Origin of the sequence: Intestinimonas sp. MSJ-38, from assembly GCF_018917925.1 — a bacterium.
Taxonomy (GTDB): Bacteria; Bacillota; Clostridia; order Oscillospirales; family Butyricicoccaceae; genus Pseudobutyricicoccus.
In genome coordinates this window covers 1-111,427 of record NZ_JAHLPO010000006.1, presented here as the reverse complement: position 1 = coordinate 111,427, position 111,427 = coordinate 1, and the positions used below count along the sequence as shown (strand labels likewise).

The 111,427-nt window shown below is 54.9% G+C and carries 116 protein-coding genes, 1 tRNA gene and 1 pseudogene (1 of these 118 cut by a window edge); 79 read left to right on the top strand and 39 right to left on the bottom strand.

The genetic code is table 11. The features are described 5' to 3' along the window. The 4 genes from KQI26_RS05795 to KQI26_RS05780 all read right to left on the bottom strand — a co-directional run. Positions 1 to 336, bottom strand: partial view of an IS3 family transposase gene (locus tag KQI26_RS05795; RefSeq protein WP_216503656.1) — the 5' portion only. 312 nt of this gene lie to the left of the window's left edge; only the first 336 of its 648 coding nucleotides appear in the window; its start codon is at positions 334 to 336; the stop codon falls past the left edge of the window. A gap of 89 nt (positions 337 to 425) precedes the next feature. Next, positions 426 to 776: a helix-turn-helix domain-containing protein gene (locus tag KQI26_RS05790; protein ID WP_216503655.1), complete on the bottom strand. Its 351-nt coding sequence runs from the start codon at positions 774 to 776 to the stop codon at positions 426 to 428. Between the two features lie 83 nt (positions 777 to 859). Continuing rightward, on the bottom strand, positions 860 to 1,594 hold the full coding sequence (locus KQI26_RS05785) for a hypothetical protein (RefSeq protein ID WP_216503654.1): 735 nt from the start codon (positions 1,592 to 1,594) through the stop codon (positions 860 to 862). Positions 1,595 to 2,369: 775 nt separating this feature from the next. Further along, positions 2,370 to 3,104, bottom strand: coding sequence for an SH3 domain-containing protein (locus tag KQI26_RS05780; protein ID WP_118748018.1), 735 nt, complete (start codon positions 3,102 to 3,104; stop codon positions 2,370 to 2,372). Between the two features lie 214 nt (positions 3,105 to 3,318). Between KQI26_RS05780 and KQI26_RS05775 the strand changes: the two genes are divergently transcribed. Genes KQI26_RS05775 through KQI26_RS05765 form a run of 3 tightly spaced genes read left to right on the top strand, consistent with a single transcriptional unit; the run spans position 3,319 to position 5,578 of the window. Then, positions 3,319 to 3,714: a BlaI/MecI/CopY family transcriptional regulator gene (locus tag KQI26_RS05775; RefSeq protein WP_216503653.1), complete on the top strand. Its 396-nt coding sequence runs from the start codon at positions 3,319 to 3,321 to the stop codon at positions 3,712 to 3,714. Next, positions 3,711 to 4,082 carry a hypothetical protein gene (locus tag KQI26_RS05770; RefSeq protein WP_216503652.1) on the top strand — a complete coding sequence of 124 codons (372 nt, stop codon included), beginning with the start codon at positions 3,711 to 3,713 and terminating at the stop codon, positions 4,080 to 4,082. The genes KQI26_RS05775 and KQI26_RS05770 overlap by 4 nt, the downstream gene beginning before the upstream one ends. Beyond that, on the top strand, positions 4,082 to 5,578 hold the full coding sequence (locus KQI26_RS05765) for a M56 family metallopeptidase (protein WP_253292703.1): 1,497 nt from the start codon (positions 4,082 to 4,084) through the stop codon (positions 5,576 to 5,578). The genes KQI26_RS05770 and KQI26_RS05765 overlap by 1 nt, the downstream gene beginning before the upstream one ends. 119 nt (positions 5,579 to 5,697) lie before the next feature. Here KQI26_RS05765 and KQI26_RS05760 read toward each other — a convergent pair whose 3' ends face one another. Further along, complete coding sequence (locus KQI26_RS05760) at positions 5,698 to 6,255, bottom strand: flavodoxin family protein (protein WP_216503650.1); 558 nt, start codon at positions 6,253 to 6,255, stop codon at positions 5,698 to 5,700. 141 nt (positions 6,256 to 6,396) lie between these two features. Between KQI26_RS05760 and KQI26_RS05755 the strand changes: the two genes are divergently transcribed. Then, on the top strand, positions 6,397 to 7,563 hold the full coding sequence (locus KQI26_RS05755; protein ID WP_216503649.1) for an aminotransferase class I/II-fold pyridoxal phosphate-dependent enzyme: 1,167 nt from the start codon (positions 6,397 to 6,399) through the stop codon (positions 7,561 to 7,563). 345 nt (positions 7,564 to 7,908) lie between these two features. Here KQI26_RS05755 and pcp read toward each other — a convergent pair whose 3' ends face one another. Further along, positions 7,909 to 8,550: a pyroglutamyl-peptidase I gene (gene pcp, locus KQI26_RS05750; protein WP_216503648.1), complete on the bottom strand. Its 642-nt coding sequence runs from the start codon at positions 8,548 to 8,550 to the stop codon at positions 7,909 to 7,911. Positions 8,551 to 8,781: 231 nt separating this feature from the next. On the opposite strand from pcp, the gene KQI26_RS05745 reads away from it, so the two are divergent. After that, on the top strand, positions 8,782 to 10,464 hold the full coding sequence (locus KQI26_RS05745; protein WP_216503647.1) for an FAD-dependent oxidoreductase: 1,683 nt from the start codon (positions 8,782 to 8,784) through the stop codon (positions 10,462 to 10,464). Here the strand turns inward: KQI26_RS05745 and KQI26_RS05740 are convergent. Further along, positions 10,449 to 11,351, bottom strand: coding sequence for a LysR family transcriptional regulator (locus KQI26_RS05740; RefSeq protein ID WP_216503646.1), 903 nt, complete (start codon positions 11,349 to 11,351; stop codon positions 10,449 to 10,451). The two genes, KQI26_RS05745 and KQI26_RS05740, sit on opposite strands and share 16 nt — an antisense overlap. A gap of 169 nt (positions 11,352 to 11,520) precedes the next feature. Here KQI26_RS05740 and KQI26_RS05735 point away from each other — a divergent pair, with 169 nt between their 5' ends. After that, positions 11,521 to 12,456, top strand: coding sequence for a 4Fe-4S binding protein (locus KQI26_RS05735; protein ID WP_216503645.1), 936 nt, complete (start codon positions 11,521 to 11,523; stop codon positions 12,454 to 12,456). Positions 12,457 to 13,266: 810 nt separating this feature from the next. Here the strand turns inward: KQI26_RS05735 and KQI26_RS05730 are convergent. Further along, a complete protein-coding gene (locus KQI26_RS05730) occupies positions 13,267 to 13,503 on the bottom strand; it encodes a helix-turn-helix domain-containing protein (RefSeq protein WP_216503644.1) in 237 nt (78 codons plus the stop codon). Between the two features lie 133 nt (positions 13,504 to 13,636). On the opposite strand from KQI26_RS05730, the gene KQI26_RS05725 reads away from it, so the two are divergent. Genes KQI26_RS05725 through KQI26_RS05690 form a run of 8 tightly spaced genes read left to right on the top strand, consistent with a single transcriptional unit; the run spans position 13,637 to position 22,846 of the window. Beyond that, complete coding sequence (locus KQI26_RS05725) at positions 13,637 to 14,566, top strand: YafY family protein (RefSeq protein ID WP_216503643.1); 930 nt, start codon at positions 13,637 to 13,639, stop codon at positions 14,564 to 14,566. A 30-nt stretch (positions 14,567 to 14,596) separates the two neighbouring features. Next, a complete protein-coding gene (locus KQI26_RS05720) occupies positions 14,597 to 17,104 on the top strand; it encodes a dynamin family protein (RefSeq protein WP_216503642.1) in 2,508 nt (835 codons plus the stop codon). After that, on the top strand, positions 17,097 to 17,459 hold the full coding sequence (locus tag KQI26_RS05715) for a hypothetical protein (protein WP_216503641.1): 363 nt from the start codon (positions 17,097 to 17,099) through the stop codon (positions 17,457 to 17,459). Before KQI26_RS05720 ends, KQI26_RS05715 begins: the two co-directional genes overlap by 8 nt. 14 nt (positions 17,460 to 17,473) lie before the next feature. Continuing rightward, positions 17,474 to 20,494, top strand: coding sequence for an ATP-binding protein (locus tag KQI26_RS15285; RefSeq protein WP_253292694.1), 3,021 nt, complete (start codon positions 17,474 to 17,476; stop codon positions 20,492 to 20,494). Next, the gene (locus KQI26_RS05705; protein ID WP_216503640.1) at positions 20,494 to 21,192 is read left to right on the top strand and encodes a DUF3920 family protein; all 699 of its coding nucleotides are present in this window, start codon (positions 20,494 to 20,496) and stop codon (positions 21,190 to 21,192) included. The genes KQI26_RS15285 and KQI26_RS05705 overlap by 1 nt, the downstream gene beginning before the upstream one ends. A gap of 17 nt (positions 21,193 to 21,209) precedes the next feature. Beyond that, the gene (locus KQI26_RS05700) at positions 21,210 to 21,494 is read left to right on the top strand and encodes a hypothetical protein (protein WP_216503639.1); all 285 of its coding nucleotides are present in this window, start codon (positions 21,210 to 21,212) and stop codon (positions 21,492 to 21,494) included. Positions 21,495 to 21,525: 31 nt separating this feature from the next. Continuing rightward, positions 21,526 to 22,476 (top strand): HNH endonuclease, encoded by a 951-nt coding sequence (locus tag KQI26_RS05695; protein ID WP_216503638.1) that lies wholly within the window; start codon positions 21,526 to 21,528, stop codon positions 22,474 to 22,476. Beyond that, positions 22,469 to 22,846, top strand: coding sequence for a hypothetical protein (locus tag KQI26_RS05690; protein ID WP_216503637.1), 378 nt, complete (start codon positions 22,469 to 22,471; stop codon positions 22,844 to 22,846). The genes KQI26_RS05695 and KQI26_RS05690 overlap by 8 nt, the downstream gene beginning before the upstream one ends. A 913-nt stretch (positions 22,847 to 23,759) precedes the next feature. On the opposite strand, the gene KQI26_RS05685 is transcribed toward KQI26_RS05690, so the two are convergent. Continuing rightward, positions 23,760 to 23,996 carry a hypothetical protein gene (locus tag KQI26_RS05685; RefSeq protein WP_215688546.1) on the bottom strand — a complete coding sequence of 79 codons (237 nt, stop codon included), beginning with the start codon at positions 23,994 to 23,996 and terminating at the stop codon, positions 23,760 to 23,762. A 278-nt stretch (positions 23,997 to 24,274) separates the two neighbouring features. Here KQI26_RS05685 and KQI26_RS05680 point away from each other — a divergent pair, with 278 nt between their 5' ends. From KQI26_RS05680 to KQI26_RS05665, 4 genes are all read left to right on the top strand, one after another. Continuing rightward, positions 24,275 to 24,604 (top strand): hypothetical protein, encoded by a 330-nt coding sequence (locus tag KQI26_RS05680; RefSeq protein WP_216503636.1) that lies wholly within the window; start codon positions 24,275 to 24,277, stop codon positions 24,602 to 24,604. Then, the gene (locus KQI26_RS05675) at positions 24,594 to 24,971 is read left to right on the top strand and encodes a hypothetical protein (RefSeq protein WP_216503635.1); all 378 of its coding nucleotides are present in this window, start codon (positions 24,594 to 24,596) and stop codon (positions 24,969 to 24,971) included. Before KQI26_RS05680 ends, KQI26_RS05675 begins: the two co-directional genes overlap by 11 nt. A 136-nt stretch (positions 24,972 to 25,107) precedes the next feature. Continuing rightward, on the top strand, positions 25,108 to 25,290 hold the full coding sequence (locus tag KQI26_RS05670; protein ID WP_118625161.1) for a hypothetical protein: 183 nt from the start codon (positions 25,108 to 25,110) through the stop codon (positions 25,288 to 25,290). An 81-nt stretch (positions 25,291 to 25,371) separates the two neighbouring features. Next, complete coding sequence (locus KQI26_RS05665; RefSeq protein WP_216503634.1) at positions 25,372 to 27,054, top strand: recombinase family protein; 1,683 nt, start codon at positions 25,372 to 25,374, stop codon at positions 27,052 to 27,054. Between the two features lie 79 nt (positions 27,055 to 27,133). Here the strand turns inward: KQI26_RS05665 and KQI26_RS05660 are convergent, their stop codons facing one another. Further along, complete coding sequence (locus KQI26_RS05660; RefSeq protein ID WP_216503633.1) at positions 27,134 to 27,526, bottom strand: hypothetical protein; 393 nt, start codon at positions 27,524 to 27,526, stop codon at positions 27,134 to 27,136. A gap of 128 nt (positions 27,527 to 27,654) precedes the next feature. Then, positions 27,655 to 28,770 carry a hypothetical protein gene (locus KQI26_RS05655; protein WP_216503632.1) on the bottom strand — a complete coding sequence of 372 codons (1,116 nt, stop codon included), beginning with the start codon at positions 28,768 to 28,770 and terminating at the stop codon, positions 27,655 to 27,657. Between the two features lie 222 nt (positions 28,771 to 28,992). Here KQI26_RS05655 and KQI26_RS05650 point away from each other — a divergent pair, with 222 nt between their 5' ends. Continuing rightward, positions 28,993 to 30,267, top strand: a complete 1,275-nt coding sequence (locus KQI26_RS05650) for a double-cubane-cluster-containing anaerobic reductase (RefSeq protein WP_118748009.1) — start codon at positions 28,993 to 28,995, stop codon at positions 30,265 to 30,267. A gap of 1 nt (position 30,268) precedes the next feature. Next, a complete protein-coding gene (locus tag KQI26_RS05645) occupies positions 30,269 to 30,508 on the top strand; it encodes a DUF3343 domain-containing protein (protein WP_216503631.1) in 240 nt (79 codons plus the stop codon). A gap of 57 nt (positions 30,509 to 30,565) precedes the next feature. Here KQI26_RS05645 and KQI26_RS05640 read toward each other — a convergent pair whose 3' ends face one another. Beyond that, the gene (locus KQI26_RS05640) at positions 30,566 to 31,921 is read right to left on the bottom strand and encodes an amidohydrolase (RefSeq protein ID WP_216503630.1); all 1,356 of its coding nucleotides are present in this window, start codon (positions 31,919 to 31,921) and stop codon (positions 30,566 to 30,568) included. Positions 31,922 to 32,057: 136 nt separating this feature from the next. Here KQI26_RS05640 and dinB point away from each other — a divergent pair, with 136 nt between their 5' ends. The 4 genes from dinB (at position 32,058) to KQI26_RS05620 (ending at position 34,207) form a co-directional block, all read left to right on the top strand. Beyond that, positions 32,058 to 33,227: a DNA polymerase IV gene (dinB, locus tag KQI26_RS05635; protein ID WP_216503629.1), complete on the top strand. Its 1,170-nt coding sequence runs from the start codon at positions 32,058 to 32,060 to the stop codon at positions 33,225 to 33,227. 2 nt (positions 33,228 to 33,229) lie between these two features. Further along, complete coding sequence (locus KQI26_RS05630; protein WP_216503628.1) at positions 33,230 to 33,622, top strand: DUF3795 domain-containing protein; 393 nt, start codon at positions 33,230 to 33,232, stop codon at positions 33,620 to 33,622. A 111-nt stretch (positions 33,623 to 33,733) separates the two neighbouring features. Further along, on the top strand, positions 33,734 to 33,922 hold the full coding sequence (locus KQI26_RS05625; RefSeq protein WP_216503627.1) for a hypothetical protein: 189 nt from the start codon (positions 33,734 to 33,736) through the stop codon (positions 33,920 to 33,922). 9 nt (positions 33,923 to 33,931) lie between these two features. After that, entirely contained in the window at positions 33,932 to 34,207 is a 276-nt protein-coding gene (locus KQI26_RS05620; protein ID WP_118748003.1) for a hypothetical protein, read from the top strand. 61 nt (positions 34,208 to 34,268) lie between these two features. Here KQI26_RS05620 and KQI26_RS05615 read toward each other — a convergent pair whose 3' ends face one another. From KQI26_RS05615 to KQI26_RS15510, 3 genes and pseudogenes are all read right to left on the bottom strand, one after another. After that, positions 34,269 to 35,507, bottom strand: a complete 1,239-nt coding sequence (locus KQI26_RS05615; RefSeq protein WP_216503626.1) for a 6-phosphofructokinase — start codon at positions 35,505 to 35,507, stop codon at positions 34,269 to 34,271. Positions 35,508 to 35,641: 134 nt separating this feature from the next. Further along, positions 35,642 to 35,956, bottom strand: a complete 315-nt coding sequence (locus KQI26_RS05610; RefSeq protein WP_253292705.1) for a hypothetical protein — start codon at positions 35,954 to 35,956, stop codon at positions 35,642 to 35,644. A gap of 152 nt (positions 35,957 to 36,108) precedes the next feature. After that, positions 36,109 to 36,252 (bottom strand): annotated as a pseudogene (locus KQI26_RS15510) (WG repeat-containing protein); the annotation flags it as partial. Between KQI26_RS15510 and KQI26_RS15505 the strand changes: the two are divergent. The 3 genes from KQI26_RS15505 to KQI26_RS05595 all read left to right on the top strand — a co-directional run bounded on the left by KQI26_RS15505 (position 36,214) and on the right by KQI26_RS05595 (position 38,078). Next, positions 36,214 to 36,339: a hypothetical protein gene (locus KQI26_RS15505; RefSeq protein ID WP_256447859.1), complete on the top strand. Its 126-nt coding sequence runs from the start codon at positions 36,214 to 36,216 to the stop codon at positions 36,337 to 36,339. The pseudogene KQI26_RS15510 and the gene KQI26_RS15505 overlap by 39 nt on opposite strands. Positions 36,340 to 36,425: 86 nt before the next feature. Next, positions 36,426 to 37,361, top strand: coding sequence for a class II fructose-1,6-bisphosphate aldolase (gene fba / locus KQI26_RS05600; RefSeq protein ID WP_216503623.1), 936 nt, complete (start codon positions 36,426 to 36,428; stop codon positions 37,359 to 37,361). 66 nt (positions 37,362 to 37,427) lie between these two features. Further along, the gene (locus tag KQI26_RS05595; protein ID WP_216503622.1) at positions 37,428 to 38,078 is read left to right on the top strand and encodes an HAD family hydrolase; all 651 of its coding nucleotides are present in this window, start codon (positions 37,428 to 37,430) and stop codon (positions 38,076 to 38,078) included. A 63-nt stretch (positions 38,079 to 38,141) separates the two neighbouring features. On the opposite strand, the gene spo0A is transcribed toward KQI26_RS05595, so the two are convergent. The 4 genes from spo0A to spoIVB all read right to left on the bottom strand — a co-directional run bounded on the left by spo0A (position 38,142) and on the right by spoIVB (position 41,462). Next, positions 38,142 to 38,918, bottom strand: a complete 777-nt coding sequence (spo0A, locus tag KQI26_RS05590; RefSeq protein ID WP_216503621.1) for a sporulation transcription factor Spo0A — start codon at positions 38,916 to 38,918, stop codon at positions 38,142 to 38,144. Between the two features lie 154 nt (positions 38,919 to 39,072). Continuing rightward, entirely contained in the window at positions 39,073 to 39,717 is a 645-nt protein-coding gene (locus tag KQI26_RS05585) for a GNAT family N-acetyltransferase (RefSeq protein WP_371744092.1), read from the bottom strand. Beyond that, complete coding sequence (locus tag KQI26_RS05580; protein WP_118747997.1) at positions 39,675 to 39,917, bottom strand: oxidoreductase membrane subunit; 243 nt, start codon at positions 39,915 to 39,917, stop codon at positions 39,675 to 39,677. The genes KQI26_RS05585 and KQI26_RS05580 overlap by 43 nt, the downstream gene beginning before the upstream one ends. 411 nt (positions 39,918 to 40,328) lie before the next feature. Next, the gene (gene spoIVB / locus KQI26_RS05575) at positions 40,329 to 41,462 is read right to left on the bottom strand and encodes a SpoIVB peptidase (RefSeq protein ID WP_216503620.1); all 1,134 of its coding nucleotides are present in this window, start codon (positions 41,460 to 41,462) and stop codon (positions 40,329 to 40,331) included. A 136-nt stretch (positions 41,463 to 41,598) separates the two neighbouring features. Here spoIVB and KQI26_RS05570 point away from each other — a divergent pair, with 136 nt between their 5' ends. The 5 genes from KQI26_RS05570 to KQI26_RS05550 all read left to right on the top strand — a co-directional run bounded on the left by KQI26_RS05570 (position 41,599) and on the right by KQI26_RS05550 (position 44,539). Then, positions 41,599 to 41,943: an SLOG family protein gene (locus KQI26_RS05570; protein WP_147421455.1), complete on the top strand. Its 345-nt coding sequence runs from the start codon at positions 41,599 to 41,601 to the stop codon at positions 41,941 to 41,943. A gap of 220 nt (positions 41,944 to 42,163) precedes the next feature. After that, positions 42,164 to 42,640 carry a CarD family transcriptional regulator gene (locus KQI26_RS05565; RefSeq protein WP_216503619.1) on the top strand — a complete coding sequence of 159 codons (477 nt, stop codon included), beginning with the start codon at positions 42,164 to 42,166 and terminating at the stop codon, positions 42,638 to 42,640. A 51-nt stretch (positions 42,641 to 42,691) separates the two neighbouring features. Continuing rightward, complete coding sequence (gene ispD / locus KQI26_RS05560) at positions 42,692 to 43,438, top strand: 2-C-methyl-D-erythritol 4-phosphate cytidylyltransferase (RefSeq protein ID WP_216503618.1); 747 nt, start codon at positions 42,692 to 42,694, stop codon at positions 43,436 to 43,438. Further along, entirely contained in the window at positions 43,435 to 43,914 is a 480-nt protein-coding gene (gene ispF, locus KQI26_RS05555; protein WP_371744091.1) for a 2-C-methyl-D-erythritol 2,4-cyclodiphosphate synthase, read from the top strand. The genes ispD and ispF overlap by 4 nt, the downstream gene beginning before the upstream one ends. Positions 43,915 to 43,927: 13 nt before the next feature. After that, positions 43,928 to 44,539, top strand: a complete 612-nt coding sequence (locus KQI26_RS05550; protein ID WP_216503617.1) for a hypothetical protein — start codon at positions 43,928 to 43,930, stop codon at positions 44,537 to 44,539. A 44-nt stretch (positions 44,540 to 44,583) separates the two neighbouring features. On the opposite strand, the gene KQI26_RS05545 is transcribed toward KQI26_RS05550, so the two are convergent. After that, the gene (locus KQI26_RS05545; RefSeq protein WP_216503616.1) at positions 44,584 to 45,978 is read right to left on the bottom strand and encodes an MATE family efflux transporter; all 1,395 of its coding nucleotides are present in this window, start codon (positions 45,976 to 45,978) and stop codon (positions 44,584 to 44,586) included. Between the two features lie 210 nt (positions 45,979 to 46,188). On the opposite strand from KQI26_RS05545, the gene KQI26_RS05540 reads away from it, so the two are divergent. Further along, positions 46,189 to 47,478: an MATE family efflux transporter gene (locus tag KQI26_RS05540; RefSeq protein ID WP_371744090.1), complete on the top strand. Its 1,290-nt coding sequence runs from the start codon at positions 46,189 to 46,191 to the stop codon at positions 47,476 to 47,478. 134 nt (positions 47,479 to 47,612) lie between these two features. On the opposite strand, the gene KQI26_RS05535 is transcribed toward KQI26_RS05540, so the two are convergent. From KQI26_RS05535 to KQI26_RS05500, 8 genes are all read right to left on the bottom strand, one after another. Further along, entirely contained in the window at positions 47,613 to 49,568 is a 1,956-nt protein-coding gene (locus KQI26_RS05535) for a M56 family metallopeptidase (protein ID WP_253292698.1), read from the bottom strand. Then, positions 49,568 to 49,948 carry a BlaI/MecI/CopY family transcriptional regulator gene (locus KQI26_RS05530; RefSeq protein ID WP_216503614.1) on the bottom strand — a complete coding sequence of 127 codons (381 nt, stop codon included), beginning with the start codon at positions 49,946 to 49,948 and terminating at the stop codon, positions 49,568 to 49,570. Before KQI26_RS05530 ends, KQI26_RS05535 begins: the two co-directional genes overlap by 1 nt. 104 nt (positions 49,949 to 50,052) lie before the next feature. Beyond that, positions 50,053 to 50,826 carry a formate/nitrite transporter family protein gene (locus KQI26_RS05525; protein ID WP_216503613.1) on the bottom strand — a complete coding sequence of 258 codons (774 nt, stop codon included), beginning with the start codon at positions 50,824 to 50,826 and terminating at the stop codon, positions 50,053 to 50,055. Between the two features lie 69 nt (positions 50,827 to 50,895). Next, positions 50,896 to 51,753, bottom strand: coding sequence for a bifunctional 5,10-methylenetetrahydrofolate dehydrogenase/5,10-methenyltetrahydrofolate cyclohydrolase (locus KQI26_RS05520; protein WP_118746783.1), 858 nt, complete (start codon positions 51,751 to 51,753; stop codon positions 50,896 to 50,898). A 12-nt stretch (positions 51,754 to 51,765) separates the two neighbouring features. After that, on the bottom strand, positions 51,766 to 52,392 hold the full coding sequence (locus tag KQI26_RS05515; RefSeq protein ID WP_216503612.1) for a cyclodeaminase/cyclohydrolase family protein: 627 nt from the start codon (positions 52,390 to 52,392) through the stop codon (positions 51,766 to 51,768). Between the two features lie 290 nt (positions 52,393 to 52,682). Further along, positions 52,683 to 54,368, bottom strand: a complete 1,686-nt coding sequence (locus KQI26_RS05510; RefSeq protein ID WP_216503611.1) for a formate--tetrahydrofolate ligase — start codon at positions 54,366 to 54,368, stop codon at positions 52,683 to 52,685. Positions 54,369 to 55,083: 715 nt separating this feature from the next. Continuing rightward, complete coding sequence (locus KQI26_RS05505) at positions 55,084 to 55,560, bottom strand: ATP-binding cassette domain-containing protein (RefSeq protein WP_216503610.1); 477 nt, start codon at positions 55,558 to 55,560, stop codon at positions 55,084 to 55,086. A 256-nt stretch (positions 55,561 to 55,816) separates the two neighbouring features. Next, positions 55,817 to 56,314, bottom strand: coding sequence for an amidase domain-containing protein (locus KQI26_RS05500; protein ID WP_118746787.1), 498 nt, complete (start codon positions 56,312 to 56,314; stop codon positions 55,817 to 55,819). A gap of 191 nt (positions 56,315 to 56,505) precedes the next feature. On the opposite strand from KQI26_RS05500, the gene KQI26_RS05495 reads away from it, so the two are divergent. Both KQI26_RS05495 and KQI26_RS05490 read left to right on the top strand, forming a co-directional pair. Next, positions 56,506 to 57,888: an amidohydrolase gene (locus tag KQI26_RS05495; RefSeq protein ID WP_216503609.1), complete on the top strand. Its 1,383-nt coding sequence runs from the start codon at positions 56,506 to 56,508 to the stop codon at positions 57,886 to 57,888. Positions 57,889 to 57,941: 53 nt separating this feature from the next. Further along, positions 57,942 to 58,508, top strand: coding sequence for an HD domain-containing protein (locus tag KQI26_RS05490; RefSeq protein WP_216503608.1), 567 nt, complete (start codon positions 57,942 to 57,944; stop codon positions 58,506 to 58,508). A gap of 40 nt (positions 58,509 to 58,548) precedes the next feature. Here KQI26_RS05490 and KQI26_RS05485 read toward each other — a convergent pair whose 3' ends face one another. Continuing rightward, positions 58,549 to 59,394, bottom strand: a complete 846-nt coding sequence (locus KQI26_RS05485) for an AraC family transcriptional regulator (RefSeq protein ID WP_216503607.1) — start codon at positions 59,392 to 59,394, stop codon at positions 58,549 to 58,551. Between the two features lie 166 nt (positions 59,395 to 59,560). On the opposite strand from KQI26_RS05485, the gene KQI26_RS05480 reads away from it, so the two are divergent. The 3 genes from KQI26_RS05480 to KQI26_RS05470 are packed head-to-tail and all read left to right on the top strand — an operon-like array spanning position 59,561 to position 63,134. Beyond that, the gene (locus tag KQI26_RS05480; protein ID WP_216503606.1) at positions 59,561 to 61,171 is read left to right on the top strand and encodes an FAD-binding oxidoreductase; all 1,611 of its coding nucleotides are present in this window, start codon (positions 59,561 to 59,563) and stop codon (positions 61,169 to 61,171) included. Beyond that, positions 61,168 to 61,965, top strand: a complete 798-nt coding sequence (locus KQI26_RS05475) for an electron transfer flavoprotein subunit beta/FixA family protein (RefSeq protein WP_216503605.1) — start codon at positions 61,168 to 61,170, stop codon at positions 61,963 to 61,965. The genes KQI26_RS05480 and KQI26_RS05475 overlap by 4 nt, the downstream gene beginning before the upstream one ends. Continuing rightward, entirely contained in the window at positions 61,962 to 63,134 is a 1,173-nt protein-coding gene (locus KQI26_RS05470) for an electron transfer flavoprotein subunit alpha (protein WP_253292693.1), read from the top strand. The genes KQI26_RS05475 and KQI26_RS05470 overlap by 4 nt, the downstream gene beginning before the upstream one ends. A gap of 53 nt (positions 63,135 to 63,187) precedes the next feature. Here KQI26_RS05470 and KQI26_RS05465 read toward each other — a convergent pair whose 3' ends face one another. Next, positions 63,188 to 63,583, bottom strand: coding sequence for a C-GCAxxG-C-C family (seleno)protein (locus KQI26_RS05465; protein WP_216503604.1), 396 nt, complete (start codon positions 63,581 to 63,583; stop codon positions 63,188 to 63,190). A 122-nt stretch (positions 63,584 to 63,705) separates the two neighbouring features. Between KQI26_RS05465 and KQI26_RS05460 the strand changes: the two genes are divergently transcribed. The 5 genes from KQI26_RS05460 to KQI26_RS05440 all read left to right on the top strand — a co-directional run bounded on the left by KQI26_RS05460 (position 63,706) and on the right by KQI26_RS05440 (position 67,832). After that, the gene (locus KQI26_RS05460) at positions 63,706 to 63,993 is read left to right on the top strand and encodes a hypothetical protein (RefSeq protein ID WP_216503602.1); all 288 of its coding nucleotides are present in this window, start codon (positions 63,706 to 63,708) and stop codon (positions 63,991 to 63,993) included. Then, positions 63,990 to 65,585, top strand: coding sequence for a serine hydrolase (locus tag KQI26_RS05455; protein WP_216503600.1), 1,596 nt, complete (start codon positions 63,990 to 63,992; stop codon positions 65,583 to 65,585). Before KQI26_RS05460 ends, KQI26_RS05455 begins: the two co-directional genes overlap by 4 nt. 66 nt (positions 65,586 to 65,651) lie before the next feature. After that, positions 65,652 to 66,170 (top strand): prolyl-tRNA synthetase associated domain-containing protein, encoded by a 519-nt coding sequence (locus tag KQI26_RS05450; RefSeq protein WP_216503599.1) that lies wholly within the window; start codon positions 65,652 to 65,654, stop codon positions 66,168 to 66,170. A 12-nt stretch (positions 66,171 to 66,182) separates the two neighbouring features. Continuing rightward, complete coding sequence (locus tag KQI26_RS05445; protein ID WP_216503597.1) at positions 66,183 to 67,238, top strand: M42 family metallopeptidase; 1,056 nt, start codon at positions 66,183 to 66,185, stop codon at positions 67,236 to 67,238. Positions 67,239 to 67,301: 63 nt separating this feature from the next. Continuing rightward, positions 67,302 to 67,832 (top strand): GrpB family protein, encoded by a 531-nt coding sequence (locus KQI26_RS05440; RefSeq protein ID WP_216503596.1) that lies wholly within the window; start codon positions 67,302 to 67,304, stop codon positions 67,830 to 67,832. 5 nt (positions 67,833 to 67,837) lie between these two features. Here the strand turns inward: KQI26_RS05440 and KQI26_RS05435 are convergent, their stop codons facing one another. Together KQI26_RS05435 and KQI26_RS05430 are read right to left on the bottom strand one after the other, a co-directional pair. Beyond that, positions 67,838 to 68,320: a hypothetical protein gene (locus tag KQI26_RS05435; protein ID WP_216503594.1), complete on the bottom strand. Its 483-nt coding sequence runs from the start codon at positions 68,318 to 68,320 to the stop codon at positions 67,838 to 67,840. A 139-nt stretch (positions 68,321 to 68,459) separates the two neighbouring features. Next, positions 68,460 to 68,535 (bottom strand) — tRNA-Arg (locus KQI26_RS05430). 125 nt (positions 68,536 to 68,660) lie between these two features. Between KQI26_RS05430 and KQI26_RS05425 the strand changes: the two genes are divergently transcribed. The 4 genes from KQI26_RS05425 to KQI26_RS05410 all read left to right on the top strand — a co-directional run bounded on the left by KQI26_RS05425 (position 68,661) and on the right by KQI26_RS05410 (position 72,655). Continuing rightward, complete coding sequence (locus KQI26_RS05425) at positions 68,661 to 68,993, top strand: co-chaperone YbbN (RefSeq protein WP_118425842.1); 333 nt, start codon at positions 68,661 to 68,663, stop codon at positions 68,991 to 68,993. Between the two features lie 16 nt (positions 68,994 to 69,009). Beyond that, entirely contained in the window at positions 69,010 to 69,750 is a 741-nt protein-coding gene (locus tag KQI26_RS05420) for a hypothetical protein (RefSeq protein WP_216503593.1), read from the top strand. A 7-nt stretch (positions 69,751 to 69,757) separates the two neighbouring features. Then, positions 69,758 to 70,315 carry a Fe-S-containing hydro-lyase gene (locus KQI26_RS05415; protein WP_118425845.1) on the top strand — a complete coding sequence of 186 codons (558 nt, stop codon included), beginning with the start codon at positions 69,758 to 69,760 and terminating at the stop codon, positions 70,313 to 70,315. Between the two features lie 243 nt (positions 70,316 to 70,558). Further along, entirely contained in the window at positions 70,559 to 72,655 is a 2,097-nt protein-coding gene (locus KQI26_RS05410; protein ID WP_216503591.1) for a glutamine synthetase III, read from the top strand. Between the two features lie 326 nt (positions 72,656 to 72,981). On the opposite strand, the gene KQI26_RS05405 is transcribed toward KQI26_RS05410, so the two are convergent. From KQI26_RS05405 to KQI26_RS05390, 4 genes are all read right to left on the bottom strand, one after another. Then, a complete protein-coding gene (locus KQI26_RS05405; RefSeq protein ID WP_216503589.1) occupies positions 72,982 to 74,793 on the bottom strand; it encodes an ABC transporter ATP-binding protein in 1,812 nt (603 codons plus the stop codon). Continuing rightward, positions 74,786 to 76,501: an ABC transporter ATP-binding protein gene (locus KQI26_RS05400; RefSeq protein ID WP_216503588.1), complete on the bottom strand. Its 1,716-nt coding sequence runs from the start codon at positions 76,499 to 76,501 to the stop codon at positions 74,786 to 74,788. The genes KQI26_RS05405 and KQI26_RS05400 overlap by 8 nt, the downstream gene beginning before the upstream one ends. A 105-nt stretch (positions 76,502 to 76,606) precedes the next feature. Further along, positions 76,607 to 77,467, bottom strand: a complete 861-nt coding sequence (locus tag KQI26_RS05395; protein WP_216503586.1) for an EamA family transporter — start codon at positions 77,465 to 77,467, stop codon at positions 76,607 to 76,609. Between the two features lie 39 nt (positions 77,468 to 77,506). Further along, a complete protein-coding gene (locus KQI26_RS05390) occupies positions 77,507 to 77,971 on the bottom strand; it encodes a MarR family winged helix-turn-helix transcriptional regulator (protein ID WP_216503584.1) in 465 nt (154 codons plus the stop codon). A 189-nt stretch (positions 77,972 to 78,160) separates the two neighbouring features. On the opposite strand from KQI26_RS05390, the gene KQI26_RS05385 reads away from it, so the two are divergent. From KQI26_RS05385 to KQI26_RS05375, 3 genes are read left to right on the top strand one after another with little or no spacing between them, the layout of a single operon-like run. Next, positions 78,161 to 78,778 (top strand): flavodoxin family protein, encoded by a 618-nt coding sequence (locus KQI26_RS05385; RefSeq protein WP_216503583.1) that lies wholly within the window; start codon positions 78,161 to 78,163, stop codon positions 78,776 to 78,778. 21 nt (positions 78,779 to 78,799) lie between these two features. Next, positions 78,800 to 79,606 carry a SagB/ThcOx family dehydrogenase gene (locus KQI26_RS05380; protein WP_216503582.1) on the top strand — a complete coding sequence of 269 codons (807 nt, stop codon included), beginning with the start codon at positions 78,800 to 78,802 and terminating at the stop codon, positions 79,604 to 79,606. After that, positions 79,599 to 80,789: a M20 family metallo-hydrolase gene (locus KQI26_RS05375; RefSeq protein ID WP_216503580.1), complete on the top strand. Its 1,191-nt coding sequence runs from the start codon at positions 79,599 to 79,601 to the stop codon at positions 80,787 to 80,789. The genes KQI26_RS05380 and KQI26_RS05375 overlap by 8 nt, the downstream gene beginning before the upstream one ends. Positions 80,790 to 80,845: 56 nt before the next feature. Here the strand turns inward: KQI26_RS05375 and KQI26_RS05370 are convergent, their stop codons facing one another. Further along, positions 80,846 to 81,973: an FtsW/RodA/SpoVE family cell cycle protein gene (locus tag KQI26_RS05370; protein ID WP_216503579.1), complete on the bottom strand. Its 1,128-nt coding sequence runs from the start codon at positions 81,971 to 81,973 to the stop codon at positions 80,846 to 80,848. Between the two features lie 378 nt (positions 81,974 to 82,351). Here KQI26_RS05370 and KQI26_RS05365 point away from each other — a divergent pair, with 378 nt between their 5' ends. Genes KQI26_RS05365 through upp form a run of 5 tightly spaced genes read left to right on the top strand, consistent with a single transcriptional unit; the run spans position 82,352 to position 85,532 of the window. Beyond that, on the top strand, positions 82,352 to 83,242 hold the full coding sequence (locus KQI26_RS05365) for an acetamidase/formamidase family protein (RefSeq protein WP_216503577.1): 891 nt from the start codon (positions 82,352 to 82,354) through the stop codon (positions 83,240 to 83,242). Next, entirely contained in the window at positions 83,239 to 83,697 is a 459-nt protein-coding gene (gene tsaE, locus KQI26_RS05360; protein ID WP_118746811.1) for a tRNA (adenosine(37)-N6)-threonylcarbamoyltransferase complex ATPase subunit type 1 TsaE, read from the top strand. The genes KQI26_RS05365 and tsaE overlap by 4 nt, the downstream gene beginning before the upstream one ends. Further along, positions 83,691 to 84,377, top strand: coding sequence for a tRNA (adenosine(37)-N6)-threonylcarbamoyltransferase complex dimerization subunit type 1 TsaB (tsaB, locus tag KQI26_RS05355; protein ID WP_216503575.1), 687 nt, complete (start codon positions 83,691 to 83,693; stop codon positions 84,375 to 84,377). The genes tsaE and tsaB overlap by 7 nt, the downstream gene beginning before the upstream one ends. Positions 84,378 to 84,407: 30 nt before the next feature. Beyond that, the gene (rpiB, locus tag KQI26_RS05350; RefSeq protein ID WP_118425865.1) at positions 84,408 to 84,851 is read left to right on the top strand and encodes a ribose 5-phosphate isomerase B; all 444 of its coding nucleotides are present in this window, start codon (positions 84,408 to 84,410) and stop codon (positions 84,849 to 84,851) included. A 45-nt stretch (positions 84,852 to 84,896) separates the two neighbouring features. Then, entirely contained in the window at positions 84,897 to 85,532 is a 636-nt protein-coding gene (upp, locus tag KQI26_RS05345; protein ID WP_216503573.1) for a uracil phosphoribosyltransferase, read from the top strand. Positions 85,533 to 85,586: 54 nt separating this feature from the next. Here the strand turns inward: upp and KQI26_RS05340 are convergent, their stop codons facing one another. Next, positions 85,587 to 86,918, bottom strand: a complete 1,332-nt coding sequence (locus tag KQI26_RS05340; RefSeq protein ID WP_216503572.1) for a D-alanyl-D-alanine carboxypeptidase family protein — start codon at positions 86,916 to 86,918, stop codon at positions 85,587 to 85,589. A gap of 143 nt (positions 86,919 to 87,061) precedes the next feature. Here KQI26_RS05340 and KQI26_RS05335 point away from each other — a divergent pair, with 143 nt between their 5' ends. Genes KQI26_RS05335 through KQI26_RS05320 form a run of 4 tightly spaced genes read left to right on the top strand, consistent with a single transcriptional unit; the run spans position 87,062 to position 90,504 of the window. Further along, complete coding sequence (locus KQI26_RS05335) at positions 87,062 to 87,448, top strand: helix-hairpin-helix domain-containing protein (protein ID WP_216503570.1); 387 nt, start codon at positions 87,062 to 87,064, stop codon at positions 87,446 to 87,448. Between the two features lie 35 nt (positions 87,449 to 87,483). Next, positions 87,484 to 88,188, top strand: coding sequence for a response regulator transcription factor (locus KQI26_RS05330; RefSeq protein WP_118746816.1), 705 nt, complete (start codon positions 87,484 to 87,486; stop codon positions 88,186 to 88,188). Positions 88,189 to 88,216: 28 nt separating this feature from the next. Continuing rightward, the gene (locus KQI26_RS05325) at positions 88,217 to 89,599 is read left to right on the top strand and encodes a cell wall metabolism sensor histidine kinase WalK (RefSeq protein ID WP_216503569.1); all 1,383 of its coding nucleotides are present in this window, start codon (positions 88,217 to 88,219) and stop codon (positions 89,597 to 89,599) included. Further along, positions 89,596 to 90,504: a GerMN domain-containing protein gene (locus KQI26_RS05320; RefSeq protein WP_216503568.1), complete on the top strand. Its 909-nt coding sequence runs from the start codon at positions 89,596 to 89,598 to the stop codon at positions 90,502 to 90,504. Before KQI26_RS05325 ends, KQI26_RS05320 begins: the two co-directional genes overlap by 4 nt. 281 nt (positions 90,505 to 90,785) lie before the next feature. Here the strand turns inward: KQI26_RS05320 and KQI26_RS15700 are convergent, their stop codons facing one another. Beyond that, positions 90,786 to 92,042 carry a polysaccharide deacetylase family protein gene (locus tag KQI26_RS15700; protein WP_216503566.1) on the bottom strand — a complete coding sequence of 419 codons (1,257 nt, stop codon included), beginning with the start codon at positions 92,040 to 92,042 and terminating at the stop codon, positions 90,786 to 90,788. Positions 92,043 to 92,167: 125 nt separating this feature from the next. Between KQI26_RS15700 and KQI26_RS05310 the strand changes: the two genes are divergently transcribed. The 20 genes from KQI26_RS05310 to KQI26_RS05215 all read left to right on the top strand — a co-directional run bounded on the left by KQI26_RS05310 (position 92,168) and on the right by KQI26_RS05215 (position 111,237). Further along, positions 92,168 to 92,422, top strand: coding sequence for a DUF3343 domain-containing protein (locus tag KQI26_RS05310; protein ID WP_216503564.1), 255 nt, complete (start codon positions 92,168 to 92,170; stop codon positions 92,420 to 92,422). 17 nt (positions 92,423 to 92,439) lie between these two features. Further along, positions 92,440 to 93,570 (top strand): aminotransferase class V-fold PLP-dependent enzyme, encoded by a 1,131-nt coding sequence (locus KQI26_RS05305; RefSeq protein WP_118746821.1) that lies wholly within the window; start codon positions 92,440 to 92,442, stop codon positions 93,568 to 93,570. Between the two features lie 93 nt (positions 93,571 to 93,663). Continuing rightward, entirely contained in the window at positions 93,664 to 94,512 is an 849-nt protein-coding gene (gene cdaA, locus KQI26_RS05300; protein WP_118425885.1) for a diadenylate cyclase CdaA, read from the top strand. Then, positions 94,509 to 95,753, top strand: coding sequence for a YbbR-like domain-containing protein (locus tag KQI26_RS05295; protein ID WP_216503562.1), 1,245 nt, complete (start codon positions 94,509 to 94,511; stop codon positions 95,751 to 95,753). Before cdaA ends, KQI26_RS05295 begins: the two co-directional genes overlap by 4 nt. After that, positions 95,750 to 97,342 (top strand): NAD(P)/FAD-dependent oxidoreductase, encoded by a 1,593-nt coding sequence (locus KQI26_RS05290; protein ID WP_216503560.1) that lies wholly within the window; start codon positions 95,750 to 95,752, stop codon positions 97,340 to 97,342. Before KQI26_RS05295 ends, KQI26_RS05290 begins: the two co-directional genes overlap by 4 nt. A gap of 4 nt (positions 97,343 to 97,346) precedes the next feature. Continuing rightward, entirely contained in the window at positions 97,347 to 97,757 is a 411-nt protein-coding gene (locus KQI26_RS05285) for a SoxR reducing system RseC family protein (protein WP_118425890.1), read from the top strand. Positions 97,758 to 97,821: 64 nt separating this feature from the next. Continuing rightward, on the top strand, positions 97,822 to 98,700 hold the full coding sequence (locus KQI26_RS05280) for a YicC/YloC family endoribonuclease (protein WP_216503558.1): 879 nt from the start codon (positions 97,822 to 97,824) through the stop codon (positions 98,698 to 98,700). A 6-nt stretch (positions 98,701 to 98,706) separates the two neighbouring features. Further along, positions 98,707 to 98,979, top strand: a complete 273-nt coding sequence (remA, locus tag KQI26_RS05275; RefSeq protein ID WP_118425893.1) for an extracellular matrix/biofilm regulator RemA — start codon at positions 98,707 to 98,709, stop codon at positions 98,977 to 98,979. Then, entirely contained in the window at positions 98,972 to 99,562 is a 591-nt protein-coding gene (gene gmk / locus KQI26_RS05270) for a guanylate kinase (protein WP_216503557.1), read from the top strand. Before remA ends, gmk begins: the two co-directional genes overlap by 8 nt. A 7-nt stretch (positions 99,563 to 99,569) precedes the next feature. Then, complete coding sequence (gene rpoZ / locus KQI26_RS05265; protein WP_216503555.1) at positions 99,570 to 99,884, top strand: DNA-directed RNA polymerase subunit omega; 315 nt, start codon at positions 99,570 to 99,572, stop codon at positions 99,882 to 99,884. Positions 99,885 to 99,989: 105 nt separating this feature from the next. Then, a complete protein-coding gene (gene priA, locus KQI26_RS05260) occupies positions 99,990 to 102,455 on the top strand; it encodes a primosomal protein N' (protein WP_216503553.1) in 2,466 nt (821 codons plus the stop codon). Positions 102,456 to 102,494: 39 nt separating this feature from the next. After that, positions 102,495 to 102,962, top strand: a complete 468-nt coding sequence (gene def, locus KQI26_RS05255; RefSeq protein ID WP_118425901.1) for a peptide deformylase — start codon at positions 102,495 to 102,497, stop codon at positions 102,960 to 102,962. Continuing rightward, positions 102,962 to 103,888 carry a methionyl-tRNA formyltransferase gene (gene fmt, locus KQI26_RS05250; protein ID WP_216503551.1) on the top strand — a complete coding sequence of 309 codons (927 nt, stop codon included), beginning with the start codon at positions 102,962 to 102,964 and terminating at the stop codon, positions 103,886 to 103,888. Before def ends, fmt begins: the two co-directional genes overlap by 1 nt. Before the next feature lie 17 nt (positions 103,889 to 103,905). Beyond that, on the top strand, positions 103,906 to 104,592 hold the full coding sequence (locus tag KQI26_RS05245; protein WP_118746828.1) for a zinc metallopeptidase: 687 nt from the start codon (positions 103,906 to 103,908) through the stop codon (positions 104,590 to 104,592). Then, positions 104,592 to 105,926, top strand: a complete 1,335-nt coding sequence (gene rsmB, locus KQI26_RS05240) for a 16S rRNA (cytosine(967)-C(5))-methyltransferase RsmB (protein ID WP_216503550.1) — start codon at positions 104,592 to 104,594, stop codon at positions 105,924 to 105,926. Before KQI26_RS05245 ends, rsmB begins: the two co-directional genes overlap by 1 nt. A 1-nt stretch (position 105,927) precedes the next feature. Beyond that, on the top strand, positions 105,928 to 106,977 hold the full coding sequence (gene rlmN / locus KQI26_RS05235; RefSeq protein WP_118746830.1) for a 23S rRNA (adenine(2503)-C(2))-methyltransferase RlmN: 1,050 nt from the start codon (positions 105,928 to 105,930) through the stop codon (positions 106,975 to 106,977). Continuing rightward, positions 106,974 to 107,708, top strand: coding sequence for a Stp1/IreP family PP2C-type Ser/Thr phosphatase (locus KQI26_RS05230; protein WP_118746831.1), 735 nt, complete (start codon positions 106,974 to 106,976; stop codon positions 107,706 to 107,708). The genes rlmN and KQI26_RS05230 overlap by 4 nt, the downstream gene beginning before the upstream one ends. A gap of 12 nt (positions 107,709 to 107,720) precedes the next feature. Beyond that, positions 107,721 to 109,739: a Stk1 family PASTA domain-containing Ser/Thr kinase gene (pknB, locus tag KQI26_RS05225; protein WP_216503548.1), complete on the top strand. Its 2,019-nt coding sequence runs from the start codon at positions 107,721 to 107,723 to the stop codon at positions 109,737 to 109,739. Next, a complete protein-coding gene (gene rsgA, locus KQI26_RS05220; protein ID WP_253292692.1) occupies positions 109,736 to 110,620 on the top strand; it encodes a ribosome small subunit-dependent GTPase A in 885 nt (294 codons plus the stop codon). Before pknB ends, rsgA begins: the two co-directional genes overlap by 4 nt. Further along, a complete protein-coding gene (locus KQI26_RS05215; RefSeq protein ID WP_216503546.1) occupies positions 110,596 to 111,237 on the top strand; it encodes a thiamine diphosphokinase in 642 nt (213 codons plus the stop codon). Before rsgA ends, KQI26_RS05215 begins: the two co-directional genes overlap by 25 nt. Positions 111,238 to 111,427 lie beyond the last annotated feature (190 nt).

Sequence of the window (111,427 nt, the reverse complement as noted above, 5' to 3'; positions counted from 1 at the left end):
TTGCCCCAGCGGGAATACACTCTGGAAGAACTGGAACTGATCTTCCGTCACATCCGTGACCCACTTCTGGTTCGGCCTGTCCGCATGGAAGTCCCGGTTCAACAGATTTGGCGCAATTTTGCCCACTTCTCCCTTATAAGAGCGATACTTCTTCATCCTGACACGGCAAACTAAGCCCAACTCTTTCATAAGCCGCTGGACCGTCTTGTGATTTAAGGGCAGCTTACGGTTACGCAGTTCTGCCGTGATCCGGCGATAGCCGTGCCGGCCCCTGTTTTCGTGGTAAATCGTTGTGATTTCTTCCTTAACAGATGCATATTTGTCTTCTTTCTGCATCTGCTTCAAATGATAGTAGAAAGATGCACGGGGCAGTTGAGCGATTGAGAGAAGAATATCCAGAGAATGTCTTTGCCTCAGCTTTTGAACTACCTGCGTTTTCTGCGCTGGCGTCGCTCGTCTTCCAAAACCAAGGCTTGCAAATTTTTTAGGTAATCGTTCTCCGCACGCAGTCGCTGAACTTCTGCCAGCAGATCTTCTTCCACCTCTTTTGGCAGCTTCTTTGGCCGACCAGTGCTGCTGCGGCCCCGTCGCTCAACCGACAAACCTTCCGGCCCTTCTTCCAAATAAATGCGTTCCCAACGCTCTATAATTTTATGGTCGTTAATTCCAAATTCCTGCATCGCTGCATAGATACTCAGATGTCCTTTTTTCATGGTTTCTACAACCATTCTCTTGAACTCCGGCGTATATCGTTTGTTTGGTACTCCTTTTGGCATAGCAAAACACCCCACATGTTAGACAGTATACCATACTGTCTAACAAATGGGGTGCAGTTCATTGGTTCGAAATCTGGGCTTTTTTATTGTTTTGCTTCTTCAGAAGTATTCTGGTATTTCGCACCTAGAATTTGGGGCATTTCGCTGTAATCCAGCCCGCAAAGGGCACAGAACACATAACACAGCGGCAGATCTTCTTCATAGAACCGACGATAGACAGCATCCAGGAAGGACACATAGCCGTGCTCCAAGGTATCGATTCCCAAAGCGTCGGCGCGGCCGTCCCGCAGGGCGTCGCAGCGCCAGTGGCCGGAAAAACCGTTCAGGTAGGTCTCGCACAAATAAGCATTGATCCCTTCCATCAAATCGGCGATCACCTTGTCGTCTACATAGGAAAGAAGTTGGCGAGGGCCAAAGGCTTCGCTTTTCAGAAGATCTTTCAGCTCATCGTGATGCACTTTAATGGTATAGGTGAGCAGAAGCTGCATGGCGGCATCGTCCCAGTCATGGGGCATATTGGCATCCCGATAGAGAAGGCGGGTGAGTTTGGTCTCGTCCAAATCCAAAGCGCACAGACTGGTGACAACAATATCCAGATACAGAAGATTTTCCGGGGTATAGTCCATCTCAAAACCAAAACAGCGTTTGCAAAGGGAGGCGAACTTGCCTGCGTCCAGATATTTTAAAAGCCGTACCGCTTGCTGCTGGGTCAGATCCAGCTGTTCCAGGGGGTGGCGGCGGAAAAAGTCCTCACTGCGGCCCTGATCCACTACCGGCTTGAGTATGGCAAAAAAATCATCAAAATCAGCTTGATTCATGAGAGCCCTCCTGAGTGATATAGGGATATTGTATCCCTTGGGAGGGAAAATGTCCAGCAAAAAGCATGAGACAACAAAAAAGACCGCTTGTTCGTTTTACCAAACAAGCGGTCTCAGGAATTGTAAATCACTTTTTTCCAGTCCTTTCTGATTTGCTCTATGTAAAAAGAAGAACGGCGAAAAAACCTTTTTCAATGTGTCGCTTCTTTTTTCTTGTCAGCGGCTTTTGCCGCCTATATAAAAGGAAGGGTTTCCATTGTCAAGGTACAGAAGAAAGCATTTTCTTGCTATTGGGGAATGGATCCGGGGGGAAGACCCATCGTTTTGCTCCGGGGTACTCAGTTCCGCTATCAAACATTCCTCACGATTCTGTGTTTTTCTTTCTCGGCCGCAATCAAAGCTCTGTTCTTTGGAAGTGGTTCAACCATTTTCCTACATCACTAAGACACTTCTGGAGAAATTCTTTTCGGCCCTAACCGGGCGACAGGTATGTGAAAAAATAGAATGTTAAAAGGGAATTCGAAGCGTTTCAAGTTTCGAAGACTTTTCACGGAAACTGAGAGCCGGTCGCTGATTCTGTTGTTCAACCATTGGTCTCATTCCTTTCTGCTTTTTTCTTTTGCTCTTTCGTTCTTCTTGTCTTTATTATACGGCAGTTTGTTAGAAAGTCAATAGGGTAAAACGATGAAAATGCACTTTTGGAGATTTGCACAGTGCATATGGTTAAAATGCACAAAAGTCGGCTGGAATAAGCAGCCGACTTTTGCAAAATAGCTTAACGGATGTAACGGGCGCTGGCATATCCCAGTGTGCCGTTGTAATCCACACTGTACCAGCCGTTCCAGTGGCCCAGTACTTTGATCTTATCGCCCTTGTAGGCCCGGGTGATGACCGAAGAAGTGAGATCAGGGCGGGAGCGGATGTTGAGAGCGCCGCTGGAAATGGCCACCGTTCCCCACCATTCCGGGCCGGGGACAATAAAGGGAAGGTTGAAATATTGGGTGAGGGAGACCGCCAGATTGGAGGCGATGGCCGGGAGGTTTTCGGTGATCCACTGGGCGTCTTCCAGATTGTCGTGATAGGCGATTTCCACCAGGTTGGCGGGGGCCTTGGAGCGGGCTACTTCATAGAGAGTGGTGGTGGAAACGGTGCGCACCAGGGAGGGCTGGGGGTAGATCAGCCGCAGATTGCCGGCGAAGATCTCGGCGGCCCGCCGTCCTTTTTGGCTGGTGGGGTAATAGAAAACCAATGAACCGCGCACTTTGCCGGAATTGGATGGGCCAGCGGCATTGGAGTGAAGAGCCAGGTAAAAGTCGTAATCTCCCTGATTGGCCTGGCGCACCGAGGATACCGCCGTCATATCAGGGGTGTTACGGGTATAGCAGATGGTATTGGGACGCAAATAGGGCACCAGTTCGTCGGCCAGAAGGTTCATATAGTACTCTTCCGTCCCGCCGGTGACATAGCGATTTTCCTCCTGGGTGGAGGGACTTAAATAAATGCAGGGCATAACCGTCCTCCTGTCAGATGTTTTCTCTAACAGGATATGAAAGAACAACGGAAAGGGTGTCGAAAGGCCAGGCCGATGCCGTTTGCTTTGATGCGAATCTCAAAAAGGAGTAAAAAGAATTAGTGATATTAAGAATTAGTAATGCAAAATATATTGACACGCTTTGAGATCGGTGATAAAGTAAAGACAATACATGGGAAAGAGAGGAGATCCTATGAAGAAACTCACCCAGAGTGAATGGGAGATCATGGATATTTTGTGGGGTGCGGATCATCCTTTGTCCCGGAGTGAGATTCTGGAGCATCCCGGGGAGCGAGGGTGGAAAGACAGCTCTCTGCATATTTTGATCAACAGTATGCTGGAGAAGGGGGCCATTCAGGTGGCCGGATACCAAAAAACAGGGAGCCATTATGGGCGCATCTTTGCTCCGGCCTTTACCCAATCCCAATATGCCGTTTCCCAGCTTCGTTCTATGGGAATTGGAGAGAGGGGGAAAAATCAGGTCGTCAAGAATTTCTTCAGCGATTTGCTGGAAGGGCTCTATCTGGATGAGGATACTCTGGAAGAGTTGGAGCAGATGCTGAAAGAGAAAAGAGGAGGGGGAAAATGAATGTGACGCTCTATTCTCTGTTGACGGCCCTGGTGGTCTCCGGGATTTTTTCCTTGCTGCTGGTTTTGCTGTCCTTTCAAACCACATGGATCATGAAACTGGGATTGTGGCCATTGTGTGTTCTGCTGCTTTTGGCCGGGCTTCGGATGTGGCTGCCGGTGGAAATGCCTTTTGCCAGACCGGTGGAGCTGGAACTGGAAAAAGGCAGTGCCTGGCTGAGCCGCCCCCTGTGGGGAGAACTCTCCCTGGGAGAGGGATTGGCTTTTTTGTGGCTGCTGGGCATTCTCCTTTTGCTGGGCCGCTTGTTTGCGGGCTGGAAAACGCACCAGAAACAAATGGGGCATGGGAGGAAGCGCCGGAAGAAGTGATGCAGCTGTTTCATCGCTGCATTCCCCGGGGGAAAGGCAATGTCTGCATAGCCAGAGACATCAAAGCACCATACATCAGCGGGTTTTTCACCCCCACCATCGCTTTGCCTCCGGTTCGATGGCCGGAAGAGGACCTGCGTCTCATCCTTCTTCATGAATGGCAGCATTTTTGTAACCGGGATCAATGGATCAAGCTGGTGTTTTATGGGTTTTGCTGCGTGTTTTGGTGGAATCCTGTGATGTGGCTGCTGAAACGGCAGCTGGATCAGCTGCTGGAGCTGCGGTGCGATTTTAAAGTGCTGGAAAAATTGCCGGAAGAAGAGCGGGACAGCTATTATGAAATGCTGCTGCGCACCTATCGGGCGATCCGGACCACTGAGCCGGGAAAAGCAGCAGAAGAAGGAAGAAAACCTTGGCCCAGGTTCTATCGGCATAGAGTGATACAGCGTTTTCGATTGGGTCTGAATTTCGGCCTGGTGGGAAACAAGGGCAGAAAAGCCGGGAGAGCATTGGCTCTGGCGTCCCTTTTCGCTTTTGTCTGTTCCTATGCGGTGGTATTTCAGCCGGAACCGTGGCGGGAAAGTTCTATTCAAAGCACGGCCACCATGGAAGGAAGTGCAGAGAGCGGAATCATCCCAAAGCCAGAGCTTTCCCAGATGGCCTATACTTCGGTTTCTCATGAACGGGAAACCAATGACTGGTTGGATTATTATTTCCTGATGGAAAAAGATCGGATCATGGTCATTGTCGGGAATGAGGTCTGGGATTTTGATACCCATGAAGTGTTGTTTACCCTGCCGGAAAATCTGAATCTGTCCCAGACCTGGGAAGAGAGTGCCAGACCTTCCGCTGTGTGCTTGGATGAAAAAGGGAATTTGGTTGTGCTCTTTGCCCGGGCCAAGGATCACATGGCCTGGATTGAGCGTTTCACCAAGGGGGGAGTCCGTCAAGGAGAACCGGTAAAGCTGGATGGCCTGGATATGGGAGAGCCGGTGATTATGGGAGAGGAAGGAGAGGGATATTTCCTTCCGGTGGATCAGATGCAGGTTTGGGGAAATCGGATCGTGCTGCGCTCCAGTCAGAATACATTTCAGGTTTTTGATGAGATGGGCCAGCTGTTATACAGCCGGTCTGGCGTGATGGATTTTGATATGGATTCGCAAGGGAATCTCTTTTTCCTCACAGAAGAGCACAATCAGACCACCTTACATCGGATGGACAGTGCGGCCGGAGAGGAAATTTTTGCAGTTACACAAGACGAGTTGTATTTCCATTTGTCCGCAGGAAAAGACAAGGTATATCTGATGGCGGGGGATACGATCCAGGCCTTTTCTTCGCAGAATGGGGAATGGGAAGAGGAGCTGATGACATTGCCTTCTCAAATGAATGGAGTTCATACAGCAAGATTTGTAGTGAGAAAGGATGGCTCTATCTGTATTTTAGCCGGAGCAGCAGACGGTCAAAATTTTGTGGATATTGTTTGCAGTCCTCAATAAAAAGAAAAACAAAAGCCCTGCCGGCTTTTCGGCAGGGCCTTTGTTTTCAATGTTTGACAAGGCGTATAGATTTACAGGTAAATCCTCTGGTTTTATAAAGGAAATCAGAGAGAAAAGGGTTATTGCTGCTTTTCGTTCAGTTCATAACACAGATGCCAGGCGGCACTTTGGATGGCCTTGGGCATATAGTCGGAAGAGAAGCGAGTGACAGGCAGTCGTTCCCGTACATCCATCCCCATATGCTTCAGGGTGTCTTCCATAAGGCCCAGGCAGCGGATGGCTCCATTGCCGGAACCTCCGGCACAGGCCACGATCATGGCTTTTTTTCCGTTCAGGGCGTGATTGACCTTGCAGTCGCACCGACGCACCCGATCCAGCAGCGCTTTCAGGGGTTCGGCCATATCGTGCCAATAGACCGGCGTCACCAGGGCCAGAGCGTCGCATTGCTGCATCAGGGAATAAAGGCGGTTGAAGTCGTCCTCCAGCACACAGGTGCCTTTTTGGGCACACTGGCCGAAGCCGGTGGAGCATACCTGGCAGCGGCCGATGTTCAGACGGTTGAGATGCACCTCGCTGCACTCCATACCGTATTCCAGAACGCCGCTCACCAAAGCGGATTTGCATTTTGCGGTGAGCCCTTCTTGGTTGGGGCTGCACCAGATGACCAGCAGAGACATTGCGCATTCCTCCTTTGCTGTTATTATGAAGGAACAAAAAGAAAGGCGCAAGTTTTTTGGGGGGGGGAAGGGAAAAACGGTCTTTTCCATGGATATGGGATGTGGTAGGATAAAAGAAAAAGGATAGAAAGGGGTAAGCATATGCAGCAGCATACATGGGTTTCCCACCGGTGCCGGCCTTCGGGAGAGGGGAGCAATTTTGCCCAGGGAGCGGAGCAATATTCCGACCTGATCGATCTGACCATCGGGGACCCGGATCTTCTCACATCAGAAAAAATTCTGGAGCCGGCCTTTGAGGATGCTCGCCGGGGACACACCAAATACACCCATCCCATGGGGGATGGAGAGCTGCGTCAGGAGATCTGCCGGTATTATCAAAGAGCCTATGGCCTTTCCATCAACTTGAATGAGGTGTTCGTCACCACAGCTGGATGTATCGGTATGACCGAAGCACTTTTGGCCACCATCGATCCTGGGGACGAGGTCATCATTCCGGACCCCTATTTCATGGTGTATCCCGACCAGGTGCGTCTGGCCGGTGGCGTGCCGGTGTTTCTGGAGACCCGGGGGGATGAAAATTTTGCCCTCAATCCCCAGCGGCTGGAGAGCCTGATCACCCCCAAGACCCGGGCGATTCTGATCAATACCCCCAATAACCCCACCGGCGCCGTCTATTCCAAAGAGAACCTTCAGCAGGTGGCAGAAATCTGTATCCGCCACAATTTGCTGGCTATTTGCGACGATATTTACACCGGATTCGTCTTTGGCGGGGCGCAGTTCACTCCCATGATCACCATTGAGGGGATGCGTCACCGGACGGTATGCGTCAATTCTTTTTCCAAAAACTTTGTTATGACCGGTATGCGGGTGGGCAATCTGGTAGCACCGCCGGAAATCATCCAGGCCGTGGACTATCTGAATGGGTTTATGATGTATACGGCTCCTAGTATCTCTCAGCGGGCCGCCATTTATGCGCTGCGCCAGGCGGAGGAGATCACTCCCCAGGTGGCTGCCGAGTTTGGCCGCCGGTTGGAATATGCCGCCGGGCGCATCGAGAAAATTCCGGGAATGAGCGTGCACAAACCCCAGGGGAGCATTTATCTGTTCCCTTCGGTGAAGGAGAGCGGTTTGACCAGCTTCCAGGCGGTGCGGCGTTTGCTGGAGAAAGCCCATGTGCTCACCATGCCGGGCGAACTGTTCGGCCAGGCCGGAGAAGGATTCCTGCGTATTGCCTGCACCCAGGGCATCCCCCGGCTGAAAGAGGCCTTTGACCGGATCGAAGAAACCCAGGCCCTGATGGGACATTGATAAAAGGAGAAAAGAAAAACCGGGTGGCGGAACAAATTCCGCCACCCGGTTTTAAACTGTCAAAAAACGATATGGCGAAAAAGGCCGTTTGCCTTACCATTCACCAATTCGTAAAAACCGGCGACCTGTGCGCCGGTTTTTTTACACTTCTCAAGGGCGGGGCGCCCCGCCGGTCCGGTGGCCGGACGGCCATACTTTCTTTGGTCCGGTGTCCGGACGGCCATACTTTCTTTGCTTTTCTGCGTACAACCGGCCCGGCGCGGGAGCGCAGTATGGGAGCGGCGGCACTCCGCCAGACCCTTGCAAAAACTCGAAAAAGTGGCCTAAGCCACTTTTTCGACAGGCTTAGTGTTCTGCGCCCTCGGCGGTGTGTACATCCTGGGTGTTTTCCACACAGACCCCCAGAGCGGCCGTGATGCCTTTTATCATCTCCGGCACCGACAGAGAAGGGGTACCCGGTTTGTCCACCACCTGGCAGGTGGCGTAGGGTACATGGACAAAGCCACCCCGGATGGTGGGGAAGCTGTGGTGGATATGATACAGCAGTCCGTACATCAGATCATTGCACACATAGGTTCCTGCGGTGTTGGACACCTGAGCGGGAATGCCTTCCTGCCGGATGGCCTGCACCATGGCCTTGATGGGCAGGGTGGAAAAATAGGCGTTTTCCCCTTGGGAGAATACCGGCTCATCCACCGGCTGATTGCCCTTGTTGTCGGGGATGCGGGCGTCCCGCAGATTGATGGCCACCCGTTCGGGGCAGATGGCCTGCCGTCCCCCTGACTGGCCGATGCACACCACCACATCGGGCCGTTCTTGCTCCATGGCCTGGCGCACCCTTTCAATGGCCTCGCCGAACACACAGGGGACGATTTTCTTCACCACCCGAGCACCGGAAATGGTTTCCGGCAGGCTTTCCACGATCTGCTGGGCTGGATTGATGGTCTCTCCACCGAAGGGCTCAAAGCCCGTTACTAAAATTTTCATGGAACCGTTTCCTCCTTCATTTGTTCTTAGGGTCAGTATAGCACCTTTCCCTGGCCCTCACAAGCCTGCCGGACAGTATATCGCCATATCGCTGACCAAAGAAAATGGGATGATTCATAGGTGAAAGCCTATGAAAAAGATGGAAAGATGCTATTTTACTTTGCTTTGGGGATGTGTTATGATAAAAACAACAGTTGAGCAAAACAACAGAACAAAAAGGAGGTCTTTTTTGTGAAAGTTTTGATTGTAGGTGGCGTGGCTGGCGGCGCTTCCGCAGCGGCCCGTCTGCGTCGTTTGGATGAAAAGGCAGAGATCATTATGTTCGAGCGGGGAGAGTACATCTCCTTTGCCAACTGCGGCCTGCCCTATTACATCGGCGGTGAGATCAACAAGAAATCGGCTCTCACTCTCCAGACACCCCAGAGCTTCAACAGCCGGTTCAATGTGGATGTGCGGGTATGGAATGAAGTCACCGCCATCGATGCGGAGAAAAAGCAGGTCACTGTACACAATGTTCAGACCGGTGAGGACTATACCGAAAGCTATGACGAGCTGATTCTGTCCCCCGGCGCGGCGCCCATGGTGCCCAAGATGGACGGGGTGGACGATCCTCGGGTGTTCACTCTGCGGAACATTCCCGACACCGTCAAGATCCGGGACTATGTGGAAGAAGAGTTTCCCGAAAGCGCCGTTGTGGTAGGCGGCGGCTATATCGGCGTGGAAATGGCGGAAAATCTGAAAAAGGCCGGGCTGAAAGTGACCATTGTGGAGCTGGCCGACCATGTGATCGCTCCTCTGGATGGGGATATGGCCGCCGAAGTCCATCGCTATCTCCGGGATCAGGGCGTGGAACTGATGCTGGGCAAGGCCGTTCAGAGCATGGAGGACAAGGGCGGCAAGCTGACCCTCCACCTGTCTGAGGGAGAGATCGAAACCGATATGGTGATCCTGTCGGTGGGCGTGCGCCCCGACACCGCCCTGGCCCAGTCTGCCAGACTGGAGCTGAACCCCAAGGGAGCCATTGTGGTCAACGAGCATATGCAGACCTCCAAAGAGCATATCTACGCCGTGGGTGATGCCATTGAGATCGTGGACTTCGTCACCGGCAAGAAGGGCTATGTGCCTCTGGCTGGCCCGGCCAACAAACAGGGCCGCATTGCCGCCGACAACATCTGCGGCATCAAGAGCAGCTATAAAAACACCCTGGGTTCCTCGGTGCTGAAGATCTTCGACATGACCGTGGCCATGACCGGCGTCAATGAGCGCACCGCCCAGGCCGCCGGGCTGGATTATGACAAGGTCTATACCTATTCCCAGTCCCATGCCAGCTATTATCCTGGCGGACACGGCATCTCCATCAAGACCCTCTATGAAAAGGGCACCGGCAAGATTCTGGGCGCCCAGCTGGTGGGCTATGACGGCGTGGACAAGCGCTGCGATGTGATCGCCACCGCCATCCGGGCCGGCATGACTGCCTATGACCTCACCGAGCTGGAGCTGTGCTATGCACCTCCCTTTGGTTCGGCCAAGGACCCGGTGAACTTTGTGGGCTATGTGATCGAAAACACCCTCACCGGCAAGGTGAAGAACTTCTTCTGGAACGATGTGGAGAAGCTGCCCCGGGACGGCTCTGTCACATTGCTGGATGTGCGCACTCCCTCTGAGCGGGAAGTGGGCCATATCCCCGGCTTTATCCATATCCCCCTGGATGAGCTGCGCCAGAGAGCAGGGGAACTGCCCCAGGACAAGCCGGTCTACATTCACTGCCATTCCGGCCTGCGCAGCTATCTGGCCTGCCGGATGCTCACCGGCCTGGGCTATGATTGCTACAACCTGTCCGGCGGCTGGCGGTTCTATGAGATCGCTGTCAACGATAAGCTGACCCCGGATCACGGCTGCTACGATCCCAAATAATCTTCCGGCGTCCCGGCGGCCTGCTGCATACAGTCCATCAGGTGGCGCAAAGGCTCGGATAGATATTTGTTTTTGTGATACACCAATCGGAAGGAACGGGTCAGCTGGGCGTCGGCCAGGCGCAGCAGCCGCAGGCGGCCCGCACCCGCCCGGGGCTGGGCCAGCAGACGGGAGATCACCGTCAGCCCCTGGCCCTCTTCCACGGCGCTGAGGATGGAATCGGCGCTGTGGCATACCCATTTGGGGTAGATCTCAATTTGTCTGGCCCGGAGATAATCTTCAAACAAAGCCCGTGTTCCCGACCCCTTTTCCCGCAGGACAAAGTTCTGCCCTTCCAGTTCCTCCGGATGGAGGGTTTCCCGGAAGGCAAAGGGGTGATCGGGGGCGCAGGCCAGCACCAGCTCGTCCTCGATCACCGGCAGCGTGCACAGATCGGGGCTTTCCACCAATCCTTCCACCAGGGCCACATCCAGCTGGCTTTCCAGCAGCATTTCCTCAATGAGCCGGGTGTTGTCCACAAAGACCTGCACCTGGGACAGGGGAAACAGCTCTTCATACCGGTGGATGATGGGGGAGAGGACGCAGGCGCCCACCGTGATGGTGGCGCCCACCCGCAGAAGCATCTGGGCGGAGGAATTGCGCATGCTGCGCTCCATTTCGTCAAAAAGACTGACGATGTGCCGGGCATAGGACAAAAGGCGCTCTCCCTGGGGTGTGATATAGAGTTTTTTGGACAGCCGTTCAAAGAGTTTGACACCGTAGCTTTTCTCCATGTCGGAAATGACTTGGCTGACGGTGGGCTGGGCAATATAAAGTTGTTTGGCCGCCAGGCCCATTTTGCCGGTCTCGGCCACGGCGATGAAAATGCGCAGATGACGGATGGTCACAAAAATCGCTCCTCTTTGGCAATGTGATAGGTTTTTGCCTATGATTTCGATTCAATATTACTATTTTACCTGATGGATGACAAGAGGGATAATAGAAGCAAGACGAGGAAAGGCTTTTCGGTGTGAGGAAGAGCCTGAACAGAACGGAAAGACGATGGAGGATAACAATATGGCTATTACACAGAGCGATATCAAGCGAGTCAAGGCAGAGGGCTTTTTGCTCAACCGTGGCACCGAGGAGTTTTCTGGCCGGATCATCACCGAAAACGGCATCCTCACCGCCCAGCAGATGCAGGTGCTCAGCGAAGCTGCTGCCAAATACGGCAATGGCAAGATCGAGTTCACCTCCCGGCTGACAGTGGAGTGCCCGGGCATCCACTATGACAACATCCCCGCTTTCCAGGAAGCGGTGAAAAAAGGCGGCATGCTCACCGGCGGTACCGGCTCCAAGGTGCGCCCTGTGGTCAGCTGCAAAGGCACCACCTGTGTCTTTGGCCTGTATGACACCCAGGAACTGGCCAAGGAGATTCACGACAAGTTCTACACCGGCTATCACGATGTGATCCTGCCCCACAAGTTCAAGATCGCCGTGGGTGGCTGCCCCAACAACTGCGTCAAGCCTGACCTGAACGATCTTGGCATTGTAGGCCAGAAGGTCATCAAGATCCTCCCCGAAAGCTGCAAAGGCTGCCCCTCCTGCTCCATGATCGATAACTGCCCCATGAACGCCATTTCCATGAAGGATGGCAAGGCGGTCATCGACGCCAGCCTGTGCAACAACTGCGGCCGTTGCTCGGGAGCCTGCCGCTTCGGCGCCACCGAGGAGAGCGAGACCATGTACAAGGTCTATGTAGGCGGCAAGTGGGGCAAGCGGGTGCGCATGGGCAGCCCCTTGCAGAAGCTGTTCACCCGGGACGAAGTCATCGATGTGGTGGAAAAGGCCATCCTGCTCTTCAAGCAGAAGGGCATCTCTGGTGAGCGTTTCGGCGACACTGTGGAGCGCCTGGGCGTGGACAAAGTAGAAAAGATGTTGGTGTCCGACAATCTGCTCAAGCGGAAGGAAGAGATCCTGGAGATCGAAACCGTGGCCGGCGCCAAGTGCTAAGCAAAATAGTCGTTCAGTCATCATAAACAAAAAACAAGCGGGAAAGCAAAGCGCTCTCCACATAGGGGCAACACCAACAAATACGTTCAGAGCATGTAAAAGGAGTGGCACACCAAGCGGTGTGCCACTCCTTGTTTCGCTGGGATTTATGTTACTTTGCCATTGCCTCCAGATGAAGGCCACAGTCTGAGCGCGGGTGTAGTCCGCGTTGGGGCTGAAGGTGATATTGCTGTTTTCCTTGGCGGTCTCCTCTTTGACAGCCCACAGTATTGCGTCGGCATAGTAGGCGCTGTTTTCCACGTTGGTGAAGAGGTTCACGCTGCCAGAGGCGGTGCTGCCTTGGGAGCGCCATAGGGGCGTGACAATCTGGCCGCGGTTACAGGTTATACCAGGCCTGAAAGTGGTGGTGCTGGTGTCGGTGGTGATACTCTCCTCAACGTCCTAGATTACGGCGTCCTCATAAACTCCCGCGCCAGACAGAACCCTGTAATGAAGCTGTCGATGGGCAAATCCTCGGCAATCTGGTCTTTACAGTCAATAATTTGCAGTACTAAACTGTGATTGAACTTATCCAGCCGCTTAGTGAGCGTTTGGCGAGATGACTTGATCTCAGCCTTGAGCTGCCTCGCAGGAAGCCTTTCGTAGAAGCTGCCGTATAGTGCTTTCAACAGTTCGTTCGTGCGCAGAGCCTCTTGGTAGTAAGATACAATAAGCACAGGAATAGTAAAAAGCAATACAAAACAAAATAGAAAATATTTCAAAAAGGACAACTATTGTCCAGACTATATGCTATAATGAAAATATAATTTGTCAGTTATCCTCGAAATTGAGAAATTTATGCGACGGAACCTCCAGTACGGCGGCAATGTCAAACAGGGTGTCCAGCGACAGTGCCTTGGGGATGTTGGGTGCTTCCAGATGTCCGATAAAGGCCGGTGTCAGCCCCACCTGCTCCGCCAGCTCCTCCTGTGTTAGCCCCCGGAGCTTGCGATAGTAGGCAATTTTCAACCCGATCTGGCGGTATTTCTCTGTGTAAATCTCTTTCATCTGCGATTCCTCCAAGCACCCTTAATGTTACCGAATCGCGACAATAATTGACATGAGCAGAAAATTATATTATCATAATTTACAGATAGTATTTTATGCTTGCCAGCATATATACATCTGATGGGAGGCCCTTATGGACGCGACAGCTGTGAAATCGGAACGCTTATTGCAGATCTACTCCAAGCTGGTCAGCGGAGAAATTCTGAAGAAAAAAGAATTGGCGCAGCACTTCCATGTCACAGAACGGAGCATCCAGCGTGACATAGAGGCGCTGCGCTGTTTTTTTGCCGAAGAAGGCCTTCTCCAGGATGTGGTCTACGATAAGAAAGCGCGAGGCTACCGCATGGAGAATCCTGCGCTGCGAACATTGGAGAACAGCGAGATCCTGGCGGTGTGCAAGATCCTGCTGGAGAGCCGCTCCATGCGCCGGGACGAGATGTTCCCGATTCTGGACAAGCTGATCGCCTGCTGTGTGCCGGAGCGGAACCGCAAAGCAGTGCAGGAACTGCTGGCAAATGAGAAGTACCACTATATCGAGCCACGCCATGGGCAGCCAGTGCTGAATGGAATGTGGGAGCTGGGACAGGCCATTCAGAACCATCAGATAATAGAGATTGAGTATGAGCGCCTAAAGGAGCCTCGACTGGTAAAACGCAAGGTCAAACCGGTGGGCATCATGTTCTCCGAATACTACTTCTACCTCACTGCATTTCTGGAGGATAAAGAGAGCTTTGAGAACCCGGACGACCTGTTCCCAACCATCTACCGCATCGACCGAATTCGCTCGTTCAGAGTAACGGAGGAGCACTTCGCGGTGCCTTATAAAGACCGCTTCCAGGAAGGGGAGTTCCGTAAGCGGGTACAGTTCATGTACGGCGGTAAGCTGGAACACATCAAGTTCAAATACACTGGACCATCTATTGAGGCAGTGCTGGATCGGCTACCTACAGCGGAGATCGTGGAGCAGGACGAGGACGGGTGGCTCGTCACTGCAGAGGTGTTCGGCAAAGGAATTGATATGTGGCTGAGAAGCCAAGGGGAGAACATTCAAACCATCAACTAAAATATAGAATAAATGAGGAGGAAATTAACGATGAGTAGCCAAAAGCTGAAAATGACATATCATCCTGCGAAAAAGGAAGTGCTGTTTGAACGCTTTGGTGCAGAAGGCACCCCTGTCACCATTCGGAGCGATAGTAAGCTATACAAGTACATGAACAAAAAAGGACAATTCATTCTGCAGGATCATGGTGACGCCTTTTTTGAAGATATTGCTAAAGCGTTTGACGGAGAATCTTCTGTAGACATGGAAGTGGTTACAACAAAAAGTGATTTTGGAGATTTTGAGCAAATGGTTGAATATTACAACGAAGGGCACAGTGTGAAAATTAATGCTACCCTGTTAGCAGAATTGCCTGACATGAACACAACCTACACAAAAGTAAAGGAACATGGTGAAAAGGCAATTGCTATTCTCAAAAAACACAGGGAGGACTTCCATACCATTCAGACAGATACTCCTGCCGTCAAAGAGAGCATAGATAGTTTTTCGCAAGAAGTCTATAAGGCTTCAGCGCTCATTCGAGAAAAGATTGATTGCATGGGTGACAATAACATCAATCTTTGTTTCGCCGGAGTGTACAGTACCGGTAAATCAACTCTGATTAATGCAATCTTAGGATACAGGATTCTTCCTGAAGCGATTCATTCTGAAACTGCTCGGATGTTCGAAATCAAGAGCCCTCAGAAAGGAGAACCTGTAAAAATCATTTTTGAAATTGAAGGATTTTTTTCCGAACTCATTTGGAACGAAAAAACGAACGTATTCGAATTTGGCGCTGCTCCAACTGAGAATATGGTTCGGGAGGACATCCAAAAGGTAATCAATTCGGTCAGCCATGAACTGCAGCATGTACAAGTTTTTGAAATTCTGAAGAAATTCAATTGTCTAAAAGATGTGGGATCGGTCATAAAAATTCGATTTCCTATTCCGCTGGACACGCCGAGCATCCAATTTACTATTTATGACACTCCCGGAGCCGACAGTAATTATCTGGAGCATCAGGAGGTCTTGAAAGATGCTCTGGCTGAACAAACGCATTCAATTCTTGTCTTTGTGGCTGCACCCAACAAGCTCGAAGGATCTGGCAATAATGCGCTCTTATCTTACCTTAAAGACGCCGAGGAAAAGGATAGCAAAACCAGCATCGATATTGGCAGATCGCTCTTTGTAATTAACTTAATAGATTCTTTCAATGATCCCGAGCAACGTCAAACTTTACGTGAAGCAAAAATTGTCCATAAAAAAAAGAAAGAAAAAGACGGCGATACTGATAGTGTTGAAGACAGTGGTGAGGAGTTTTCCATAGCACTTGCGAACAAGAAATTGTTCTTTACATCTGCGTTATATGGGTATGCGGCAAAGGCCAAAGAAAACCAAGTCTCTACCCCTGTTGAGGATCGTTTAATTAAGAATAGATATAACGAAGTTGTCGATGAGGAGGATGGGCGGTATTATAGCTTAAATCATGTTGCAACATCGGAGTGCGCAACAAAAAAACTGCTTGCTTATTGCGACGAAGCAATGGAAAGGGCTTTGGCTGACGATGATAGGTTGACTGCTATGAGAATTGGCTCGGGTGTTTATGCTCTTGAACGAGAAATTTTGAATTATGGTGAAAAATATGCTGGCGCAGTAAAGGCGTTTGCTATTATCGATAGCGTAGATAAAGCACTTTCCGTCATGAGCAGAACGGCCAAGTCTTTGGACCAGCAAAATCAAGAAGATATCAGCACAGTGACTCGTGAGATTGAGCAGTTGCGTACAGCTTTGAAGGAGAGCATTGCCGAAACATACAAACGGTATGAGATTAAGGACGGAAAGCTTCCGGATGAGGTAATCAAGGTCCTTCATTTAGATGCGGACTATCTATATCAAAATATCAACCAACCCACAATGTCTTTTATTGAGAAGTTGCTCAAAGGTTGGTTTTTCGGTCTTGGTAAGGTAAAAGCCAAGGAATCTCACAAAGCGGATGTCAAACAAAAAATCAAAACTATTCTTTCGGACTATACAAGAGAATTCCTTAAGACCAGACAGACTGTGCTGGAAAAAGTGCGTGATTCCTTTATAGAAGAAATCCAGACCGTTATCCGTAATAACGGCAATATTAGTGAACAAGCAAAGGCATATGTTTGTGAAATCATTCCCCCGGAAGTCAAAAAAGCAACAAATCTTGTCGAATTTGGAGATATATATGACAGCAATCGACGTACTGAAAATGTGCTGTTTTGGGAAAGAACTACGGTCGATAAGGAGTCCTTTAAGGAAGATGTTACCAGCGAACTGGCAACCATCACCGGGAAGATGGCATCGGATTTCACAGAGGACTATAAAAAGGCAGTATCCACGCTGCTGAATCAGGTGCAGGCAGAATTCGTGCTTAATATGGACAATTACTCTATTCTTATGAAGGCGAAACTCTCTGACAAAAAAGCCATGGAAGAGCTCCACAAGAAAATCGTTTCGGCAGAGGAGGCATTGCTGCTATGCCAGCAGGATCTGAATTCTACGATATGGAGTGTGAATAATAATGGTTGAGAGGTACACGCGCAATGGAGTTGTTGATCGTGCAGCAATCGCAAAAGATGTGAAAATGTGTAAGCTTACTGCGGCAGAAATTCAGGATCTCTGTGAGAACAAGATAGTTCAAGATGCATTCATCGGAAACAGTTATGCAAATAAGCAGCCAAAGGAGAAATGGAACAAGGATTATCTTGAACGATTGTATTATGCAGTCGCGGCGGAGAGTTTCAATCTGGACTACCTACTATATCTCAACGAGGTTGCGAATTTTGTGGCAAAAGCAAAATTCAAGAAAGTTGTCATCGCAGGTGTCATTATAGTGTTAGTTATCATTGCAGGAGTGGTTGTATTTAGTTACATTCTTGCATAGAGGAGATTATGCTAATGGAGCCAATGGAAAGAATCCCAAAAGAGGAGGAGCTTCTTCAGAACCTTGACAAAATTGCCTTCACATTGGACAAGGCATATTTGGATCACATAGAGGAATGTGCGGTCCTTCCCTTTGATGAATTCTACAATAAAAAAGCCAAGATATCATACAGTTCGAACATTCGATCTGTGCGCATTGGTCGATGGGTATATGACAAAAATGAAAAGATCATTGATTGCTTTAAAAATGTACTTAGCGTTTTTTCGGGAAGCAGCAACTCTTTAGGACTTGTGATAAGGCGCACTTTGAGCAATGTGGAAATGTTTTTTGTGACTCAGAATACTGGTGAAGGGCGCAATGAGGATAGCAGAAACGACATAGGGTTGTTGTCCGATTCTCTTCGAGGAAATTTCTTCGGAAGTGAGATTGATATCGTTGACTCTGGGGAAACCAGCACAGTGATGAAGAAACTTCTGGATTTTGAGACATACAAATCAATTTCTTGCCTTTGCAATGTCCCTTCGGATAAGTCCGAGGAATATGTATCACAAGGGATAGACAAATTGCTTAATGGCATTGTTCCTAAAAATGAGGAAGATAGCTATGTAATCCTCATCTTAGCCGAAGCATTAGATAAAGAAAAGGTGCGTCAGATTCTAACCGGATATGAAGATATCGCTACAGCATTAACACCATTTTCGGGCTATCAATTTCAGTTGGGGAAAAATTCGACAGAAACATTTAGTGAAATGGAGACCCTTTCCCATAGTGAAGGAATCAGCACTTCCATAAACAAAACCCATTCTGTTAATTTGGGGATGAGCGCAATAGCTGAAGGTACTGGTGCACATATAGGATATGGGTATTCCAAATCTATAGGGAAGACTATCAGTTCTAATGATACTCAGTCAAAGGGAATTACACAGGGACTATCGTTGGGAACATCTGATAGCACAACATACACTTATAAGTCGTATGTTGTGAACGATCTAATTAAAAAACTCGAAAAAACCATAGAACGCATCCAGGTGAGTCAGGCAAACGGATTGTGGTGCAGTGCTTCTTATGTGCTTGCAAGAGATGCGAAAACAAGTAAAAATGTTGCAAATTTTTTGTGTTCGTTAACTCAAGGAGATGAGTCGTTCACTGAACCTGCGTTTATCCAAGAATGGTCGTATCAGCACAACAACGGAGTTACCGCATTTGGAGAACTCAGAAAATACTTGTCGCATTTTTCTCATCCTGTATTTATGTTTGAGAACGCTATAGCCGTTACACCGACAGCTTATGTTTCTACCATTGAATTGGCTAAATTATTTGCTTTCCCTAAAAACTCTGTTCAGGGCCTGCCGGTTATAGGGTGTGCCCGCTTCGGGAGAGAGCCTCATTTTGAAAGAGCATCAAAGCCTTTGATTGATATCGGTTGTACCTATCATATGCGCACTGTTGAACATTCTAATAGGGTTCTTCTCGACAAATCAGCATTAACTTCTCACGCCTTCATTACAGGTTCAACAGGCTCCGGTAAATCCAACACCGTATACACGCTGTTGAAAGAACTCTGCTTTACGAATGAATCCAATGCTCACTTCCTGGTCATTGAACCGGCAAAGGGTGAGTATAAGCAAGTGTTTGGTGGTTGTCCTGATGTTTCGGTTTATGGCACGAACTTCAAGATGGCTAATCTGCTGCGGCTCAATCCGTTCTCGTTCCCTGAGGAGATTCATGTTCTGGAGCACATTGATCGGCTTGTGGAGATTTTCAATGCCTGCTGGCCCATGTATGCGGCAATGCCTGCCGTGCTGAAAGATGCCATCGAATCGTCCTATGTTAGCTGTGGCTGGAGCCTGACCCATTCCGTTTGCGAGCCCAAGCGTTTTCCGACCTTTGAAACTCTTTTGAAAAAACTGCCGGAGATCATGGACAGTTCTGCCTATTCAAAGGATACCAAGGGGGATTATACCGGTGCGCTGGTCACTCGCGTCAAGTCTCTTACCAATGGCATTAACGGACAAATCTTCTGTTCCGGCGAAGAGCTCTCCAGTGAGCAACTTTTTGATCAGAATGTCATTGTAGATTTGAGCCGGGTCGGTTCTATGGAAACCAAGTCTCTCCTGATGGGTATTCTGATGATCAAGCTGCAGGAATACCGCATGGCAAAAGCTGATGAGACCAATGTGGGCTTGCGGCATGTAACCGTGCTGGAGGAAGCGCATAATCTTCTCCGGCGCACTTCGTCTGAGCAGTCCCAGGACAGTTCCAATCTGCAGGGTAAATCTGTCGAAATGCTGGCCAATGCTATTGCGGAAATGCGTACATATGGCGAAGGGTTCATTATTGCGGATCAGGCACCCGGTCTGCTGGACATGGCGGTCATTCGCAATACAAACACAAAAATCATCATGCGTTTGCCCGACGAATCCGACCGTATGTTGGTTGGCAAAGCGGCTGGACTGACAGATGATCAGATTGTCGAACTCTCCAAACTGGACTGCGGTGTTGCTGCCGTATTCCAAAACCACTGGCTGGAAGCTGTTCTGTGCAAAGTGGACGAGTTTCCCGAGGAAGAGAAGAAACCGCTTTCTTACTCCGGGAACGATCCTGTTGAAACGCTGCAAAACGGCGCTCCCCGGATGAATGTCTTTTTTGAGAAACTCCTGGGTAAACCGACCGATACCGAGTTGTCCGATGAAGAAGTGGACAAGGTTAGAACTTGGATTGATAGTCTGAACATCGCACGCAATACCAAAATGCGGATGCTCTCTGTGCTGGAAGCCAAGGAGGCGCAGGAACTCCCTGACAAGAGGAAATTGCTGTACCGTATTGTCAATGGCAATGATTTTCTGAAGTATGCCGGTACTGTATCAGATCGTGAAGTCGGCATGCGCGTAATTGACCAAAGAATTATGGAGATGCTTGAAGTTTCGATGAACCTTGCGGAAGAAATCCGTAAGCAGGTATTCATTTTTGCGGCAGATCGCATTAATAGAATGCCGCAGCATAATGAATTGCTCTACTACGGAGGTGTGAAGTGATGAGTTTCCTTCCAAAAGCGGAATCTCTTTCTGTGAAGGAAAGCTCGGAGCAGCAGCTCGACTCGGTGAAACAGTGGGTAGATCGCATTGAACTGCCGGATGATTCTGCAGCGTGGCAGAATTCCATCGAACTGCCGGAAGATATGAGTGACCGTGCTGCCACTTCAGCGGAAACACATGAGTCCGACCGATCCCGCTTTGAAGAAGGCCGGCAAATTGAGAGGCTGGTGCAGTGCCTCAACAATATGCCGGAGATCAAGCGGGAAAACTGGCTCAATCTTTCTTTTGAGGCTCGGGTGAAGGTTGTACAAAGAATCGAAAACCAGGCTGCCAAAATAGGTTGCCGTCCGGCACTTACTGTTGAGTCGGCTCCTATGAATAAAAATGAACGGGGAGGTATGAACTGGGGCTCTCAAAAAATTGTGATTAACGAAAGCCTGCTTCGCTCGAATAAACCAGAAGACTTCCGGCAGGCCATGAAGACACTGCTCCACGAAAGCCGACATGCGTACCAATACAGCAATGTCTCTTTGGAACGTACAGAACCCAATGAGGAGAAGTATAAAGCCTGGGCGCTGAATTATGCGACAGGCTATTTGGCGGCAAATATCTTTGGCTTCAGAAGATACTACCTTCAGCCTCTGGAAGTGGATGCGAGAGTCTTTTCCGAGGCCGTAGTATCCAAATTGAAGATTTAATAAGGAGGGGTTGCTATATGGAAAATATTCGAGAACTCCTTATGTCGCGCTTTGGCTATTCTGAGCAAGATGCCTGCGTGCTGTGCAACGATTTGGAGCAGTTGGATCAAGCGCTTGTCCCAGTGTTGACCAAGTGGATCAAAGACAGTGATTGTTCAGATTCTATGGAGTACAGCGGATATTCGATTAACTCGTTGTGCGCTGAGTATGGAATGAATTTCATTGCCGCGTTGCTCACGCTTGACTGGATCATAAAGGAACCCGAGCAAGCAATTCCCGCCATCAAAAGCGGGATCATGTAACAATTGTTAGTGGAAGGAGGTCGCAAGTTGGATGCAACCTTTCAGTGAAGTCCCAATAAAGCCAGATGTTTCAGGTACCGTGGAAATGCCAGAGGCAAATGTTGATCGCCCCGACGAAACAGAGGGTTGGAAAAATAGCATTGAACTGCCAGACGATACTGGTGAATGGGTAGATAGCATAGAGCTGCCTGATGACTCAGATGGATGGCAAGATAGTATAAATGTGGATAGCGTTGACGATGTCCGCCGCAACGGTGATGGAGTAGAGGAGCAGCCCATTTCGGACCATTCCGCGGATAACCCGTTTGAAGTGCAGACAGATTCGCACTTTAAGGACGCGCCTCATCCGCAGATACCAGACAAAGATTGGCCTGCAATAAATCGAGCAGTTTCAGGTAAATCTATTGATGAACCGACATTAGATGGTAATACGACTATCGATGAAAGAGCAAAGTCAGAAGCAAACGAAGGTGACTACCCAAGTACTTATAAAGAGCGCATGGATCAAACACCCCGAGATGATGGAGAACGTGGAGAATGGCAAGGAGAACGGGGAGAGTCTGTGTTTATCCCCAATGATAGCGAAATTAAGGAGATCCTTGAGGAATATGAAATTGAGGGCATTGCATACGAAGATGCCATTCCGGATTTTTCCCCATGTTCTGAGTCCACAGTAGTGATTGACAACATGACTGACAATCGAAATGGACCTCCTGTTGAGGGAAGCAATTTCCAACAATGTGACCAAAAATGTGCTGAGCAATGGAACGAACAATGTCGTGAAGGAAAAAGTGATTGGTCTGCACGCGATGTTGCCAATTGGAGACGCGAACATGGATATTCTTGGCACGAACGAAATGACATGAAAACATGCGACTTAATTCCAACAAAGATAAATGCATATTTTGGGCATTTAGGTGGCGTTGGAGAATACATTAGATTGCCCAATAGCAACTTGACGGAGGATGTATTTGATGAGTAATGTAAATTTGATTATATGGGGGCGCACTTTTGATTTACCCGTAGTATTCGACTGCTACAAAAATGAAGAAATTCTTCCAGAACAGAAAGAAGCACTTGAAAAGTTTTGCAGCTCCAGAGATGTAATTGATGCTGCAAAGAGTGCTGTAGAGAACTATTGCTTAAAGTTGAACGCAAAAGAAATATGTGAGGACAGCATAATAAATATTTTTAAATATGTTATGCCGTACAGTTTGTATGTTAGGCGTTCAACACCTTCGGATCGTTATGTTGGCTTAATGTGTAAATACCGTTTCAATCCTGAAGACGGATTGGCAGTCCTGTTTAAGAACGAAGAAGTATATGATATTGGAACAAGCGATATTCTTTAACCATCTCATCCAGATTGAAGCAATAATTCGTGTCTGTCTCATTGTCCCATACCGACGTTACACCCGTGATTCACAAATTGTACCTCTGGAAAGCAACATTTGTTTTTCACACTTTTTTGCTTGGGAGCGTCTGTGAAAATCGCTTGTAAACCAACCTGCATGATATAGCAACTCTGCGTTCCCTGGATCGCCCGGACAAGGCGTTTGTATTCCGCCTTTGTCAATTCCCGCCCCTCGTCGGCAAAGAGCTGGCGCTGGATGTGCAGGGGCCTAATCCAGCAATCCGGTCTGCCCTCGAAGTCTAGATAGTCGGTGACGCCCGCCAGCATGGCGTTAACGCTGTTGGCGGCGTGGTCCGTAGCAAGCCGCTCCTTATAGGCGATAACGGCTTCTTTGTTCAGCGTTTGTCCCTCCAGTCAGCACAGAAAAACGTCGGCGCTCCGCAGGTACTTCTCGACGGTTGCCTGTGCTTTTTGCTATGCTGCAGATGCTGTTCAAAGGATAGTAGTATCTGTAAAATCATGTCGTTTGCCTCCGTATCGTTTTTGATAGGTTGCCCATGGTCCTATTTTATGATACAGGGCTTTCTGTTTTAGAGTCATCGCCGCCCTGGGCGGCGATAGCGCAAGCATCGCATTTTGATGTCAAAATACTGCTTGCTGGGGTAAACCCCAGTCCCCCATGCCGCCCGCGGGCGGGAACTTCTCGGCAGCATTGCCGGAAAGTGAGTGTAAAAATCGGGTTCGGCAATATGGCCGAACCCGATCACAGCGGACTGCCCTAAAGCGCTTCAGACAACATTGTCAAAAGCGGTAGACGCTGAAAACCGGGTTCGGTGAATTCACCGAACCCGGTCAGACTTTTTGACAAGGTTGTCTGAAAGTAAGGGTTGGCAATCTTGCCAACCCTTACTTTACCAGATCGTCTCCCGCACCGCTCGAATCAGCGTCACCACCCATGACAGCGCCGCAAGACCCACCAGCACAAGGAAAATGCCGTCCGCCAGAGCGGTATGGGCCAGATACCACGGGCGGAATACCGTGATTACCAGTGCACCGTACAGCAGCGGCGCAGACAACCGTAGCACCTGTGCCAGACGGACGATCCCGCCCAGCAGCGCCAGCCCCAATGATAAAACAGCATACATCATGTTCCGAGCCTCCTTCTTCGATTTGTGGTATGTTACCATCGGCAGACAGACTTTATAAGGGGCTGTCTGCCGATTTTTTCGCTTTGGGTGTCAATAAGACACCCTTGATTGGACGGCGAGGGTGTCTATTGCACACCCTGGATTTCAATTTTTTTGCAAAATTTTTGGATTTTTTGTTATTCACCATGCTGTTTTTTCGGGAGGGGTAGTGAGGGGGTATCTGAAAAAACAGAAAACCGCTCTCGGCAACATTGCCGGAAGCGGTCTGGAGGTGGTTTATGAACAAACAGACACATCGGACCTGCGTCCGCATGAGTGCCAAAGAATACAGCCGGCTCATGGAACGAAGCAGGGCGGCAGGGCTGTCTGCCAACGCATGGCTTATGGAGCAGCTCGCCGGCAATCGTCCCATCATCAGTCGGAACGGCGTCATGCCGGACTTCCTTCGCCTGCTCAATCAGAGGGGGCGGGAGATCAACACCGTGGCTCGTGCCTTCAACAGCGGATATGGCACGGCAGAGGAACTCCGGCAAGCACTCGACTGTCTGAAGGACATTGCCCAGGCAGCATACGAGATCAGGAAGGAGGGGTTCACCCATGCGCCATAAGCGCAAAAAGCCGCTTCCCAGAGGGAAACTGCGGGACAACAGCAAAAGTATCTCCGTCCGGATGACAGAGGAACAATTTCAAAGGCTGGAACGATACCGGGAACTGACCCGTCTGCCGGTCACCACCTACTTCCGCAAGCTCATCGCAGAGAGCGAGATCGTGGAAAGACCCAGCCGGACCAGGTTTCGGCTCTACGAGGAAGTCAACAAGATCGACTCCAATATCCGCCAGATTCTGCGGAATCCCCGCGCAAAGGAACTGGACCGGGAGGCGGCGGACGGAATCCGTTTCCTGCTGGAACACATTCTCGAACAGGCCTACCACATAAACGCACACCATGATCTGAGCCACAAGGACGGGCAGTAAACACCCGCCCGTTCGCCCCGTGCCGCCCTGTGCAGAGTTCTTCCGCACCGGGCAGCGTCCCTGCCCATCCCCTCGGCAGAGGCCCCCACAGGCGGCGTGTGGGCAAAACCAGTAAACAATAGTAAAAGGAGAGCCTATGGAGCAAAAAGCCAATATCACCATCGATAAGGAGCATATCACCGTGGAGCGGACGCAGACAGCCTGCGGGCGGGAGATTCGAGTCATCTCCGTGTTTCCACGGCACGGCAGTGAAACTGTGGAGGATAAGCTGAAAGCCCTGGCGGAACTGGACTTCCGGCAGGGAAAGCTGTGCGCGTAAAGTGCTGGACATTTCAGACCGTTCGGGGTATTGTGGTGTCGCAATGCTCTGAACGGTTTGACGCAGGAAAAGGAGGGCTGTATGAATCAGTCAAACCAAATCAGGAAAACCGCTCTTTACTGCCGTCTCAGCCAGGACGATGGGATAGAGGGCGATTCGAACTCAATCCAGAATCAAAAAGCCATTTTACAGAAGTTTGCGGAAGAGCACCATTTCCCCAGCCCCTGCTTTTATGTGGATGACGGTTTTTCGGGAGGAAACTTCCAAAGACCGGCGTTCCAGCAGATGATCTCAGACATGGAAAACGGCGAGATTGGAATCATCGTGACCAAGGATCTCAGTCGCCTCGGTAGAAATCAGCTTCACACTGGCCTGTACATCGAGGAACGCTTCCCCGTGTTCGGAGTCCGCTACATTGCCATCAATGACAATGTGGACACCGACAGCAGCGAGAGCAATGACCTCATGCCGTTCAAAAATTTGTTTAACGAGTGGTTTATTCGGGACACCAGCCGGAAGATCCGTGCGGTGCTGAAGGCCAAAGCGGAACGGGGGGAACGGCTGGGAACCAGAACGCCTTACGGCTACCGAAAGGACCCGGACACGAAAAAACTAATCGTGGATGAGGAGGCGGCAGCCATCGTCCGCAGGATCTTTGCTATGTGCGCCGGCGGCAGCGGCCCCAGCCAAATTGCCCGCATTCTCAAGAAAGAGCAGATCCTGACGCCTACCATGTACGCCTACAGCAAGTACGGCATCACGCACGTGGGGCTGGATACACAACGCCCATATCACTGGTCTGGGGATACTGTGGCGGATATGCTGGAGAACGAGATCTATCTGGGCAATACCGTCAACATGAAGCACAGCAGCAGATCCTACAAGGACAAGCGGCGGGTCGAACATCCAAGAGAGGAATGCCTGGTCTTTGAGAACACCCATCCCGCTCTCATTACGCGGGAGGTCTGGGACATGGTACAGAGAGTGCGGAAGAACAAGCGCCGTCTGACAAAGATGGAAGAACAGAACAAGTATTCCGGCCTTGTGTTCTGCGCCGACTGCGGCTCCAACATGGTGCTGCACCGGGCGCATACCATGTCCGCCAGCTACAATCACTTTACCTGTCGCACCTACAAGAAGGATGGCGAAGCCTGTACGGGCCACTACATCCGGGAGTGTGTTCTGGACGAGATCGTACTGGAGGACCTGCGCCGGGTGACGAGCGCGGCGCGGGAACATCCGGAAAAGTTCGCCGCCTACATTGGCAGCAAGCAGTCCATCGAGCTTCAGCGGGAGATCCGCAGGCAGGAGAAAGAACTGGCAGCCATGCGGAAGCGGAAAGCGGAACTGGATGCGATCTTCAAAAAGCTGTATGAGGACAGTGTGCTGGGCCGCATCACAACAGAGCAGTTCCAGATGCTCTCCGGCAGCTACACGGAAGAACAGAACCTCATCACTGTCGGTATTCCACAGAAAGAGAATGAGATCCAGCGCCTGCGGGAAACTGTGAGCGGGACGGACAGCTTCCTTGACAAGGCGAAGCGGTACACAGACATTACGGAACTGACGCCGGAACTGCTGCGGCTGTTTATTGAGAAGATCGTGGTTCACGAAAAAGAGGTAAAGTGGTCTAAACACGCGCCCCAGACCGTGGAGATCTACTACAACGGCATTGGCTATGTCGGCAGTGGTCAGCAGGACACAGAAGAAGCACTGGAAGCACCGCAAACCCAGGACACAGCGGAACCCCGGCAGGCATCGTAAACACGATGACCTGCCGGGGTATCCCAGGAATCACTTGTTACCCCTGTGAGGGGGGAACAAATGCTTTCCCGCTTGTTTTTTATTGCTTGGCCTGTTCCAAAAAGCCATACCAGACAGAAGGGTTTTTCACGGAAAATCCCCGGGTGTGGCCCATCCGACGGAGAACGGCCTTGCGGGGACCCACCACCAACTCCCAGGGTTCCTCATCATACAGGAACTTTACCAGAAAGCCTTCTTCCGGCGGGGCCGAAAGGGGAAGGGGCCAGATTTGCAGCGTTCCCAGATAAAGAGGGATGTGCTGGAGGTCCATTTCTTCCGTTATAGCAGCAGACTGTGACCAGGTGAGTACCTGCTGGATGGAGATTTCTTCCCAATCCTCCAAGGGATACCAGGGGACAAGAAGGAGGAAGAATAGCAGCAAAAGAATGAGGATCAGGAGAGCGAGCCAGTGTTTGCGGAAAAACAGCTTCACTTCCATCCGCTTCTTTCAGCATCATGCCTTTTTCCGTTTCTTGTTTTGCATCCGTTTTTTCTTGGCTTTTTTCAAGGGCGATTGCTTTTTGGGACTGGAGTGCTTGGGCGGAGTCGGCTTATTTCCTTTCAGGCTTTTTTCTTTTCGCTCGTTTTGTGAGAAGGAGTTTTGCCGGATTTGGCCTTTTTTTGCTCCGCCGAAGGAGAAATGGCCGCTTCCGGAGCCGTGGAAAGAGGAGAAAGGCTGGTTTTTTCCAGCACCGGCTGGTGCGGGGAGGAAAGCTGACCTTTCTTTCCTTTTCGGGGCAGGGGAGCCGGTTGGAAACGGCGGAAGCGCCAGCGGAGATAGTGGCGCTCGTCCATGAGATACAGGCTCATGCACAGAGAGAAGATTCCCATCAGGCCAAGGATCAGGGCCAGCAGGCCGCTGAGGGATTCCAAAGGCAGCAGATGGATCATATTGTTTTGGGCGTCGTAGTAGGCGTCCACCAGATCACCCACAGACCACTGAGAGGGCAGAAGCCAGCCGGTGAGCCGATCCAACCCCCGGGAGGTAACGGCGTAAAAGTTGCCTTTGAAGCCATGGGTGGAGCTGAGCAGGGCTTTGACCCGGACCCAATCAGGGTGAAACAGAGGCGCGCCGTAGTAAATGGCCCACCACAAAGCCGAAGCACCAAAGAGCAAAAGCAGGATGGGAGCGGTATACCGGGGCTTTTTGGGTTTTCCCCGCAGGGAATAGCGGAAGGGCTGCTCCAGATGGACCCGGCGGCCCAGCAGGCACATGAAAAAGAGCACCAGAAGTCCACATCCCAAAGCTACGACCGCACAATAGAGATAAAACAGCTGCTCATTCTGGATCAGATCATAATTGCGGTAGAAGCAGATGCGGTCGGGATTTTCGTGATAAACGATCTGGGTGCCATAGCCGAAAGAGCTGCTTTCCCAAGCGGCCAGGATGCTGACGCTGCCCACAAAGGGGCTGCCGTCGGCGGTATGGGTGATGGGGAGCATTCCATCGGGAGGCAGATTGTGAATCAGTCGGACGGTGTGGGGCGTTCCTTCGTAGGAAAACTCCACGGTGGGGTAATATTGGGGCTCGCTTCCGGGAATCTGGATCTGCTCTACTTTGGTGATGACGGCATCCAGTACGGTAATATCGGTGATTTGCTCCCGGAAAAAGTGAAAGCCAAGCCAAAGGCTCAAGGCGGCCAGCAGGCAGAAAAAAGCTCCTGTCAACCGTTTCATCCCATCATTCCTTTCCAAATTCCCCATTTTTACCATTGTAAGGCAAAGTGTCGAAAAAGGCAAGAAAAAGAAGGAATTCCCTTGAGAGAATCATTGAAAATATCTATAAATATTATAGAGTTTTATAAAGAGAAACGATTGGAAAAGCCGGGTGGGAAGTGATACTATGTCAAATAAGGGAAACTTATTTTCGACCAAATTTTCAGAAAGAAGGGAATACCCATGGCAGATTATCATGAGATGTGGAAGAGCCTGGGCATGGACCTGGAAACCCATGACCAGCTTTGCGAAGTTTTGCCCGGCATGTTCGGCCAGGTTTATCTCAGCCAGGAGAACCGGCCGGAGGGGATGGATTACTATAATTTCGTCATCGCCGAAATTCACGGGGTGCGCCCCGCCGAACTGATCGAGCATCAGAAAAAAGGCGGCAAGGTCTTTGGTACCTTCTGTGTCTATGTGCCCGATGAAATCGTTTTTGCCGCCGATGCCATTGCCACCGGCTTGTGCGGCGGTTCCCAGTTCTGGGTCCCCGGCGGCGAGAAAGTCCTTCCCGCCAACACCTGCCCCCTGATCAAGGCTTCGGTGGGCGCCCGGCTGGACAGAACCTGCCCCTTCTTCCGCATCGCCGATATGTATGTGGGCGAGACCACCTGTGATGGCAAAAAGAAGGCCTGGGAGATCCTGGGTGAGGATGTGCCCACCTATGTGATGCAGCTGCCCCAGATGAAGCGGGAAAAGGACATCCAGGATTGGGCCTATGAGATCCGTTTGTTCATGGAAAAGGTGGAGGAAGTCACTGGCAACAAGGTGACTCCGGAAAAGTTGGGCGCTGCCATCAAGCTGATCAACGACAAGCGCCGGGCCCTGGCCCGTCTCTATGAGACCCGGAAAAACAAGAACCTGCCCATCAGCGGCAAGGACGCTTTGGTGATCTCCCAGATCGCCTTCTATGACGATCCTACCCGCTTCACCCAGATGACCAACAAGCTGTGCGACGAGCTGGACGAGCGCATCAAGAACGGCGTCAGCGTTTTCCCCCAGGGCCAGAAGCGCATCCTGCTCACCGGTACACCTTTGGCTGTGCCCAACTGGAAGCTGCACCACATCATCGAAACCAGCGGCGGCGCCGTGGTGGCCGAAGAGATGTGCACCGGTACCCGGTACTTCGAAAAGCTGGTGGATGAGACCCAGACCACTCTGGATGGCCAGATCGAAGCCCTGGCCCGCCGTTATATGAACATCAACTGTGCCTGCTTCACCCCCAACACCGCCCGGATCGACGACATCCTGCGTTTGGCGGAGGAATACCAGGTGGACGGCGTCATTGATGTGAACCTGAAGTTCTGCAGCCTGTACGATTCCGAAGGCTATCATGTGGAACGGGCCTTGAAGGAAAAGGGCATCCCGGTGCTGGGTCTGGAAACCGACTACACCGATCAGGACGAGGCTCAGCTGCGTACCCGCATCGGCGCCTTCCTGGAGATGCTGGGCGAATAACATGGACTCTTCCCAGATGGTGGGGTATGTGATTTTTCCCAATCACACCAATGCCCTGCGATTATACCAGCGGCTGAAAGGGGAGAAGATTCCCTGCACATTGGCCCCAACGCCCCGGGAGTGCAGCGTCTGCTGCGGGGTTTCTGTCCGGCTGTCCCAGGTGGAGGACATTCCCCGGGTGAAAGAGCTGATACAGGAGGAAGATGTGCAGGTGGAGGAGATTGCCACGCTGCCCCGATGAAAACAACAATAAGGCCCCCGGCGGAAAGCTTCCGCCGGGGGCCTTTTCTGTATGGATTTATTCTTTTCCCACAATGGGCAGGGGTTCGGGATCGACGGTTTCGGTGCGCTGCATCCCATCCATGAAGGCCAGGTATTCTTCCTTGGTCATGGGAGCCTTGTAGTGCTCGATGTTTTCTTTCGCCTTTTCCGCGCCGTTTTTCATCAGCCGGTAGGCCGTGAGGGCGAAGATCTTGGCGGTGACCACATAGGCCAGGTACTCGTCTTCCACCCGCACATCCGGGTTGTGGAGGTTGCCCACATAGCCGCCGGTGCAGAAATGAACCAGGGGCATCAGCGTGGCCACATCACCGAAGTCATCGCTGCCGGTGGCGTGGGTCAGCATATCCCGGCGATGGTGATAGGGGCCCATGGCGTCCAGATCCTGCAGGACACTTTCCAGTACCTGGGTATCCGGATTGACCACGCCGGACATATAGCCAGCCATGGTTTCGATGGTAACGCCGCAGCCGGTGGCCATGGCGGCGGCCTTCAGGGAGCGGTCCACCTTTTTGGCGGCGTCCAGATAGGCCTCGGGGGTTTTGCCCCGGACGGAATACTGCATGGTCACATGATCGGCGATCACATTGACGGCGGTGCCGCCGCCGGAGATAAAACCGTGGACCCGCACGGTGTCCTCGTCCCGGAAGCTCTCCTGCTGCAAAGCGATATTCACCATGGCCGATGTGGCGGCGTTCAGGGCGTCGATGCCCTCGTGAGGGGCGTCGGCGGCGTGGGAGGAGCGGCCCTGGAAGGTGACAGTCTTGTTCACAAAGCCGTTGCTGCTGCTGTTATAGATGCCGTAATCGGCGCCGGGGAAGGTGTGGTGGCCCAGGGCGATCTGGATATCGTCAAAGGCTCCCAGGCGGATTAGCTCGCATTTGCCGCCGCCGTAGCCCAACTTGCCATCTTTCATCATCTGGGATTTGAACTCGATGTCCACAAATTCTTCGGCCGGCACCGCCATGAAGCACAGATTGCCTCCCATGGCCTGGGCCACTTCCGGGTCGCAGAGGGCTATGGCCGCACCCACAACGCCGGTGAGCTGGGCATTGTGGCCGCAGCAATGGGAAGCACCGGTTTCGCTCCAGGCGTCGGGATGATTGGGAATGGGCAGGGCGTCCATCTCACCGATCACCGCCAAGGTGGGGCCTTCCTGGCTTCCCTTGGGCTTGAGATAGCTTTTCACGCCGGTGATGGCCAGGCCGGTCTCACAAGTGAGGCCCAGTTTTTCCATTTCTTCCACAAATTTCTGGCTGGTGCGATGTTCTTTGTATCCCAGCTCAGCGTGGCAGAAGATATCCCGGCCAAAGGCCATGATCTCGTCTTTTTTGCTGTCGATGATCTGACAGATTTTTTCTTCGATCCGATCCATTGGTTTTTCTCCCCTTTTCCTGCCCCGAAGGGCGATATATATACATTATAGCGGATTTTCATACTACTTGTAAAGGGGCAGGGGAGTGTGATATGATAAAAACAGAACATTCGTTTGAGACAAAGGAGGGGAGAACATGGGCCGGCAGATCCTGCATGTGGATATGAACGGCTTTTATGCTTCGGTGGAGATGATCTTCCATCCGGAGGCCCGGGATGTGCCCATGGCGGTGGGGGGAGATGCCCAGGCCCGCCACGGCGTGATTCTGGCCAAAAATGAGCTGGCCAAGCAGCGGGGCGTCAAAACGGCGGAGACCATCTGGCAGGCCAGAAAAAAGTGTCCGGAACTGTTGCTTTTGCCCCCTCATCACGATTTGTATCACCAGTATTATGAAAAGGCCAACGCCATTTACCGCCGGTTTACCGATCAGGTGGAGCCGGCCAGCATCGACGAAAGTTATCTGGATGTGACGGGGAGCCAGGCTTTGTTTGGAACAGGGGAGGAGATCGCCCACCGCATCCGCCGGGCGGTGAAGGAGGAGTTGCAGCTCACCGTTTCGGTGGGGGTGTCCTTTTGCAAGACCTTTGCCAAAATAGGCAGCGACTTGAAAAAGCCTGACGCTGTCACCTGCATTCCCCGGGAAAAGGTGCCGGAGATCCTCTGGCCTTTGCCCATTGAACAGATGCTGTCGGTGGGGGCCGTGACGGCGGCCCGGCTGCGGCAGAAGGGCATCGGCACCATTGGTGATCTGGCCCGGCAGAGCCGGGAAACGCTGGAAGAGATGATGGGCAAGCATGGAGCCAGTCTGTATCTGGCGGTGCACGGCCTGGAGGAAGACCCGGTGCGCCGCTGGGGGGAGGGGGAGGACCCTAAGTCCATTGGCCGCAACCGCACCTTCCGCCAGGATGTGGTGGGAGATGAGGCGGTGCGCCGGGAGCTTCTGGCTCTGTGCGAGGATGTGGCCTGGCGGCTGCGGCGCCAGGGAATGCGCTGCTGGGGGGTGCAGGTCACCATCAAAGACCCTCAGTTTGTCACCATCGACCGTCAGGGCAAACTGGATGAGCCGGAAAATGTCATGACGCCTCTGTTTCAGGCGGCCTGGCAGGTTTATCAGCGCTCCTGGAAGGAGAATAAGCCCATCCGGATGCTGGGGGTCACCGCCATTCGCCTCACCCGGGAAGCGGGGCAGATGAGCCTGTTTGACGATGGGAAAAAAGAAAAACTCAGCCAGTCCATCGACGGCATATGGGATAAATTCGGTCCCGGGGCCATCCGCCCTGCCGCCCTGCTGAAAAAGGAGGACTGAAAATGAACCGGGAAAAGGGAATAGGTTTTTGCGGCCTAGCCTGTTGTTTGTGTGAAGGAAAAGAAGGGTGTCTTGGTTGCCGGGAAGGCACCTGTCCGGAAAAAGAACGGTGCCGCCCCTATGAGTGTGCCCAAAGCAGGGCCTTGGAAGGGTGCTGGCAATGTGAAGAATTCCCCTGCCAGGCCCCGGTGCTGCAAAGCCTTCGGACCCAGGCTTTTGTGGGGTATATCAGCAAATTCGGTATGGAAAAAATAATGGACCGGCTGGAAGAAGGAGAAAAGGATGGAATCGTGTACCACCACCCAGGCCTGCTCACCGGCGATTACGATGGGATGGAAAGTGAAGAAGATGTGTGGGTCCTGCTGGAGGGGAACAAAAAGCCGCAGAAAGCCTGATCCTGTCATGAATTGTTAAGAAATTCGTTGGAAAAATCCAGTGGTATGGGGTGGGTTCTTTCTGTTATACTGTACAAAATACGCCGGAAAGGAAAGCAGAAGGAGGAGCCCATGGAGCTGAGGTTGACAGATCGGGAAGCGCTGGCCTTATACCGGATGCTGCTGCGCTGGGAGAAAACAGGCAGGCTGGCCCCGCGGGAAGTGGAGGAAGAGCAGCTGCTTTGGGATCTCCAATGCTTGCTGGAAAAGGAATTGGGACCGGTGAATGAAGAAGTAACCGGAAGATGGAGAAAGGAATGAGGGAATCACATGAAAGGGCTGTACAGGGCAGCCATGGTCATGGCGATGGCGGGTTTGCTGCTGCTTCTGGCGGTGATAGGGGCCGGGGTATCCTATCCTCATCCTTTCTTTACCATCGGCACTTTGGTGGGGATGGGGTGCGTGTTTCTCAGCCTGCCTTTGTTTTTCATTGCCTGGATCGGACAGCTGCGTCAGTCGGTGAAAACCAAGCAATATGGGTGGGCACTGTGCATTGCTATTTTCGGGATCTTTCTCATTGTCCGCGGGCTTTTGCAGATATGGTAGAGGAAGAAAGGGGCAAAACAAAACGCCGCAGAATTCTGCGGCGTTTTGTTTTGCTCTATTATTATTTGGCCAGAACCTTTTTCAGCCGGGCGAAACGGGGCAGGCCGTTTTCGTAGGGAAGCTGGGTCTCGCCTTGGATCAGGGGCAGGGCATAGGCGATGAAGTCATCGGTGAGACCGGTGTGATCGGGCTTGATCCACTGGGTGGGCACCTTCTTTTCGGTGTTAGCCACGATGTCCAGAGGCACCGGCTTCATTTCCAGCTGGTATTCTGCGCCCTCTTTCCGCTCAAAGGCCACCATTTTGTCGGTGACGCCGCTGACAGCCAGCTCCACGGCGGTTTTGCCCGCCTGATAGGCTTCTTCGATGTCGGTGAGGGAAGCGGAGTGGGCAGCGCACCGCTGGAGCAGGGACAGCTCGATGCTGCGCACCTTGTAGCCGAAGCGGCTCTTCACTTCGTTTGCCACAAAAGCTCCGGCGCCGCCCATCTGCTTGTGGCCAAAGGCGTCGGTGGCCACATCCTGGCCGTATTCGGCGATGAATTTGCCATTCTTGTCCATGATGCCTTCGGAAAGAGCTACCAGGCAGTTGTTCCGCCTGTCATAGACTTCCTTGATCTGGGCCATGGCGGCTTCCAGGTCAAAGGGCTGCTCAGGCAGATAGATCAGATCGGGACCGCCGCCCATATGGGAGGCCAGAGCGCTGGCGGCGGTGAGCCAGCCGGCGTTGCGGCCCATGATCTCCACGATCACCACGGTGCCGGTGTCATATACATTGGCATCCTGGTAGATCTCCATGCAGGAGGTGGCGATGTATTTGGCCGCCGAACCGAAACCGGGGCAGTGATCGGTGCCGAACAGATCGTTGTCGATGGTCTTGGGCACGCCCATGATCCGGCACTCATAGCCCTGGCTCATCAGGTATTTGGAGACCTTGTTGCAGGTGTCCATGCTATCGTTGCCGCCATTGTAGAAAAAGTAGCGGATGTTGTATTTCTGGAAGATCTCCAGAATGCGCTTGTAGTCGGTGTCATCCACGCTGCTGTCCTTCAGCTTGTAGCGGCAGGAACCCAGGGCGGAAGAGGGGGTATACCGCAGCAGGGACAGCTCTTTCTTGTCCTCCTGGGAAATGTCGTAGAGACAGTCGTTCAAAATGCCTTTGATGCCATGGGCACAGCCATAGACGGCGGTGATGCAGTCTTCACCCAACGCAGTTTCCAGCACGCCCAGGGCGCTGGAATTGATCACCGATGTGGGGCCGCCGGATTGGCCGAAAAGGCAGGCGCCTTTCAGTTTGTTCATGGTACATGACCTCCGTGGAGAGATAAAATTTGAAAAATCAAGTGTAACTGTATTTTACCACACAATCCCTTCTGTGGCAATGAAAGAAAGGCCCCGGACGAAATGCCCGGGGCCTGAAAGAACGATTGCAGCGATTATTCGGTAACCATCACATTGTAGAGACGCCAGATGGTCATGTAGGCCTGCTGGCGGGTGTAGGCTTCCTCGGAGAACTCCAGGACGGGTTTGCCGCTTTCGTCCAGATAAAGGCCGTTGCCGTCCATGGCTTCGGTGGCGGCGAAGGTGCCTTCGTTCAGACAGCAGCCCACCCAGTAATCGCCCAGGTAGACCTGCTTGCCGGTGCGGTCAAACACCAGACTGGGGGCATAGTTGTCCACTGACATGATGCGGCCCAGCACCACATAGCCGTTGTGGTAATAGACTTTGGCGGAAGAGTCCAGGAAATCCACAAATTCCTTGGCCCGCTTGTATTCTGTGTCCCCTTCCTCTTTATAGAGCAGGGGGGCACATTGCCCTGTTTGTCCAGGACGGACCAGAAATACACCGGGGCCGTTGCGCCGTCATATGTGGGATACTCACCCAGAGTGCCCACCACGGCCAGACCTTCGCTGAAGGAGAAGGCATAGTCAAACTGGAAGGGAATGACGGTGCTGCCTTCCATGTCGATATAGCCCCATTTGCCGTCTTTTTTTACGGCGGCCAGGCCTTGGGAGAAGGAGTCGGCATCTTCATACTGAGGATCGATGATGACCTCATAGGAAAGGCCCTCCTCCTCGGCGGCTGTGACGGGGAGAATGAGAGAGAACAGGAAAATCCATACCGCAATTTTTAAAGAAAAGAAATTTGCATGGCATCTGTTTTTCTGATACAATAACGAAAAGACCTACTTTGGAACGATACGAGCAGGAGGAAAACATCATGCCGCTAGTCAGTACAAAAGAAATGTTTGAAAAGGCCTACAAAGGTGGCTATGCCATCGGTGCCTTCAATGTGAACAACATGGAGATCGTCCAGGGAATCACCCAGGCGGCCATGGAGGAAAATTCTCCGGTGATCCTCCAGGTGTCGGCCGGTGCCCGGAAATATGCCAAGCACAATTACCTCATCAAGCTGGTGGAGGCCGCCATCATGGAAACTGGTCTGCCCATTGCCCTCCATCTGGATCACGGCGAAAACTTCGACATCTGCAAAGCCTGTGTGGACGGCGGTTTTTCCTCTGTGATGATCGACGGCTCCAAGTACAGCTTTGAGGAAAACATCGCCATCACCCGCCAGGTGGTGGAATACGCCCATGCCCACGGTGTCACTGTGGAAGGCGAGCTGGGCAAGCTGGCCGGTATCGAGGACGATGTGAATGTGTCCGATGAGGACGCCCAGTTCACCAATCCCGCTGAGGTGGAAGAGTTCGTCAGCCGCACCGGCGTGGACTCTCTGGCCATTGCCATCGGCACCAGCCATGGCGCCTATAAGTTCAAGCCCGGTCAGAAGCCCCGTCTCCGTTTTGACATTCTGGAAGAAGTATCCAAGCGTCTTCCCGGTTTCCCCATTGTGCTTCACGGCGCTTCTTCGGTGCCCCAGGAGTTTGTGGCCCAGGTCAACCAGTATGGCGGCTCCATGCCCGATGCCATCGGCATCCCTGAGGAGATGCTCCGTCAGGCCGCATCCATGGCCGTGTGCAAGATCAATATTGACTCCGACCTCCGTCTGTGCATGACGGCGGCCGTGCGCAAGCACCTTTGTGAGCATCCCGATCACTTTGATCCCCGGCAGTATCTGGCCGACGGCCGTCAGGCCATCCAGGATATGGTCCGGCATAAGATCCGGGATGTGCTGGGTTCTTCCGGCAAGGCATAAAATACAAAACAAAAATCGGGCGGTTTTCCGCCCGATTTTTTAAAAGATTGAAAAAGGAACTATGCTATGAAATATCAGACTATTTTGTTCGATCTGGACGGCACCCTCACCGATCCGGGGGAGGGGATCACCCGCTCGGTGGCCTATGCTTTGGAGAGCTTCGGCATCCATGTGCCCGATCGGAAAGTGCTCTATCCATTCATCGGTCCCCCTCTGCTGGATTCCTTCATGGAGTTTTACGGTTTTTCCGAAAAAGACGCCCGGCAGGCCATTGAAAAATACCGGGAATATTTCGGAAAACAGGGTATTTTTGAAAATGAGCTCTATTCTGGCGTGCCGGAGGCTTTGGAGGAACTGAAAAAAGCCGGTGGCCGTCTGGTGCTGGCCACCAGCAAGCCAGAACCTTATGCCAAAGAGATTCTGGAACATTTTCATCTCATGGGTTATTTTGATTTCGTCTCCGGCAGTCAGCTGGATGGAACGCGAAGCAAAAAAGGGGAAGTCATCGCCTACGCCCTGGGCCATTGCGGCAAAGGGGCGGAGGACAAGGCCCTGATGGTGGGGGACCGGAAGCACGATGTGCAGGGAGCCTTGGAAAATGGTCTGCCCTGTGCCGGTGTGCTCTATGGCTACGGCAGCCGCGAGGAACTGGAGCAGGTCGGCGCCCAATGGATTTTGGAAACGCCTGCCCAGCTTTCCCAGTTGGCCCGGCTGTAACAAAGCAAAAAAAGAAAGACCGTGCCAAACATCAGGGCATGGTCTTTTTTCACAATCAACCAATCAGCCGCATTTCAGTTGCAAACGGAGCTTGTCGGCGATCATGGAGATAAATTCGCTGTTTGTAGGCTTCCCTTTGATTTGCGAGACAGTATATCCAAAGTAACTTTGCAGCACTTCGATATCGCCCCGATCCCAGGCCACCTCAATGGCGTGGCGGATGGCCCGTTCCACCCGGGAGCTGGTGGTGTTGTATTTCTTGGCCACCGAGGGGTAGAGCACTTTGGTGACAGCATTGACCACATCGATGTTCTCAATGGTCATCATAATGGCATCCCGAAGATATTGATAGCCTTTGATGTGTGCAGGTACGCCGATGTCGTGGATCACTTCGGTGACCCGGATTTCCATATCTACCGCCGGGTCCAGTGCCCGGGCTGTGGGATTTTGCATGGGCACAGGAAGGTTTTTATAGCTGCAGATCCGCTCGGCCAAAGCAGAGATGTTGCAGGGCTTCATCATGAAATAGCTGACGCCCAGGGCTGCGGCTTCGGCGGCCATCTGGTTGCTGGAAAAGGAAGAAAGGACGAAAAACACCGGTTTCTTTCCGGAAGAGGCGCTGGTGATGCGGCGGATGGCGGCCAGGCCATCCAGTTTGGACAGCACAGTATCGGTGAGGATGATATCGGGGGAGAGCTGGGAAGAAAGCTGCACCAGTTCTTCTCCATCGCCGGCGGCCCCTACCACCTGAATCTCAGGGTGTTCCTCCAGATTTTTTTGCAAAAGAGCACGAAACTCCCCGCTGTCATCGGCCAATAATAGGCGTATTTTGGTATTCATAGCTCACAACTCCGTTATTTGACAAATTGGTGTGTTACCAGCGCTGTAACTATAAAATACCACAATAGATGGGGCCTTTCAAGATGGAACGACCGAAAATATTGCAATTTATTTTTACAACAAACTCCGGTTTTGCTCACAAAATGCGGTGATTTTACAACTTTCGTGGCGTTTCGAGCATTCTCTCGCTGGAAGGGGATGCCGGGCAGGGAGCAAGGGAGCGCTCCATTACCATCACGGTATACCCCGGATTTTTATACTCTACCCCGGTTTCCGCAAAACCGTTTTTGACCCAAAAGGCCCGGCTTTGTGGATTACCTTTTGCATAGCCCAGGCGGACGAAAAAATAACCCAGCTGCCGGATGGAACTGAGCAGTTCATGGAGGATGGCAGACCCGATCCCTTTTCCCTGAAAAGCCCGGTTTACCATGAAAAAGCCGATGAATGCCGTTTGGTCATTGGGGAAAGCCAGGATCAGATCCACCACAGCAATCAATTCGCCATCTTTCCAGAAGCCAAGATAATATTTGTCTCTAAGAGTTTTGTTGGGCGGCAGCGCCTTCATGTCCGCCAAAAGGCTGCTTTTGGTGACAAAAGGCGGGCAGTGTTGGTAAAAAAGCGGGTTTTTTCTGGCCAGTGCATAGACGGTCTGGATGTCTGTCTCTTCAATCGGCCTGACTGTGTAAACAGATGAAAGATCGGCAGGGATCACGACAGCACCTTCCTTTCCTGGTGTTCTATTGCGGCGTTTCTGTTTTATGAAATCACAAAGCGGGTCATAAGTCCGATGAGGATGCACACTGCACCGGCCAGCCAGGAGGCCAAGCGCCCTTTTTTGGCGTCCATCTGCTCTGGATACACCGGATGCACGATCCACAGCAGACCGTAGAGAAGCCAGGCGATGTTGGAAAACAGGCCCTGATGAAGGGCAAAAGCCAGAATGTTTGCCAGAATCACTAGAATAACACCCAGCAGGATCTGTTTTTTAAATGCGGTCATGGGAAATCCCCCTTTGCCATATGGATTGAATTTATTGTACCATATGGCTTTTTGCCTGTCAGCAGGTTCTGGGAAAAATAGAAAAGGGCAGCCAGGAAGGCTGCCCTTTCAGACTGTCGAAAAACCTATATAATGAAAAGGGTCGTCCGCCCTACCCCTATAAATCCGCAAAAAGCCGCGACCTGTGCGTGGCTTTTTGCACTTCTCAAGGGCGGGGCGCCCCGCTGGTCCGGTGGCCGGACGGCCATACTTTCTTTGCCTTTCTGCATCGGACCTGCCCAGCGCGGGAGCGCAGTATGGGAGCGGCGGCTCGCCGCCAGCCCCTTGCAAAAACTCGAAAAAGTGGCCTAAGCCACTTTTTCGACACGCTCAAAGGGCAGCCAGGAAGGCTGCCCTTTGGGTGTGGCTGTGTTATTGCAGACTGTAGGCGGTATCCAGCATATTTTCAATGAAAATGCCGTAGCCCCGGGTGGGGTCGTTCACCAGCACATGGGTGACGGCCCCGATGAGTTTGCCGTTTTGCACAATGGGACTGCCGCTCATGCCCTGGACAATTCCGCCGGTTTTTTCCAGCAGTTCTTTGTCGGTGACTTTGATCATCATGTTCCGGTTGCTTTCATCGTCATCGTCGGGGTATACCTTCAGGATCTCCACATCGTAGTAAGCGGTGTCATCTCCATCTACATTGGCGATGATCTGGGCTTTGCCTTCTTTGATCTGGGATTTGGGAGCGGTCTCCAGGGCCTGCCGTCCTTCATAAAGGGAGGAATCGGTGATCTTGCCGTAGATACCGCTGTCGGTGTTCTGGTAAAGGACACCCTGATCACGGGTCAGGTCGTATTCGCCCACCAGTTCGCCAGGGGAGCCAACTTCACCTTTTTCCGCACCGGCCACCTGGGAAGGCATCAGACTGCCGCCGCCAATGGGCATCAGTTCACCGGTATCCTGATCGGCCACGCCGTGGCCCAAAGCGCCAAAAGCGCCGTTTTCCGGGTCTACGAAGGTGATGGTGCCGATACCGGCCAGACTATCCCGAACAAAAGCACCGATGCGATAGGTGCCGCTGGCTTCATCCTTTACCGGCTTTACCTGGAGGGTCTTTTCTTCTTCACCTCGTTTGAAATGGATGGTCAGCTGGGCTCCTTGGCTGCTTTCCACGGCCTGGGCCATGGATTCGTTGCTGTCTACAGGGGTGTCATTGACTTTGATAATCAGGTCACCCAAACGCAGTCCGGCCTTTTCAGCCGGAGAGCTTTGGGAAGAAGCGTCTACCGGAGCAAAGCCCACCACCATGGCCCCTTGGGAAAAGAGCTTAATGCCGGTGGTGTGGCCAAGAGGGATGAGGCGGGTGCTCTCCGGACGAACGATCTCGCCGGAGTCGGTTTTGGATACATTGATGCTGTCGATTTGAGCAGAGACGGCGGCTAAAGCGTCTTCGCCGCCCAGAGGAAACAGGGTCAGAGCGGCAGCAAGAACCAGGGACAACGCCCCGGCGCATTTGCCGATCCGGCCCCAGATAGGATTGGGTTTGTGATTTTTGTCCATGGGATTTCACTCCTTTCTGCCACGCCTATTAGCATTCCCGCCGCTATGGTTGATACTTTGCAAGAATAATGGTATTCTGTTTATAATCTGCTAAGGAAAAAAACGGTTCTTGCAAAAGAAACGGAGGGAAAAGGCTGTGAAACTGGCCATTGTGGGCTCCCGGACCATGGGAGAGGAATTTTATGAATTGCTGGAGAAAAATGTTCCCAATGGAGTGACCACCATCCTCAGCGGCGGAGCCAAAGGGGCCGACAGCCTGGCCAGGCGCGTGGCCCAAGAGAGGAAGATTCCCCTGGAGGAGATCCTGCCCAATTATAAAATTTTCGGAAAAATGGCCCCCATTGTGCGCAATCGGGAAATCGTGCAGAAAGCCGATCTGGTGCTTTGTCTGTGGGATGGAGCATCTCCGGGCACACGGAATGTGATTGCACTGTGTATGGAGCTGAATAAGCCCTTTCAGCTGTTGGAGCCAGAACTTTAAAAAGGAAATTTCATTCTATCAGAATTTTTCCCCGATTTTTCATGAAATCTCCGTGAGAAACCGGGGTTTTACTTGTTTTAGAGAGAAAAATGTGGTACAATAGAATAAATTAGGAAAGTGAAAAGGAAAATTTTTGTTCAAATTGATGGCCTGATGGCTGGAAAAGAAAAATGGATATATAGGTGACACTGTATGGCGGCTTAAAGAAGGAGGCGGCGTGATGTATACAGTGGGCGAGAAGGTGGCGCATCCCATGCATGGCGCGGGAGTGATCGAGCAGATCCTACCCCGGGAAGAAGGGGGGAAAGAGCGCCTTTTTTACCTTTTGCGCCTCTGTGTAGGCTCCATGACGCTGCTTTTGCCCTGCGATAGCTGCGGGGCCGTGGGGCTGCGCCCCACCGTTTCCCGGGAAGAAGCCCAGAACCTTCTGGACAGGCTGGAGGAGATTCCCGTGTGTCAGGAGGGGAATTGGAACCAGCGTTATAAAGACAACATGCAGCGTATCCGCAGCGGCGACCTGGAGCAGGTGGCCGTGGTCATCCGCAGCCTGCGGCGGCGGGATGGCCAGAAGAATCTGTCCACCGGTGAGCGGAAAATGCTTTCCAGCGCTAAAAAAATCCTGGTTTCGGAACTGTCTTTGGTGCTGGAGCAGGATTATGGGCAGATCGAGCATATCGTGGAAAAAACATTGGTATAGTAATAAAGGGCAGCCGGTCCTCTGGAGTGGCTGAGAGGGAGGGGATCGGATTTGCTACAACAGTTGCGTTCTTTGCTTAAAAAGAAGGAGCGGCCCTATACCGCTGCGGTGGTGGCCGCCGGCGGCAGCGCCCGCCGGATGGGAGGCGTGGATAAACTCCTGGCCGAGATCCATGGCGTGCCGGTGATCGCCTATACTTTGCTGGCGTTGGAAAAAAGCTCCTGCGTGGATGAAATCGTGGTGGCGGCTTCGAAAGGGAATTTTCTGCCCATTACCGAGGTCTGCCGGGAGTTTGGCATCAGCAAGGTGTTCAAAGTGGTGCGGGGCGGTCAGGAGCGGGCCGACAGCGTGTATAAGGCGTTGTGCGAATGCAGTTTGCAGACCAAGTTTGTATTGGTGCAGGATGGGGCGCGGCCATTGCTCACCCCGGCTCTTGCAGAAAAGGTGTGTCAGAAAGCTTACGAAGCCCGGTGTGCCACAGCGGCCGTGCCGGTGAAAGACACCATCAAAGTGGTGGAAAACGGCCTTGTACAGCAAACGCCGGACAGGGCTTTTTTGTATGCGGTGCAAACGCCTCAGGTCACCGATATCGACCTTTTGAAAGGGGCTTTGTGCAAGGCGGCCCAGGATGGGGAAAAGGTGACGGATGACTGCGCTGCCGTGGAGAAGCTGGGCATTCGTCCGGCCATTGTCATGGGCTCCTATGACAATATCAAGATCACCACACCGGAAGACCTGGATATTGCCCAGGTTCTTTTGGAGCGGATGGGAACAGAACAAGGGAGGAACAACCTTTGAAGATACGAGTGGGAAACGGATACGATGTACACCGGTTGGAAGAAGGCCGCAAACTGATTTTGTGTGGGGTGGAAGTGCCCCATGACAAGGGCCTTCTGGGCCACAGCGATGCCGATGTGGCCACCCATGCGCTGATTGATGCTTTGCTGGGCGCCGCCGGGCTGGGGGATATCGGCAGCCATTTTCCCGATACCGACCCGGCCTATAAGGGCATTTACAGCATCCAGCTGCTGGAGCACACGGCGGCCCTTTTGAAAAAAGAGGGCTGGAGCGTAGAAAATGTGGATCTGATCATCGTGGCCCAAAAGCCCAAATTGCTGCCTTATTTTCCGGCCATGCGGGAAAAACTGGCTCAGGCTCTGAAAATCGGACCGGAACAGGTGAACATCAAAGGTAAAACCGAAGAGAAGCTGGGCTTTACCGGCCGGATGGAAGGGATGAAAGCCTACGCCGTAGCCTTGCTTCTGGGCCAGTGAGAAGGGGAGCAGTATGGGCGCTTATTTTGGCAATGTAATGGTGCTTTTGCCGGAGAGGCAGTCCTTGGAGGAGATTCCCCGTCTGCTGCATCAAGCGGGGCTGCGGCTGGATGATACCTTTGTCTGTCCCCAGGAAGAAATTTGGGAAGAGGAGAATGTGGTGGCCGCAGCACTTCCGCCGGATACCCGCTGGCTCACCTGCTGGGACCCGGTGTGCCGCCAGGGCTTTGATCCCGACTTGGCGGAAGAGCTGGCCCAGATCTATGGTACGGTATTTCACGCCCCGGCCCTTTCCTTTTCGGTGGAGGATGGGGAGCTTTTGCTCATGGGCTGCTTTCTTCCCGCCCGGCGTTTTTCCCGCTGGTATGCCAGGGGAAGCAAGGGAATCCTGAAAGAGTACGGCATTTCATCCCAGGCCGGAGCCTTCCCTCAAGAAGTTTCCCGTCTGCTGCCCACGCCCCGCATTTTTCCCTTTCATCGGGTGTGGAGCGCGCCGGGGATCGGCCAGGAAGAAGCGCGGCTGATGGATATGGCCGCCTTGTTTGGTTTTGCTCCTGTGAGTTTGGATGAGGGGATTCCACCTCCGGTGAAATCCCGGTTTTTCCGGGTGCCCTATGGCAGATAAGAATGAAAAAAGGCGTTTGCCGGTTTCCCCGGCAAACGCTTTTTTTATGAAATGGTCAGTTGTTTTTTTTCCTGGGCCTCACGGAGAGAGATCTTCCGCCAAAAGCGAATGACCAGAGGAAGGGCCAGAATGGCGGTGAGCAGATCGGCAATGGGCTGGGCCAGCTGCACACCCAGAATGCTGTCAAAGAGGGTGGGAAGCAGCAGGATCAGCGGAAGGAAAAACAGCCCCTGGCGTGAGATGGCTAGAAGGGTAGCTTCTTTGGCCTGACCGGTGGATTGGAAGAGCATATTGGAGATGACCACCAGGGCTTGGAAGGGAAGCAGGGCACATTGGAGCCGGAAAGCCCGGGAGCCGATGGCGATGACCAGAGGATCGTCCCGGCGGAAGATAGCCATGATGTCCGGGGCGAAAATAAAGCCAATGGCCGCCATGATAAAGAGACCCACCACGCCTACTTTCAGGCAGAAGAAATAGGCCTGGCGCAGCCGGTCATAGCGGCGGGCGCCGTAGTTGTAGCCGGCCACCGGCTGGAAGCCCTGGCCAAAGCCCAGAAGGGCGGAGAGGATGAACATAAACACCCGGCTGACCACCGACATGGCGGCGATGGCGGCATCGCCATAGAGCCCGGCGGCCCGGTTGAGCATCACAGAAGCCACGCTGGCCAGACCTTGCCGGAAGAAGGAAGGAGCACCGGTACGCAAAATCTCCCAATAGACAGCCCCTTGACGGGACACCGACCGCAGCCGGATGCGCACAGCGCTGCGGCCCTGGATATAGTGGGAAATCAAAATAGCAAAGCTGACGATCTGGCTGAGCACGGTGGCGATGGCCGCGCCCTGGATGCCCATGTCAAAGGTGAAGATAAACACTGGGTCCAGCACCATGTTGAGAAGGCCGCCGAATCCGATGCCCAGCATAGCCAGCACGGCCTGGCCTTCGGCCCGCAGATCGTTGTTCATCACAAAAGAGGTGCACATAAAGGGGGCGCCCAGCAAAATCACCCGGGCATAATCCTCCGCATAAGGCAAAATGGTTTCGGTAGCACCCAGGGCCCGCATCAGTGTATCCATGAAGAGGGTGCCGAACAAAGTGATGGCAAGGCCCAGAATGGCGGCGGTAAAGAAGGCGGAAGACGCCACTTCATTGGCCTTGTCGTTTTGCTTTTGTCCCAAAAGCCGGGAGATGTAGCCGCCGGAACCCATGCCCAGCATAAAGCCAACGGCCTGGATGATGGCCATCAGGGAGAATACCACGCCCACCGCTCCGGTGGCGCTGGTACCCAGTTTGCTGACGAAGAAGGTATCCGCCAGGTTATAGATGGAGGTGATCATCATGCTGACAATGGTGGGCACAGCCAGCTTGCCGATGAGCTTTGGGATAGGGGTTTCGGTCATGCGAATGAATTGGGCGTCGGCCGCCGATGGGGAAGGAGTCATAAAACCACCGCTTTCTTTTTTGATTTTCCCACGGTATCGTTAGGATGCTAATGATAGTATACCAAAAGACGAACCGGGATGCAAAACAATTTAGAGGCTTGACAGATGGAGTGAAACCATTCAGAATAAAAAGATAAGGGCGGAATACATTCCGTCTTGCTTTTTTGCCGGCGAGGCCGGCGTAAACCCCTGGAAAGGATGAGTTTTTCCATGCAGGACAGCGAAAAGACCCGATTGTTTGAGCAAACGCCCATACCCAAGGCGGTGGCTCAGCTGGCCATTCCCACCATACTCAGTGCGCTGGTGATGGTGCTGTACAATCTGGCCGATACTTATTTCGTGGGCATGCTCAATGAGCCCATTGAAAATGCCGCCGTGACCCTGGCGGCGCCGGTGCTTCTGGCTTTCAATGCCGTCAACAACCTTTTCGGCGTGGGCGGTTCCAGTATGATGAGCCGGGCTTTGGGGCGGAAGGACTATGAGACGGTGTACCGCAGCTCGGCCTTTGCTTTTTATTGCTCCATTGGTGCAGGATTGCTTTTTTCCCTTTTGTGTACCGTGTTCAAAGGGCCTTTGCTCACTTTGCTGGGCGCCAGCACGGAAACGGCCGCGGCCACTTCCGGTTACTTGTGGTGGACGGTGAATTTTGGTGCGGCCCCTGCCATTCTGAATGTGGTGATGGCCTATCTGGTGCGGTCGGAAGGCTCAGCCCTTCATGCCAGTGTGGGCACCATGAGCGGCTGCTTGCTCAACATTCTGCTGGACCCCATTTTTATCCTGCCCTGGGGGCTGGATATGGGAGCCGAGGGCGCCGGTCTGGCCACCTTCATTTCCAACTGCGTGGCTTGCCTGTATTTCTTTGTGCTGCTTTATAAAAAAAGAGGGCATACCTATGTGTGCGTCTCTCCGAAAAAATTCAGCATGGAAAAGCAGATCGTCCGGGGCGTGTGCATTGTGGGCATCCCCGCTTCCATCCAGAATCTGCTCAATGTCACCGGCATGACCATCCTTAACAACTTTACTTCGGCCTTTGGAGCCAATGCCGTGGCGGCCATGGGCATCACCCAGAAGATCAACATGGTTCCCATGAACATTTCCATGGGCCTGTCCCAGGGCATTATGCCCCTGATCAGCTACAACTATGCTTCGGGCAATGTGAAGCGGATGAAGGGTACATTGCTCTTTGCCGTTAAGCTTTCTCTGGGCTTTATCCTTACCATGTCCGCCATCTATTTTCTGGCGGCCGGTCCTCTGGTGCAGATGTTTATGGATAACCAGGCCATCATCGATTATGGCACCCGGTTCCTCCGGGGCTGCTGCCTGGGTCTGCCTTTCCTCTGTGTGGATTTTCTGGCTGTGGGCGTTTTCCAGGCCACCGGCTTGGGCGGATGGGCTTTTCTCTTCGCCATCATGCGGAATCGTGCTGGAGATCCCTGCCCTGTATATCCTCAACAAGCTGTTCCCCCTGTATGGTCTGGCCTATGCCCAGCTCACCGCTGAAGTGGTTCTGGCCGTGGCAGCCGTGGTGGTGCTTGCCCGCTTGTTCCGTAAACTGCAACAGCAGCACCCACAAAAAGAAAATTGATTCAAAATTATAAACAATCCCCTCTGGTTTTGCCAGAGGGGATTGTTTGCTAAGGCAGCCGCACATCGAAGCAGAACTGTGCTTCGTATACGGTGTTTTGAACGGGATGGGAGAAGGAAGCGGTGATGGTATAGCGGGCGCTGTAAGGGGCCAGCGGCAGCGCATTTCCTACCAGCCCATCCAGCGGGAGGGAGTATTCTCGCCCTCCATCCAGTTGCTGAACCAGAATGGTGCCGCCGGGCAGGCAGGGAAGAGAGAAACCCAGCCGCACTTCTTCGGTGGGGAAGCCTTTGATGCCGCTGGGGTCCCCCTCCCACCGCCAATAGGGCCGCTCTTCCTGCAAAATGCCGTTCCGGCTTTCGCTGAGGATGGTGCGGGATGCGGAAAGGGGCGTCTGTCTCAGTTCCGGATGGTCAAAGAACAGATCCAGAGTGGGAGGCGTGGGATCGGGGTCGGGATCGGGGGCCGAAGGGTCCAGGAAGGAAAAAAGGGTCTCTTTGTCCAAGGGTTCGGTGAGTTTGTAATAGATGGCCCCTTTGTTGTCATAGGGCAGATAAGCTGTGAGAAAATCCCGGGAAAGAGTGAGCCGGGTGGCGCTCTGGTCGTCGGAAAAGGTGATATAGATTTCCCAATCTTCTTCCGGCAGGGCAGTGGTGAGCAAAGGCTCAACAGAAAGCCCCTTCAGATAGTCGGTCAGTCCCTCTTCTTCCCAGGCGTAGATGGATTGGTAAGAAGAAAATCCGTCTTTTTGCGAAATGGCGGTAAGCTGGCTGCCGGAGGGGATGTTCTGAAAGATCAGCTCATCGGCGGTGCGGGCCGGCTGAGCCAGGGCAATGGAGCCATAGCTCATCATCATAAAGAAGGTGCTCAGTCCCAGGAGGAGGGCACCGGAGAGCTTTTTGCCGGGATGAAGTACCCGACGCAGCCGGTAGCGCAGCGTGCGGCCGTTGGCGGAGAGGCAGGAGGTCAGCCCCAGGCTGCTTCCGGCGGTGTGCAGCAGCAAAGCAGCGTATTTGCGGCGGGTTTTGTCATCCTGGCGATAGAGCACCCCTTCGTCACAGCTCAGCTCTAAATCCTGGGCCACTTTGCAGCAGGCCAGCCAGATCAGGGGATTGAACCAACCCAAGGCCAAGGAGAAGAAAAGGAAAGCCTTGGTTTTGATGTCCTCATTGCGGATATGGCCCACCTCGTGGCAGAAGATCAGTTCCAGTTCTTCCAGAGTGTATTCCCGCTGGGGCAAAACCAGCCGCAGGGTGCGGTCAAACAGCCCCAGAGTGAGGGGTGTTGCAAGCACGGGAGAACGGAGCAGAAGGATCTCCCGGCGGCAGCCGCTGCGGGTCTGGCACTCCCGCCACAGGCGAAGGGTCTCTTCTTCGACCATAACGGGAGTGTTGCGGGGCAGAAGGTGGCCGGAAAAGGAGAGAAACTTTTTCTGGCGGTTTGCAGGTTTTTCTTGCGCTTCCTGCCACAGGCGGAGGCCTTTTTCATCGGTCACCAGGACGGCATCTTTTAGCACCCGGCGGCGAAAACGCAGGTGGGTCACCGTTTGCCATAGAAGCATCAGTACAAAGCCACCCAGCCACACAACGACCATCCAGGGCCGAAAGGCAAAGGGGAGAGGCAGGATGATGCGCGGGGCGAACATGCTATCCAGGTTGAAAAGCAGATAGAGCAGGTTGGGCAGAAGCCATAGGCTGGCGCAGGCTTTGGCGGAAAAGAAGCGGCGCAGCAGAGGTAGAAGGAGCAAAAGCAGGGCAAAATACAAGCTGAGATACCCCAGAAGGATCAGGGCAATGGGGGATAAAAAATCAGCCGAGGGCAAAAAGAGCTGGAAACAAAGGAGCAGCAGAAGAAAACAGGGCAGAAGTAAGGGAAAGAGCAGCACGGTTTTTCGTCCTTTTTTCAGCGGTTTCCAGAACAGGTCTTGCTCTTCCTGCTGCCGGGCGGAAAAGCCCCAGGCAGCGGCCACGGCGAAAATCAGACTGAGGATCAGCTTCATGGTCATCACAGTTCACCTTCCTCCAAAAGACGGTGCAATTCCATCAGATCCTTTTGGGTCAGGCCGCCGGCGGAAAGAGCGGCTGCCAGAATGCCTATGTTCCCCCGGCATACATCCTGGACGAAATGCTGGCCCTGGCGGGCCAGGTAGCTTTCCTGGGAGACTAGAGGGGTGTAGCGGTTCTGGCGGCCTTCCTTCTCAATGCGGACAAAACCCTTTTCTCCCAGCCGGGTGAGGTGGGTCAAAAGGGTGGTCATGGCCGGACGGCGATGAAAAAGTTTCTGAAAATGCTCTTCAATCTCTCCACGGGAAGCGGGAACAGCGCAGTCCCACAGGGCCTGCATCACTTCCAGCTCCCCATCGGGCAGACGGCGGATGGTAGTCATGGCACTCACCTCTACAAATGTAGTAGTATAGTTTTATTCTATATTTGTAGAGATATTTTGTCAAGAAAAATCCCGGCGGAAAATCCGCCGGGATGGGAAAGCTCTTATTGTTTTTTGCCGTGGGAGATCAGGTAGTAGCCGCCGCCTACCACCAGAGCCCCGCCCACCAGGTTGCCCAGGCCGGAGATTAAGATGTTCCAGAAGAAGCCACCCAGGGAAATGGCGGCCTCCTGGCCGGACAGCAACGCAGAAGAGAGCAGAGTCATGTTGGCCACACAGTGCTCGAAGCCAGGGGTGATGAACATGACGATGCCCCAGAAGACCATCAGCAGCTTGGCACTTTCGCTTTGCAGCTTGAAAGAGCACCACACCGGCAGGCAAACCAGGATGTTGCACAGAATACCCGCGATGAAAAGGGTGGGGAAGGAGCTGTTCATTTTGGTTTCGGCGCTTTGGAGGATAAACTCCATGGCTTCTTTTCCGAACAGATTGCCCCAGCGCATCAGCAGGGAAAGGAGAAGGGCCCCCAGGAGATTTCCGATGTAGCTGAACAAAAGAACATAGACACATTGCTTCCAGGAAACCTTCTTTTCCAGAGCTCCCACCGTCATGGTCATGGTGTTGCCGGTGAACAGATCGGCCCCGGCCATAAGTACAAAGCTCAGCGCCCCGCCGAACAACAGTCCCATAATCAGCTTGGTATAGGGGGAACCGGCGGCGGAAAGAGTGCCGCCTACGGTAAAGACCAGAATCACGCCAAAGCCGATATAGGCTCCGGCCAGCATAGTGGAAATGAGCGCGCCCAAGGGATGGCGGGAAAAAAGACGGGCCTTTTTCTCCGCTCCCTGGGCCACTGCCGTGAGTGCGTCCTGATACACGATGATCCATCCTCCTTTTCAAAAAAAAGAAAGGGGCGCGCCTTTGGCCGGCGTGCCCCTTGGGGGTTTTCAGTTCAAACCGGCTTGTTTCATGGCGGCCCGGACCACATGCTGGGCCAGGCAGCTGGTAGTCACCGTGCCCACACCACCGGGAACCGGAGTGAGGTGAGCTACCACATTTTCTACGGCAGCCTGATCCACATCGCCGCACAGTTTGCCGTTTTCATCCACATTGATCCCCACATCAATGACCACCTGACCCGGGGAAACATGATCCCGGGAGATCATTTTGGCTTTGCCGGCGCAAGCCACCAGAATATCAGCCTCCCGGGTGCGGGCGGGGAGATCCTGGGTGCGGGTATGGCAGATGGTGACGGTGGCGTTTTTAGCCAGCATCATCATACTGAGGGGTTTGCCCACCACCATGCTCCGGCCTACAATGGTCACCCGCTTGCCGGAAAGCTCTACGCCGAAGTGGTCGAGAAGCTCCATCACCGCTTCCGGGGTGCAGGGGGGATAGCCGGAAGGGTCGGCGGCAAACACCTTGGCCAGGTTATCCGGGTTCATGGCGTCCATATCCTTTTCCGGGGAGAGAATATATTTAATGACTCCCTCATCCAGCTGGGAGGGCAGGGGGCGGAACACCAGCACCCCGTGGATGCTGTCGTCTGCGTTGAGCTTCTCCAGTTCCTGAATGAAAGAGGGCTGGTCGATGTCCTGGGGCAGCTCTACCACCCGCAGGCCGATGCCCAGGCCGGAAAAGCGCTTGATGGCTCCGGCTTCATAGGACAGGTCATCCGGCCGTGCGCCGCAGCGGACGATGGCCATCTGGGGATGCACTCCCGCTTCTTCCAGTTTGTTCACCTGCTGCAGCAGCCGCTCTTTCATGGCGGCCACAACTTCTTTGCCTTTCAGCAATTCAGCCATTTTGCATCCTCCTTATTTACGGATGGAGCCTTTGACGGCTTCCACCACTTGATCGGCCCGGGGCAGCCACTCTTTCAGCATGGCATCGGCTGCTTCTTCCCACTGGGCGGCAGTTTCCCGGTCCTGCATCAGCTTGGTGTTGATGTACACATTCAGGCTGGCGCCATCCAGAGCGGCCCGGCAGAAAGCGGCACCCACGCCCACATCGGACAGGGCGATGCGGGAACCCTTTTCCGACAGTTCCTCCAGAAGGGCAATGGCCTTGGTGCAGGCTTCCATAATGCGCAACGGCACCTGGCAGGCGTCTTTCAGGCATTTTTCCATCACTGCCTGCCGGTGAGCCAGCTCTTCCGGCGTATTTTTGGGCAGACCATAGGCCTGGGACAGAGGCTCAAAGGCGTCGGCATCGGCCTGTACCAGATTTTGCAGATGGAGACGCAGCTCTTCCCCTTCCTTCAGAATGCGCAGGATGTCTTCTTCCACGGCGGCGTACTTCTTTTTGCCCCGGGTAAGATTGCAGACCATGCTGCCCAGGGCCACGCCCAAAGCGCCGCACAAAGCGGAAGCACCGCCGCCGCCGGGCACCGGCTGTTTGGTGGAAAGCTGGGTGAGAAATTCCTCGCAGGTCAAATGAAGCATGGCTTCTTCTCCTTTGTTTGATAAGATAAAATAGACCCAAGTTTCAAACAGTGAAAAACGATACAGCAAAAACAACTGTTTGCCCTGCCCCTTATCAATTCATAAAAACCGGCGGCCTGTGCGTCGGTTTTTATACTTATCAAGGGGCAAGTGTAGCCTATTGGCCACTTTTAGCGGTCAATAGGCTGCATACAGACCCTTGCAAAAACTCGAAAAAGTGGTCTTGACCACTTTTTCGATGCGCTTAAGTCTGCCCGCAGCCATGGCTGCGGGCAGATCGGTAAAAACCATTAGAACAGGCCGGAGATCTTGCCGGCTTCGTCCACATCGATGTGTTCGGCAGCCGGAACTTTGGGCAGGCCGGGCAAAGTCATGATATCGCCGGTAAGGGCCACGGCAAAGCCGGCTCCAGCGGAGATCTTTACATTGCGTACCGTGATCTTGAAGCCCTGGGGACGGCCCTTTTTCTTCTGGTCGTCGGAGAGGGAATATTGGGTTTTGGCCATGCACACCGGCACATGGGCAAATCCCATTTCTTCGATCTGCTTGATCTGCTTTTTGGCGGCGGGGAGAATGTCCACTCCGTCGGCGCCGTAGATAGTTTTGGCGATGGTCTCGATCTTCTCAGCGATGCCCATTTCATCGGGATAGGTGAACTGGAAGTGGGACAGATCGGCGGTGTCGATGAGCTTGAGTACTTCGCGGGCCAGCTCTTCGCCGCCTTCACCGCCCTTGGCCCACACCTGGGAAAGGGCCACATGGACGCCCATCTCACGGCACTTCTGCTCCACCAGTTCCAGCTCTTTCTGGGTGTCGGTGGGGAAGGCATTGATGGCCACCACAGCAGGCAGGTTCCAGACCTTGGTCACATTTTCAATGTGCTTGAGCAGGTTGGGCAGACCCTTCTCCAGAGCTTCCAGATTTTCTTCGTTCAGATTGGCCTTGTCCACGCCGCCGTGGCTCTTCAGGGCCCGGACGGTGGCCACGATGACCACGCAGGAGGGAACAAAGCCGGCCATGCGGCACTTGATGTCCAGGAACTTCTCCGCACCCAGGTCGGCGCCGAAGCCGGCTTCGGTGACGGCGTAATCGCCCAGTTTCAAAGCCATACGGGTGGCCGTGATGCTGTTGCAGCCGTGAGCGATGTTGGCAAAGGGGCCGCCATGGATAAAGGCGGGGGTCTTTTCCAGGGTCTGCACCAGGTTGGGTTTGAGGGCGTCTTTCAACAGCGCGGTCATGGCGCCTTCGGCCTTCAGATCGTGGGCGGTGACGGCCTGTCCGGAGTAGGTGTAGCCGATGATGATCCGGCCCAGCCGGGCTTTCAGATCCAGAATGTCGGAGGACAGGCACAGAGCGGCCATAACTTCCGAGGCCACGGTGATGTCATAGCCATCCTCACGGGGCATGCCGTTGGCTTTGCCGCCCAGGCCGTCGGTGATGAAGCGAAGCTGACGGTCGTTCATATCCACGCAGCGGCGCCAGGTGATCCGGCGAGGGTCGATTTGCAGGGCATTGCCCTGGTAGATATGGTTGTCGATCATAGCGGCCAGCAGGTTATTGGCCGCACCGATGGCGTGGAAGTCGCCGGTGAAGTGGAGGTTGATGTCCTCCATGGGCACAACCTGGGCATAACCGCCGCCGGCAGCGCCGCCTTTCACGCCGAACACAGGCCCCAGAGAGGGCTCACGCAGGGCGATAACCACCTTTTTGCCCAGGCGATGAAGAGCGTCGCCCAGACCGACGGTGGTAGTGGTTTTGCCTTCGCCAGCCGGGGTGGGGTTGATGGCGGTAACCAAAATCAGCTTGCCATTGGGGGTATCTTTATATTTGGTTTTCAGAAGGTTGTAATCCACCTTCGCTTTGTATTTTCCGTAATACTCCAGCTCGTCTTCGGTCAGGCCGATGGATGCGGCGATCTGCCCGATGGGAGCCATAGTGGTCGCTTGTGCGATTTCGATGTCGCTTTTGAAAGCCATTGCAGTTTCCTCCTCAAAATCGGATTTGTGTCAGTTGCCGCACAGGACTGGTGTCCTGTGCAGATTGCCTATTTCCACTTTGTATTATATACTATTTTGGGAAGTGACGGAACAAAAAACTCCGTTAAAACGCTCACAAATTTGCTTTTTTATTTTTCGAGAATGGGATGAAAGGTAAAAGTTGAGAAATTTGCATAAAAAAGATTTCTTAGTATTATATGATTTCACGAAGAAAAACAGAGAATTGGCCGGGGAAAAGCCCATTATTTTTGGGAAAAGGCAAAATGAACAAAAATAGCGAAAAAAATTCGGCGAATCGGCAAATTGACGAAAAAATAACGGAAAAGCCGAAGGAAAATATTTAAAAGCTGTACAAACTTTGGACATAAATGCCAGGTATACTAAAACCATCGATAGGAAAGCCAGCCAAAGGCTTTTACATAGAGACTACGGAAAGGAAAGGAGGCGAGGCCGTGTAGAAGAACGAGTCCGAAATGAAACACCATCCACAAAGATAATTCCTCTTACAAACATAAATCAATTCCATTGCATGAAAGCATGGACAGCGCAGCCTGATTGCGCTTTATAAATTAAATACCACTGTCTGTTCGCCGGGTGGACGGAATACCGGCCTGGCGAGCGAGACAGATCAAAAAAGGAAGCAGTCCGGCTGGTTATCAGCGCGGGCTTTTTTGTTGCTGGGCCGGTATTCCGTCTAGGCGGCCACTTTCCGCCGCCCTTCTTCGTCTAAGTGATTGGTGGGTTCGTCGATGAGAAGAAAGTGCCCTTCTTTTAAAAAGAGGGCCGAAAGAAGTAGTTTGGTCTGTTCTCCTTGGGAGAGGGAGGAAAAGGGCCGCTCCAAAGCCGCTTCCTCCACTTCCAGCAGAGAGATCTCCCGGGCGATCTGCCAGGGCTGGGCCTGGGGGCACAGTGCGGCCAGAACTTCTCCGGCCCGATGTTGCGGATGGGGGACAGGATAGGGAAAATAATCAAACTCCACCGAAGAGTGAATGGAGCCGCCATAGGGATATTCCCCCATCAAAAGGCGGAGAAGGGTGGTTTTGCCCCGGCCGTTGCGGCCGATGAGCCCCAGCTTCCACCGGGTGTCGATTTGAAAGCTGGCATGGGAGAAGATCTCGTCATAGCTGGAAGGATAGGAAAAGGTCAGATCGGTTACTTGGATGAGAGACATAAAAAAACCTCCTTGGCTGCGTTTGAAACAGTAAAAAATGCAGGCCGAGGGAAGCTCTTTCCCCCGGCCTGCACAGCCAAAAGAGCCGTCTGCACCAGACGGCAAAAGGAAGGAAAGGGCGCACTTCTCCTGCGGCAGCACGGCACAAGACCGTAAAAAAACACATTACCGGCAGGAAGAATTGCGCATCTTTCCACTCCTTTCTCATCCATATTTCTTTTCACATGATACACCCGGAAAGGGTAAAATGCAAGGGTTAGGGGAGATTCACATGCTTCACATGGAGAAAACGCATCCGGGGGGCATCGTATGTATTGAGAGGGCGGAGATAGGCGTCATAGGTATGGGTGGCGATGAGGATGCTGTCCCTGGTGGGGATGGGGCCGGTGCGGATGACCAGCAGAGAGTGATAAAACTGGCCCTCCTGGGTGCCCAGCTGGATCACATCCCCGGGAAGCAGGCGGAAAATGGGCACTTCCTCCATCACCGGGCCGGGGCCGTTGTTGCCGGTCATGAAGTTGTAGAAAAAATCCACCCCTGTCCAGGCGGGGGCCCGGGAAGAGGGGGAGCGGTAGTACCAGCCGAAGGTGGGGGTGAAGTTCATCACACCAGACCCGGCGTAAACGCATTGGGAGATGAAATTGGTGCAGTCGCCCCCCAGGTTTTCAAAATCCAGAAAGGCAGGATTGCGTCCTAGGGCCCATTTGCGTGCATAGGCCAGGGCGGCTGGGCGGTCATAGCTTTTTTGCGGCATAGAGAAGAAGCCTCCTTTGAACTTGCGATCTTTTATTATTCTATGCTGCGCTTCATCCATGGGAGAAAGTCCACAAATTAAAGGGGGGAAACTTTGGCAGGGGCCTTCGTTGACTTTGCTTTTTTCCGCCGATATAATAAAAATAGTGCTGTAAAGCTGTAAAATCAAATGAAAAGGGAGTTGTGATCGTTATGTCCGGCAAGATCGCCTATGAGGCCATCGACAAAAACCGTTCCCAGCTGGAAAAGCTGAGCCTGGATATCTGGGCTTGCCCGGAGGGCGGATACCATGAATACAATGCCCAGAAGTGGACCGCAGAGCTGTTGGAGAAAAACGGCTTCACCGTGGAGCTGGGGGCCGGGGAAGTGCCCACCGCTATCAAAGCCGCTTGGGGAAGCGGCAAACCGGTCATCGGCTTTTTGGGAGAATATGACGCCCTGCCCGGCCTGAGTCAGGAAGTAGGTACCCAGCAGAAGGCCGTAGAAGGCCAGGCCTATGGCCAGGGCTGCGGCCATAACTTGTTGGGCGTTGGCCATGTGGGCGCTGTTTTGGGTATGAAGGCCGAGATGGAGGAGAAGGGCCTGAAGGGCACCATCATTTACTTCGGTTGCCCGGCAGAAGAGCTGCTCACCGGTAAATCTTTCATGGCCCGGGGCCATGCCTTTGACGGGCTGGACTGTGCCATCGCCTTCCATCCTGGCACGGCCAATGAGGTGACCATGGGCAATTCCCTGGCCCTCAATAGCGTGAAGTTCCATTTCCACGGCGTCACCGCCCATGCCGGCGGCGATCCTCATAACGGCCGTTCGGCCCTGGATGCCGTGGAGCTGACCGATGTGGGCGCCAACTACCTGCGTGAGCATGTGACCACCGATGTGCGTATCCATTACACCATCACCGAAGGTGGCACTGCACCTAATATCGTTCCGGATAATGCCACTGTTTGGTACTATGTGCGTGCGCCCAAGCGGGAGACCGTGGACGAGGTCTATGACCGCCTGGTGAAGGTGGCCGAAGGCGCGGCCCATATGACCGAGACCAAACTGGAGATCGAGTTTATGGGCGGCTGCTATCAGACGCTGAACAACGGCGTGCTGGTGGATCTGATCCATGATTGCATGGTGGAGACTCCTCAGGAGGCCTGGACCGCTGAAGAGCTGGAGTTTGCCCAGAAGCTGGACGAGGCCCGGCCCGATCAGTATGCCGCAGCCATTGCCGGTTACGGCCTGCCGGAAGGCACCCATCTCCACACCGGCGTTCTGCCTGTGGGCGTGGAAGGCGATTTCGGTTCCACCGATGTGGGTGATGTGTGCTACATCTGTCCCACCGTCACCTTCAACACCGCCTGCGAGAATGTGGGCGCTCCTGGTCATAGCTGGCAGATCACTTCCTGCTCTGGCAGCAGTGTGGGCCAGAAGGGTATGATCTATGCCGCCAAGGCCATGGCTCTGTGGGGCCTAAAGATCCTGGAAGATCCTCAGATTCTGGAGAAGGCCCAGAAGGAATTCACAGAGAAGACCGGCGGAAAGCCCTATCATTGCCCCATTCCCGCCGATGTGAAAGTGCCCCAGTAAAATGAAAGCCAAGGCCCCGGAAATCTTCCGGGGCCTTTTTGCAAGGAGGAACTATGGAAAAAACACAAGAAGGGCTTTTGCTCCATCGGGCCTACTCGTTTGCCGCCTTGGCCCATGAGGGACAGAAGCGGAAGGGGAGCCCGGTGCCCTACATCGCCCATCCGGCAGAGGTCGCCCAGACTCTCGCCCAGGCGGGAGCGACGGCTGAAGTGATCTGTGCTGGCCTGCTCCACGACACTTTGGAGGATACTTCTGTCACCTCTGAGCAGCTGGAGGAAGCCTTTGGCCTTGTGGTGCGGCAGCTGGTGGAAGGGTGCAGCGAGGACAAGGCTTTGTCCTGGGAAGAGCGGAAGGAACACACCATTCGGATGTTGAAATCTGAAATTTCAATGGATGTAAAGCTCATCACCTGTGCGGATAAACTTTCCAATCTTCGCAGCATTTGCTTGGATTATCGGGAGTTGGGAGATGCTCTTTGGAGCCGGTTTCACCGGGGAAAAGAAAAGCAGCGCTGGTATTACCGGGAATTGGGGGAGGCCATGGCGCCTTTGGAGAGCCATTGGGGACTGGTACAGGAATACCGGCAGCTTCTCAGAGAAGTCTTTCCGGAGGAAGAATGAAAAACAGGGCAACCAGAAGGGTTGTCCTGTTTTGTTATGTTTATCGATAGCGGTGGGAGTACTGTCCGGGGGAGACCCCCACCATGCTTTTGAATGTGCGGATAAAATGAGAATTGTTGGAAAAACCCACGATCTCTCCTACTTGCTGCACCGAGATGTTCTGCCGCAGCAGTTCCCGGGCCTTGAGGATGCGCAGATTGATGATGTATTCGTTGAGGCCGAAACCGGTCACATCCTTGAACAGATGGCACAGGTAGTACTTGCTCATATAAAACTGTTGGGCGATGCTGTCCAGGGTGATGGGGTTCTGGAAATTCTGCTGCACATAGGACAAAATGGGCTGTACTTTGTGGAAGCTGTCCTTCTGAACGATGAGATGATCCCGATGCACATGGTCGTACAGGGAGTTCACATAGAGCAGCAGCTGGATAAAAGCCATCTGGCGGCGGAGATCGTCTCCGTATTCTCCCTTCTGCCCGGCCTTCCGGGCCTTTTCAAAATAGGACAGGAGCTGCTGTGTCTGCTCCTCGCTCAGCTGCACATTGCCGGTATAGGAGCCCACCGGATGCTCAAAGCAGCGGAGCAGATCGGTTTGGGGAGTGGAAAGGCCAGCGGCGTATTCGGGGATAAAGTGAGCCACATACCGGTCGTAGCTGGGCTGGGTGCTGCCGGAGCTGCGGTGCAGATCCATGCTGTTGAACACCAGAAGTCCGCCCCGCTTGATGGGGTAGGTGGATTCCCCTACGAAAAATTCGCCTCCGTCCGACAGGCATAGAAGGATCTCATAGGTATCGTGGAAATGAAACTTGTCCATTTTCCAGGAAGCATTCTGATGAAAGCTGATGTAGAAATCTTTGCAGAAATTTTGCTTGTTGTCGGTTTCCATAAAAGACCTTCCCCACCGATTCGCTGAAGTATCTCCAGTATACACCGAAATAACAAGATATGCAAACAATGTCTCAAAATTTCAAAAGATTTTTGCTCCCTTGAGGTCTAGAATAAGGAGTGTTGAATAAGCCACCGGCTTTTAAGCCGTGAAAAGGAGCGATCATATGGCAAACGCATTGATCCGCCCGATGAGCGGAGAATATGAGGAATATCTGCGGGACGAATCCCGCAGTGTGGGAAAGGCGGAGAGTATTTCTTTTCCCCGTACCACAGAGGATGTTTCCAGCATTTTGAAAGAGATGTACGAAAAAAAGATCCCTGCGACGGTGCAGGGCTCCCGCACTGGTCTGGCCGCGGCAGCCGTGCCCTACGAGGGACACGCTATGAACCTGAGCCGGATGGACAAGGTGCTCTCCTGCCGCCAGGATGAGCAGACCGGCACATTCTATTTTACCTTGCAGCCTGGTGTGCTGCTGTCCGAGCTGCGGAAGATGATCTCCGGCAAGCGTTTTCAGACGGCGGATTGGACCGAGGAAGCCAAGGCGGCCTATACGGCCTTCTGCCGGGCGCCGGAGCAGTTCTTTACCCCGGACCCCACCGAGACTTCGGCCTCCCTGGGCGGCATGGTCAACTGCAACGCCTCCGGGGCCCGCAGCTTCCACTATGGTTCGGTGCGGGGATATATCAATGGACTGAAAGTGGTGCTGATGGACGGGGAGACCCTGACCCTCCGCCGGGGAGAGCAATTTGCCCAGGAGAGAGAGGGGACGCTGCGGACCGATAGCGGCAAGGAAATTCACTTTACACTGCCTTCGTATCAGATGCCCCACACCAAAAATGCCTCCGGTTATTACGCCGAAGACAATATGGATCTTATCGACTTGTTCATCGGCAGCGATGGCACACTGGGCGTGACCTGCGAGATCGAGATCCGGCTTCTGCCCCTGCCGCAGATCATCTGGGGCGTCACGGCCTTCTTTGACCAGGAGGAAAAGGCCCTGCGTTATGTGCGCCTCATCCGTGGGGAGCAGCTGGAGGGATGCGACCGTTTTGATATCCATCCGGTGTCGGCGGAGTTTTTCAATGGAGATGCCCTGGAGATTCTTCGTCGGGAAAAGCGGGAGAACAGTGCTTTTGCCCAGATCCATGACATTCCCCAGCAATACGAGACCGCCATTTATGTGGAGCTTCATGGGGATACCGAAGAGGATATGACAAACCGGCTGCTGGAACTGGGAAAAGCCATCCAGCAGGCCGGAGGGAAGGAAGAGGACACTTGGGTGGCCCGCAGCCAGACCGATCTGGACCGGCTGATGTTCTTCCGCCATGCCATTCCCGAGTGCGTCAATATGCTCATCGACCAGCGGAAGAAAAAGAACAAGGAGATCACCAAGCTGGGTACCGATATGGCCGTGCCCGATGCTGCACTGGAAGAGACCATGGCGATGTACAACACCATGCTGAAAGAAAGAGGGCTCCAGTCGGCCATCTGGGGCCATGTGGGCAACAACCATCTCCATGTGAATATCCTGCCCAATGACAGCGAAGAATACCGAAAAGGCAAAGAACTTTACAACGACTGGGCTGCAAAGATCACAGCCAAGGGCGGCGCCGTTTCCGCCGAGCACGGCGTGGGCAAATTGAAAGCCGGGTTCCTGAAGGTGATGTACGGGGAAAAGCACATCGGGGAAATGCGGCAGCTGAAAAAGGCTTTTGACCCCCAGAATTTGCTCAACCGGGGAAATCTGTTTGCGCCGGAGGAGGAAAACAAATGAAGATCATCGTTTGCATCAAACAGGTGCCTTCCACAAACCAGGTCAAATTGGACCCGGAAACCAAGACCATCATCCGGGATGGACGCCAGTCGGTGATCAATCCCTTTGATACATACGCCATCGAAGAGGCTGTACGGCTGAAGGAAAAGCTGGGGGGCAAAGTTACCGCCCTCAGTATGGGTATCCCGGCCACCCAGCGGATTTTGCGGGAGGCCATGTCCCAGGGAGTGGACGAAGCTCTGCTGCTCAGCGACCGGGCCTTTGCCGGGGCCGACACCCTGGCTACGGCCTATACCCTGGCTCTGGGTGCACGGCACATCGGGGATTTTGATCTGATCGTCTGTGGACGCATGGCTACCGATGGCGATACCGCCCAGATCGGGCCGGAACTGGCCGAGGACCTGGGCGTGCCCCATGTGACCAATGTGTCCGAAATATTGGAAGCCAGCGACACGGAGCTTCTCTGCCGTAAAGTCACCGACTATGGCACTCAGGTGGTGCGGATGAAACTGCCGGGAGTCATCACTGTGGCCAAAGACATCAATATGCCCCGCATGGCGTCCATCCGAGGCGTGCGGGAGAGCCTGGAGGCCCCCTTCACCATGCTGGGGGCGGCGGACACCGGGGCTGACCCGGCCCGTATTGGTCTGAAAGGATCGCCCACTCAGGTGGTACGCACCTTTACGCCGGAGAAAACAGTGGAATGTCAGTTCCTTCAGGGAAATGAAAAGCAGGCGGCCGGTGCGTTGTGCCGTTTGCTGAAAGAGGAACATTTGACAGGGGAGGAAGCATGATGGATGGTATCGTGATCGATGAAAGCCGCTGCGTTGGCTGCGGCTTGTGCGTGAAAACTTGCCCCCAGGGGGCCATTGAGATCAAAGACAAAAAAGCCCATGTGGGAGAAAGCTGTATCGCCTGCGGTATGTGCCTGGATTCCTGCAAACTGGGCGCCATCTCCCGCATGCAGGAAAAGGGCGGGGAGGACCTGGACAGCTGGAAGGGGATTCTGGTGGCCGCCGAGGCCTGGGAAGGGAAACTCCACAATGTGACCCTGGAACTTCTCTGTAAAGCCAAAGAACTTCAGTCCAATTCAAAATGCGGCATTTCTGCCTTTTTGATGGGCAAAGATGTGGAGAAGCCGGCCCAGGAACTGATCGACCATGGAGCAGATACCGTCTATCTGTGCCAGGATGAATCTTTGGTCTATCCCACAGAAGAGCCCTGGGCCGATGCCCTCGCCAGCGTGATCGAAAAAGCCCGTCCGGAGATCCTCCTTTTCGGGGCCACCGAGTTCGGTCGCAGTCTGGCGCCTCGGGTGGCCGCCCGGTTGCGCACCGGTCTTACCGCCGACTGCACTGTGCTGGAGATCGACAAGGAAACCGGGCTTTTGCAGCAGACCCGCCCGGCCTTTGGCGGCAACCTGATGGCTGCCATCGTTTGCCCCAACCACCGGCCTCAGATGGCCACCGTCCGACCGGGGGTATTTCCCATGGGACAGGGGGAGGCACGGCAGGGTACTGTGGTACGCCTTCCGGTTCCGGCCCTCTCCGGCCGGGTACAGGTGGAATCGGCCCAGCCTGCGCCCCAGAGCAAGACCATTGCCGACGCTCAGATCATTGTGGCCGTGGGAAGAGGCATTGGCAGCCAGAAAAATATGCAGTATGCCTATGAACTGGCCCGACTGCTGGGCGGCCAGGTAGGCGCTTCCCGTCCTTTGGTGGACGCCGGATGGGCCCAATATCCCATGCAGGTGGGGCAGACCGGTAAGACGGTGGCTCCCAAGCTGTATATCGCCTGCGGCATTTCCGGGGCCATTCAGCACCTGGCCGGCATCGGCGGGGCCGAGACCATTGTGGCCATCAACACCGACCCGGATGCCCCCATCTTCCAATCGGCTCACTATGCCATTGTGGGCGATTGCGTTGAGGTGCTGAAAGAGATGATCGCTCAGCTGCAAAAATAAAGAGAACAAAAAAAGCGGAAGGGGCGTCCCTTCCGCTTTTGGGCTGTTTTTTGTTAGTTCAGAAACTCTTCCAGTACATCGGCGGCCAGCTCCACCGTGGCCAGGCACCGGTCTCCCTCTACAAAGTATTTTTCCTTCACATTCTGGCACAGTTCGCTGCCGGCCTTCTCCTGAAACCGGGTGACAAAAGCCTTTACCTTTTCCCGCATCTCCGGATTTCCGTGGGCATCCAGGTCCATCCCGCCGGTGCGCAGGGCGATGACAGCTGCACCAGCGGCCACTGCGCCGCACAGGCTGCCGCAGCATACGCCGCCGCAAAAAGCGCCGATGAGCTTGAGGTTCTCCGGCGTCACCGGAATGTTCCGGTCTTCGCAGGCCGCCAGAAAGAGGGATTCTGAGCAGCTTTTGTTCTGGCCGATATAGTACTTGAATACATGGTCCTTGATCATCTTCTGTTCTCCTTTTTGCTGTTGGCAGGCGGTTGCAAAGACCTGCCGAATGTGGTACCCTTGACTTGCTTCGTTTACTTATGATCATAGCGCTATTATAGCGAAAAGAAAGGAAATTGGAAATGAGTATTTTTGAAGCACTGATGTTGGCTTGCTTTGGGGCGGCCTGGCCTATGAACATCGCCAAATCCCTGCGCACCAAATCCACCAAAGGCAAAAGCCTGGCTTTTCTCATGGTGATCGAGCTGGGATATGTGGCCGGTATTACCCATAAGATCCTGTACAGCCAGGATATTGTCATGCTGCTGTATATCATCAACTTCCTGATGGTGGGCACCGACATGACCCTGTATTTCATCTATCGCAGTCGAGAAAAGAAAGAGGAAAAGGCAAAGGAGCTGAAAAAATGAGTACATATCTCACGCTGCAGCAAGAAAAAAAGATCGATTCCATTTTCCATCGTTGGCAAAGCGGCCTGTGCCCCGGTGGGCAGGTGCTGGTGCGGCGGAAGGGAGAAGTGATTTACGATAAATCCTTCGGCTATGCCAATCTGGAACACCAGATCCCGGTGGGGGAAAACACCGTTTTTCATGTGGCCTCGGTTTCCAAACAGGTGACTGTGCTCAGTCTGCTGCTTTTGGCCGAAGAGGGAAAGGTGCGTCTCACCGACGACATCCGGGACTATGCCCCGGAACTGATTCTGTTCCGTGAGCCTGTGACCTTGTATGATCTGATGCACAATATTTCCGGCATCCGGGACCAGTGGGAGCTTCTGATGATGCGTGGCGTGCGCATTGACGACACCATCACCATGGAAGATCTAAAACGGATGATCTCCATGCAGACCATCCTGAATTTTGAGCCCGGCAGCGAGTATCTGTACAGCAACTCCAATTTCACCCTCATTGCCCATGTGGTGGAGAAGGTCTCTGGCCTGAGCCTCAGGGAATTTGCCGCCCAGCGGATCTTTGCTCCTTTGGGCATGGATCATACCTGCATCAAAACGGCCTATACTCAGGTGATTCCGGGGCGGGCCTATTCCTATGACGATGACGGAGAGGGGACATTTACCTATCACCCCATCAATTATTCGGCCTATGGGGCCACATCTCTGCACACCACTGTCCACGATTTGATGAAGCTGCTGGAAAACTACAAAAATCCCACCATCTGCCGGAAAGAAACGGTGGAAAAGATGATGGAGCGGCCGGTGCTGGCCGATGGCAGCCGCAGCATTTATGGCGGCGGTCTGATGCTGGGAGAATACGAAGGCCATCCCTTCCTGGAGCACGGGGGAGTGGACGCGGCTTACCGGGCCCACACCATCCGTTTTTACGACCCGGAAGACGATCTGGATATCGCCATTGTCAGCAACACCCAGAACACCATTCCCGGCGTAGCGGCCCGGCAGATCGCCCGGGTGGTGCTGGGACTGGAAGAGGAAAAGCCTCAGCATCAGCAGTATCTGCTGGAGCAGATGCCTCAGCAGGAAGAAACCGGTGTTTATTGGGCGGAAGAGCCCAGCTTGGCCTGCTTCACTGTTTGCCGGGATCAGGAAGGCCAGCTGCATCTGGGAGGGGAGAACGGCACTCCGCTCCATCCTGTGGAGGGCAGCTGCTACCGCATCGGTTACCTGGAAGATGTAATTTATCTGGGCAAAGAAAAGGCGGCCTGCCGGATGGGAGCCAATCTGTATCCTTTGGTAAAGGTGGATACCGCTCCCCAGGACACTGACTTTTTGCTGGAATACGAGGGCGCCTATCAAAGCGATGAAGTGGACACCCGGTATTTCATCACCGAAGAGGAAGGTTTTCTGTATGCTTCCCACACCCGCCATGGCCAGGGCCGGTTGTATCCTCTGGGCCGGGATCAGTATGGAGTGCAGATCGGTGGTCTCACTTTGCGCCTGACCTTCACCAGAGGTTCCGGCAACCGGGTCACAGGACTTGTGATGGACGGCGGAAGAGTGCGGCATCTGGGATTCACACGGGAAGAAATGTAAAAATAGATAGCAGGCAAAAAGCGGGGAAACACACCCCGCTTTTGCCCTGAACAGGAGGAAAGACCAATGGAGAGAAATTCGCCGCAGGCGATTTATGATTTGCTGAAAGAATGGGGCATTGAATTCAAGAGCATGGCCCATCCGGAAGCGGCCACCATGGAGGATTGCAAAGCCATCGGGGAAAAGCTGGGTGCACCTTTTTGCAAAAATTTGTTCCTGGCCAACCGGCAGCAAACAGAATTTTTCCTGCTGCTCATCGGGGAGGACAAGAAGTTCCGCACGGCAGAGGTCTCCAAAAAGGTCGGTCGCTCCCGCTTGAGCTTTGGCAACGAGGACAAGCTGTATCAGGCCCTGGGCGTGCGTCCCGGTTCCATTTCGCCTCTGGGGCTGGTGTTTGACGAAAACCATGAGATCCATCTGATCGTGGATGAGGATGTGGCCGCGCTGCCCGCCTTCTGCGTCCACCCTTGCCGCAACACCGAGAGCCTGCTCATCTCCCAGGAAGGGTTCCAGGAATATCTGAAGCACACCGGCCATACCCCTCAGTACATCCAGATCACCGGGGAAGTGCCGGAGAAAGGATAGGAGGAACGAAGGATGAAAGAGCTGCTGCGGGAGCTGGTGTCCCTGCCGGGCACCTGTGGGTTTGAAGAAAATGTGGCCCAGTACCTTTACCGCCGGGTGGCGCCCCTGGCCGACGAAGCCTATGTGGACGGGCTGGGCAATCTCATCGTGATGAAGCAGGGCGGTCAGGAAGGCCCTACCCTGATGCTGTCGGCCCATATGGATGAAGTGGGCTTTATGGTGCGGAAGATCGAGAAAAACGGCCTGCTGTGTTTTGAAAAACTGGGCGGTCACGATGACCGGGTGCTGCCTTCGGAGCATGTGCTGGTGCATGGGGCCAAGGGGGCCTGCCATGGGATTATCGGCACAATTTCCTGCCATATGCGCCGCTTCGACGATGAAAAGCTGGTGCGGCATTACCGCCAGCTCTATATTGATGTGGGAGCCCGAGACGATGCCGGAGTGCGGGAAATGGGCATTTCGGAAGGAGACAGCATCACCTGGGCCACACCTCTTCAAGACTTCGGACAGAACCGGGCCTTGGGCCACGGCTTTGACGACCGGGCCGGCTGTGTCCTTTTGGTGAAAGCTCTGGAAGAGACCGATTTCTCCCAGGTTCATGGCAAGGTGTATTTCGTCTTTTCCTCTCAGGAAGAGGTGGGATTGCGGGGCGCTCGGGCAGCCTCCCAGCAGATTGCCGCCGATGTGGCTCTGGCGGTGGACACTACCCCGGCCAGCGATACGCCGGAAAGCGTCAACGACGGCACCATTTTGCTGGGCGGTGGCCCTGGAGTCAAGGCCATGGACGGCAGTCTTGTGGCCAACACCAAAGTGCGCCGCCGTCTCCAGGAGCTGTGCGCCAAGCTGAACATTTCCTGTCAGATCGAGGTGTTCCCGGGCATTGGCACTGATGCTGGGGAGATGCACAAGGAGAAGGCCGGTGTGCCCACCGGGGTGATCTCCATTCCTTCCAGGTATGCCCATTGCCCCCACGAAGTTATCGATTGGGGAGATATGGACCAGTGCCTGAAGCTGCTTCAGGCGTTCATCCTGTCTCTGCGGGAACCGGGAGAATTCTGGAGTTTGTAAATCTGTAAATCAAAAAGGCGGCTTTTCAGCCGCCTTTTTCAGTGAGAAGAGAAAGGAGTAGAAATGGAAGGAGTCAAACGGAATCAGGTATGCCTTATGCCCCATCAAAGGGCTTGGGACGAGGAATTTGAGCGGGTACGGAAGCAGATCCTGGAGATCTGGGGAGAAAATGTGCTGGACATCCAGCATGTGGGCAGCACGGCCATCCCCTCCATCTGGGCCAAGCCTATTTTGGATGTGGCGGTGCGTCTTTGCTCAATAGATCGTATGAACAAAGACAAACTGGAGGAGCTGGGCTATGATTACCGGGGCCCCCAGCATGGAAAAGAAACCTATCATCTTTTTGTGCTGCGGGGAGCGGGGGAGTTGTCACTGCATCACATCCACTGCTACGACAAAAGCGATGGGGAGTTTTTTCAGCTGGTGGGGTTTCGGGATTATCTTTGCACCCATGAGGAAAAGGCCGCAGAATATGAAAAACTGAAACGGTCGTTGGCCGCACAATATCCTCTGGATCGGGTGGCTTATACAGAAGGAAAGAAGGACTTTATCCAGGGGATTTATGAAATCCTTGAGAAAAACGAAGGCGTTTGAGGGGGTTATTGTCCGTCTGCTGCCCAATGAAGGTCGTTGAGCAGTTCATAGGTAACGGTACAGCCAGAAGATCGGAGGGTAGAAGAACTGATCTTCATATAGTAGGTTTTTCCTGGTTCCAGACCGGTAAAGCACACCCCGCCGTTCACCGGGGAAACGGTGTAGTCTGATGCTGCTTTGCCCTCACCAGGCATACCCTGGTACAGCTGCACATTGTAGTTTTCGGCGCCGGGAGCGGTGGTCAGGACAAAGACGGCGCTGGCAGCCTGAGCGGTAAAGGGAGCACAGAGACTGCCATTGGTACCGGTTTCATTGTTTTGGGACAGATAGGCGGTGCCCACCTGGCCTTGCCCCCGCAGTGCTTCCCGCTGGGAAGGGGTGAGGTTGTGAAGAGTCACCGGAAAGGCTGCGGCCAGAGCAGAGGAGAGGGTGGCGCTGAGACATAAAGCTCCTGCCAGGGGGAGAAGGATCTTTTTCGGGTTTTTCATAAAAAAACAGCTCCTTTCAAAATGGGAACGCCTTTGGGGCGTGTCCCTTATTGGATGGAGCAGCTAGTCAAATTGCTACCGGGTTTTAAAAAACAGAAGGAAAACGAAAAAAGACACGACCAAAAGTCGTGTCTTTTTCTGGCGCGCCTGAGACGATTCGAACGTCCAACCAACGGCGTCGGAGGCCGCTACTCTATCCATTGAGCCACAGGCGCATATCTTGTTTCAGCTCATTTAGTATAGCACAGGTTTGAAAAAATGTAAAGCATGATTTGAAGAATTTATTATTTCTTTTTTTGACAGAACTATGATATAATATATCGGAAAAGGGGTGGAGCCTATGCGGCACGAGCTGGAAAGGCTGGAACAGGCCGACTACAAAGAAAAACTCCAGGGCAAAGCAAAACCTCAAATGATCTTTTTCACAGCGGAATGGTCGGAGCCCTGCCGACAGATGCAGGGGCTGGTGGAAGAACTGGCCGACGCCCATTACGCCCAGGCGGATTTTTACCAGGTCGATCTGGATGAACAGCCGCTGATCGCCGGGGATTTCAATATCGCCGGTGTTCCCGCTTTGGTCATCTGCCAGGAAGGGAAGGAAGAAGAGCGCATTGTGGGCCTGCGGGCCTATCCCGACTTGGAAAAGGTCGTGGTCAAATATCTAATAAACTAAACCGGGGGATCGAAAGATGGGCGTGCTATTCAAAACGGCCTTAGTCGGTGGCTTTCAAAAAGAGGAAGTCATCGAATACATTGAAAAGCTGAAAAACGATTGGGCCGAGGAAGAACGCCGTTTGCAGGAAGAACTCCGCCAGACCCGGGAGGAAGAAAAACGGGCCTGGCAGCAGCAGGAAGAAAAGAAAGAAGAAAACCGGCGTCTGGAGGAAGAACTCTCCTGGGCCAGGGAGCAGATCCGCACCTTGGAAGAAGAAAAGGAGCAGGCTTGCCGCCAGGCGGAACAGGCCCGGCAGCGGGCTGAAACCCTGCGCCAGGAATATGGAGAGCTGAAGGAATATATCGCCGATATTGAGATTTCCGCCTATAAGCGGGCCAGGGAAGTGCAGGAGGAAGCCAGCCGTCACGCCCAGGAAGTGACCCAGACCATCAAGGACGCCGGCGCTGTGATGACCCCTGTGGCGGAAGAGGCTCGGGAAAAGGTGGTCATGGCCGAAGAAGCCTTCGGCGGATTCAAGGCCCGGATTGCTTCCATCACCGGCGAGATCGACGAGCTGGTGCGGGCCATGAATGAAATTGAGCAGCGATCCCGTCATACTCTTTCGGCCCCGCCGCCGGAAGAGCCGAAAGCCCCCATACAGGCGCGGCCTGCTGCTCCGAAAAAAAGCGACTCCCAGTCTCAGCCTGCGGGCACGAGACTGCGTTCCATACAAGAGATCTTGGACAGAGTCAAAAATATTGGAGAAAAGATGTAGGTGCATTATGAAAGAATGGAATCTGAACACTTCGGAACTGCGCGCCCATGCCAAAGAAATCAAAGTGGGCGACATGGTAAACCTGACGGGCACGATCTATACGGCCAGAGACGCCGCTCATAAGCGCCTGTTCGCTCTGCTGGACGAGGGGAAGGAACTGCCCTTTGACATCAAGGACGCTGTGATCTATTATGCAGGCCCCACCCAGGCCAAGCCCGGTGAGGTCATCGGCTCCATCGGGCCCACCACTTCCGGCCGGATGGACCCCTTTGCTCCCCGTCTGCTGGATCTGGGACTGGTGGCTATGATCGGCAAAGGTGGCCGGGCCCAGCCTGTGGTGGATGCCATCATCCGCAACGGCGGCGTGTATTTCTGCGCCATCGGCGGCGCCGGTGCTGCCATTTCCGGCTGCATCAAGAAGGTGGAAGTGCTGGCTTTTGAAGAGCTGGGCTGCGAATCCCTCAAGCGCCTGACCATTGAGAATATGCCGGTGGTGTGCACCATCGACAGCGAAGGCGGCAACCAGTTTGTCACTGGCCGTGCCGAATATGAAGTGAAAGACTAAACAGGTTTTCCGCCCGTGGCTCTCTGAGCCACGGGTTTCTTTTTTCTCAAAATGACTTTATAAAAATCATTTTGAGAAAATTTGAGATAAGATAAGAAAAAATACGAAGTAAAATGAAATAAAAAATATTTTTAAAATCATTTTATGAATTTCTCTTGCAAAATGAAAAAGAAGCGGGTAAGATACACTCAGAAAGACAGGGGATGTCCCCCGCAAAAAAAATCAGGATGATGAGGTGGAAGAATGGAGCGTTTTGATATCTCCCGAACCTACGGGGAAAATGTGTTCAACGATGAGTCCATGCGCAAGTATTTGCCGACCAACATCTATAAGCAGCTGCGGGCCACCATTGACCAGAACAAGCCTTTGGACCCGGCCATTGCCGACAGCGTGGCCAACGGAATGCGGCTGTGGGCCCTGGAGAAGGGAGCCACCCATTATACCCATTGGTTCCAGCCCATGACCGGTTTCACCGCCGAAAAACACGATTCTTTTTTGAATCCGCTGTCCGATGGCAGTGTGCTTATGACTTTCTCCGGCAAGGAGCTGATCCGGGGCGAGAGCGATGCTTCCAGCTTCCCCTCCGGCGGTCTGCGGGCCACCTTTGAGGCCCGGGGCTATACCGCCTGGGACTGCACTTCTCCGGCCTTTGTCAAGGACAATACCCTGTATGTGCCCACCTGCTTCTGCTCTTTCACAGGCGAAGTGCTGGACAAAAAGACCCCGCTGCTCCGCTCCATGGAGGTGCTCTCCGATCAGGCGGTGCGGGTGCTCCATCTGCTGGGCAAAAGCGATGTGGAGCGTGTGGTGGCTATGGCCGGCGCCGAGCAGGAGTATTTCCTGGTGGACAAGGCCCTGTTTGATCAGCGTCTCGACCTGATGCTCTGCGACCGTACTCTGTTCGGCGCCCGCCCGCCCAAGGGCCAGGAGATGGACGGCCACTATTATGGCAACATCAAAGAGCGGGTCATGGACTTTATGCGGGAGCTGGATGAAGAACTGTGGCGTCTGGGTGTGCCGGCCAAAACCGAGCACAACGAAGCGGCTCCGGCCCAGCACGAGCTGGCGGCGGTTTACACCACGGCCAACATCGCCTGCGACAACAACCAGCTGATTATGGAGACTATGAAGAAGGTGGCTCTGCGGAAAAACCTGGTGTGCCTGCTCCACGAAAAGCCCTTTGACGGAGTCAACGGCAGCGGCAAGCACAACAACTGGTCTCTGAATATCTACAACGGCCCCAGCCTGCTGGATCCGGGCAAGACACCGGCGGACAACGCCCAGTTCCTGCTGTTCCTCTGCGCTGTCATCTGGGCGGTGGACGAATACTCCGAGCTGCTGCGCACTTCGGTGGCCTGCCCGGGCAACGACCATCGGTTGGGCGGACATGAGGCGCCGCCTCCCATCATCTCCATCTTTCTGGGCGATGCCCTCACCGACATCTTGGAAGAGGTGGAGACCGGCCGTCCTTCTCAGTTCCGTCAGGGCGGCAACATTGAGATCGGCGTCACCACCATTCCCTGGCTGCCCCAGGACACCTCGGACCGCAACCGTACTTCACCCTTTGCCTTCACCGGCAAAAAGTTCGAGTTCCGTATGCTGGGTTCTTCCATGTCCATCGCCGGCTGCAACTATGCTCTGAATACCGCGGTGGCCGAGATCCTCAGCCGCATTGCCGACCGTCTGGAAAAGGCGGAGGACAAGAGCGCCTGTGTGCGGGAGCTGGTGCGGGAGATCTACCGGGAACACAAGCGGGTGGTCTTCAACGGCAACAACTACAGCAAGGAGTGGGCCGAAGAGGCCAAAGAGCGTGGCCTGCCCTGCGCCACAAACGATGTGGACGCCGCCCGTGGTCTGGTGGTTTCCAAGTCGGTGGAGCTGTTTGAAAAGCACGGTATCTTCCGCCGGAAGGAAGCCGAGGCCCGGTATGAAATCCGTCTGGACAACTATATCAAGACCATCTCTCTGGAAGCCAACACTATGCTGGATATGACCCGCCGTCAGATCATCCCGGCGGTGATCAAATACACCAAGTTCCTGGCCGACAGCGTCAACGCCATCAAGGAAACCGGCCTGACGGTGGACATGACCATGGAATCCAGTGCACTGAAGGATATTTCCGCTGCCGGTGCCCAGATGAAGGCCGCCGTGAGCAAGCTGGAGAAAGCACTGGAAAAGGCTGCTCAGGCCGAAGGTGCTCTGGCCAAGGCCGAGGCCTATCGGGACAAGGTTCGGGTGGCCGTGGATGCTTTGCGGGAAGTGGCCGACAAGATCGAGCTTTTGGTGGACAAGGAATACTGGCCGTTCCCCACCTATTCCGATCTGCTGTTCCGCATCTGATTTTCAGTCAATCCATCCCCCTGGCTCATACAAAACAGACTGTCGAAAAACCTATATAACGAAAAGGGTCGTCCGCCCTACCCCTATCAATCCGCAAAAAGCCGCGACCTGTGCGTGGCTTTTTGCACTTCTCAAGGGCGGGGCGCCCCGCTGGCAAACATTCTTTGCCCGGGCGTATACAACCTACCGGAGCCAAGAAAAACTGGGAGCGGCGGCTCGCCGCCAGCCCCTTGCAAAAACTCGAAAAAGTGGCCTAGCCACTTTTTCGACACGCTCAAAAGCCCCGCGGCATATGCCGCGGGGCTTTGTGCGTTTGGGATAGACACTTATTTGAACTGGGCCTCATAAAGTTCCCGATAGAATCCTCGTTTCTTCATCAGTTCTTCGTGTGTGCCGCTTTCCACCACATTGCCGTCCCGCACCACCAGAATCAGATCGGCGTTCCGGATGGTGGACAGGCGATGGGCCACCACAAAGCAAGTTTTGTTCTCCATCAGGCGGCGCATGGCCTCCTGGATCTGCATTTCCGTGCGGGTGTCCACATTGGAGGTGGCTTCATCCAGGATCAGCATATGGGAGTCCATCACCATGGCCCGGGCAATGGTCAGAAGCTGCTTCTGGCCTTTGGAGATATTGGTGCCGTCGTCGGTGAGCAGGGTGTCATACCCCTGGGGCAGACGCTGGATATAGGAGTGGATCTTGGCAGCCTTGGCGGCCTGGATCACTTCTTCTCTGGTGATGCCCTGTTTGCCATAGGCGATGTTTTCGTAAATGGTGCCGTAAAAGAGCCAGGTATCCTGAAGCACCATGGAGTAGGCCAGACATAGACTTTTCCGCTGCAGGTCGTAGATGGAATGGCCGTCCACCTTGATCTCACCGCTGTCTTTGTCATAAAAACGCATGAGCAGATTGATGAGGGTGGTTTTTCCCGCGCCGGTGGGGCCCACGATGGCGATCATGCTGCCGGGGGAAGCGTGAAGGGAAAGATGATGGAGGATGGTTTTTCCTTCTTCATAGCCAAAGCTCACATCCTGAAGTTCCACATCTCCCTGAGGGTCGTGAAGGGGGAGGGCCTGGGGGGAATCGGCCTTTTCCGGTTGTTCATCCAGCAGGCGGAACACCCGCTCTGCCGCGGCCAGAGCCGATTGCAGCTCGCCGATGATGTTGGCGATCTCGTTGATGGGGCCGGAGAATTTCCGGGAATAGAGCACAAAGGAGGAAATATTGCCCACGCTCATTTTCCCCTGCATAAAGAGGATGGCGCCGAACACCGTGATCAGGGCCAGAGACAGATTGTTGATGAAATTGACGCTGGGGCCCACCCGGCTGCTGTAATATTCGGCGTTATAATAGGCATTGACTGTCTCGTCATTCACCTGATCCAACTTTTCAATGGTGTGCTCTTCCTGACAATAGGACTGGAGGGTTTTCAGACCGGTGATGTTTTCCTCGGTGAAGCCGTTGAGCTGGCCGATCTTGAGAGAACGCAGCCGGAACAGGGGACGGGTGCGGGAGGTGATGAACCGGGTGATGCAGATGGACAGGGGAACGGTGATAAGGAACACCAGCACCAGCCGGGGAGAGATGGCGATCATCATTCCCAGAGACCCGCCCACAGTGATGACGCTGGCCAGCACCTGCACCAGATCGGTGGAAAGGGAAGAGTTGATGGTGTCGGTGTCATAGGAGATACGGCTGATGATGTCTCCGGCCTGGTGGGTGTCGAAATACCCCACCGGCAGGGAGGACAGCTTGTTGAAGATGTCCGAGCGCATCTGATAGGTGACCTTCCGGCTGATGGTGATCATGATCATGGACAACAGATAGGACAGAAGGGCAGAGGCCACATAGAACAGAGCCATGAAGAGACAGTAGCGAAACACCAGAGGGAATTGGACGGCGCCTGCTTCCGAGCCGATGCTGTCCACGGCCAGGCCGGAAAGATAGGGCCCCATCAGTCCGAAATAGTTGGAAAGGACGGTGAGCAAAAGGGCCAGGATCACCCAGAAGCGGAAGCGCATCACATAACGGCAAAGCCGCAGCAAAGCGGCCCGTTTCCGGCCGGGGGTCACTCGTTGATGGGCCGTACCCTGGGGAGCCGAGCCAAAGGAGGGAGGGGCATTTCCTATTTTAGGCATCCAAATCATCTCCCATCTGAATCCGGCTGATTTCCTGATAGACCGGGCAGGTCTCCATCAGCTGCTGGTGGGTCCCATACCCCAGCACTCCTCCTTCTTCCAGCACCAGGATATGGTCGGCATGGCGGATGGAGCTGATGCGCTGGGCAATGATGACCCAGGTGGTGTTTTCATAGTCTTTCGCAATGGCCTGGCGCAAAGCAGCATCGGTTTTGTAATCCAGAGCGCTGGAGGAATCGTCCAGGATCAGGATCTCCGGCCCTGCGGCCAGAGCCCGGGCGATGAGCAGCCGCTGTCGCTGTCCGCCGCTGAGGTTGGCGCCCTTGATGGCCACTTCTCCCTGGTAGCCCCGGCCATTTTCGATGAATTCGGCGGCCTGGGCGGCCCGGGCGCCCTTTTCGATTTGTTCCATGGAAAGATTCCGCCCCAGACGGATGTTTGCCCCGATGGTGTCTTCAAACAAAGCATCGTTTTGGAACACCGCGCCGAATTTCTGCCGCAGAGCGTGGAGGGAATAGCTGCGCACATCCCGCCCGTCTACCAGAATACGGCCCTGATCCGGGTCATACAGGCGGAGCAGCAGGGAAACCAGAGTGGATTTGCCCGCGCCGGTGGGGCCGATGACGCCCAGAGTCTCTCCTGGGCGGAGGGCAAAGGAAATGTGGGAAAGATTGTCTTCCTTCTTATTATAGGAGAAGGACACATCCTCAAAGACCACCCGGAAGCCGCTATCCCCTGCGGGGGCCTCTTCCATCTGGAGCAGATCCGGGGGAGTGTCCAGCACTTCCACGATCCGCTGAGCCGAGGCGCTGGCTTTGGAATACATGGTGATGACCCGGGTGATGGACATCATGGCATTGAGAATGATGGTAAAATAGGAGAGAAAGGCCACAATGGTGCCCACTTCCGAAGTGCCGGCATTGACCCGGAACGCGCCGGTGAGAATGACCAGCACCAGCCCCAGGTTCATAATCAGGTTGGAGGAGGGATTGATCACGGCCATATTCCGGGCGGCCCGCTGTTCCCGCTCCATCATCTGGCGGTTGACCCCTTCGAAGTGCTCTTTTTCGTAATTTTCCTTGGACAGGGCCTTGATGACCCGAACACCGGCGATGTTTTCCCGCACCACCCGTACCAGCCGGTCGGCCGACTGCTGCACCTGGGTGAAAAGACCGGTGCCTCGCCGGGAGATCAGAAAGACCAGCAGGCCCATGAAGGGCAGAAGGGACAACAGCACCAGTGTGAGCACCGGGTCCAGGGTGAGGGTGATGAGAATGCCGCCCAGAAGCAGAATGGGTGCCCGGAAACCGATGCGCTGCATCATGCCGATGACCTGATGGATGTTATAGGTGTCCGAGGTCATGCGGGAGATGAGGGAGGGGATGGTAAAGCGGTCGATCTGTGCGCTGGAGAGCCGGGCGATGCGGGCGAACAGATCGTGGCGGAGGCGTCGGGTGGTTTCTTTGGCCACTCGGGAAGCCATGCGGTTGGCCAGGATGCTGGTACACCATCCCACAATGGAAAACACCAGCATGGCCGCCCCCCACCGGAGCACCAGGGACAGATCCTGCTGCGGAATCACCACATCGATCATGTGGGCCAGTACCCAGGGCAGAAGCAGGTCCATGATGGTGCCGGTGAACTTGAAGCTGAGCCCCAAGGTGATGCGGCCCGCCTGGGGCCGCAGGTAGTGAAAGACGCGTCTCAAAGCGCATCCCCCTTTTTCAGATATGAAGTTGTTTCTTATGATTTATTTTAATTCCATAAAGAAAACTTGTCAATCGAAGGGCATCTGCTGGTATATCGCCTTGCGTCAGAGCAGCATCACCAGGGTTCCGGCTGTGATCTGCGCCAGGCCCCAGCCGGAACGGGCCGTCAGCTTTTCCCGGAATACCAGCCAGGAGAAGGCAATGGTGACCAGAATGCTCAGCTTGTCGATGGGAACCACCACACTGGCCGGCCCCATCTGCAAGGCCCGATAATAACACAGCCAGGATGCTCCGGTGGCAAGTCCGGAAATGCAGATGAACACCAGTTCTTTTCCGGCAACCTCTTTCACGGCACCCATTTTGCCTGTGACCAGCACCATACCCCAAGCCATCACCAACACCACGGCGGTGCGGATGGCAGTACCCAGGTTGGACTCCACACCTGCGATGCCCACTTTGCCCAGGATGGAGGTGAGGCTGGCGAAAATGGCTGAACCCAAGGCATAAAGCAGCCAGCTTTTGCCCTGGGCCGGGGTATTTCCTGCCGCTTTTTTCTCGATCATCAAAAAGGTGCCTGCGCCGATCAGCAGGGCGCCGGCTCCTTGAAACAGCCCGATGGGCTCTCCCAGAAACAGAAAGGCCAGCAGGATGGTGAGCACCACGCTGGATTTGTCGATGGGAACCACCTTATTCACATCGCCCAGCTGCAACGCTTTGAAATAGCACAGCCAGGAGGCCCCAGTGCAAAGGCCGGACAGGATGAGAAAACAGAGCGTTCTTCCTCCAATGGAGCTTATTTGATCCTGGGAACCCACGATAAACACCATGAGCCAGGAAAAGAGAAGCACCATAATGGTGCGGATGGCCGTGGCCACGGTGGAATCGGTTTTCCGGATGCCGCATTTGGCCAGGATCGAAGTGACGCCTGCAAAAAAAGCAGAGCCAAAAGCAAAGATCGTCCACATAAAATGTTACCTCCCAAAGCCATTTTGGCTTTTTACAGATCAATCACGGGACGCCAAAAGACGCTCCATATGGGGAAAGCCTGCTCTGCTTTCCTCTTTGCATTTTCCATAGAGCACATCCAGCAAGCGTGCAAATTCCTGCTGCTCCTGTTCATCCAGAGAGGAAAGCAGCCATTCATAGAATACAGACTCAATATGGGCTTTGGAGTTTTTCAGATTTTGGGCCCGTTCTGTGGGGTAGAGGAGCTGGCTGCGGCCATCTGCGGGGTTTTTCTCCCGCCGCAGATACCCTTTGGATTCCAGGTTGGCTGTCTGCTTGGCCACGGCCCCTTTGTCCGCACCCAGGATGCGGCAGATTTCCGATTGTGTGATGCCGGGATGCTTCCGGATCGCGTGGATCAGGTCAAATTCTGCCGGACCCACCCCATCCGCTTTCATGGTCCGGGCTGTAAAGGCACCCACCTCCCGGGCAATTTTCGTGATTTTTCGCTGAGAAATATCCATTGTATCACCGCCAATTAAAAAGATGTACTATCAACTAATTGGATGATAGTACATCTTTTTCCCTTTGTCAACCCGATAGCAGAGAGAACGCACAAACCCGCCGAGAGGGCATAGACAAAGGATGCCTCCTTGGGGTATGATAGGGGTGTCAATGCGGATGAATTGCAGCAAGGGAAGGAGAAGGGGAAGATGAAAGTATGCGCTATCAACGGCAGTCCCAAACCGGAAGGGAACACGGCCTACGCCCTGTCTTTGGTGCTGGAGGAGCTGGAGAAAGAGGGAATTGAGACCCAGGTCATCCAGGTGGGCGGCAAGGCCATCCATGGCTGCGTGGGCTGCGGCGGCTGTGCCCAGACCGGCCGGTGTGTTTATGAAGATGGGCTTAACGAGCATGTGGATCTGCTGGAGCAGGCCGACGGCATTCTGGTGGGTACACCGGTGTATTATGCCGGGATGAACGGCACGCTGAAGTGCTTTCTGGACCGGGCCTTTTACAGCCGGGGGCGGAAGATGCGCCACAAGGTGGCGGCGGCCGTGGCCGCTGTGCGCCGCACCGGCGGCATGACCGCTCTGGAGGATATCAACCGGTTTTTCACCATTTCCGAAATGCTGGTGGTTTCCTCCAACTACTGGAATGTGATCCACGGCTCCAAGCCGGGAGAGGCCCAGCAGGACCTGGAGGGACAGCAGATCATGCGCCTTCTGGGAAAGAACATGGCCTGGATGCTGAAAATGCGTGAAATGGCCGGACAGCAGGCGGGAGAACCGGAAAAAGAGAAAAAGATCGGCATGAACTTTATCCGCTGAAAAAGAAGGGAGAACACTGGAATGGACGAGAAAATGATCGCAGAGACCATCGCCAAAAATCGGGATTTTATGAAGAGCAACTTCGGCCATGTGGAATATGTGTCTGACCAGCAGAAACTGCTGCCTCAGCCGCCTTTGGTGAAAGCGGCCAGGAGTGAGGAACGCATCCCTCTGACCATGGAGTTCGGAGAAGTGGTAAAAGAGCACGATTATGTGGCTCTGCTGCGGGATCGGGTGAGCAACCGGTTTTATGCCGAGGACCCCATGACCATGGATCAGCTGGCCTTCCTGCTGTGGTCCACCCAGGGTGTGCGGGCCATCCGGGGCAAGAACTACGCCGCTTTGCGTCCGGTGCCTTCGGCAGGGGCCCGGCATGCCTTTGAAACCTATCTGCTGGTCAGCCGGGTGGAAGGGCTGAAAGAAGGAGTCTATCACTATCTGCCCATGGAGCACGCTCTGGAGCCCATCTCCCTGGAAGGGGATATGGCGGAAAAGGCCATTCACTGTGCCTGCGACCAGAAGTGGGCGGGCAAGGCCGCGGTGACCTTTGTCTATACGGCCGTAGCCTACCGGGGCGAGTGGCGGTATAACATCAATGCCCATCGGGTGATGCTCATCGATGCCGGTCATGTGGTGCAGAATCTGTATCTCAGCGCCCAGGCCATCGGCTGCGGCACCTGCGCCATCGCTGCGTTCCGTCAAGAAGACACCGACAAGCTGCTGCAGGTGGACGGCAAGGAGGAATTTGCCGTGTATATGGCACCGGTGGGCGTGCGGGACGAAAGCAAAAACGAACAGAACACCAAGAAACTCTATGCCAATGTATAAAGAAGGAATTCACATTGATGCTTCCCGCTTGCGGGAGAAGCTGGAGGGGCTGGCCGATCTGGCCCGTACGCCGGAGGGCATCTGCCGCCTGACCTTTACCCCGGCCTATGCCCGCTCCTGCGATTATGTGCAGGAGAAGATGGAGCAGGCGGGAATGACCGTCCAGCGGGGAAAGCTGGGCAATGTGGTGGGGATCTATCCCGGAGAGACCGACCGGCGCATTGTGCTGGGCTCCCACATCGATTCGGTGCCAAACGGCGGAATGTTCGATGGCTGCCTGGGCGTGATGGGGGCCATTGAAGCGGTGCGGACCCTTCATGAAAAGGGCATCCGTCTGCGGCATACGGTGGAGGTGGTGGCCTTTGCCGAAGAGGAAGGCGCCACCATCAGCAGCCTGGTGGGCAGCCGGGCCTTCTGTGGCCTGCCCCTGGAGCCGCTGCAGCAGGAAAAGATCGCCCGGTTCGGAGTGACAAGCCAGGATGTGGAGGCCTGCCGGGAGACAAATCCCATCGATTTCTCCCTGGAACTGCACATTGAGCAGGGCGGGGTTCTGGACACCCAGGGCATTTCCATCGGCGTGGTCACCGGTATCGTGTCCCAGAAGCTGTATGAGCTGGAGTTTTCCGGAAAAGCCAATCATGCAGGAACCACTCCCATGGATCTGCGGGACGATGCCTTGGTGAAGGCCGCCCGGCTGATCTCTTTCTGTGCTCCTGTGGCCAAACTGATCAGCGAGGACATGGTCATCACCGTGGGGCGGCTGGAGGTGTTCCCCGGGGCCACCAATGTGGTGCCGGAAAAGGTGCGCCTCAGCCTGGAGATCCGGGCCCGGGAGGACTGGATGGTGGACAAGGCCTATGAACGGCTGATGGAGCAGTGCGGGCAGGATGTTTCTTCCTTCCGGCTCCTTTGGCAGGAAGAGGCCCATCCCATGGACCCCGATGTGATGGATGCCATTTCGGAAGCGGCCGGGATGCTGGGGCTTTCCCATAAGCGGATGGTCAGCGGCGCCGGACACGATTCCATGACCTTGTCCCAGGTGACCAGGTCAGGTATGATCTTTGTGCCCAGCGTGGGCGGTTTGAGCCATTGCAAGGAGGAATACACCCGGTGGGAGGATTGTGCCGCCGGATGTGATGTGCTGCTGCACACCCTTTTCCAGCTGGATCATATGGAAGGATAAAGAAAAGCCATTTCCGCAGAATGCGGAAATGGCTTTTTTCTTTGTCTGTGTTAAGATTACTCGTCGCTGCTTCGCAGCCAGGCCGGGCGCTGACGGAGGACAAAGCCGGCCACGATGCCCAAAGAGAGGAACATGGTCACCAGAGAAGAACCACCATAGCTGAAGAAGGGGAGGGTCAAGCCGATAACCGGCATGACGCCCACACACATACCGATATTGATGAGGATCTGAATGGTGAACATACTGGCAATGCCGGCGCAGACCAGATAGCTGAAGCGGTTGTCACACTGGCTGGCGTTATAAAACAGACGAAGCACCAGGGTGCCCAGCAGCACAATGACCACACAGCAGCCCACAAAGCCAAACTCCTCACCGATCACCGAAAAGATGGAGTCGGTGTATTTGGCGGGCAGGATGTTGTACTGGGTCTGCCGTCCCTGCATATAGCCGGAGCCGAGAAACTGCCCGGCCCCCAGGGCCAGGATGCTTTGGTCGGTCTGGTAATAGATGCTGGGGTCGATGGCCGGATCGAAAAGCACCAGAATACGGTTGCGTTGATAGTCCCCCAAGAACTTCCACACAAGGGGAGAGACTGCCACGGCGCTCGCCGTGATGCCGCCGATCCATTTCCAGCTCAGACCGGAGGAAAACATCATAATGGCGAAGATGAACACATAGGCTACCGCCATGCCCAGGTCCTTGGAGGGGATGTAAACCGCGGCCACCGTCAGAAGAAAGTGGAGGGTCAGCTGGGCTACCGCTTTCACCGAATTGATCCGGTCTTTCAGCCGGTCGATGTGGCAGGCCAGGGTGCAGATGAAGATAATTTTGCCGAATTCCGCCGGTTGGATGCCGATGCCGCCGAAACGGATCCAGCTGCGGTTGCCGGTGTCACCGGCGGTACCCAGCACAAAGAGGGACAGCTGGAAGAGAATGTTGAAGACAAAGAAGAACTTCCAGAACCGGGCGATGTTCTCCAGATCAATGAGGGAGGCCGCCACAAAACAAAAGACCCCCAGCACCAAAGCGGCGCTTTGCACAATGGCATATTTATTGGAGTGATAGCTGAGGGTGGCGCTGTATATGGCCACCAGTCCCAGCAGGGAAGAAATAATCGCCAGATTCAAAAGCAGCAGATCGGTGTGGCGCAGATAGCTTTTGATGGCTTTGAATACTTTGACCATGGGACACAACCTTTCCTGTGTTCTTATTATTTTATCATCTGGCGGCGGATTATTCAATTCTTCCCGGAGAAGAAAAGACACCTTGTCCGGCAGATTTATAAAAAGTTTACACCTTGGGCTGGAGAAGGCTAAATGAGAAAAGAAACTATTTTTAACAATTTCACTTTCCATGCAGGCACGCGGATGGTATAATAACCGCATAACGGTTATTATACAGATTTTGCAGCCGTTTTCTCGTCCCTTGCAGGGACAACCGAAAACATGGCCATTATACCACTTCGCCTTGCTTCGTGGTATAATCATAAATAAATACAAAAACACAGAACGGACAGCGCTTCCCAAAGCATGGCTCAGGGGGCGCGGATGGGAGTGAAAGATATGCAGACCCTTGTTAGAGATCAGGTGCATTTCGCCTTTTCGCCGGACAATGTCCCCGTTTATCGTGCCCACAGCGGGGATACCGTCCTGTTTCAGTGCCAGGATTGCTATGCCGGCCAGCTGACAGAGGACGGCCAGCAGATGGAAAGCATGAACATGGCCCACAACAACCCGGCCACCGGCCCTCTCTATATTGAGGAGGCCGTTCCTGGAGATGTGCTGCGGGTGGAGATCCTCTCCATTCAGATCGCAAAAGAAGGCTCCATGTGCGCCCGGGAGGGAGCGGGGATCTACGGGGTCACCGGCTGCCATTGCCGCCGCTTCCCGGTGGAAGGGGAGGAAATGGTCTTTGATAAGGGCATCCGGGTTCCCCTGCGTCCCATGATCGGCGTCATCGGTGTGGCCCCGGCGGAGGGCAGCGTGCCCACCACCGTTCCCGGTGAGCATGGTGGCAATCTGGATATCCGGGATATGAACGAAGGGGCCGTTTTGTATCTGCCGGTGAATGTGCCGGGGGCCCTTTTGTCCATGGGCGACCTCCACGGCGTCCAGGGGGACGGGGAGACGGTGATCTGCGCTTTGGAAGTGCCGGGAGAAGTAACGGTACGGGTCACTGTGCTGAAAGACCGGGAAGATATCCCCACGCCCTTCCTTGTGACAAAAGACCGGTATCTCACCACCGCCGCCGATCCTTCCCTGGATGTGTGCAGCGTGAAGGCGGCCCGGAAAATGCAGAGATTCCTTCAGGACCACGCCGGACTTTCTCCGGAACAGGCGGGAATGCTTTTGTCCCTGGCGGGAAATCTGCGCATCAGCCAGGTGGTCAACCCGGTCAAGGGCTGCATCATGGAGCTGCCCCGTGGACTGGCCAAGGAGAGTTTTACACTATGATAGAGGAATTGCCATTGATCCCGATCGAAACAAAAGAGACCCATTCCCCGGAAGAAACAGAAAGCCTGGGGGCCTATGTGGGGGAAACTTATCCGGACACTCAGGTGATCGCCCTGTTGGGGGAGCTGGGAGCGGGAAAGACCGCCTTTGTCCGGGGCCTGGCCCGGCAGCGGCAGACGGTGGATCAGGTTTCCAGCCCCACCTATGCCATTGTCAATGAATACCGGGGCAAGCGTCCCATTTGTCATTTTGATATGTACCGGATCACTGACAGCGACAGTCTGTATGACATCGGCTGGGAGGATTATCTTTCCTCCGGCGGCTTGTGTGTGGTGGAGTGGAGCGAAAACATCCTGGACGCCCTGCCTGAGGGGACCTTGTTTGTCCGCATCGAAAAGACAGGAGAACAAAGCCGCCGTATCACTTTGCTGAAAAAGGAGGGGGAAGGATGCTGATCTTGGCGTTGGATACCACATCCCGGGTGGCTTCGGCTGCTTTGTGCCGGGATGGGGAGATCATCGGTTATGGGGAAAAGGATTCCCAGATGAACCACAGCCGCACCATTTTGCCGGTGGTGCAGCATTTGCTGGAACAAAACGGCCTGGCCCTTTCGGGGGTGGATGTGTTTGCCGCCACTGTGGGCCCCGGCTCTTTTACCGGGGTGCGCATCGGTGTGGCCGCCATCAAAGGCTATGCCATGGCGCTGAACAAACCTTGCGCCGCCGTGTCCACACTGGAGTCGGCCGCCTGGGCCGCCAAGGACAAAAAAGGGATTCTCTGCGCCGGGGTACAGGCCCGGCAGGATGAATTCTTTTATGCTTTTTTTGAAAACGACGGGGAGATCCGCCGGAAAAGTGCCGATCAGGTGGGAAAGGCCCAGGAGATCCTGAGTCAGATGGAGGAATGCACCGGGCCCCTTTGGATCACCGGGGACGGCGGCGGGCTTTTGATGGAATACGCAGAAAAAGCCGGATTGTCGCCTCTTCTGGCAGAGGGATGCCGGCAGAATGCCGCCGCCACGGCCCTTCGGGCCTTTCAGATGGCGGAGAGGGGAGAGCTGACCGATTGTCACCACCTGACTCCCAGCTATCTGCGGCTTTCCCAGGCCGAGCGGATGAAAATGCAAAACAAGTAAAAATTCAGATAAAAGAAAGGAACGATCGGTATGAAAATCGCTATGGGATCGGATCACGCAGGCTTTGCTTTGAAAGAGCAGGTCAAGCAGCATTTGAAAGAAATGGGCTGCGAAGTAGAGGATTTGGGCACTTATGACGAAAAGTCCTGCCACTATCCCATCTATGCCCAGAAAGTGGCCATGGAAGTGGTCAGCGGCCGGGCCGGTCAGGGCATTCTGATCTGCGGCACCGGAGCCGGTATGGCCATCGCCGCAAACAAGATCAAGGGCATCCGGGCGGTAACAGTGTCCGATTGCTTCACTGCACGGGCCGTGCGGATGCACAATGACGCCAATGTGCTGTGCATGGGCGCCCGGGTCATTGGTTCGGGCCTGGCCTGCTTGATTGCTCAACTGTTTGTGGAGACCGAGTTTGAAGGCGGACGCCATCAGACCCGGCTGGATATGATCGCTGACATCGAAAACGGCAAATAATTTTCCGTTTTCCATCACAAGACCGGGAAAACGGCCGGAGGAATCATGGAACACAACAATTTACATCTGCTGGACCATCCGCTGGTCCAGCACAAGATGGCTTTTTTGCGGGACAAGAACACCGGTGTCAAGGAGTTCCGCACATTGATCGGGGAAGTGTCCACTCTGCTGTGTCTGGAAGCCACCCGGGATCTGCCATTGCGCCCGGCCCAGGTGGAAACTCCCATAGGGAAGGCCGATGTACAGATGCTGGCCGGGCGGAAGCTGGCCATCGTCCCCATTCTGCGGGCGGGGCTGGGCATGGTGGACGGCATTTTGCAGCTGGTTCCCGCAGCCAAAACCGGGCACATCGGCCTGGAGCGGGATCACGACACCCTGAAACCCCGGGAGTATTACTGCAAGCTGCCTTCGGATATCTCCCAGCGGGATGTGCTGCTGCTGGACCCCATGCTGGCCACCGGCGGCAGTGCTTCGGCGGCCATCCGGCTTCTGAAAGAGAAGGGAGTACGGCGCCTGAGCTTTGTGTGCGTGGTGGCCGCTCCGGAAGGGGTGGAGCGCATCACACGGGAGCATCCCGAGATTCCCATTTACTGCGCCGCCCTGGATCAGGGGCTCAATGAGAATGGTTACATCGTCCCCGGTTTGGGAGATGCGGGAGACCGGATCTTCGGCACCGAATAAAGGGTACAAAAAGGGAGGAGACCTGAGGTCTCCTCCCGGGAATGGAAAAGTCTGTTACCGTCTGCCGTGTCCCGAAGAATAGCGGCTGCGGGCACGCCTTCTGCGGCGGGCGCGGCGCCGTTTGGTGGACACAAAGATCAGAAGCAGAATCAGCAGGATCAGTACCACCAGAATGATGCGGAACAACGGACTTTTGAAGAATTCCTGCACCTGGAAGAGGGCATAGAGCGCATCGGAACGCTCGATGTCCTCCGAGGCCACCAGATCGATGGTGCCATACTCGGTATCGCCGATGAACACCTTGGCCGTGCCCAGCTTTTCTCCCTTTTTGATGGGAGCATCGGCGGTGGACACAGCGTCCACTTCGTAGGTCACCTGGCTCAGGTCGGTGTCATTGTGAAGCAGCAGCTCGCTGTCGGCGGCAGCCACCAGCTTGGTGTGTTCCTTGCCGGCGGCAAAGCGCACAGGCACTTCCTGAATGGGAGTATCGGCTGAGGTGATGGTCTGGAGGGAGAAATTCTTCTTGGCGTAATCCAGCAGCTTGATGGTCTCGGTGTAGCAGCCGATGTCGCCGGTCTCCGGGTCCTTTTCACCGCCCAGCACCACAGTGATGTAATCCAGCTCGCCGCTCTGAGCGCCGCCGATGAGGCAGTAGCCGGCGGGAGTGGTGGTGCCGGTCTTGATGCCATAGGCCCCTTTGTAGAAGTACCGGCCATCCTTCAGACGGGAGATCAGGCGGTTGGTGGTGGTAATGGTGGTCTCGTTTTCGTGCATATTGGTGGGCTGGAGCTTATGCTGGGTCTTGCCCACGATCTCCCGCAGTTCGGGAATTTTCATGGCGGCCTGGGCGATGATGCCCAGATCCCGGGCGGAAGTGTAGTGGTTTTCGTCATGGAGACCGCTGGGGTTTGCAAAGTGGGTGTTCTGGCATCCCAGCTCCTCAGCCTTCTCATTCATCAGCTCGGCAAAAGCGCTGTTGGACGAACTGATGTGTTCGGCCAGAGCATTGGCGGCATCGTTGCCCGAGGCGATGAGAAGATAGTGGAGCATATCCATAAACTCCATCTGTTCTCCTGCTTTGAGGAAGACGCTGCTGCCCTGTTCCGCCAGACCGTCCACCGCCTGCTGGGACACCGAGATCATATCGCCGGGGGAACAGTGTTCCCAGGCCACCAGGGCGGTCATCAGTTTGGTGGTGCTGGCCGGGTAGAGCTTGTCGTCTGCGTGGTATTCGTAAAGGACCTGGCCGGTGGTGGTTTCCACCAGGAAAGCCGCTTTGGCATTGATGGCAAGGTCCGGTTCTTCTGTCACCGGCGCGGCTTGGGCCGACACCGCGAAGATCATGATAAGCGCGAGGAAAAGCGCTGTCAGCTGTTTTGGTTTCATATCCATCCTCCTGCACAATCAAAATATCCGCTCCCCGATTTTTGGGGATACGAATGCTATTGTATCAAAAGAGCGGCTGCAATGCAACGATCAGGGTGGATTTTTAAGAAAATGGAGAGAACTACATACTAGAGTGAGCAACTATGAAAAAGAGGGCGTTGGATCTTCTGATGGCCGCCTGTCTCCTTGTTTGCCTGGGATTTCTGGGCGGAAGAATGAGCGTGATGCTGGAAGGCACCACCTTGTCTCTGTCCCAGGGAGCGCAGCTTGTGCGTTTGCCGGAACTGGCGCTGGAAACATACCAGGTGGAGGAAAATGATGAGACGCCTGGGGAACTCCGGGTCAACATCAATGAGGCCGGGGAAGAGGAGCTTTGCCAGCTTCCTCAGATCGGGCCGGCCAGAGCCAAGAATATCCTGGAATACCGGGAGAAATACGGGCCGTTTGCATCCATCGAAGAAATTCGGGCAGTCAGCGGCATTGGCGATGGGATCTTTCAGCAGATCAGGGAGCATATCACCGTGGACTGAAGGTCTGCGGAGACAATTTTGACGGAGGGGAACATATGCGAGTATTAGTGGTAGACGACGAAAAATTGCTGGTCAAAGGCATCAAATTCAATTTGGAAAACGACGGATATCAGGTGGATACCGCCTATGATGGGGCGCAGGCTCTGTCCATGGTCAAGGAACAGAAGTATGACATCATCATTTTGGACCTGATGCTGCCTGAGGTCGACGGGCTGGAGGTCTGCCGGAAGATCCGGGAAAACTCCAATGTGCCGGTGATTATGCTCACCGCCAAAAGCGAAGGGGTGGATAAGCTCATCGGCTTTGAATACGGGGCCGATGACTATGTGACCAAGCCCTTTGATATTCTGGAGCTGAAAGCCCGCATCCGGGCCATTCTCCGCCGGGCCGGCAGCCAGCCGGCTGCCGATCTCCAGGACGATCAGATCAAAGTGGGGGATCTTCTCATCGACACCGCCCAGCGTTCGGTGTTCAAAAACGGCCGCGCCACCGATCTCACAGCCAAAGAGTTTGACCTTCTGGTGATGCTGGCCCGGAACCCGGGCCGGGTGTTCAGCCGGGAGGGATTGCTCAGCGTGGTGTGGGGCGAAGATTACCCCGGAGACATCCGCACGGTAGATGTGCATGTCCGCCGCCTGAGAGAAAAATTGGAAACAGATGACGCCAATCCCGAATACATTCTGACCAAGTGGGGGGTCGGTTACTATTTCAAGCCCAACAGCAGCGCTCAAGCTGATTAAAACCCTTCGCTTCCGCATCGCTTTTTCCATGCTGATCACGGTGGTCACATTGCTTTTGGTGCTGAATTTTTATCCGGCCCAGGCGGTGCGCAAGCTGATTATCAGTTCCAAGGAAACAGAACTTTTGGAGCGGGCCAGAACCTTTTCGGCCACTTTGGAGGAGTTCACCACCCTGACCCAGGAGAATATCCTGGTATCGGTGCAGGTGCTGGATCTGGATGAGGAACAGCGCATTCTGGTCACCGATGGTTTCGGCAGCGTGATTTATGACAATTCCAAAGTCAGCTCCCTGGCGGGGACCTATGCTCTTCTGCCCGATATCGTAGCCGCACTGGAAGGCTGCGATGTGTTCCGCTGCCGCTATGGGGAAACGGCCTTCATTTCCGATGCAGCCTCCCCGGTGATGAAAGGGGACAAGGCCATCGGCGCCGTCTATATCTATGACTATGACACCGAGCAGGCGGCCTTCCTCAACAGCACCCGCAGCAACATTTTCCGTATTTCCCTGGTGCTGGCCGTGGTAGGGGCGGCGGCTCTGGGCTTTCTCATGGTCTATTTCGGAAAAAGAGTGGGACAGCTGGTGCGGGGCATTCAGTCCATGAGCGCCGGCAATTACGATTCCCGCATCCATCTCCAGGGCCAGGACGAGCTGTCCCAGGTGGCCGACGAATTCAACGAACTGGCAGACCGTCTGCAAAAAACCGAAGAGCTGCGCCGGGAATTTGTCTCCAACGCATCCCATGAGCTCAAGACGCCGCTGGCCTCCATCAAGCTGCTGTCCGATTCCATTTTGCAGACCCGGGACATCCCCAGAGAGTCGGTGAACGAGTTCCTCACCGATATCAACGAGGAAATCGACCGCCTGACCCGGATCACCGAACGGCTTTTGCAGCTGACCAAGCTGGATTATGTGTCCTCCGATCGGATGCAGCCCTGTGACTTAAACGGCCTTGTGAAAAAGATCACCGATCTGCTGAAAGAAAACGCCGCCCATGCCCAGGTGGAGCTGGAAAACCAGCTGGAAGAGGATTTGTGGGTGTTGTTTGACCGGGACGGCCTTTATCAGGTGGTGTTCAATTTGGTGGAAAACGCCATCAAATACAACCGAAAAGGCGGAAAAGTGGTGCTGAAAGGCTGGAAAGAAACGGGAGAAGAGGACCGGGTGTGCCTGACGGTGCAGGATACCGGTATCGGCATCCCGGAAGAAGAGCTGCCCCATATTTTCGAACGGTTTTACCGGGTGGATAAAGCACGCAGCCGGGAGAAGGGCGGCACTGGCCTGGGCCTGGCCATTGTGGCCGACTGGCTGAAAAATGCCGGAGGCGATATCCAGGTGGAAAGCACATTGGGCGAAGGCACCACATTCCGGGTCACGCTGCTGGCGGGGCCTTGTGAGGAGGTGACGCCATGAAGCGGACGGTATTTCTGCTTTTGTGTCTGCTGATGCTGTGTGCCGCCGGAGTGGCCAGCTGTCATCAGCAGAAAAAAGAAGCAGGGGAAGGGGAGCTTCAGCTCCAGATCTATTGCCTGCGCATGGATGGAGAGAAAAAGCAGCCCCGGGGTCTGGCCGCCGAGGAAGTTACCATGCCTCAGGGGGAGAATATCCAGGAAACAGTGGAGGATATTCTGCTCAAAATCAAGCAGGTGAGCGGCGGAGGAAAGGCTGCGGCCATTCCCGCCGGGGTGACGGTGAACGAAGTGGCCTTTTATGGAAACAGCGTCATCGTCAGTCTGTCCTCCACCTTTGATGAATTGCCGGAGGTGGAAAAAAGCCTGGCAGCCGCTGCCATTGCCTTGACCCTGACCCAGCTGGATTCCATCGACTATGTGAAGGTCTCCTGTGCCACCGACAGCTATAACGCTTCCAACGACTTTTACCTCAATGGGGACAATGTGATTTTGGACGAAAGCTCCATCCAGTTCAACACCTTTGACATCACATTGTATCTGGTGAACACCCAGACCGATCAGCTGGAAAAAGTGGTGCGCACCCTGAAAACCGAAGAGGATCAGGTGTATCTCAACGGTGTGTTCAGCGAACTGGTGCGCCAGCCGGAAGAGGAAAACCTCCAGTCGCCCGTTCCCCAGGGAATGATGCTGCGGCGGCTGTCTTCGGAAAACGGCGTGTGTGAACTGGATTTTCTGGAGATTGGCGCCGAAAAGGTGAAGGAGCTGGACGAGCTGTCCGTTCAGGCCATCGTCAAGACGATGTGTGCTCAGGACGGCGTCCGGGGCGTGTTGCTGCGCATCGATGGAAAACCCTTGTCCGAATATGGTCTGGAAGGGTATGACGATGTGCTGACTTGCGAAAAATAAAGACACAAACAAAATGCCATGGGCTTTCGCAGCCCATGGCATTTCAGACTGTCGAAAAACCTATATAACGAAAAGGGTCGTCCGCCCTACCCCTATAAATCCGCAAAAAGCCGCGACCTGTGCGTGGCTTTTTGCACTTCTCAAGGGGCAAGTGTGCGCCAAAGGCGTGCATACAGCCCCTTGTAAAAACTCGAAAAAGTGGCCTAAGCCACTTTTTCGACACGCTCAAAATGCCATGGGCTTTCGCAGCCCATGGCATTTTTGCATCTTTTCATATGTTGTTACCGCATTTCCCGGATCTGGTTGATGGGGGTGATGGTTTCGGAGATGGGGCGGATTTCGCAGTTGTTCTGGCGGAAATACGAGACCAGGGAGGACAGGGCCTGAACGCTGGAAGGGTTGCTCATCAAGGAGAGCACCACATTGCCCGAGGTGTTTTCCAACAGAGAAACACAGGAGGAATAGATGGCGGAAGCGGAGCCCCAGAGCCGGGTGTCACCGCTGGGGTCCCACAGACGGTAACCGGCCTGGATCAAAGCGTCCCGCTCTTCCTGGGAGAGATTCTGACTGCCTCCCGGTACCATCAAAGCCCGGCTGTGGGTTTTGGTCACTGCCTGGATCACATCCTGGGTGTCCTGGGCCTGGCGGAGAAGTTCTTCGGTGGATTGGAAGGTGGAGCCGTCACCATAGAGATTGTTGCCGATCACATGGCCGCTGGCCGCGGCCCGCAGCAGATAATCGCTGTTTTGTCCCTGGCTCCGGGGAGTGACAAAGAAGGCAGCAGTGTAATTGTTGCTGTCCAGAATGTCCAGGATCTCTGCGGTGTATTCGTTCATATCCCCTTGAATGGCCAGATAAACCACTTTGGCGTTGGGGGTTTCCGGCGTATCCGGCTCGCCGCTGGTACCGGGAATCTCCGGTTCACCTGGATCTGTGGGCGTGTCGGGGTCCGCCGGCGTAGGCGGTGTCGGGGTGTCCGGGTCTGGATCGGTGCCCTGGTTGTAGGTGGCCTGGTACTGGTCATAGATGCTGCGCATCACCGAAAAACCTTTGCTCACCAGATCTTCATCGGATATGCCGCTGTCGTCGGTGTTGATGCGGATCACCGGCCCCAGCAATGTGCTGGACAGATAGGAATACCGGAAGCCGAAGGCGTCGCACACCACACGGGCCGGCACATAATAGGTGCCGTTGCAGCGTACGGCATTGGCGGGATACACATTGCCCTGCTCGTCCCGGGTGATGGCGTTGGCCATATCGAAGGTGAGAATGTGGTTGATGTTATAGAGAACCAGCTGGTTGTTGACGCTGTCATATTTGCCCATCAGGCCGGGGTTGGGCGCAGCGGTGAATGCAGTATAGGGAACATAGGGCAGGCCGCCGATGATGGTGGGCATGGTAGAAGGGGTCAGGTTCCGCAGGAAGGTGTCGTTGATGGCGGTGAAAATGACGCTGGGCGCGGCCCGGGTGGGCAGCGGGGAAATGCAGGCGCAGAAAAACAGCAGGGAAAGCACCAAAGCACAAAACCGTTTTTTCACCGGGAACCCTCCTTTTTTATTTCTCAGCCCATTTCTATTCATTATATCGGAATTCTTTTCGGGGTGCAAGGAGGGAACGCTGGAAAAAGCAGCGCATAGACTGAAGGGAGGAGGTGTGCCTTTTTATGAAAAATCCCAGTTTGATGATATTTCGCTCGGTGACCTATGCCCAGCGGGCCGGGAGGGCGCTGGAGAAACAGGGGATCACCACTTATATGCTGCGCAGTCAGGCCATTCTGGGCGGCGGTTCCTGCAGCTATGCCCTGAAGGTGGAGCCGAAACGGCTGGAACGCTCTTTGGAGATTTTGCGCCAATGCCAGATCCCGGTGAACGGGGTTTATGTGCTGGATCGGTGGGGGCATTACCAAGAGGCCCAATAAAACAGGAGGGGAATCGGATGATTTATTTGGACAGTGGTGCCACCACTTTGCAGAAACCAAAGCAGGTGTTCCGGGCGGTGCAGAAGGCCATGGAATCTTGCGCCAACCCGGGGCGAAGCGGTCACAAACCAGCCCGGGAGGCCGAACGGGTGGTCTATTCCTGCCGGGAAGAGGCAGCGGAGCTCTTTGGTTTGGATCGGCCGGAGCGGGTGGTTTTCACACAAAATGCCACCCATAGTCTGAACCTGGCCATCAAAAGCCTGCTCCATGAAGGGGGCCACGCCGTCATCACCGGCTATGAACACAACAGCGTGGTGCGGCCCCTGGAGGCCATGAAAGGGCAGGGGGTCACTTATACCGCCGTATCCTCCTGCCTGTTTGACCCGGAGGACATGGCCCGGCAGATGGAACGGGCCATCACGGAGGAGACCCGGTGCATGATCGTGTGCCATGCGTCCAATGTGTTTGGCTCCATCGCTCCTTTGGATGAACTGGACCGGATCTGCCTGCGGCATGGGCTGCCCATGATCGTGGACGCTTCCCAGTCGGCAGGTACTTTGCCTCTTTCGGTAAAAAAGTACCCCAGTGCGGCCTTTTTCTGTATGCCGGGACACAAAGGCCTCTATGGCCCCCAGGGGACAGGACTGCTGATTTGCTGTAAAGATAATCCTCTTTACACCATTATGGAAGGCGGGACGGGGAGCCGGTCGCTGGAGGTGACCCAGCCGGATTTTCTGCCGGATGCGTTGGAAAGCGGCACTCTCAATGTGCCGGGGATCGCCGGACTTTGGGAAGGGCTGAAATTCATAAAGCAGCAGGGGGAGAAGGAAATTCTCCGGTGGGAGCAGGAGCTGATCGGCACCTTGGTGCAGCAGCTGAAGGGCCATCCCTCTCTGCGGGTGTTTGCCGGAGGAGAAAATCAGGGCGGGGTGCTGTCGGTGGTTTTTCCCATTCCCTCGGAGGAAGCGGCGGAAAAGCTGGCCGGCCAGGGAATCTGCGTCCGGGCCGGGCTCCACTGTGCACCCCTGGCCCACCGCACCGCAGGAACCCTGCCCGACGGCACTGTACGCCTGAGCGTTTCGGCGTTCAACACAAAGCGGGAGATGCTCCGGGCCGCCGATGCCATGGCCAAAATGTTAACGAATTAAAAATGTTTCCCGTTTTTTCTTTTTTGATATTGAAAAGAAGAGCGCTTATTGATAGTATAATAAGTAAATTATACATTGAAAATAGGTGTTTCCATGGAATTTGTCGATAATCTGACCCATTTTATCCGATTGCTTACCGTGGCGGACCTGGTGGATATCCTGCTGATCTCTGTAGTGGTCTACAAGGCCCTTAAGCTCATCCGTCACACCAATGCGGAAAAACTGGTCAAAGGCATTGTTTTATTGCTTTTGGCCACGCTGGTCTCCGGCGTATTCAAACTGAAAGTCATCCAGTTTTTGCTGGATCAGCTGATGCGGATGGGCCCCATTGCGGTGGTGGTCATCTTCCAACCCGAACTGCGGAAAATGCTGGAGCAGTTCGGGCGGAGCAAGCTGCCCTTTTTGCACCGGCCCGGTGCCATGGGGGATGAAAAGACTTTGCAGATCGCCATTATGCGCATCATGGAGGCCGTCTCTTCCATGGCCTGGTCCAAAACCGGCGTGCTGCTGGTGTTCGAGCGGGGAGATAACCTGGACCATATCGTCAAAACAGGCTCTACCATCGACGCCGAAGTCAATGCGGAACTTCTGAAAAACATCTTTTACAACAAAGCGCCCCTGCATGACGGCGCCGTCATCATCAGCCAGGGCCGGATCAAGGCGGCGGGCTGTCTGCTGCCCCTTTCGGCCAATCTGAACATCAGCAAAGAGCTGGGGACCCGTCACCGGGCCGCCGTGGGCATGAGCGAAAATTCCGACGCTTTGTGCGTGGTGGTTTCGGAGGAAACCGGCTCCATCTCCCTGGCCGAGGGCGGCATGCTCAAACGGCATCTGGCGGTGGAGACCCTGGAGCGGCTGCTCATCAACGGCCTGATGCCCGCCGATGAGGAAAAGACCTCTTCGGGCAACCTGTTTGCAAAGCTCAGGGGGAAGAAAAAATGATGGAATGGATTCGAAAACACGATATTCTCACCCGGGTGCTTTCGGTGCTGGTGGCCATGATGCTTTGGCTCTATGTGGTGGAAAACAACGATGAGGACACCACCAAGACCTATCGGGACATCGGCATCCAGATCCAGGGTCTGGATACTTTGCGGGAAAACGGCATGACGATCATCGATGGCGCCGATACCACGGTGGATGTGACGGTGATCGGCAAATGGGATGCCCTGCTCAATGTGCGGCAGGACAAATTCCTGATCACAGTGGATGTGTCCAACATCACAGCTCCCGGTGTATATGAGCTTCAGTACACCGTGGGCACCAATGTGGACGGGGCCCGGGTGGCGGACAAAAACCCCCGCCTGATTACCCTGACCATCGACCGGATCATCAATAAGAGTGTTCCGGTGGATCTGGAAGTTACCGGCTCGGTGCCTGATGGGTATCTGCTGGATGACAACTATGTGGTTTCTCCTACGGCGGTGGAGGTCCAGGGGCCGGAAAGCCAGCTGGCTAACATCGAAACGGCCCATGCTACTGTGGATGTCAGCGATTTGAAGCAGACCTCCACCATGAAGGTTTCCTACACTCTGCTGGACGCCCAGGGCCAGCCGGTGGACATGAGCCGCATCACGGCGGAAGAAGCGGCGGTGAGCGTCACCATCCAGGTGCACAAAGCGGGCGTGGTGCCCTTGGTGCTGGATGTGACCGGTATTCCCGGTCTGCCGGACAGCGCCGTCACCTATACCATTGATCCGGCCAATGTGGAGATCAAGGGAACACCGGAGACATTGGCCACCATCAACAGCATCAATCTGGGCAGTGTCGGCCTGGCCGCTTTGCTGGCCCAGGGTCAGACTGAGGTGACTTTGCCCATCATCCTTCCCAATGGCGTCACATCGGAGAATGCTCCGGCGGAAGCCACGGTCACCTTTGACTTCAGCCATCTGGAGGAGAAGACCCTCCAGATCCCGGTGGAGCAGTTCACCGCTGTGGAGGGGTATGAATTTGTGACCCAGTCCCTGGAAGTGCGGCTGCTGGGTGTGGAGCAGGCCGTGAGTGCACTGACCACCCAGGATGTGACAGTCACCTTCGATCCTGCGAAGCTGGGTGAGCTGGCCGAAGGCGAACGGGCCACAGTTACGGCAGTGGTTACCTGCGGCGCCGATGATGTGGTGGTGCTGGGCAAATATGAGCTGACGGTGACGCCGGCTGTAGTGGAAGTGGTACCAGAAGAATGAGTTTGATTGTTTCAGGCATCCGCCTGCCCTTTGAGCAGGCGGATGCATCCGCGCTGGAGCAGGCGCGCCGGCAGTGCGGCCTGGGCAAAAACCAGGTGACCGCCAGCCGGATCTATAAAAAATCCCTGGATCTGCGCCATGGAAAATTGACCAAGGTCTTTTCCGTTTTGCTGGATACCCCCTTGGAAGAGCGGGTCTTGCAGCAAAAGGGAGAAGGGACTATCCGGAAAAAAGCGGCGCCTTTGCAGCTTTCTCCCGGGGGAGAAAAGAAGATGGCCCATCCGCCGGTGGTGGTAGGGCTGGGGCCTGCCGGGCTGTTTGCCGCTTTGATCCTGGCTGAGCAGGGCTGCCGGCCTTTGGTGCTGGAGCAGGGCGCGCCCCTCCCGGAGCGGGATCGGGTGATAAAAGATTTCCAGGACGGCGGCCCTTTGAATGAAAAGATCAATATCCAGTTTGGCGAAGGCGGGGCAGGGGCTTATTCCGACGGAAAGCTCACCACCCGTATCCATGACCCTCGGTGCGAGCTGGTGCTGGAGCAGCTGTTGCGCCATGGCGCGCCGCCGGAGACCGCTCTGGCCGCCAAGCCCCACATCGGCACCGATCTTCTCAAAGGAGTGGTCACCTCCATCCGCCGGCGCATCCAGCAGCTGGGAGGACAGGTGGAATTTCACTGCACTGTCACCGGTTTTCGCCGGGAAGGGGACAGGCTGAAGGCCATTGTTACCGACAAAGGGGAGATCCCCTGTGAGGTGGCGGTGCTGGCCGTGGGCCACAGCGCCCGGCCTTTGTTCCGTACTTTGGCGGAAGAGGGGTTTGCCCTGACGCGGAAAGCCTTTTCCGTGGGAGTGCGTGCAGAGCATCTTCAGGAGACCATCGACCGGGGCCGCTATGGGGCCTATGCCGGAAAAGCAGAACTGCCCCCGGCGGAATACAACCTGTCCTGGCGGCAGGGAGAACGGGCCTGTTATTCCTTTTGTATGTGCCCGGGAGGTCAGGTGGTGGCCGCGGCCAGCGAGCAAGGGGGCGTTGTCACCAACGGCATGAGTTATCACGCCCGGGATGGGCGCAATGCCAACGCCGCTTTGGCGGTGTCGGTGCTGCCGGAGGACCTTCCCGGAAGCGATCCTTTGGAAGGGGTTCGGTTCCAGCGGCAGCTGGAGCAAAAAGCCTTCCAGATAGCAGGAGCTGATTTTGCCGCCCCGGTGCAGACCTACGGGGATTTGCGGGAAGGCCGGGTATCCAGCCGGTTTGGCCGGGTGCAGCCCACCTATGACCGTGGCACGGAATTTGCCGATCTGCGGCAGGTACTGCCTCCCTTTGTGTGGGAGATGCTGCTGGGGGCCATGCCTCGGTTTGGCCGTCAGGTGCCCGGGTTTGATGGAGAGGACACCCTGTTTACCGGGGTGGAGACCAGAACATCCTCGCCGGTACGCATTCTGCGGGGAGAGGATCTGTTTGCTCCGGGTTGCCAAGGGCTCATTCCCTGCGGGGAAGGGGCTGGCTACGCCGGCGGGATCATGAGCGCCGCCGTGGACGGCATCCGGGCGGCGGAGCGGATTTTGGAAGAATACCGCCCTTTGGAGGAGTGAGAATATGGAACAGACAGGAAGAGTGGTGGGCATTTTGCCGAACGGCCGGGCTCAGGTGGAGATCCAGCGCCGGGCCGCCTGCGCCTCCGACTGTGAGAAATGCGGCGGCTGTTCCCATCCGGAGCAGACCATGCTGGTGGAGGCCCCTAACGGCTGCGGCGCCAAAGTGGGGGAAAAAGTGGTGATCGAAGCCCATACGGCCAGCATCTTGTCCATTGCGGCCCTGGTATATCTCATGCCGGTGCTTCTGATGATCGCCTGCTATTTTGTGCCGGTGCCCGGAGGGGAAGGAGTGCGGATTTTGTGCTCCCTGGCGGGACTGGCCATCGGGACCGCCCTTTGTATGCTTTATTCTCGGCGGATGAAGAAAAATCGCCGGGTGCTGTTTGAGATCCGGCCTCTTCGCCGGGGCTGATTGCCAAAACAGGCAGGATGTGCTATAATCAATGAGTTACCTTGGAAACAAGGGGGAATAGAAAATGATCAAGAGCATGACCGGCTACGGCCGGCAAAAAGGAGAGAACGAACGGCGGGAAGTCCAGGTGGAGATCAAATCGGTGAACCACCGGTATCTGGACCTGAATGTGAAGGTGCCCCGCATCTATTCTTTCCTGGAAGAACCCATCAAAACGGCGGTGAGTGCTGCCGTGGCCCGGGGTAAAGTGGATATTTATCTGTCCATCACCGCCAAGGAAGGCGGGGATGCGAAGGTATCGCCCAACCTGGCTCTGGCCGGGGAATATCTGCGGGCTTTGGAGCAGGTGCGGGACACCTACTCCCTGAAAGACGATATCTCGGTGATGGAATTGGCCCATATGCCCGATCTTCTCACCGTGGCCCGGGAAGAGCCGGACGCCGAAGAAGTGAAAACCCAGGTGCTGGAAGTTCTGGAGCGGGCTTTGGAAGAGTACAACGCCATGCGGCGCACCGAGGGCGAGCGCCTTTGTGAGGACATTGCCCGCCGTGGCCAGGAGATCGGCAAAATGGTGGATCAGGTGGAACAGCGTTCCCCGCAATCGGTGGAGGAGTACCGCCAGAAGATCGCCCAGCGGATGACCGAGATCCTGGGCGACAGTGACATTGCCGAGCAGCGCATCCTGGCAGAAGCGGCCCTTTTTGCCGACAAAGTGTCGGTGACCGAGGAAGTGGTGCGTCTGCGCAGCCATCTTTCCCAGCTCCAAAAGATGGTGCAGGGAGATGCTCCGGTGGGCCGGAAGCTGGATTTCCTGGTGCAGGAACTGAACCGGGAGGCCAATACCATCGGATCCAAGGCCAACGACTACGAGCTGGCCCAGATCGTCATCGAGATCAAAGCAGAGATCGAAAAGATCCGGGAACAGATCCAGAACCTGGAGTGAGCAGCTATGAAACTGATCAACATCGGCTTTGGAAACATGGTCTCCGCCAGCCGTCTGGTGGCCATCGTCAGCCCGGAATCGGCGCCCATCAAGCGGGTCATCCAAAATGCCAAAGAGAAGAATATGCTCATCGACGCCACCTACGGCCGGCGCACCCGGGCGGTGCTTATCACCGACTCCGAGCATGTGATTTTGTCGCCCTTGCAGCCGGAGACCGTGGCTAACCGCTTGGGCAATCTGGACTATGACGAGGATGAAGGGGAAGAGGAAGATGAGTAAAGGCAATCTGTTTATCGTCACCGGCCCTTCCGGTGCCGGAAAGGGCACCGTGCTGGGACGGCTTCTGCCCACCATGGAGCAGCTGCAATATTCCGTTTCGGCCACAACCCGCGTCCCCCGGGAAGGGGAAGAGGACGGGGTCAACTATTATTTCCTGAATCGGAATGATTTTCTCAATATGGTGGACCGGGGTGAGTTTCTGGAATATGCCGAGTATGTGGGCAATTTCTATGGCACCCCCGCAGGCCCGGTGGACGAATGTCTGGAAAAGGGTGTGGATGTGATACTGGAGATCGAGGTCCAGGGCGCGCTGACGGTGAAAAGCAAGCGGCCCGAGGCCAAACTGGTCTTTATCATCCCTCCCACTTTTGCCGACCTGGAGCTGCGGCTGCGCTCCCGGGGCAGTGAAAGCGATGAAGTCATCGCAAAACGGCTGGAAAAGGCCAAGGAAGAATATTCCATGGCGAACCACTATGATTATATCGTGTGTAACGGGGAAGTGGAGCAGGCAGTGGAAGAGCTGCGCTCTATCATCAAAGCGGCCCGGTGCACCGTGGATCGCCGAATCAATTTGCTGAGGTGAATGAGTTATGATGCTGGAACCTACCATGAGCGATCTGCTCAAGACGATTTCCAACCGGTATTTGCTGGTGAACATTGCCGCAAAGCGGGCCCGGGATATTGCCGACGCCGCTGAGATGGCGGAGGAGCCCCTGGAGGACAAGCCGGTGAAGCTGGCCCTTTATGATATCATCGATCATCGGATCCGTCCGGTGCTCCATCCTGTGGAGGAGACCGGGGCCGGAACCGACGAGACCAAAGCCATGCTGTCTGCTCTGGAGCAGTCGGAGCCGGAAGAACAGGATCTGGGGCTGGATATGGAAACGGAAAACGAGGAAGAGTAAGGATTTGCAGATGAGGGGTTGTCTTGGCGCGGCCGGGAAAAGGCGGGGAATGTTTCCGCCTGTCTCCCTGCGCCGGGACGGCCCCTTTTGCCGGTGAGGGATGGTATGTATCTGATTGCAAAGGTGGCGGTGGCCGGGGCGGTCATCTCCATCGACAAAGCCTATGATTATCTGGTGCCGCCCTCTCTGGAGGAAGAAGCCCAAAGGGGAAGGCGGGTCACCGCTCCCTTTGGCCGGGGCAATCAGCTGACCGACGGCTTTATTCTGGAAACAGAGCAAAGGGAAGAAAAGCCCCGGGGAATTAAGGCCCTGGCCCACATCTTCGGCCCGGAAGCGGCCCTGGATGAGGAGGGGCTGTCCCTGGCGGGAACCTTGCGCCGCCGGTATTTCTGCACTTTTTTCGAAGCGGCCAATCTGATGATGCCTCCAGGCGTCTGGTCCCGCCGGACCTATTACCGGCTGGCTCCCGGGCTGACGGTGGAAGAGGCCTGCGCCCGGTGGGAAAATGACTGGGACGCCCAGGCTGTCTGCCAGACCCTGGGAGACAAGGGAGAGGCCGTGGCGGAAGAGGTTTTGAAAAAAAGCCTGTCGGCCGCGGCGCTGAAAAGGGTGTGCAAAGCCCTTTTGCAGGATCATACCATGGAAAAGACGGTGCGCTTTGACGGCGGCCCCCGGGATCAGACCATTCGTATTTTGCGTCTGGCCATGCCTCTTTCCCAGGCGGTGGCTGCACTGCGCCGGGGCAAGGGCTATGAAAAACGGGTGGAGGCCCTGGAGTGCATCGCAGGCTTCCAGGGCATACCGGAAAAAGAGGTGTGCTATCTCACCGGCATTCCCCAGAGCGCTTTGCGGCGCATGGAACAAAATGGCCTTTTGTCCTGTCAGATGGAAGAGACTTTCCGCCGGGTGACGGTCTCCCAAGGAGAGGAAGCACCGCCATTGCTTTTGGAGCCGGAGCAGCAAAAGGTCTGCGAAGGCATCCAGGCCATGGGTTTGCAGCAGCCCGGGGCCGCGTTGCTCCAGGGAGTCACCGGCAGCGGCAAGACCCAGGTGTATATCAAGCTGATCCAGTGGGCGCTGGAGCAGGGGCGCACCGCCATGGTGCTGGTGCCGGAAATCTCCCTGACACCCCAGTTGCTTCGCCGGTTCTGTGCCTATTTCAAAGAGGATGTGGCGGTGTTCCACAGCGGCTTGACTCCGGGACAACGCTATGACGAATACAAACGGGTGAAAACCGGCAAGGCCCGGGTGGTTCTGGGCACTCGCAGCGCCGTGTTCGCCCCTCTGGATCACATCGGCCTGATTATTCTGGACGAAGAACAGGAATGGACCTATAAATCCGATGTGACGCCCCGGTACCATGCCCGGGAAGTGGCCAAATACCGGTGTGTTCACCACAAAGCCCTGCTTCTGCTGGGCAGCGCCACCCCGGCCATGGAAAGCCGGTTTCTGGCGGAAGAGGGGAAATACCGTTTTTTCCGCCTGGACCACCGGTACCGGAACATTCCCTTGCCCCGGGTGATCGTGGACGATCTGCGGCAGCAGCTGCGGGAAGGGGAGCCGGACATCATCGGAAGGGCTTTACAGCAGGAACTGGAGCACAATCTCCAGAAAGGAGAGCAAAGCGTCTTTTTCCTCAACCGCCGGGGCAATAGCCGCCTGGTCACTTGCGTCAGCTGCGGCTATATCCCCCAGTGCGAGAACTGCTCGGTGGCCCTGACCTATCATTCCAAAAACGGCCGGCTTATGTGCCATCACTGCGGCTATTCCCAGCCCATGCCGGAAAAATGCCCCCAGTGCGGGGAAGAGCATCTGCGGCTGGTGGGCTTCGGCACCCAGAAGGTGCAGCAGGAGCTGGAAAGCAAATTTCCCGGCATCCAGATCATTCGCATGGACGCCGACACCACGGTGCAGCGCACTTCCCACGAAAAATTGCTGGACGCCTTCGGCCGGGGGGAAGCCCATGTGCTGCTGGGAACTCAGATGATCGCCAAAGGGCTGGATTTTGACAATGTGACCCTGGTAGGAGTGCTGGACGCCGATCTGTCTTTGTACAGCGGAGACTACCGGGCGGGAGAACGCACCTTTTCCCTGCTCACCCAGGTCATTGGCCGGGCGGGAAGGCGGGAGCGGGAAGGCCGGGCGGTGATCCAGACCTATACGCCGAAAAATCCGGTGATTTTAGCGGCGGCGGCCCAGGATTATGACAGTTTTTATGATTATGAGATCAATGTGCGTCAGGCGCTGCTGGCGCCGCCCTTTGCTCATGTGATCTCCTTCCTTCTCAGCGGGGAGAACCAGGAGCGGACCCTTCGCTCGGCCCAGCGCCTGGCCGCCACACTGGAAGGGTGCTTTTGGGGGCCTTATGCTGCCTTGCGTGCCCCGGTGCTGGGGCCTGCACCACCGGCCATTCAGGTGCTCAACCGAAAGTACCGTTATCAGGTGTCCTTCCGGGGAAAGGATGACGCCGTGACCCGACGCCTGGTGATGGATATTCTCCGAGCCTTTTATGGGGACTCGGCCAATCGGGGAATTACCCTGGTGGCCGACATCGATCCCTATTCCTTATAAATCTAAAACATCCATTTTAATCACGAAGGAGTTTTGAAAATGGCAATTCGTACCATTGTCACTGAGGGGGACAGCTGCCTGACGAAGGTGTGCCGTCCTGTCACCGATTTCAATGACCGTCTCCATATGCTGCTGGATGATATGCGGGACACCCTGGAAAAAGCCGAGGGAGCCGGTCTGGCCGCACCTCAGGTGGGTATTCTCCGCCGGGCCGCTTTGATCATGGATGGTCAGGGAGGATATATCGAGCTGATCAACCCGGTGATCACCTGGGAAGAGGGAAGCCAGGATGGCCCCGAGGGCTGCCTCAGCGTTCCCGGCCGCTATGGCATGGTGGAGCGGCCTCAGCGGGTCACCGTCCGCTTCCAGGACAGAAACGGCAAGGATCAGGAGATTCATCTGGAGGACTTCCTGGCCCGGGCCGCCTGCCACGAGATCGACCATCTGGATGGTCTGCTGTACACCCGCTTGGTGACAAAATATCTGAACCCTGAGGATTTTGAATGATGCGTATTGTTTATATGGGAACACCGGAATTTGCCGTGGCCCCCTTGGAAGGGCTGCTGGAAATGGGGGAAACTGTGGTGGGGGTCTTTACCCAGCAGGACAAACCCCAAGGCCGGGGCATGAAAATGGCGCCGCCGCCGGTGAAAAAGGCGGCACTGGAGCATGATCTTTCGGTGTTTCAGCCCCGGAGCTTCAAAACGGAGGAAGCATTCCAGCAGCTGAAAGACCTGGAGCCCGATCTGGTGGTGGTGACGGCCTATGGGCAGATTTTGCCCAAGCGGGTGCTGGAGCTGCCCCGGTACGGCTGTGTCAATGTTCACGCTTCTCTGCTCCCTGATTACCGGGGGGCCAGTCCCATTCAGCAGGTGATTTTGCGGGGAGAGACCAAAACCGGCGTGACCATCATGCAGATGGATCGGGGACTGGATACCGGGGATATTTTGCTTATGCAAGAGATTCCCATCGAGCCCCGGGAGACGGCAGACAGCCTCCATGACAAACTGGCTGTGCTGGGCAAAGAGACTTTGTGTCTCTTTATGGAAAAGCTGAAAAAAGGGGAGATCACTCCGGAGCCTCAGCCCAAAGAATGCCGGTTTTATGCACCGCTGATCAAAAAGCAGGACGGGCAGATCCATTTTACCGAAAGTGCTGTGACAATCGACCGGATGGCCCGGGGCCTGACACCCTGGCCGGGAATTTTCACCACTTTCCAGGGGAAGACTATCAAATTGTTCGGAATTCATGTGAAAGAGGGGTCTGGTGGTGAGCCGGGAGCCATCCTGGATTGCTCGCCGGAAGGACTGACGGTGGCCTGTCCCGATGGACAGGTGGTCATCGACCAGCTTCAGGCCCCCGGGGGAAAGAGAATGGCCTGTGTTGACTATTTCAGAGGGCATCCGTATAATAAGGACGACCGTTTCGAATAGCAGAAAGGACGATCTTCATGTTTTTTGATTATTACTATCTGGTCCTGGTCATGCCTGCCATTTTGTTTGCTTTGTGGGCCCAGGCGCAGGTGAGCGGAACATTTGCAAAGTTTTCCAAAGTGCGCACCATGCGGGGCCTTACCGGCGCCCAGGCGGCAGAAGCCGTTTTGCGGGCCGGAGGCGTTTACGATGTGCGCATCGAGCGCATTTCTGGCAACCTCACCGACCACTTCGATCCTCGGGCTAAGGTGATTCGCCTGTCCGATTCGGTGTATGACAGCCCCAGTGTGGCGGCCGTGGGCGTTGCGGCCCACGAAGCGGGCCACGCCGTGCAGCACGCTCAGGATTATTTCCCCATCAAGGTGCGTTCGGCCATTATCCCGGTGACCCAGATCGGCTCTTTTTTGGCTTTGCCTTTGATCATCATCGGCCTGCTGCTTTCCAGCCTGAATCTGGTTTATCTGGGCATCGCCTTTTTCGGTCTGTCCACCGTGTTCCAGGCAGTGACTCTGCCGGTGGAGTTTGACGCTTCCCGCCGGGCCATCGCTGCACTGGGCAGTGAGGGACTTTTGTCTCCGGAGGAGCTGCCCGGGGCCAAAAAGACCCTGCGGGCCGCTGCTCTCACCTATGTGGCAGCGCTGGCCGTCTCTCTGGCTCAACTGCTTCGGCTGCTGCTGGTCTTTGGCGGCCGCCGGGACGACTGATGGCCGCTTCGGCCCGCTCTGCCGCTTTGGAAGGGCTGAAAGCCTGGCGGCTGCGGGGGACCTGGCCCGATCAGTTCGTGAAAAAAGAGCTGCCCGCTCTGGGCCTTTCTCCAAAGGACAAGGGCCTTTCGGTGCAGCTGTTATATGGCACCATTCAGAATTTGCAGCGTATTGATTTTTATATCGGCTGCTATTCCTCGGTGAAATTGCGCAAGATCATGCCCCAGGTGCTGGACTGCCTGCGGCTGGGAGTTTATCAGCTGGTGTTCCTCCAGAAGATCCCCGTCAGCGCCGCGGTGAACGAGTCGGTGAACCTGGCCAAGAAGGCCGGGGGAGCACGGGCGGGCGGCTTTGCCAACGCCATTTTGCGGAAGGTGGCTTCCCAGCGGGAAAACTTGCCGGAAGTGACCGGGGAGGATGCCCCGTCCCGCATGGCGGTCTATTACTCCCATCCTTTGTGGTTTGTCCGGCGGATGGCTGTTCTTTTGGGAGAAGAGGAGACCCGCGAGCTTCTGGAGGCCGACAATATGCCGCCGCCTGTGACCGCCCGGGTCAACCGGCTTCGTCTGACGGGAGAAGAGCTGATCGCTCGGTTGGCGGAGGAAGGGATCACGGCCCGGCTTCATCCCTGGCTGCCCGACTGCATCGTTTTTGAAACAGGGGGCGACCTGACGAGCACCCGCTGTTTTGCAGAGGGGCTGTTTTACATCCAGGACGCTGCCAGTCAGCTTCCGCCCTGGGCGCTGGAGATCCGACCGGGGGAGAATGTGGTGGATGTGTGCGCCGCCCCCGGCGGTAAAACCCTCATCGCCGGGCAGATGCAGCAGGGGCAGGGAAGGCTCATTGCCATGGATCTTCACCCCTTTAAATGCCGCCAGTTGGAGGAGACCGGAAAACGCATGGGGCTGTCTCAGCTTTCCGTGCGCTCCTGGGATTCCACTGCAGCTGCTTCCGATCTTCTGGCCCAGGTGGATAAAGTGATCTGCGATGTGCCCTGCTCGGGTCTGGGCATTTTGCGGAAAAAGGCCGATATCCGCTTCAAAAAAGAGGAAGAACTTTTGGATCTGCCCCAGATTCAGGGGAAGATCCTGGAGGCCGCCGCTTCTTATTGCCGCCCTGGCGGAAAGCTGGTCTATTCCACCTGCACCATTCTGCCGGAGGAAAACCAGCAGGTGGTGGAGGCCTTTTTGAAGCAGAACAAGGAGTTTTCCCTTTGTCCTCTGGTACTGCCCGGGGACATGGGAGCGGAAGAGGGATACCGCACCTTCTATCCCCACAAAGATGGCACCGACGGGTTCTTCATCGCCTGTCTGCGCCGGAATCAGGAGTCCTGATATGGAGAAAGTTTGCATCAAATCCATGCTGCCCGGGCAGGTGCAGGAGTACATGGTTTCCCTGGGAGAACCTTCTTACCGGGGCAAGCAGGTCTTTCGCTGGCTGACCCAGGGGGTCACTTCCTTTGACGAAATGAGCGACCTGTCCAAGTCTCTGCGGGAAAAGCTGAAGGAGAAGGCTTTTATCACAAAGCCGGAGATCGTTCGGAAGCAGGTTTCCGCCCGGGACGGCACGGTGAAATACTTATTCGGCCTTGCAGACGGCAACTGCGTGGAAACGGTGGTCATGCGTTACCAGCATGGCAACAGCGTCTGCCTTTCCACCCAGGCCGGCTGTCATATGGGCTGCGCCTTCTGCGCCTCCTTTGAAAAAGGGGAGACCCGGGATCTGACTCCGGCGGAGATACTGGATCAGGTGCTGTTTGCCCAAAAGGACAGCGGACTGAAAATTTCCAACATCGTGCTCATGGGCACCGGGGAGCCGCTGGACAACTACGACAATGTGGTGCAGTTTCTCCGCCTGGTCAGCTGTCCGGAGGGGCTCAATATCGGAATGCGCCACATTTCCCTTTCCACCTGTGGGCTGGTGCCTCGGATCCGGGAGCTCTCTCAGCTGGATTTCCAGCTGACGCTGTCCATCTCCCTTCATGCGCCCAACAACAAGATCCGCAGCACCATCATGCCGGTGAACAACAAATACCCAGTGGAGGAACTGATCCGGGCCTGCCGGGATTACTTCGCCGCCACCGGGCGGCGTATCTCCTTTGAATATGCCATGATCGCTGGGGTCAATGACAGCGACGGATGCGCCAGAGAGTTGGCCGCTCTTTTGCGGGGGCTGATGTGCCACATCAACCTGATCCCCCTCAATCATGTGGAGGGAAGCCCTCTGGCCCCCTCCAGCCGGGAGACCATCCGGCGTTTTCAGGAGATCTTGCAGAAGAAAGGTTTCAATGTGACGGTGCGCCGCAGTCTGGGCGGGGATATTGACGCATCCTGCGGCCAGCTCCGGCGCAAGGCCATGGCGGAAAAGAGGAATCAAAACAAATGAAATTTTGGGGAAATTCCGATACGGGAATGGTGCGCAGCGAAAATCAGGATACTTACCTGATGGCCTCTTTGCCCCGGGGAGCAGAGCTTTTGCTGGTGTGTGACGGCATGGGCGGCGTTCAGGGAGGAAAAGTGGCCAGCACCATTGCCTGCAGCGCCTTTGAAGAAGAAGCACGCCGCCTTCTCCAGAAGGAAGAGGGGGAACAGCCTCCGCTTTCCGATGTGGTCACCGGGGCGGCCCAGGCGGCTAACCGGGCGGTGTATGAAAGCGCCCGGCAGGATGCCCACCTTACGGGAATGGGCACCACGCTGGTGTGCTTGCTCACCGACGGCAAACAGGCGGTGGTGGGCAATATCGGCGACAGCCGGGCCTATCTCATCGATGGGGACGGCCTGCGTCAGGTGACTAGCGACCATTCTCTTGTGGCTGAGATGGTGCGGCGGGGAGAGCTGTCTCCCGGCGAGGCCCGGCACCATCCCAACAAAAATGTGATCACCCGGGCTTTGGGTGTGGAGCAGTCGGTGAGCTGTGATGTGTTCCCCCTGACACCGGGGGAAGGCCAGTTTGTGCTGCTTTGTTCCGACGGCTTGACCAATGAGGTCAGCGAACCGGAGATCTATTATGAAGTGTTCCAGTCCCAGGAGCCGGAAAAGGCCTGCGACACCCTGATCGACATCGCCAAGGATCGGGGCGGACGGGACAATATCACTGTTTTGCTGGCATCATTCTAGGAGGAGTGTACGGTGGATAAATATATCGGCAAAATGCTCGATAACCGCTATGAGATTCTGGAGGTTATCGGGCGCGGCGGCATGGCCGTTGTATACAAGGCAAAGTGCCACAGACTCAACCGGTTTGTGGCGGTGAAGATCCTCAAGGAGGAGCTGGCCCAGGACGAAGAGTTCCGCCGGCGCTTCCGGGATGAATCCCAGGCGGTAGCTATGCTGTCCCATCCCAACATTGTGTCGGTGTACGATGTATCCCGCACAGGGGATGTGGAGTACATCGTCATGGAGCTGATCGACGGCATCACCCTGAAGGATTACATGGAGCGGAAAAGCCCTCTGGGGTGGAAGGAAACGGTTTTCTTTGCCCTCCAGATCGCAAAGGCGCTGGAGCACGCCCATGGCCGGGGCATCATTCATAGGGATATCAAGCCCCAGAATATCATGGTGCTGCGGGACGGCACGGTGAAGGTGGCCGATTTCGGCATCGCCCGCCAGGCCGCCAGCAACAATACTTACAATATGCGGGAGGCCATTGGTTCGGTTTATTATGTGTCTCCCGAGCAGGCACGGGGCGGCCATATCGACAACCGCTCGGATATTTACTCCCTGGGCGTTGTCATGTATGAAATGCTCACCGGGCGTCTTCCCTTTGAAGGAGATACCCCTTTGGCGGTGGCCTTGCAGCACATCAATTCGGTGCCCCTGCCGCCTAGAGATCATGTGCCCGACATTCCCAAGACGCTGGAAGACATTGTGATGAAGGCCATGGCGCCTCAGCCGGCCGACCGCTACCGCAGCGCCACGGATATGATCCGGGATATGGAGAATTTCCGGGATGATCCCCATTACAAGATCGATGTGGCCGCGGTTCACCCAGTGAGTGCTGCCCGATCCCGGGACCCGGAAGAGACCCAGGTGATTCAGTATTCTTCGGAGCTCCAGGCTGCGGCCCAGCGCAAGAATGCCCAGCGTCTGAAAACGGCAGCGGCCCCGGTGGAAGAGGATGACGAGGAGGAAGAAGAGGAAGAGCGGGGCAAACGACGGATCTCCAGCTCTCTGATCTTCACCATTCTGGCCATTGCTATTTTTGCCATCGGCGCAGGATTCTTTATCTTTGCCGTCATCAACCCCTTTGGCAGCGATAAAAAGACCGAGAACGAAACCACTTTGAAAGCTCCCAGCCTGGTGGGCAAAGTCTATCAGGATGTGATTGCCGATCCGGAGATCACAGAGCAGGGAATCATCATCAAAGAAAAGACCCGCATTTATGACAAAGACGCTAAAGAAGGGGAAATCCTCAGCCAGGACCCCAAAGCCGGGGAAGCCCTGAGCGAGGACAAAGTGATCTATGTAGAGGTGTGCAAGGGCGCACCGGCCATGGAAATGGTGGATGTGGTGGGACAGACTTCCCGCCAGGCCGAACTGGACATCAAGAATGCCGCCACCAAAGCGGGCATCACCATCACTGTGCAGACCCAGGAGGAGTACTCCGACGATGACGCCGAAGATACCGTCATCCGCACGGTACCCAAAAAGGGAGAAGAACTGAGCGACGGGGATGTGGTGACCCTGTATGTGAGCATGGGGCCGGAGATCCCTCAGAAAAAGACGCCTAATTTCCTCCAGTGGAACATCAACGATGTGACCCGCAGCGAGGTGAAGAAGTACGGTCTGACCATGGGTTCCACCACCGAAGTGGAGAGCAGCCAGCCGGCGGGAACCATCGTGGGCCAGTCCCCCGATCCGGGCGACATGGTGGATGAAAACACACCGCTGAATTTCGAAGTGAGCAAAGGGCCCCAGCAGAAGGAAGTGACCATCACCCAGGTGATCACGCTGGTGCCCAGTGAAGACAATCCCACAGCCCCCATCCGCGTGGTGGTGGAAGTGGACGGCGAAGTGGCCTATGAAAAGGAACACGATCCCTCCGAAGGTACAGTGAGCGTGCGTCTCAAGGCGCTGGAAGGGGATCACGAGGTACACATTATGGAAAATGGCCAGACCATTTCCCGGGAAACGGTGACCTTCCAATGAGCAATCAAGTGGAAGGGGTGATCCTCAAGGGGATCGGCGGCTTTTACTATGTCCACACTGGCCGACGGCAGATCGAGTGCAAGGCCGGAGGCCGGCTTCGCCTCAACCGCCGGGAAAAACCGGCGGTGGGCGACCGGGTGATGGTGGAAGAGCGGGGGGAAGAAGGGCTGATCACTCAGATCCTGCCCCGGAAAAACTTCCTCCAGCGTCCGCCCATCGCCAACATCGACCAGCTGTTCATCGTGGCCAGCCAGGCCAGTCCGGTGACAGATTCCTATCTCATCGATAAGGTGAGCGTCATCGCTCTGCGCCAGGGGATTCAGCCCATTCTGGTGCTGAACAAGCAGGATGTGAACCCGAGCCAGGATTTTCGCCTGATTTACGAAAAAGCCGGGTTTCCCGTGCTCTCCACCAGCGCCGAGACCGGCGAAGGAGTGGAGGAGTTGCGGCAGATGCTGTGGGGGAAGGTGTCGGCCTTCACCGGAAACTCGGGTATCGGCAAATCCAGCCTGCTCAATCGCCTGGAAGAGGGAGTGCTGATGGAGACCGGCTCCATCAGCCGCATCAGCCGGGGACGGCACACCACCCGCCGGGTGGAGCTGTTCTTCGTGGCCGAAGGGTATCTGGCCGACACCCCCGGCTTTTCCTCCTTTGATATCTCCCGGATGGAGCACATTCCCAAGGAGGAACTGGAACAGTATTTCCCCGAGTTTGAACCCTTTCTGGGCCAGTGCCGTTTTTCCGGCTGCGCCCATTGCAAAGAGCCGGATTGTGCCGTGGACCAAGGGGCCAGGGAGGGGGCCATTGCTCCCTCCCGGCTGGAAAGCTACCGGAAGCTCTATGAGGAGATGGCCCAATGGAAAGAGTGGGAAAACAAATGAACTGGGCCTTTGTCATTGCCGCATCTCCCGAAGAGGAGATCGGCTATATCCGATCGGCCTATGACGCTTTGTCGTCTCCCCTGGTGCTTTGCGCCGATGGGGGACTGCAAAAGGCGGAAAAACTGGGTATCCCCTGTGATATCCTCATCGGTGATATGGATTCCGGCGGGGGAGACGGGGCAAAAGATGTGATGCGTCTTCCTATGGAAAAGGATTTCACTGACACCCAGAGCTGCCTGGAGGAAGCGGTACGGCGGGGATGCAGCCATGTGCTCATCACCGGCGCCACCGGCGGGCGACTGGATCATTTGCTCTGTAACCTTCATCTGCTGGAGGCCCTGGAGAAAAAAGGGGTACATGGGCTGATTGCAGACCGGGATAACCTGGTGCAGCTTCTGGAAAGCGGCCCGGTGCAGGTGCCAGCCTGTTACCGGTATTTTTCCATTTTGCCCATCGATGAGCAGTTGCGGGGAGTTACCATTGAGGGAGCTAAGTATCCTCTTCAGGATGCTATGGTCCAGCGGGATGACTCTCTCACTGTGAGCAATGAAGCTCCTTCGGGGGAAGTGACCATCCAGGTGAAAGAAGGCCGGGCCTTCCTGATCTTTTCCCGATAGCGGTTTGCCGCCTGACACCATACTGATTTCTGCAAGGGCAGCGCCAGAAGGTGCTGTCCTCAGACTGTCGAAAAACCTATATAACGAAAAGGGTCGTCCGCCCTACCCCTATCAATCCGCAAAAAGCCGCGACCTGTGCGTGGCTTTTTGCACTTCTCAAGGGGCAAGTGTGCGCCAAAGGCGTGCATAC

Coding starts and splice junctions, on each gene's coding strand:
- KQI26_RS05685 (WP_215688546.1), bottom strand. CDS start 23,996: ATGATGTATGCTGTTTTATCATTGGGGCTGGCGCTGCTGGGCGGGATC.
- KQI26_RS05720 (WP_216503642.1), top strand. CDS start 14,597: ATGAGTAGCCAAAAGCTGAAAATGACATATCATCCTGCGAAAAAGGAA.
- KQI26_RS05630 (WP_216503628.1), top strand. CDS start 33,230: ATGAACCGGGAAAAGGGAATAGGTTTTTGCGGCCTAGCCTGTTGTTTG.
- KQI26_RS05320 (WP_216503568.1), top strand. CDS start 89,596: ATGAAGCGGACGGTATTTCTGCTTTTGTGTCTGCTGATGCTGTGTGCC.
- KQI26_RS05765 (WP_253292703.1), top strand. CDS start 4,082: ATGCAGCTGTTTCATCGCTGCATTCCCCGGGGGAAAGGCAATGTCTGC.
- KQI26_RS05735 (WP_216503645.1), top strand. CDS start 11,521: ATGGCTATTACACAGAGCGATATCAAGCGAGTCAAGGCAGAGGGCTTT.
- rpiB (WP_118425865.1), top strand. CDS start 84,408: ATGAAAATCGCTATGGGATCGGATCACGCAGGCTTTGCTTTGAAAGAG.
- remA (WP_118425893.1), top strand. CDS start 98,707: ATGAAACTGATCAACATCGGCTTTGGAAACATGGTCTCCGCCAGCCGT.
- KQI26_RS05775 (WP_216503653.1), top strand. CDS start 3,319: ATGAAGAAACTCACCCAGAGTGAATGGGAGATCATGGATATTTTGTGG.
- KQI26_RS05475 (WP_216503605.1), top strand. CDS start 61,168: ATGAAGATCATCGTTTGCATCAAACAGGTGCCTTCCACAAACCAGGTC.
- priA (WP_216503553.1), top strand. CDS start 99,990: ATGTATCTGATTGCAAAGGTGGCGGTGGCCGGGGCGGTCATCTCCATC.
- KQI26_RS05645 (WP_216503631.1), top strand. CDS start 30,269: ATGGACTCTTCCCAGATGGTGGGGTATGTGATTTTTCCCAATCACACC.
- KQI26_RS05375 (WP_216503580.1), top strand. CDS start 79,599: ATGTATAAAGAAGGAATTCACATTGATGCTTCCCGCTTGCGGGAGAAG.
- rsgA (WP_253292692.1), top strand. CDS start 109,736: ATGAGCAATCAAGTGGAAGGGGTGATCCTCAAGGGGATCGGCGGCTTT.
- KQI26_RS05290 (WP_216503560.1), top strand. CDS start 95,750: ATGAGTTTGATTGTTTCAGGCATCCGCCTGCCCTTTGAGCAGGCGGAT.
- KQI26_RS05760 (WP_216503650.1), bottom strand. CDS start 6,255: ATGTCTCTGCTGGTCATCTGGTGCAGCCCCAACCAAGAAGGGCTCACC.
- KQI26_RS05515 (WP_216503612.1), bottom strand. CDS start 52,392: ATGCTTCATTTGACCTGCGAGGAATTTCTCACCCAGCTTTCCACCAAA.
- cdaA (WP_118425885.1), top strand. CDS start 93,664: ATGGAATTTGTCGATAATCTGACCCATTTTATCCGATTGCTTACCGTG.
- KQI26_RS05520 (WP_118746783.1), bottom strand. CDS start 51,753: ATGGCTGAATTGCTGAAAGGCAAAGAAGTTGTGGCCGCCATGAAAGAG.
- KQI26_RS05325 (WP_216503569.1), top strand. CDS start 88,217: ATGCTGATCACGGTGGTCACATTGCTTTTGGTGCTGAATTTTTATCCG.
- KQI26_RS05230 (WP_118746831.1), top strand. CDS start 106,974: ATGAAATTTTGGGGAAATTCCGATACGGGAATGGTGCGCAGCGAAAAT.
- KQI26_RS05385 (WP_216503583.1), top strand. CDS start 78,161: ATGAAAGTATGCGCTATCAACGGCAGTCCCAAACCGGAAGGGAACACG.
- KQI26_RS05540 (WP_371744090.1), top strand. CDS start 46,189: ATGCAGGACAGCGAAAAGACCCGATTGTTTGAGCAAACGCCCATACCC.
- KQI26_RS05455 (WP_216503600.1), top strand. CDS start 63,990: ATGAGTACATATCTCACGCTGCAGCAAGAAAAAAAGATCGATTCCATT.
- spo0A (WP_216503621.1), bottom strand. CDS start 38,918: ATGAATACCAAAATACGCCTATTATTGGCCGATGACAGCGGGGAGTTT.
- KQI26_RS05470 (WP_253292693.1), top strand. CDS start 61,962: ATGATGGATGGTATCGTGATCGATGAAAGCCGCTGCGTTGGCTGCGGC.
- KQI26_RS05280 (WP_216503558.1), top strand. CDS start 97,822: ATGATCAAGAGCATGACCGGCTACGGCCGGCAAAAAGGAGAGAACGAA.
- gmk (WP_216503557.1), top strand. CDS start 98,972: ATGAGTAAAGGCAATCTGTTTATCGTCACCGGCCCTTCCGGTGCCGGA.
- KQI26_RS05450 (WP_216503599.1), top strand. CDS start 65,652: ATGGAGAGAAATTCGCCGCAGGCGATTTATGATTTGCTGAAAGAATGG.
- KQI26_RS05565 (WP_216503619.1), top strand. CDS start 42,164: ATGTATACAGTGGGCGAGAAGGTGGCGCATCCCATGCATGGCGCGGGA.
- KQI26_RS05550 (WP_216503617.1), top strand. CDS start 43,928: ATGGGCGCTTATTTTGGCAATGTAATGGTGCTTTTGCCGGAGAGGCAG.
- rpoZ (WP_216503555.1), top strand. CDS start 99,570: ATGATGCTGGAACCTACCATGAGCGATCTGCTCAAGACGATTTCCAAC.
- KQI26_RS05405 (WP_216503589.1), bottom strand. CDS start 74,793: ATGCCTAAAATAGGAAATGCCCCTCCCTCCTTTGGCTCGGCTCCCCAG.
- KQI26_RS05665 (WP_216503634.1), top strand. CDS start 25,372: ATGAATCAGTCAAACCAAATCAGGAAAACCGCTCTTTACTGCCGTCTC.
- KQI26_RS05670 (WP_118625161.1), top strand. CDS start 25,108: ATGGAGCAAAAAGCCAATATCACCATCGATAAGGAGCATATCACCGTG.
- KQI26_RS05790 (WP_216503655.1), bottom strand. CDS start 776: ATGCCAAAAGGAGTACCAAACAAACGATATACGCCGGAGTTCAAGAGA.
- KQI26_RS05655 (WP_216503632.1), bottom strand. CDS start 28,770: ATGAAACGGTTGACAGGAGCTTTTTTCTGCCTGCTGGCCGCCTTGAGC.
- KQI26_RS05545 (WP_216503616.1), bottom strand. CDS start 45,978: ATGACTCCTTCCCCATCGGCGGCCGACGCCCAATTCATTCGCATGACC.
- KQI26_RS05615 (WP_216503626.1), bottom strand. CDS start 35,507: ATGAACAAACTGAAAGGCGCCTGCCTTTTCGGCCAATCCGGCGGCCCC.
- KQI26_RS05500 (WP_118746787.1), bottom strand. CDS start 56,314: ATGCCGCAAAAAAGCTATGACCGCCCAGCCGCCCTGGCCTATGCACGC.
- KQI26_RS05495 (WP_216503609.1), top strand. CDS start 56,506: ATGTCCGGCAAGATCGCCTATGAGGCCATCGACAAAAACCGTTCCCAG.
- KQI26_RS15285 (WP_253292694.1), top strand. CDS start 17,474: ATGGAGCCAATGGAAAGAATCCCAAAAGAGGAGGAGCTTCTTCAGAAC.
- rsmB (WP_216503550.1), top strand. CDS start 104,592: ATGGCCGCTTCGGCCCGCTCTGCCGCTTTGGAAGGGCTGAAAGCCTGG.
- KQI26_RS05535 (WP_253292698.1), bottom strand. CDS start 49,568: ATGACCATGAAGCTGATCCTCAGTCTGATTTTCGCCGTGGCCGCTGCC.
- KQI26_RS05785 (WP_216503654.1), bottom strand. CDS start 1,594: ATGAATCAAGCTGATTTTGATGATTTTTTTGCCATACTCAAGCCGGTA.
- KQI26_RS05680 (WP_216503636.1), top strand. CDS start 24,275: ATGAACAAACAGACACATCGGACCTGCGTCCGCATGAGTGCCAAAGAA.
- fba (WP_216503623.1), top strand. CDS start 36,426: ATGCCGCTAGTCAGTACAAAAGAAATGTTTGAAAAGGCCTACAAAGGT.
- KQI26_RS05395 (WP_216503586.1), bottom strand. CDS start 77,467: ATGTGGACGATCTTTGCTTTTGGCTCTGCTTTTTTTGCAGGCGTCACT.
- KQI26_RS05505 (WP_216503610.1), bottom strand. CDS start 55,560: ATGTCTCTCATCCAAGTAACCGATCTGACCTTTTCCTATCCTTCCAGC.
- KQI26_RS05335 (WP_216503570.1), top strand. CDS start 87,062: ATGAAAAAGAGGGCGTTGGATCTTCTGATGGCCGCCTGTCTCCTTGTT.
- KQI26_RS05650 (WP_118748009.1), top strand. CDS start 28,993: ATGGCAGATTATCATGAGATGTGGAAGAGCCTGGGCATGGACCTGGAA.
- KQI26_RS05480 (WP_216503606.1), top strand. CDS start 59,561: ATGGCAAACGCATTGATCCGCCCGATGAGCGGAGAATATGAGGAATAT.
- KQI26_RS05415 (WP_118425845.1), top strand. CDS start 69,758: ATGAAAGAATGGAATCTGAACACTTCGGAACTGCGCGCCCATGCCAAA.
- rlmN (WP_118746830.1), top strand. CDS start 105,928: ATGGAGAAAGTTTGCATCAAATCCATGCTGCCCGGGCAGGTGCAGGAG.
- KQI26_RS05690 (WP_216503637.1), top strand. CDS start 22,469: ATGAGTAATGTAAATTTGATTATATGGGGGCGCACTTTTGATTTACCC.
- KQI26_RS05580 (WP_118747997.1), bottom strand. CDS start 39,917: ATGACCGCATTTAAAAAACAGATCCTGCTGGGTGTTATTCTAGTGATT.
- KQI26_RS05215 (WP_216503546.1), top strand. CDS start 110,596: ATGGAAAGAGTGGGAAAACAAATGAACTGGGCCTTTGTCATTGCCGCA.
- KQI26_RS05435 (WP_216503594.1), bottom strand. CDS start 68,320: ATGAAAAACCCGAAAAAGATCCTTCTCCCCCTGGCAGGAGCTTTATGT.
- KQI26_RS05380 (WP_216503582.1), top strand. CDS start 78,800: ATGGACGAGAAAATGATCGCAGAGACCATCGCCAAAAATCGGGATTTT.
- KQI26_RS05390 (WP_216503584.1), bottom strand. CDS start 77,971: ATGGATATTTCTCAGCGAAAAATCACGAAAATTGCCCGGGAGGTGGGT.
- KQI26_RS05295 (WP_216503562.1), top strand. CDS start 94,509: ATGATGGAATGGATTCGAAAACACGATATTCTCACCCGGGTGCTTTCG.
- KQI26_RS05420 (WP_216503593.1), top strand. CDS start 69,010: ATGGGCGTGCTATTCAAAACGGCCTTAGTCGGTGGCTTTCAAAAAGAG.
- pcp (WP_216503648.1), bottom strand. CDS start 8,550: ATGAAAATTTTAGTAACGGGCTTTGAGCCCTTCGGTGGAGAGACCATC.
- KQI26_RS05780 (WP_118748018.1), bottom strand. CDS start 3,104: ATGCCCTGCATTTATTTAAGTCCCTCCACCCAGGAGGAAAATCGCTAT.
- KQI26_RS05725 (WP_216503643.1), top strand. CDS start 13,637: ATGGACGCGACAGCTGTGAAATCGGAACGCTTATTGCAGATCTACTCC.
- KQI26_RS05715 (WP_216503641.1), top strand. CDS start 17,097: ATGGTTGAGAGGTACACGCGCAATGGAGTTGTTGATCGTGCAGCAATC.
- KQI26_RS05705 (WP_216503640.1), top strand. CDS start 20,494: ATGAGTTTCCTTCCAAAAGCGGAATCTCTTTCTGTGAAGGAAAGCTCG.
- KQI26_RS05700 (WP_216503639.1), top strand. CDS start 21,210: ATGGAAAATATTCGAGAACTCCTTATGTCGCGCTTTGGCTATTCTGAG.
- KQI26_RS05305 (WP_118746821.1), top strand. CDS start 92,440: ATGATTTATTTGGACAGTGGTGCCACCACTTTGCAGAAACCAAAGCAG.
- KQI26_RS05755 (WP_216503649.1), top strand. CDS start 6,397: ATGCAGCAGCATACATGGGTTTCCCACCGGTGCCGGCCTTCGGGAGAG.
- KQI26_RS05730 (WP_216503644.1), bottom strand. CDS start 13,503: ATGAAAGAGATTTACACAGAGAAATACCGCCAGATCGGGTTGAAAATT.
- KQI26_RS05490 (WP_216503608.1), top strand. CDS start 57,942: ATGGAAAAAACACAAGAAGGGCTTTTGCTCCATCGGGCCTACTCGTTT.
- tsaE (WP_118746811.1), top strand. CDS start 83,239: ATGATAGAGGAATTGCCATTGATCCCGATCGAAACAAAAGAGACCCAT.
- tsaB (WP_216503575.1), top strand. CDS start 83,691: ATGCTGATCTTGGCGTTGGATACCACATCCCGGGTGGCTTCGGCTGCT.
- KQI26_RS05640 (WP_216503630.1), bottom strand. CDS start 31,921: ATGGATCGGATCGAAGAAAAAATCTGTCAGATCATCGACAGCAAAAAA.
- KQI26_RS05330 (WP_118746816.1), top strand. CDS start 87,484: ATGCGAGTATTAGTGGTAGACGACGAAAAATTGCTGGTCAAAGGCATC.
- KQI26_RS05510 (WP_216503611.1), bottom strand. CDS start 54,368: ATGGCTTTCAAAAGCGACATCGAAATCGCACAAGCGACCACTATGGCT.
- KQI26_RS05285 (WP_118425890.1), top strand. CDS start 97,347: ATGGAACAGACAGGAAGAGTGGTGGGCATTTTGCCGAACGGCCGGGCT.
- KQI26_RS05370 (WP_216503579.1), bottom strand. CDS start 81,973: ATGGTCAAAGTATTCAAAGCCATCAAAAGCTATCTGCGCCACACCGAT.
- KQI26_RS05625 (WP_216503627.1), top strand. CDS start 33,734: ATGGAGCTGAGGTTGACAGATCGGGAAGCGCTGGCCTTATACCGGATG.
- KQI26_RS05530 (WP_216503614.1), bottom strand. CDS start 49,948: ATGACTACCATCCGCCGTCTGCCCGATGGGGAGCTGGAAGTGATGCAG.
- def (WP_118425901.1), top strand. CDS start 102,495: ATGGCAATTCGTACCATTGTCACTGAGGGGGACAGCTGCCTGACGAAG.
- upp (WP_216503573.1), top strand. CDS start 84,897: ATGGAACACAACAATTTACATCTGCTGGACCATCCGCTGGTCCAGCAC.
- KQI26_RS05445 (WP_216503597.1), top strand. CDS start 66,183: ATGAAAGAGCTGCTGCGGGAGCTGGTGTCCCTGCCGGGCACCTGTGGG.
- KQI26_RS05675 (WP_216503635.1), top strand. CDS start 24,594: ATGCGCCATAAGCGCAAAAAGCCGCTTCCCAGAGGGAAACTGCGGGAC.
- fmt (WP_216503551.1), top strand. CDS start 102,962: ATGCGTATTGTTTATATGGGAACACCGGAATTTGCCGTGGCCCCCTTG.
- KQI26_RS05485 (WP_216503607.1), bottom strand. CDS start 59,394: ATGGAAACCGACAACAAGCAAAATTTCTGCAAAGATTTCTACATCAGC.
- KQI26_RS05365 (WP_216503577.1), top strand. CDS start 82,352: ATGCAGACCCTTGTTAGAGATCAGGTGCATTTCGCCTTTTCGCCGGAC.
- KQI26_RS05460 (WP_216503602.1), top strand. CDS start 63,706: ATGAGTATTTTTGAAGCACTGATGTTGGCTTGCTTTGGGGCGGCCTGG.
- KQI26_RS05245 (WP_118746828.1), top strand. CDS start 103,906: ATGTTTTTTGATTATTACTATCTGGTCCTGGTCATGCCTGCCATTTTG.
- KQI26_RS05595 (WP_216503622.1), top strand. CDS start 37,428: ATGAAATATCAGACTATTTTGTTCGATCTGGACGGCACCCTCACCGAT.
- dinB (WP_216503629.1), top strand. CDS start 32,058: ATGGGCCGGCAGATCCTGCATGTGGATATGAACGGCTTTTATGCTTCG.
- KQI26_RS05410 (WP_216503591.1), top strand. CDS start 70,559: ATGGAGCGTTTTGATATCTCCCGAACCTACGGGGAAAATGTGTTCAAC.
- KQI26_RS05770 (WP_216503652.1), top strand. CDS start 3,711: ATGAATGTGACGCTCTATTCTCTGTTGACGGCCCTGGTGGTCTCCGGG.
- KQI26_RS05465 (WP_216503604.1), bottom strand. CDS start 63,583: ATGATCAAGGACCATGTATTCAAGTACTATATCGGCCAGAACAAAAGC.
- KQI26_RS05440 (WP_216503596.1), top strand. CDS start 67,302: ATGGAAGGAGTCAAACGGAATCAGGTATGCCTTATGCCCCATCAAAGG.
- KQI26_RS05620 (WP_118748003.1), top strand. CDS start 33,932: ATGAAAGGGCTGTACAGGGCAGCCATGGTCATGGCGATGGCGGGTTTG.
- KQI26_RS05340 (WP_216503572.1), bottom strand. CDS start 86,918: ATGAAACCAAAACAGCTGACAGCGCTTTTCCTCGCGCTTATCATGATC.
- KQI26_RS05425 (WP_118425842.1), top strand. CDS start 68,661: ATGCGGCACGAGCTGGAAAGGCTGGAACAGGCCGACTACAAAGAAAAA.
- KQI26_RS05695 (WP_216503638.1), top strand. CDS start 21,526: ATGCAACCTTTCAGTGAAGTCCCAATAAAGCCAGATGTTTCAGGTACC.
- KQI26_RS05310 (WP_216503564.1), top strand. CDS start 92,168: ATGAAAAATCCCAGTTTGATGATATTTCGCTCGGTGACCTATGCCCAG.
- spoIVB (WP_216503620.1), bottom strand. CDS start 41,462: ATGGACAAAAATCACAAACCCAATCCTATCTGGGGCCGGATCGGCAAA.